Source organism: Curtobacterium sp. VKM Ac-2861 (genome assembly GCF_013204965.1).
GTDB lineage: Bacteria > Actinomycetota > Actinomycetes > Actinomycetales > Microbacteriaceae > Curtobacterium.
Genome location: NZ_JABMLA010000004.1, coordinates 55,744 through 171,086 on the forward strand (window position 1 = coordinate 55,744; position 115,343 = coordinate 171,086).

A 115,343-nucleotide genomic window follows, 5' to 3' on the forward strand; every position below is an offset into this window, starting at 1 on the left:
ACGCTGACCAACCCCACCGGCCGACGCACCAACGCCGACGGCGCCCCGCTGCTCGAGATCCGCAACCTGCAGGTCGGCTTCAAGACGCAGTCCGGTCTCGTGCAGGCCGTGCGCAGTGTCGACCTCACCCTCGAGCAGGGCGAGCGTCTGGCCATCGTCGGCGAGTCCGGTTCCGGCAAGTCGACGAGCGCCCAGGCGATCATCAAGCTGCTGCCCGGCACCGGTCAGGTCACCGGCGGGTCGATCAAGTTCAACGGGCGCGAGCTCGTCGGGCTGAGCGACAAGGAGATGTCCGAGATCCGCGGGAAGGAGATCGGCTACGTCCCACAGGACCCGATGTCGAACCTCAACCCGCTGTGGTCGATCGGTTTCCAGGTCGAGGAGGCGATCCGTGCGAACGGCATGGCCACCGGCAAGAAGGCCGTCCGCGACCGTGCGATCGAGGTCCTGAAGGAGGCCGGCCTCGGCGACGCCTCGACCCGCCTCAAGCAGTACCCGCACGAGTTCTCCGGCGGTATGCGACAGCGTGTGCTCATCGGCATCGGTCTGTCGAGCCGCCCGCAGCTGCTCATCGCCGACGAGCCGACGAGCGCGCTCGACGTCACGGTCCAGCGCGTCATCCTCGACCACCTCGAGAGCCTGACCCGCGACTTCGGCACCTCGGTGCTGTTCATCACGCACGACCTCGGCCTCGCCGCCGAGCGCGCCGAGAAGCTCGTCGTGATGTACAAGGGCCAGGTCGTCGAGGCCGGTCCCTCGAAGGAGATCCTGGCCAACCCGCAGCACCCGTACACGCAGCGCCTGGTCGCCGCGGCGCCCTCGCTCGCGAGCCGCCGCATCCAGTCGAAGGTGCAGCACGAGCGCATCGAGATCGCCGACGCCGGCAACGACGACGCCGAGCTCATCGCCCGGGCGCAGGAGCGGGAGCACCGTCCCGCCGAGGACCTCATCGTGGTGAAGAACCTCGAGAAGATCTACAAGCTGCGCGGCAAGAGCCTCGCCACCCGCGAGCTCAAGGCCGTCGACGACGTGTCGTTCGCGATCCCGAAGGGCACCACCACGGCGCTCGTCGGCGAGTCCGGTTCGGGCAAGTCGACCGTCGCCAAGCTGGTGCTGCAGCTCGAGAGCATCTCGAGCGGCACCGTGCAGTTCGACGGCATCGACATCGGCGCGCTGAAGGGCAAGGACCTCTTCGACTTCCGCCGCCGCGTGCAGCCGGTGTTCCAGGACCCGTACGGCTCGCTGGACCCGATGTACAACGTCGGGAACACGATCGCCGAGCCGCTCGCCACTCACAAGGTGGGCGACAAGGCGTCGCGTCGAGCCCGCGTGCTCGAGCTGCTCGACCAGGTCGCGCTGCCGAAGTCGATGGTCAACCGCTACCCGAACGAGCTCTCGGGCGGGCAGCGGCAGCGCATCGCCGTCGCGCGCGCGCTCGCACTCAAGCCGGAGGTCATCGTCCTCGACGAGGCCGTCTCCGCGCTCGACGTGCTCGTGCAGGGGCAGATCCTCGACCTGCTGACGGAGTTGCAGACCGAACTCGGCCTGACCTACCTGTTCATCACGCACGACCTGGCGGTCGTCCGCCTGGTCGCGGACAACGTGTGCGTCATGCGCCAGGGCAAGATCGTCGAGAAGGCGACGACCGACGAGGTCTTCGCCGCCCCGAAGGAGCAGTACACGAAGGACCTCCTGGCTGCCATCCCCGGCGCCGGGTTCGAGTTCGGACGCTGATCCTGCTGGACACGAACGAGGCCGGACGTCCCGTCGTCCTCCGCGCTGGTCGCGGAGGCGCCGTGGCGGCCGGCCTCGTCGCCGTCCTGGGCCTCTTCCTGCTGGTCGACGCGGCGGTGCGCGGCAGCTGGATCGTGGTGCTCGACGCCGTCGGACCGATCGCCGTGCTGGTCTGGGTCCTGTGGGTGCTCACGTACCGCCCGTGCATCCGCATCGACGACACGGCCGTCACCGTCGTCAACCCGCTCCGCCGCACCGTGGTGCCGTGGCACGCGGTCGCCGACGTCAAGCTCCGCTGGCAGATCGTCATCGAGACGGTCGCAGGCCGTCGCGTGCAGTGCTGGGGCGGCCCATCGCTGCCCCGGCCGAAGCCGGCCCGGCGCGGCGAGCGTGCCGTGCTGCGCCAGCCGGACGAGATGACCGTGCTGCTCGACCGGTGGGCTGAGCAGCGTGCCGTCGCCGGTGACGGCGACGCCGAGCGCGGCTGGGACGTGCCGGCCCTGGCGGTCGGCGCAGCGGCGCTGGCGCTGCTCGCCGCCTCGCTGCTCAGCCTGTGGCTGGGAGCCTGACGCGGCTCGCGATCGCGACCACGAGACGGACGGGAGGCCCGGCGCACGACGTGCGCCGGGCCTCCCGTCCGTCCTCTGGTCACGTCCACTGCCGCGCTTGGTGAGCAGAAATGGTCGGGTCCGCCAACGGGACCCGACCATTCCTGCTCACGATGTGGAACGGTGAACGTGACCCGCGTCGTCAGACGACCGCGCCGACGCGCTCGGTGAGCAGGTGCTCCTGGTCGGTCTGGATGCACGCGACACCACGGCCGTGCACGTCCTGCAGGCGCGGGTCGACGGTGCGGCACTGTTCCTGCCGGCCCTCGTCGAGGAGCTGGTAGAGCGGGCAGCGGGTGCGGAACCGGCAGCCGTCGATGCGCTCCGTGGGGGAGGGCAGGTCGCCGTCGAGCAAGATCCGCCCGCGGGCGGCCTCGGCGGACGGGTCCGGCACCGGAACGGCCGACAGCAGCGCCCGCGTGTACGGGTGCTGCGGGTCGGAGAACACCTTGTCGCCGTCGCCGTACTCGACAATCCGCCCGAGGTACATGACCGCGACGTCGTCGGCGATGTGCCGGACGACGGACAGGTCGTGGGCGACGAACAGGTACGACAGGCCGAGGCGGTGCTTCAGGTCCTCGAGCAGGTTGATCACGCCGGCCTGCACCGAGACGTCGAGCGCCGAGACTGGCTCGTCGAGCACGAGGATCTTCGGTTCGACGATGAGCGCCCGGGCGATGCCGATGCGCTGCCGCTGGCCGCCGGAGAACTCGTGCGGGTACCGGTCGATGTAGCTCGGCTCGAGCCCGACGAGCTCGAGGACCTCGCGGACCCGGCGGCGGATCTCGTCCTTCGCGACCCCGTGCACCGTCAGCGGTTCACCGATCACCGAACCGATGTCGAGCCGGGGGTCGATCGACGCCATCGGGTCCTGGAACACGACCTGGATGTCGCGGCGGATCGCCAGGCGGTCCTTCTTCGACAGCGACGCGGTGTCGACGCCGTTCACCCGGATGGTGCCCTGCTGGGCGCCGGCGAGCTCGAGGATCTCCATGATCGTGGTGGTCTTGCCGCAGCCGGACTCACCGACCAGGCCGAGCACCTGCCCGCGCTTGAGCGTCAGGGAGATGCCGTCGACTGCGTGCACCTCGCCGATCTGCCGGCGGAAGAGCGCGCCCTTGGTGAGCGGGAACGTCTTGACGACGTCGGTGAGCTCGAGGACGACGTCGTCGCCGTGGTCGACCGCCGCTTCGGGGATGTCCTCGGGGCGGGGGAAGATCTCCGACCGCTCGAGGGTGCCCGCCGCGATCTCGTCGCGACGGATGCACGCGGCGGTGTGGTCGTCGAGCAGCGTGCCGTTGCCGATCGTCGGGACGGTCCCGGTCAGGACCGGGTTGTCGCCGCTCTGCGGGACGGTCGGCTCGACCAGCGCGGGCTCACCGTCGCGGCAGGCGTCGATGACCGCGGGGCAGCGATCGGCGAACGGGCAGCCGGTCGGCTTCTGCGTGAGCAGGGGCGGGCGGCCCTCGAGCGGCACGAGCCGTTCGGTGCGGGCCGCGGTCATGTTCGGCATCGAGCGGAGGAGCCCGATCGTGTACGGCATGACGGGCTCGCGGAAGAGCGGCTCGACCGGAGCCGTCTCGACGATGCGGCCCGCGTACATGACGGCGACGCGGTCCGCGTTGCCGGCCACGACTCCGAGGTCGTGCGTGATCAGGACCACGGCGGCGCCGGTCATGTCCTTCGCCGTCTGCAGCACGTCGAGGATCTGCGCCTGGATCGTGACGTCGAGCGCGGTGGTCGGCTCGTCGGCGATGATCAGCTTCGGGTCGTTCGCGATGGCGATGGCGATCATCGCGCGCTGCCGCATGCCGCCGGAGAACTCGTGCGGGAACGCGTCGAGGCGCCGAGCGGGGTTCGGGATGCCGACGACGCGCAGGAGCTCCTCGGCGCGGGTGCGGGCAGCGTGCTGGGTGAGGGAGCGGTCGTGCAGTCGCAGCCCCTCGATGATCTGCTGGCCGATCGTGTACACGGGTGTCAGGGCGGACAGCGGGTCCTGGAACACCATCGCGATGTCGCCGCCGCGCAGGCGGGACATCTCGCGGTCGTTCTTGCCGAGGAGCTCTTGGCCGTCGAAGCGGATGCTGCCCTCGACGTGGGCGGACGACGGGAGCAGACCCATCACGGCCATCGAGGACACCGACTTGCCGGAGCCGGACTCGCCGACGATCCCGAGGAACTCGCCGGGGGCCACCGTGTAGTCGACCCCGCGGACGGCGTAGACGGGCTTGGTCTTCGGGTTGAACGTGACCGACAGGTCGGACACGGTCAGCAGCGGCTCAGTCACGGTTGGCTCCGGAGGTGGGGTCGATGGCGTCGCGCAGGGCGTCGCCGAGCAGGCTGGTCGAGAGCACGGTCGCGACGAGGGTCGCGGCGGGCAGGACGAACAGCCACGGGCGGGTGACGGCGGACTGGCTGCCGGCGGCGAGCAGGGTGCCGAGCGAGACGTCGGGGATCTGGATGCCGAAACCGAAGAAGCTCAGCGAGCTCTCCGCCAGGATCGCGGCCCCGACGCCGAGCGTCGCGTCGATGATGAGCAGGGACGCCACGTTCGGCAGGATGTGCCGTCGGATGATCGTGAACGAGGGGACGCCCATGAAGCGGGCGGCCTTGACGTAGTCGCGTTCGCGCAGGGACATCGTCTGGCCGCGGATGACGCGGGCCATCACCATCCAGCTGAACACCGCGAGGCCGACGATGAGCGCCACCCACGTCAGGTTCTTGAACACCGGGCTGAGGAGCACGAGCGCGTAGAACGAGGGGATCACGAGCAGCAGGTCGATGACCCACACGAGCACGCGGTCCACGGTGCCGCCGAAGTAGCCGGCGATCGCACCGACGATGCCGGCGATCAGCGTGGCGGCCGGACCAGCGATGAGGCCGATGAGCAGCGACTTCTGCAGGCCGACGAGCGTCTGCGCGTAGATGTCCTGGCCGATGTCGTTCGTGCCGAACCAGTGCGCGGCGCTCGGCGGCATGCCGAACGCCAGACCGTCGGAGTCAACGGCGTTCCAGTGGTACAGGTGCGGGCCGACGAAGGCCCACAGCAGGATGAGCAGCAGGGCGCCGCCACCGATGCGGGCACGCCAGGTGCCGAACACCTTGCGCCAGAGCGGCGTGCGGCCGCCCTTGACCTCGATGACGTGCGCCGGGGTGCCGGCGTTGCCGTCACCGGGGTCACCGGCAGTGGTCGTGGTCGTGGGGTCGAGAACAGACACGGGTCACACCCTCACTCGCGGGTCGAGCGCGGCGTAGAGCAGGTCCGCGAGGGTTCCTGCGATGAGCACGAGGATCGCCGTGAAGAGGATCGTGCCCGAGGCCGCGTTGATGTCGTTGTTGGTGATGCCCTGGACGAAGTACTCGCCCATGCCGTGCCAGCTGAAGACCAGCTCGGTGATGCTCGCACCGGTCAGGATCAGCCCGAACGAGTACGCGAAGAACGTCGACATCGGGATGAGGGCGACGCGGACGCCGTGGCGCATGATGGCCGATCCGCGCGTCCGGCCCTTCGACCGCGCGGTGCGGATGAAGTCGTTCGACAACACGTCGAGCATCGCGGAGCGCTGGTACCGCGAGTACGTGGCGACGGCGCCGACCGTCAGCGAGATCGTGGGTAACAACAGGTGGATCAGTCGGTCGCCGAGCACGGGGAAGAACCCGTTCACCCCCGGCGTGTACTCACCCGTGAACCGGATCACCTGGGTGCCGAGCCCCTGGTTCATCGCCGTCGCCAGGATCATCAGGACGACCGCGATGACGAAGGTCGGGGTGGCGAGCACCGCGAACGACAGGTACGTCGAGACCTGGTCCGACGTGCGGTACTGGCGGACGGCGTTCCACACGCCGAGCAGCACCCCGAGGATCGCGCCGAGCAGGGTGCCGATGACCAGCAAGCGCAGACTCGTGCCGGAGCGGGCGACGATGTCGGCCGTCACCTCGGTGCCGCGCGTGCTCATGCCGAGCGATCCGTGCGTGATCAGGTTCGACCACCAGGTCCAGGTCCGGACGATGAGCGGGGTGCCCGGATCGGCACCGAGCTTCCGCAGGGACTCGTCGATCGTGCCCTGCGGCACGGCCGGGTTGCGGCCCAGGAACCGGGCAGCCGGGTTCAGGGTGCTGCTGGCGAGGATGTAACCGAGGGTCGTCGCGACGATCGTCAGGACGATGTAGTTGACGATCCGCTTTGCGATGAAGGCAAGCATGTACTGGGACCTCGTGGGGTGCGGCCGTCCGTCCGGACGGCGTTGTCGGTGGCGACAGGTTAGCCGTTCGCGACGGAGGGGTGGGACTTCTGTTGTGACGCTATGCAACATTCGTTACGAGCATGTTTCGATTCCGCGCATCACCCCTTGTGGAGCCTTCGGATGTGACTAGGGTTCTCAACCAACAGGCGTGGCGGCGGGGGTCGTCGCGTTCCAGCGCGAACTGCGCGAACCACAACGAAAGGGAATCCTCGCCATGCGAAAGAGGATCAAGGGCATCGCCGTGCTGGCCACCGCTGCGGCTGCGGCCGTCGTGCTGGCCGGCTGCTCCGGCGGTGGACAGGCGGGCAACAGCAGCTCCGCAGTCGCCGAGTCGACGCTGAAGTCGACCGGCTGGACCGTCGCGGACCGCGCGGACGTCAAGGACGGCGGGTCGATCACCCTGCCGATCGACACCGCACCGGCGAACTGGCAGCTGCTCAACCTGGACTCGGGGACCGTCGACGACACGACGATCTCGCAGACCTACCTGCCGAGCTTCATCCAGTTCAAGGAGAACGGCGACTGGGAGGCGAACAAGGACTACGCGACGTCCGTCGAGCTGACCAAGGACTCGCCCCAGACCGTCGAGATCAAGATCAACCCGAAGGCCGTGTGGTCCGACGGCACCCCGATCAGCGCGAAGGACGTCATCGCGAACTGGAAGGCGCTGAACGGCTCCGACAAGGCCTTCGCACCGCTGTCCACCAACGTCTGGGAGGACGTGGACTCGGTCAAGCAGGGCTCGGACGAGCGGGACGTCATCATGACGTTCTCGAAGACGAACGCCGACTGGGCGAGCGTCCTGACCGCGATCTACCCGTACTGGGCCGTCGACACCCCGGACCATTTCAACAAGGCCTGGGCCAAGGGCCCGTACGCCGCCGACGGCAAGACCTACGTCTCAGGTGGTCCGTACATCCTGAAGTCCTTCGACGCCAACGGCGGCGTCGTGACCTTCGAGAAGAACCCGAAGTGGTGGGGCGACGAGGGCAAGCTCGACACGATCGTCTTCAAGACGGTCTCGCGTGACGGTGTCGCGCAGGCGTACGGCAACAAGGAACTCGACGCGTTCAACCTGAACGGCAGCGCCGACAACCTCAAGACGGCGAACTCGCGCTCCGACTCGAAGATCGAGCGCTCGCTCGGCACCACGCAGCGGCAGATCACGCTCAACGGCACCTCGGACGTCTTCAAGGACCAGGACGTGCGCCAGGCGTTCGCCCAGGCCATCAACCGCAAGGTCCTCGCCCAGGCGATCCTGTCGCCGGTGAAGAGCCCGGGTGACGTGCTCAACAACCTCGTCTACCTGCCGGGTCAGCAGGGGTACGAGGACGACGTCTCGAGCGTCTACGGCTACAGCACGGACAAGGCGAAGTCGAAGCTCGAGGACGCCGGCTGGAAGGTCGGCTCGGACGGCTACGCGACCAAGGGCGGCAAGGAACTCGACGTCCGCTTCGTGATCCCGTCGGACAACCCGAACTCGGCGAACGTCGCACAGCTCGTGCAGCAGCAGACGAAGCTCGCCGGCTTCAAGGTCACGATCGACACCGTCCCCTCGGACGACTTCTTCACGAAGTACATCACCACGACGACGCGTGACTTCGACGCCACGTACTTCGCGTGGCAGGGCACGCCGTTCCCGATCTCGTCGCTCAAGTCGATCTACTACCCCGCCGACGCCGGTCAGAACTACACCGGTGTGACGGACGACTCGCTCGGCGCGGCATGGGACAAGGCGAACGGCGAGCTCGACCCGGATGCCCGCATCAAGGACGCGCAGGCGATCGACAAGAAGATCGTCGCCGTCGCCGGCACGATCCCGCTGTTCGCCGAGCCGTACGCCTGGGGCGTCCGCAAGGACCTCGTGAACTACGGGCCCGCGCAGTTCCAGCAGTCCTCGGTCAAGTGGCAGGACGTGGGCTACACCAAGTAGTCCCGCGGTCGCACGACCCGCAACGACACCCTCGACGTCGCACGACGTCGGGGGTGTCGTTCTGCGTCGACGGGAGAGGACTCCGGGCGCTACAGCCGGGCCGCCGCGAGCGACGCCGCGATCCCGAGCACGACGAACGCCAGGACCGTCCAGCCGTGCACCCGGTGGGTGATCGGCGCCGCCGTCACGGTCGCGGGTGGTGGGCCGTCCTGCGGAGCCGGGGCGGGTACGAGGGCCAGCATCCGCGCGGCCGCAGCGTCGACGTCGAGGTGATCCGGGCCTCCCGGTCGGCCCTGGACCTGCGCGGTGAGCCGCGCCGTCGGGCGCGTCGCGGTCCAGACGCGGCGGACGCCCTCGCTCGTGACGACCTCGATGCCGTACTTGGTGCGCACCTCGGTGACGCGCGACCACGTGTAGGTACTGGTGCGGCGGACATCCACGATCCGCAGGTGCTCGGGCGTCAGCTCGACCCGCGGACGCCAGAGCGCGGCCCACGCCACGAACGCGATGCAGATGCTCGGGACCGGGACGAGCCACGGGTTGCTGCCACCGAGCAGTGCCAGGAGGACGAGCGCCACCGCGACGACCCAGAGGACGATGGCGAGACGACGGAGACCCGGGGCGACGATGGTGGTGTGCACCGGACGAGGTTACGAGATGCCTCCCCGGAGACGCCCGGGGAGCGGGTGTGACACACCAGCGCGTATCTCCGGACGACCCGATTCCCCGGGGAGGCAGATCCTTCATGGACCTCTCGTGCCGACAATGGTCGTCGCCCCCAGTTCGGGTGTCAATACCCCATGGCGACGGATTCGGGAAACCCCCACGCCGGGAACGGCGTCAGTCGCAGGATCCGGTCACGAGACGAGCAGTTCGATCTGTTCTCGGATGGTCTCGGCCGTCGGGAACCGCAGACCGACCAGGCCGACGTGCCGCCACCGCACGACCCCGTCGGGGCCGATCACGAACACCGACCGACGGAGTCCGATCCCCGGCGCGCGCACGCCGTAGTCGCGGATCACCGAGCCGGCGGTGTCGCTCAGCAGGGGGAACGTCAGCGAGGAGCCGCGTGCGAACGTCTCGTGCGAGTCGAGGGCCTGCGGGCTGATGCCCCACACCACTGCACCCAGCTCGTCGAACTCGTCGAGTTCCGCCTGGTAGCTGCACAGCTGCGCGGTGCAGACGGCCGTCGCGTCGCCGGGGTAGAAGGCGAGCACCACGGTCCGGCCGATCTCCGACGACAGGTCGTACTCGTCGTCGGTGCGGACCCCGTCGCGGACGATCATGCCCGGCAGGGTGAACGTCGGCGCGGACTCGCCGACCTCGGGGATGCTCATGTGCTCACGCTACGAGAACAACCGGGGGAACGCGCTCGCGACCCAGGGGTACCCGACGAACACCGCGGCGTCGAGCAGGCAGTGCGTGATGATCAGGGGCATCAGGCGGCCCCACTTCGTGTAGATCCAGCCGAACACGATGCCCATCACGGCGTTGCCGACGAACGCGCCGAAGCCCTGGTACAGGTGGTAGCTCCCGCGCAGCAGTGCCGTCGACAGGATCACCTGCCACCGCCCCCAACCCAGGTCGCCGAGCCGGGCGTAGAGGTACCCGATCACGATGACCTCTTCCTGCAAGCCCGAGCGGATCGCGGACAGCAGCAGGACCGGCACCGTCCACCAGTACGAGTTCAGGGCAGCGGGGTCCACGTTCACCGTGATGCCGAGCGCACGCCCGGCGAAGTACAGGGCGAGCCCCGGGATCCCGATGCACAGCGCGATGAGCGCCGGACCGCCCAGGTCGGGCTTCACCCGGAACCGGTCGATGCCGAGCCGGGACAGGTGCGGGCGCGACGTGCTCCACAACAGGAAGCACACGAGCGCGACCGGTGCCAGGTCCACTGCGATGCCGAGCAGCTGCCGGGCCAGGTCGACGTACTGCACCGTCGTCGACGAGGTGTTGAGCGCCGTGGACTGCTCGCCGAGCGGGGTCGTCTGCGACAGGTCGTCGATGATCTGGAGGATCGAGTACAGCGCGCTGGCACCCAGTGAGAGCAGCAGCACGATGGTGATCTCGACCCACGTTCGCCGTCGGCTCATCTGCTGTACTCCTGACGGTTGCGAACTACCGGTAGACTGGCGTGTCGGGCGTTCTGCCCGCGGGTGCGGTGCCGACAAATCACTGGCCCGACACTCTCCCAGAAATTGAAGGATGTCCTGTATGGCGCTCGCCACCCGGTCCGACCTGCGCAACGTCGCCATCGTGGCACACGTCGACCACGGCAAGACCACCCTCGTCGACGCGATGCTCACGCAGACCAACTCGTTCGACGCCCACTTCGAGGGCGAAGACCGCATGATGGACTCGAACGACCTCGAGCGCGAGAAGGGCATCACGATCCTCGCGAAGAACACGTCGGTGCTCTACAACGGCAAGCACGCGACCGAGTTCGGCGCGGACGGCCCCATCACCATCAACGTGATCGACACCCCGGGTCACGCCGACTTCGGTGGTGAGGTCGAGCGAGGCCTCTCCATGGTCGACGGTGTCGTCCTGCTCGTCGACGCGTCCGAGGGCCCGCTGCCCCAGACCCGCTTCGTGCTCCGCAAGGCGCTCGCCGCCAAGCTCCCGGTGATCCTGCTCGTCAACAAGACGGACCGCCCCGACTCCCGCATCGACGAGGTCGTCTCCGAGTCGCAGGACCTGCTCCTCGGCCTGGCGTCCGACCTGTCGGACGAGGTCGACGACCTCGACCTCGACGCGATCCTCGACGTCCCCGTGGTCTACGCCTCGGGTCGTGCCGGTGCCGCGTCGCGCAACAAGCCGGCCGACGGCTCGCTGCCCGACAACGACGACCTCGAGCCGCTGTTCGAAGCGATCCTGCAGCACGTCCCCGCGCCGAAGTACGACGACCAGCACCCGCTGCAGGCCCACGTCACCAACCTCGACGCGTCGCCGTTCCTCGGTCGCCTCGCGCTGCTGCGCATCTTCCACGGCACGATGAAGAAGGGCCAGACGGTCGCGTGGGTCAAGCACGACGGCACCGTCGTGAACGCTCGCATCACCGAGCTCCTCATCACCAAGGCCCTCGAGCGCTACCCGGCCGAGTCGGCGGGCCCCGGTGACATCGTCGCCGTCGCCGGCTTCGACACGATCACCATCGGTGAGACGCTGACCGACCCCGAGGACGTCCGCCCGCTGCCGACCATCACGGTCGACGACCCGGCGATCTCGATGACGATCGGCACGAACACCAGCCCGCTCGTCGGCAAGGTCAAGGGGCACAAGCTGACCGCCCGCATGGTCAAGGAGCGCCTCGACCGCGAGCTCATCGGCAACGTCTCGCTCAAGGTCCTCGACATCGGTCGCCCCGATGCGTGGGAGGTCCAGGGCCGTGGTGAGCTCGCGCTCGCCATCCTGGTCGAGCAGATGCGTCGCGAGGGCTTCGAGCTCACCGTCGGCAAGCCGCAGGTCGTCACGAAGCGTGACGAGAACGGCAAGCTGCAGGAGCCGTACGAGCACATGACGATCGACACGCCGGAGGAATACCTCGGCGCGATCACCCAGCTCATGGCCGCTCGCAAGGGCCGCATGGAGAACATGACGAACCACGGCACCGGCTGGGTGCGCATGGAGTTCATCGTCCCGTCGCGCGGCCTGATCGGCTTCCGCACGTCGTTCCTGACCGAGACCCGCGGCACCGGCATCGCCAACGCGATCTCGCACGGCTACGACGAGTGGGCCGGCCCGATCCAGACCCGCATCAACGGCTCGATCGTGTCCGACCGCTCGGGTGTCGTCACGCCGTTCGCCATCACGAACCTGCAGGAGCGGATGACGTTCTTCGTCAACCCCACCGAAGAGGTCTACGAGGGCATGGTCATCGGCGAGAACTCGCGCGCCGACGACATGGACGTCAACATCACGAAGGAGAAGAAGCTCACGAACATGCGTTCGGCGAACGCCGACTCCTTCGAGTCGATGACGCCGTCGCGCCAGCTCTCCCTCGAGGAGTGCCTGGAGTTCGCGCGCGAGGACGAGTGCGTCGAGGTCACCCCGGCCGTCGTCCGCATCCGCAAGGTCGAGCTCGACGCGCAGGCCCGCCAGCGCTCGTACGCCCGCCTGAAGCGTCAGGACGCGTAAGCAGCAAGCGACGCGTCGCGTCAGCAAGAGCACGACCTGAGGAGGTCGGGGGTTACGGTGGATGCCGTGACCCTCGACCTCCTCTCGCTGTACCAGGACCTGCACGCCCACCCCGAGCTCGGTTTCCAGGAGCACCGCACTGCGGGCATCGTGGCCGACCGCCTCGCCGAGCTCGGTGGCATCGAGGTGACCACCGGCGTCGGTGGTACCGGTGTCGTCGGCGTCCTGTCGAACGGCGAGGGCCCGGTCGTGTGGCTCCGCGCCGACATGGACGGCCTGCCGGTCCAGGAGCGCACGGGACTGTCCTACGCCAGCCAGCACCGCGGCACCGACGAGGACGGCAACGACGTCCCGACGATGCACGCGTGCGGCCACGACATCCACGTCACCTGGCTGCTCGGCACGCTCGAGCGCCTCGTCGCCACCCGGGACCAGTGGAGCGGCACGGTCGTCGGCGTCTTCCAGCCGGCGGAGGAGGTCATCTCCGGCGCCCGCGCCATGGTCGAGGACGGCCTGGTCGACCGGTTCCCGAAACCCGACGTCGTGCTCGGCCAGCACTCGGCTCCGGCCCCGGTCGGCATCGTCGCGATCGGCTCCGGCCCGGTGATGGCCTCGAGCGACCGGCTCACGGTGACCTTCAACGGTCGCGGGGCGCACGGGTCCGCGCCGCAGGCGTCCCTCGACCCGGTCGTCACCGCCGCGTCCGCCGTCGTCCGGCTGCAGACCGTCGTCTCGCGCGAGGTCTCGCCGAGCGACGCCGGTGTCGTCACCGTCGGCAGCTTCCACGCCGGCACCCGCGCGAACATCATCCCCGACCAGGCCGTCATCGAGATCTCGACGCGTGCGCGCAACGAGGAGACCCGTGCGCGCATCATCGCGTCGATCGAGCGGATCGTCCGTGCCGAGAGCGACGCCGGCGGGCTGCCGGAGCCGACGATCGTGCGGTCGCCCGGTGCCGAGGTGACCGTGAACGACGCGGAGTCCGCTGCCCGGGTGCTCGCGGCCGTCAGCGCCGCCGTGCCGGGTGCGCGTGAGCTGGAGATCGGGCTGGCGATGGCGTCGGAGGACGTCGGGCAGCTCGCGACGGCGGCGGGCGTCCCGCTCGTGTACTGGTTCACGGGGATCACCGACCCGGAGCTGTTCCGCCGTGGCGAGGACATCCCGAGCAACCACTCGCCGTTCTACGCGCCGCAGGCCGAGACCGCGATCCCGGTCGGCGTCGACGCCCTGGTGGCCGCGACGCGCGCCTACGTCGCCTGACGGGCGGACGGGAGGCGCGGGGCGGCCCCGCCGCGCGGGTGACCGTCCCGGGGACAGGACGTTCACAGCCAACTCGCGCCGTGCCTCCCGGCTCACCCGTTACCGTCGGCGCATGCGTTCCCTCCGTACCCCGCTGATCGCCGCCGTCGCCGCCGGCATCGCCCTGGCCGGACTCACCGGCTGCTCGTCCGACTCCGTGAAGCAGGCGACGGACCTCGGGTCCTCGGTGGCCTCGACGGTCGCGGACGGCGTCGCGGGCATCGACGGCAAGGCGATCCAGGACGGCATGTCCTCGGTCGCGGGCGGCATCGACGGGGCGCTCGACACGGCGCTCAAGGGCGCGAACGTCACCTCTGACGGCAAGGTGCCCGACGGGTTCCCGTCGTCCGACGTGCCGCTCGTCGACGGCACGGTGCTCGGCGGGGGAGCGGGACCGAACGGCTCCGGGTGGGTCGTGCAGGTGCGCGCCGGGTCGGTCGACGACTTCGCCTCCGCCGCGCAGCAGCTCGCCGACGCTGGCTACACCGAGTCGGCGAAGCGCGCCGACTCGTCGAGTGCGTTCGGGATGTTCCGCAGCGACGGGTACCGCGTCGTGCTCACGTTCTCGGACGGCGACGACGGCGTCACCGCGACCTACATCGTCACGGCCCGCTAGTCCCGTACCCTTGGGGGCGATGTCGAAGGCCTCCGTCACGCGCCCCGAGCGCGTCCTGTTCGTGCACGCCCACCCCGACGACGAGACCCTGTCGTCCGGTGGGACGATCGCGACCCTGCTCGAACTCGGCGCCGAGGTCACCGTGTTGACGGCGACCCGCGGTGAGCGCGGCGAGATGCTCACCGAGCGGCTCGCGCCCCTGGCCGGCGACGCCCAGCGAGTCGCCGCGCACCGCGAGACCGAGATCGACGCGGCACTCGCAGCCCTCGGCGGGCCGGCGCACCTGTGGCTCGGCGGGCGCGGTGCCCGGCCCACCGACCTGCCGGAACGCCGGTACGTCGACTCCGGCATGCAGTGGGGGCCCGACGGCCGGGCGACCGCCGCGGACGACGCCCCCGCCGACTCGCTGACCGCCGCCGACCTGGGCGAGGTCGTCGACGACGTCCGTGCCGCGATCCGCTCCACCGGGGCGGACGCGGTCGTGAGCTACGCCGACGACGGCGGGTACGGCCACCCCGACCACGTGCGTGTGCACCACGCTGCTCGGTACGCGGCCCGGGCGGAGGAGGTGGCGTTCTCGATGATCGTCGCCCCGGACACCGGGGACGCCGACGTCACCGTCGACGTCCTGCCGGTGCGGGCGAAGGTGCGTGCCGCCGTCGAGCAGTACCGCTCGCAGGTCACCGTCGACCCGGTCGACCCGGTCGACCCCGCCGACCCGACCGCGCTGTCGTGGGTGATGCCGCACGGCGTCCGCGAGCACGCCCCCGCGGTCGAGGCCTTCCGGCACGACGCCGACCCGCAGCCCCCGGCACCGCAGACCTACGCCGAGATGTCCGGCCAGGGCAAGGTCGCCGCGGTCGCCGTCGCGCTCGTGCTCGGGCTCGTCACCGGCGGACTGGGCACCGTGACGCACCAGCAGACCGTCGGCGCCGCCGCGTTCCCGATCGGCATGGTGATCACCACGCTGCTCGTGATCGGGCTGACCGTGGGCATCCGGCTGCTGTACCGGTCGCGGGCGATGGTCGCCGCGATCGGCATCGGCATCCTCGTCGCCACGCAGGTGCTCGTCTCCGTCGGCGGCCAGGGCTCGCCGCTCGTGCTGGCGAACGCGGCCGGGTACGTGTGGACGTTCGCCCCCGCCGTCATCGCCGCCCTGGTGCTCGCGTGGCCGGACCTGTCGGGGCTGCGGTCCCGGACGGCCCCGGGCCGCGAGTAGACTCGAACCCGCTCGTCGAAGGGAGCACCCGAACCGTGACCTACGTGATCGCCCAGCCCTGTGTCGACGTCAAGGACCGTGCCTGCATCGACGAATGCCCCGTCGACTGCATCTACGAGGGCGACCGCTCGCTGTACATCCACCCCGACGAGTGCGTCGACTGCGGTGCGTGCGAGCCGGTGTGCCCGGTCGAGGCCATCTACTACGAGGACGACCTGCCCGACGAGTGGGCCGACTACTACAAGGCCAACGTCGAGTTCTTCCAGGAAGTCGGCTCGCCCGGTGGCGCCGCGAAGGTCGGTGTGATCCACAAGGACCACCCCGTCGTCATGGCCGAACCGCCCCGCGGCTGAGCCGGACACGCACGTGGCGCTCGACCTGCCCGACTTCCCCTGGGACCAGCTCGTCCCGTTCAAGCAGCGCGCGGCCGGGTACGAGGGCGGCATCGTCGACCTCAGCGTCGGTTCGCCCGTCGACCCGACCCCCGAGGTCGTCCGACGTGCTCTCGCCGACGCCACCGACGCGCACGCCTACCCGCAGGTCGCGGGCACCCCGGCGCTGCGGCAGGCCATCGCCGACTGGTACGGCCGCCGGCACGGGGTGCAGCTGACCGAGGCGCACACGCTGCCGACTATCGGGTCGAAGGAGTTCATCGCCGGCCTGGCGCTCTGGCTCGGCATCGGCGCCGGCGACACCGTGGTGTTCCCCGCCGCTGCGTACCCCACCTACGAGCTCGGCGCGGCCCTGGTCGGTGCGGACGCCCTCGCCTCGGACGACCCGGCGGCGTGGCCGGCGACGACGAAGCTGGTGTGGCTGAACTCGCCCGGCAACCCCGACGGCCGCGTGCTCTCGATCGACGACCTGCGCGTCGCGGTCGACCGCGCCCGCGAACTCGGTGCCGTCATCGTCGGTGACGAGTGCTACGCCGAGCTCGGCTGGGACCCGCAGTACGCGACCACCCCGACCCCCACGATCCTCGACCCCCGCGTCGTCGGCGACTCGGTCGACGGCGTGCTCAGCGTGTACTCGCTGTCGAAGCAGTCGAACCTCGCTGGGTACCGCGCGGCGTTCGTCGCCGGTGACGCCCGGATCCTCGCCGACGTGCTCGCGGTCCGGAAGCACGCGGGGCTCATGCCGCCGCTGCCGGTGCAGGAAGCGATGATCGTCGCACTCGCGGACCAGACCCACGTGCAGCAGCAGAAGGCCCGCTACCGGGCGCGCCGGAACATGCTCCGACGGGCACTCGAGGACGCCGGCTTCCGCATCGACCACAGCGAGGCCGGCCTGTACCTCTGGGCGACCCGCGGTGAGCCGGCGCTCGACACGGTGTCGTGGTTGGCCGACCGCGGGATCCTCGTCGCACCGGGCACGTTCTACGGCACAGCGGGCGGGGAGCACGTCCGGGTGGCCCTCACCGCGACCGACGAGCGCATCGCCGCGGCGGCCCAGCGGCTGGCCAGCAGCCGTCGGCTCGGCGCCGCGTAGCGCGGGGACGGACCCCGCCGCCGGGCAGATCGTGCATTCCGCCCGGAGCGCAACCGGGGGTTCCCACCAAGTCGTGACCATCGATGTGTGCACGAGCGACAGACGCCGCGATTAGGCTGTCAACGTGACTGACACTGCCAACGACGCTCAGAAGACGGCCACACCGCCCACGACGCCCGTGCCCGTGAGTCCCGCCGCCGAACAGACGGGCGAGACCGCGACGCTGACGTACCCGGGCGGTAGCGCGGAGTTCCCGATCCTGCCGAGCGTCGACGGCGCGTCCACGATGGACATCTCGACGTTCAAGAAGCAGACCGGGATGAACACGCTCGACTACGGGTTCGTGAACACCGGGTCGACCAAGAGCGCGATCACCTACATCGACGGCGACGAGGGCATCCTGCGGTACCGCGGGTACCCGATCGACCAGGTCGCCTCGAACTGCACCTTCCTCGAGGTCGCGTGGCTCCTGATCTACGGCGAGCTGCCCGACGAGTCCGAACTCGCCGACTTCGACGCCCGCATCCGTCGGCACACCCTGCTGCACGAGGACCTCCGGCGCCTGTTCGACGCGCTCCCGCACTCCGCGCACCCGATGTCCGTGCTGTCCAGCGCCGTCAGCGCCCTGTCGACGTACTACGAGGACGACATGGACGTCGACGACCCGGAGAAGGTCGAGCTGCAGACCGTGCGGTTGCTCGCCAAGCTGCCGGTCATCGCCGCGTACGCGCACAAGAAGTCCATCGGGCAGGCGTTCCTGTACCCGGACAACGGGCTGTCGTTCGTCGACAACTTCCTGCGCTTGAACTTCGGCACCATGGCCGAGACCTACCAGCCGAACCCGGTGCTGTCGAAGGCCCTCGACCGGCTCCTCATCCTGCACGAGGACCACGAGCAGAACGCCTCCACCGCGACGGTCCGCCTGGTCGGCTCGACGAAGGCGAACATGTTCGCGTCGATCTCGGCCGGCATCAACGCCCTGTACGGGCCACTGCACGGCGGCGCGAACGAGGCCGTGCTCGAGATGCTGCAGCAGATCAAGGACTCCGGAGAGCCCGTGCAGCGCTTCGTCGAGCGGGTGAAGAACAAGGAGCGCGGCGTGAAGCTCATGGGCTTCGGACACCGCGTTTACAAGAACTACGACCCCCGCGCGAAGCTCGTCAAGGAGTCGGCCGACGAGGTCCTCGAGTCCCTCGGCGTGCAGGACGACCTGCTCGACATCGCGAAGGAGCTCGAGCAGATCGCGCTGAGCGACCAGTACTTCATCGACCGCAAGCTCTACCCGAACGTCGACTTCTACACCGGCATCATCTACAAGGCGATGGGCTTCCCGCCGCGCATGTTCACGGTGCTGTTCGCGATCGGCCGCCTGCCCGGCTGGATCGCGCAGTGGCGCGAGCTGAACAACGACCCGCTCAACAAGATCGGTCGCCCGCAGCAGCTCTACGTGGGTGCGCCGAAGCGGGACCTCCCCGCGCGGTAGCCGCTTGGTGAGCAGAAATGGTCGGGTCCCGAGATGGGACCCGACCATTTCTGCTCACGAAGTGACGGACGGGAGGCCCGTGGCGGCGTGGCCACGGGCCTCCCGTCCGACGCGTCCTACGCGTGGAGCGCGGTGTTGAGCTGGATGCCCTCGCCCGTGCGCTGCAGGGCCTCGACCGCGCCGCTGACGCTGTTGCGGCGGAACAGGACGTTCGGGGTGCCGGACAGCTCGGCGGCCTTGACGGTCTTCGGCGTGCCGTCCGGGTTCGGTGCGGCGCCGACCAGGACGACCTTCGTGCCGGCCGTGACGTACAGGCCGGCCTCGATGACGGAGTCGTCGCCGAGGGAGATGCCGAGCCCCGCGTTCGCACCGAGCAGCGCGCGCTCGCCCAGGGAGACCCGGTGCGTGCCGCCGCCGGAGAGCGTGCCCATGATGGACGCCCCGCCGCCGATGTCGGTGCCGTTGCCGACGACGACGCCCTGCGAGACGCGGCCCTCGATCATGGCGTCGCCGAGGGTGCCGGCGTTGAAGTTCACGAAGCCCTCGTGCATGACGGTCGTGCCCGGCGCCAGGTGCGCCCCGAGACGGACGCGGTTGGCGTCACCGATGCGGACGCGGTCCGGCACGACGTAGTCGACCAGACGGGGGAACTTGTCGATGGCGTGCACGGCGATGCCGGCGCGCTGCAGCGACGGGCGCAGGCGGGTCAGGGACTCCGGGTGGACCGGCCCGGCGTTCGTCCACGCGACGATCGGGAGGTACCCGAAGACACCGTCGAGGTTGATGGTGTTCGGACGCACGTGCAGGTGGCTCAGCAGGTGCAGGCGCAGGTACGCGTCCTCGGTGCTGGTCGGGGCGGCGTCGATGGTGACCTCGGTGGTGACGGCCTCGATCCGGACCTCGCGGCGGGGGTCGTCGCCGACGTGCGCCTGCAGTGCTGCCGGGAACACCGCGTCAGCGGGCAGCGGGCCGAGGTGGGTCTCCGGGTACCAGGTGTCGAGCGTCGTGCCGTCGGCGGCGATCGTCGCGAGGCCGTGGCCCCAGGCGTGCGTCGGGCGGTCGGCGGTGGCGGTCGGGTCGGTGGCAGCGGTCGTGTCGGTCACCGCACCAGGGTACCGACGCACTGGACGGGAGCACCGGACCGACCGGACGGACGCTGCGGAACCGCATCGTGCCTCCCGGCCGCCGTGCCGTGGGCCAGCGCGACGGGAGCGACGGCAGATAAGGTGACCGCATGCCGGAGCAGCTCGACCTCACCGCCTCGTCCATCGACATCACCCGTGCCATCTGCGACATCGAATCGGTGTCGGGGAACGAGCAGGCCCTCGCTGACGCGATCGAGGCGGTGCTCGCACCGCTGCCGCACCTCGAGGTGATCCGGGACGGCGACGCGATCGTCGCCCGCACGAACCTCGGCCGCGACCGCCGCGTCGTGATCGCCGGGCACATCGACACCGTGCCGCTCAACGACAACCTGCCGACCGAGTTCCGCACCGCCGAGGACGGCACCGAGATCCTGTGGGGTCGCGGCACCGTCGACATGAAGGCCGGCTGTGCAGTGCAGCTCAAGCTCGCGTACGACCTGGCCGAGCCCTCGGTCGACGTCACGTGGGTCTGGTACGACCACGAAGAGGTCAGCGACCTGCTGAACGGCCTCGGTCGTCTCGCCCGGACCCGTCCGGAACTGCTGGCCGCCGACTTCGCCATCCTGGGGGAGCCGTCCGGCGCGCAGATCGAGGGTGGCTGCAACGGCAACCTCCGCGCCGAGATCCGCACGTTCGGCAAGCGTTCGCACAGCGCCCGCAGCTGGATCGGCGACAACGCGATCCACAAGACGGCACCGATCCTCGCCACGCTGGCCGCCTACGAGCCCCGCACCGTCACGGTCGACGGGCTCGAGTACCGCGAGGGCCTCAACGCCGTCGGGATCAGCGGCGGCATCGCGGGCAACATCATCCCGGACGAGGCGATGGTGCACGTGAACTACCGCTTCGCGCCGTCGCGTTCGGCCGACGAGGCCGTGGCGCACATCCGCGAACTCTTCGACGGCTACGACGTGACCATCGTCGACCTCGCCGCCGGTGCCCGCCCCGGCCTCGACGCCCCGCTCGCGCAGGACTTCGTGTCGGCGGTCGGTGGCCCGGAGCCCCGCCCGAAGTACGGCTGGACCGACGTCGCCCGCTTCTCGGCGCTCGGGGTGCCCGCGGTCAACTACGGACCCGGCGAACCCGTCTTCGCCCACCACGACGACGAGCAGGTCCCGGTCGCGCAGATCACCGCGGTCGAGGCCGGCCTCCGTCGGTGGCTGACGGCCTGACGACGGCCGGGGCCACCCGGCCGACCCCTGCACGCACCCGTTGGCGCGCCCGCTACCGGGTGGTGCCGTGGTGGGTCCGCATCACGGTCGTCTACGTGCTCGCCCGGTTCGTCACCGGACTGATGATGCAGGCCTTCGCGAGCGTGCAGGCAGCGAACTCGTTCACCGTCCAGCACCCGGCGTACCTGTCGTTCGCGTCCATCTGGGACGGCGCCTGGTACCGCGTGATCGCGACCGGCGGCTACCCGTCGACCCTGCCCGTGGATGCGGCGGGGCACGTGACCGAGAACGCGTGGGCGTTCATGCCCGCGTACCCGTTCCTGGTGCGCGGCCTGATGCTGCTCACCGGCGCGTCGTTCGAGTTCGTCGCGGTGGCGGTCTCGCTGCTCGCCGGACTCGGCGCCGCGCTCGTGTTCCGTCGCCTGATGGGGCGCTTCGTCGACCCGGCGCGGGCGACCTTCGCCACGGTGCTGTTCTGCGTCGCGCCCGTGTCGGCGATGTTCCAGGTGGCGTACGCCGAGTCGATGGGGCTGTTCCTGCTGCTCGTCGCGCTGCTGCTCATGGTCGACCGGCGGTGGTGGACGATGCTGCCCGTCGTGCTGCTGCTCGGTATGACCCGGCCGACCGGGCTCGCGTTCGCGCTGCTCGTCGTGCTGTTCGTCGGCGCCTGGGCGATCCGGCCAGCGTGGGTGCGGTCGTCGGAGCCGCTCACCCTGCGCCGCCTCGCGCCGCCCGCCGTGGTCGCGGTCGTGTCCGGACTGGTCGGCCTGGCGTGGCCGGCGATCGCCTGGGCCGTCACCGGGGTGCCCAAGGCGTACACCGACACCGAGCTCGCCTGGCGGTCGTCCTACGTCGGGTGGCAGGAGCTCGTGCCGTTCGCGCCGTGGATCCAGGGCTTCGGGTGGTGGTTCCACCAGCCCGCCGGCGGGATCCTGCTGGCCGTCGTGGTCGTCGGCTTCGTGGCGTTCGTCTGCATGCCCGCAGCCCGGGTGATCGGGATCGAGCTGCGCCTCTGGGGCATCGCCTACGTCGTGTACCTGCTCGCCGTGTTCTTCCCGCAGTCGAGCACCTGGCGGATCCTGGTGCCGATCGCGCCGCTGCTCGGCATCGTGGCGCTGCCGCGGTCCCGCGTGTACCGGGTGGCCGCCGTGGTGGCGTTCGTCGGGCTGCAGTGGGTCTGGCTGTACTACTGCTGGTGGATCAACGGCTACGACTGGACCCCGCCGTGATCGGCACGGCGCTCACGGGCCTGGGCACGGGCCAGGAGCCGTGCGGCGGGACCGCTCCGCTCGCGCTTCGGCACCGTCGCTGACATCGGCTCCGGGTCACCGGGCCGCCAGTTCGCCGCCGCCACGACCATCGCGTTGACGGTGGCGATGAACGGCACCGCGAAGAACGCGCCGACGACACCCGCGATCGTCGTGCCCGCGGTCACCCCGAGGACGACTCCGAGCGGGTGGACCTTGACGGCCGTGCCGGTCAGGAACGGGTGCAGGACGTGGCTCTCGAGCTGCTGCACGACCACCACGATGCCGAGCATCACGAGCGCCGGCACCCAGCCGTTGAAGACCAGGGCGATGAGCACCGCGACCGCACCGGCGACGATCGCCCCGACGACGGGGACGAACGCGCCGAAGAAGACGATGACGCCGATCGGGATCGCCAGCGGGATCTGCAGGGCGAGCGCGCCGATGGTCACGCCGAGGGCATCGGTGACGGCGACGACCAGCTGGACGCGGATGAAGCTCGTCAGGGTCTTCCAGCCGGCGTGCCCGGCGACGTCGATGCGAGCACGTGCCCGGCGCGGGAAGAGCCGGACGACCCACCCCCAGATGCGCGGGCCGTCGATGAGCACGAAGAGCGTCGTGAACACGATGATGAACAGCCCCTCGAGCACGTGCACGGCGCCGGTGCCGGCGGCCTGGAACCCGGACAGGATCGTCGAGGCGTGCGCCTGCAGGTAGTCGAAGCCGTTCGACACCCACGAGTCGACGTCCTTCGCCGTGATCCCGAACGGCTCGCTGTCGAGCAGGGTCCGCAGGGACTGCACGCTGTGGTGGAGCCGGCGTTCGAGCGACGGCAGGTCGGACCGCACCTGCTCGGTGACGAGCAGCGCCAGCCCGCCGAGCGCCAGCACCAGCGCGACGAGGCTCGACAGCACCGCCGTCCACTTCGGCCACCGGTGCCGCTGCAGGAACGACGACATCGGCATGAGGAGCGCGCAGACCAGCAGCGCGATGAGGAACGGCACCACGATGTCCTGCAGCAGCACGACCAGCGCCACCAGGACGGCGAGGCCGGCACCCACGACGAGGATGCGCCAGGTGAACGCCGCGCCGATCCGCAGGCCAGCGGGCACTGCGTCGTCGGACCGCGCGGATCGTCCGGCCGGACCGGTCCGCTCGGCCGGTCCGGTCCGCCCGGCCCGCTCGGGACGTCCGTTGGGGGACTGACGGCGCATGGAGCGGATGTTCGGCATCCGCCAAGGTTACGAACGGAACCCGCGAAGAACCGCCGATCCGACACCCCCAACCTGGGCGGTTTCGCAGTTGCCCCATCAATACGAGATAATGAACGGGCATGTACTGCACGAAAGGGGACATCTGATGGCAGCCATGAAGCCGAGGACCGGTGACGGGCCGATGGAGGCTGTTAAGGAGGGTCGACTCATCATCGTGCGGGTTCCGCTCGAAGGAGGAGGCCGCCTGGTCGTCTCGGTCAACGATGCCGAGGCCAAGGAACTCCATGACGCACTCGCTGAGGTCGTCTCGGCCTAGCAGTCGAAAGCACCAGAACGACGGGTCCGGAGCGTGTACGCGCCGGGCCCGTCGTCTGCGTCCGGGGCGCCGCGCCGTCGGCGTGCGCGCCCGTCGCGCTGTCGGTCGCGTCCGGCAGGATGGCCTCGTGCCGAGGACCCACATGCCGATCCGCCGCGTCGAGGAGTACCGCGACCCGGACCCGATGCCGCGCGACGTGTGGCCGGCGACGCTGCCCCCGGTGCGACAGCTGCTCGACGAGGGGCTCGACCTCGACCCGGTGACGGTGTTCGTCGGTGACAACGGTGTGGGCAAGTCCACCCTGATCGAGGCGATCGCGCTCCGGTTCGGCATGTCGCCCGAGGGCGGCTCCACCCTGGCGAACCACTCGACGCGTCCGTCCGAGTCGTCGCTGTGGCAGCACATCGTCCTCCGCCGTGACTTCGGTGCGCCCCGCGGTGGGTTCTTCCTGCGTGCCGAGACCATGCACGGCTTCTTCACCTACCTCGAGGACCACCCCAACCACTCCCGCCCCGAGCCGGTGTTCCACGAGCGCAGCCACGGTGAGTCGTTCCTCGACTTCGTCATCGACCGCGCGCAGTGGCCGGGGCTCTGGATCCTCGACGAACCGGAGTCGGCGCTGTCCTTCTCCGGCTGTCTGACGCTCATCGCGCTGCTGCGGTCGATCGTCGACAGCGGGGTCGGGCAGGTCGTGCTCTCGACGCACTCACCGGTCCTGGCGGCGTTCCCCGGCGCGACGATCCACGAGGTCGGCGAGTGGGGGTTCCGGCGCACCGAGTGGGAGGACCTCGATCTGGTGCGCAACCAGCGGTCGTTCCTCGAGTCACCGGAGCGGTACCTGCGGCACCTCGAGTGACCGGTGGGGACGGCTGCTACGCGGTGACCTTCGTCAATTGCAGCAGCCCGTCACCAGCCGGAGAGAGCGCACTGCGCACCGCCCCCGACGTCGACACCTCGGTGAGCAACAGCCGGAAGTCGGTCGTCGCCCGGTCCCGCTTGACCGGGTCCGCGACGCGTCCGCGCCACAGGGCGTGCGGCACCAGGACGGTCCCGCCGAGGCGTGCGAGCCGCAGCCCGTGCTCGACGTACTCGATGACGTGCTCGGGGTCGGCGTCGACCAGGACGACGTCGTACGACGCCTCGTTCATCCGGGGGAGCACCTGGTTCGCGCGGCCCGGGATGAGCCGGATCCGAGCGGGGGCGGTGCCGGCGCTGATGTAGGCGTCGCGGGCGAACTGCTGGTGGTCGACCTCGACGTCGATCGTGGTCAGGGTCGCGTCCGGCGCGCCGCCGAGCAGGTACAGCCCGGAGACTCCCAGGCCCGTCCCGATCTCGATGATGCTCGTGGCTCGGGAGGCTGCGGCGATGACGCCGATCTGCGCGCCGATCGCGGGCGAGATCGCCTCGACACCGAGCTCCAGGGAGTGCTCACGAGCGCGGGCGATCGCCTCGGACTCCGAGACGATGTCCTCGGCGAACTTCCAGTTCGACTCTTTCTCTGACACGCACACTCCGTTCGGTTGACAACTCTAGGGGTGCATCGGAGCCGTACGGGTTAGGCTCGCTCACGTGAACATCCCGCTCGACAAGATCCTGATCATCGGGATCATTGCCGTGCTCTTGCTCGGGCCGCAGCGCCTGCCGATGTACGCCCAGAAGTTGGCCGAGTTCGTGAAGGCCGTCCGCCGGTTCGCCGACACCGCGAAGGAGCGGATGCGCGACGAGATGGGCCCGGAGTTCGACGACATCGAGTGGCAGAAGCTCGACCCGCGACAGTACGACCCCCGCCGGATCATCCGCGATGCGCTCCTCGACTCCGGCAGCGCCAGCAGCGCCGCCGCGGTCCAGACCGCGCAGGTGACCGCCTCCAAGGTGCGCGCGACGGCTCCCGTCGTGCCGCTGGCCGCGGGAGAAGCGCCACCGTTCGACGCGGAAGCGACCTGACGCCCGTCACGTGACCACGAGACGGACGGGAGGCCCGGTGCCAGCTGGCACCGGGCCTCCCGTCTTCGGTGTGGTGACGACTACTTCAGGTCGGCGAGGAAGCGATCCGTCCAGGCGAGTGCCGGTGCGCTCGGGACGGAGCTGCAGGTGGACGACGCCGTCGTCGAGGCGCAGGGCGTGTCCCGGTCGAGCGACCAGTAGTGGATCCCGGCGAGGCCGTTCGCCTTCGCGTAGGCGGACAGGGTGTCGACGTCGGCGAGGGTGAAGACCTCGTCGGTGGTGTCGTTGACGCCGATCATCGGGGTGACCTCGATCTTCGACGACGCGATGCCGTACGTGTGCTGCAGGTTCGTGACGGCCTGGATCGAGGACTTGCCCATCTGGCAGGTGGAGCCGGAGAGCACGCAGTTCGCCGTGGTCGCGCGGCCGAAGTCCATCGTCATGAGGTTGATCGTGTAGTTCGTCAGGGTCGACGCCTTGATCGCCTTCACGGTGGCGTCGCCGGTGCTGTTCAGCCCGCCGTACGAGCCGTCGCTGGCGGCCAGGGTCGCGAGCGTGAACGAGAAGCGCATGCCCGGGTACTTCGCCTGGGCGAGGGCTGCGGCGCTCACGAGGTTCTGCACGTCGGCGGCCGACTGACCGCTCTCGATGTCGAAGTCGACGCCGATCATGTGCGGGGTCGCGTACCGGGCGATGAACGACTGCAGTGCGGTGCCCGAGCACTTGAACGAACCGGCGGCTCCACCGGTGCTGACGATGTAGTCCACCCCGGCGGCGTCGAGCTTCGGGATGTTGGCGTTCGCGAAGGCATCCGCCGCGACGCCACCCCAGTTCTCGCTGCCACACGTGCCGGTCGCGAAGGCGAGGGTGATCGCCTTGAGGCCGGGCTCCCGGGTCGACACCAGGCTGTTGCTCGAGCCGACCACCGGGATCCGCGTCCCGGTGACCGCGGTGTTCATGACGTTCGTGTTCCAGTCGAGGTTCACGGTGATGTCCTTGTACGGGCTGAACACCAGTCCGCTGGCCGTGCCGCCGCTCCCGCCCGTGCCGGGGGTCGTCGTCCCCCCGCCGGGAGGAGTGGTCCCGCCGCCCGTGCCCGTGCCCGTGCCCGTGCCGGAGCAGGCGCCGGTCGACGTCCACGGCTGGCCGCTGCCCGTCGCCCCGGCGTGCGTCGCGGGGTCGTCGCCCTGCGTCCACCAGTTCGCGGTGTAGTTCGATCCGTTCTCGCTGACGGTGGCACCGCCGGAGTACGCGGTGCCGGCGGTCCACGCGGTCGCGCACGACGGTGTCGCGGCGATGGCCGGTGCTGCGGCGAGGGATCCGCCGGCGATCACTGCGGCGACGGTGGCCACGAGGCCGATCCGTACTCGGGTGTTCTGGTTCACACGGTTCTCCTGTCCTCGGCCGGACGTCGTCGTCCGGCGGGTGGAGCCCAGGCGGTCACATTCCGCAAGGGCATTGTGCAATGCCCTTGCATAATGCTCCGGGGTGGAACGACCTGTCCATGAACGAACGTACAGGCGTGCGCCGAGCGGACGGCAGGAGGCCCGTCGTCAGTCGCGGGTGGCGACGATCGTGTACGTCAGGGGGACCCGGTCGCGATCGGCGTCGGGCCACGCCCACGAGCCGTCACCGGTGTCCTCCATGCGGGGACTGAAGCGCCAGGGCAGGGTGCGCCCCTCGTCCAGGCGGCGGAGTCGGAGTCCGGCGCCGAGCAGGGCGTTCACGATCTCGGACAGCGGGTGCGGCCACTCGAACGTACGGGTGTTCGCCACGGTGCCGTCGCCGGCGTAGGTGCCGGCGTCGTCCCACTGCTGCGCGGTGCCGTCCGGGAAGTACCGGTACCGGGTGACGAGCTCGTCGGCGGTCTCGTCGAGGCCGTAGAGCGCGGGGTGGCCGTCGCGGATGAAGAACACCCCGCCCGGGCGCAGCAGGCCGGCGACCTGCGCTGCCCAGCGGTCGAGGTCGGGGAGCCAGCAGATCGTGCCGATGCTCGTGTAGACGACGTCGAAGTCGCCGGAGACGGCAGCGCGGGCGTCGAGCACGTCGGTCTCCACCCAGGTGACGTCGAGGCCGAGCCGCGTCGCGAGGCCGGCGGCGGAGGCGAGCGCCGCGGGGGAGAAGTCGACGCCGGTGAGCCGGGCTCCCTCGCGGGCGAGCGACACGGTGTCGGTGCCGATGTGGCACTGCAGGTGGCAGACGTCGAGGCCGGCGAGCGAGCCGTTCGGCAGCCACGGCGTCAGCGCCGGCAGGTCGTCGCGCACGACGTCGGAGCGGTGTGCCGGGTCGGACAGCTCGTCGACGGCGTAGGCGCCCTCGTGGATCGGCACCCGGTCGTCCCAGTTCGCCCGGTTCGTGTCGCGGGCGCGGTCCCAGTCGACGCTGACGTGATCCATGCTCATGCTGACGAGCCTAGGACAGCGACAGCCCCAGCTTCCGTCCGGCCAGTCCGCGCCCCATCGTCGTGATGCCGTCGGCGATCGCGGCGAGGGCGACGGCTGCGGGGTCCTCCGGCGCGCCGAGCACGACCGGCAGGCCGGTGTCCCCGCCCTCGCGGAGCGGCACGGACAGCGGCACGCTGCCGAGCACCGGCACGGGGGCGTCCTGGCCGCGGGAGAGCCGTGCGGCGGTCTCGGCGCCACCGCCCTCGCCGAACAGGTGCAGGACCGAGCCGTCGGGCTGCACGAGCCCGGCCATGTTCTCGATGACCCCGATCACCCGTTGGCCCGTCTGGCGTGCGACGATCCCGCTGCGCTCGGCGACGTCGGCCGCAGCCGCCTGGGGTGTGGTGACGACCAGGACCTCGGCGTGGGGGAGGAGCTGGCCGACCGAGATCGCGACGTCGCCGGTACCGGGCGGCAGGTCGAGCAGGAGCACGTCCAGGTCGCCGAAGAACACGTCGGTCAGGAACTGGTTCACGGTGCGGTGCAGCATCGGGCCACGCCAGGAGACCGCGGTGGAGGCGTCGTCGACGAACATCCCGATCGACACGACCTTCACGTCGTGGGCGACGGGCGGCAGGATCATGCTGTCCACCCGGGTCGGACGCGGCGCGACGCCGTGCTCGTCGGTCAGTCCCATCAGCCCGGGGATGCTGAAGCCGTGCACGTCGACGTCGACGATCCCGACCCGCAGGCCCCGGCGGGCGAGCGCGACGGCGAGGTTGGCGGTGACCGTCGACTTGCCGACGCCGCCCTTGCCGCTCGTGACGGCGATCACCCGGGTGAGCGAGTCCGCCGTGAACTGGATGCCGTTCGGCCGGCCGGCCCGCAGGCGTTCGGTCAGCGCGGCGCGCGTCGCGGGGGCCATCACCGACACGTCGACGTCGACCGACGACACCCCGTCGACGGAACCGGCGGCGACGCGCACGTCGCGCTCGATGGTGTCGGCGGCGGGGCACCCCACGATCGTGAGCTGCAGGTCGACGCGCACCGCGCCTCCTGGCTGCACGTCGACCCCACGGATCATGTCGAGCTCCGTGACGGGTCGACGGATCTCGGGGTCGATCACACGGCCGAGCGCAGCGAGGACTGCCGTGCCCAGCTGCTCGTCGGCGGGAGCCGCGTCAGCCACGGGTGGAGCTGCCGGGCTCGTTCGCGTAGCCGGCGTCGTCGGCGTCGCGCCGGTCGAGTTCCTCGAGCAGGGAGCGGAGCTCGGCGCGGATGAAGTCCTTCGACGCCATGTCGCGCATCGCCAGCCGGAGCGCGACGACCTCGCGCGCCAGGTACTCGGTGTCCGCCAGGTTGCGCTCCGCACGCTGCCGGTCCTGCTCGAACTGCACGCGGTCGCGGTCGTCCTGCCGGTTCTGCGCGAGCAGGATGAGCGGGGCGGCGTACGAGGCCTGCAGCGACAGCACCAGGGTCAGTGCGGTGAAGCCGATCGCGGCGGAGTCGAACTGCCACGGCTTCGGCGCGAGGGTGTTGTAGCCCATCCAGACCACACAGAACAGGGTGAGGCCGATGAGGAACCACGGCGTGCCCATGCCCCGTGCGATGCCCTCGGTCGCGCGACCGAACGTGTCACCGCGTCCGCCGCGACGGCGGGTCGGGAGCACGCGTGTGCGCATGCCCTTGGGGGAGTCGAGTCGGACGTCGGAGCGCTCGCGATCACGACGGTTCTCATCCGTTCGGGCCACGGGTGGTCCTCCTTCCCGTCGTCACGGGTGTCTTGCGCGGGCGTTGGCGTGGAAGCGGTGAGGGTTCCCCCTCGCCCTGACTTCGCCAGTCGTCCGGCAGGACGTGGTCGAGGACATCGTCGATCGTCACCACCCCGACGAGGCGGTGGGCGTCGTCGACCACGGGGACGGACAGCAGGTTGTAGGTCGCCATCACGCGGGTGACCTCGGCGGCGCTCGCGTCGACCCGGACCGGCTCGGTCTGCTGGTCGATGAGCGTGCCGAGCCGTTCGTTCGGCGGGTAGCGGAGCATGCGCTGGAAGTGCACCAGCCCGAGGAACCGACCGGTCGGCGGCTCGTACGGCGGCAGCGTGACGCACACCGCGGCGCCGAGCACCGGGGCGAGGTCGTGTCGGCGGACGAGTGCGAGCCCCTCGGCGACGGTCGCGTCGGCGGAGACGATGACGGGCTCGGTGGTCATCAGACCACCGGCGGTGTCCGGCTCGTACTCCAGGAGCATGCGGACGTCCTGCGCCTCCTCCGGCTCCATGAGCTGCAGGAGCGCCTCGCTCCGTTCGTCGGAGAACTGCGCGAGTACGTCGGCGGCGTCGTCCGGCTGCATCTGGTCGAGGACGTCGGCCGCGCGGGAGTCCTCGAGCCGCGACAGGATCTCGACGCGCTCCTGGTCGGGCATCTCCTCGAGCACGTCGGCCAGCCGGTCGTCGGGGAGCTCCTCGGCGACCTCGAACCGGCGTTCCTCCGGCAGGTCGAGCAGCGTGCTCGCCAGGTCGGCGGGCACCAGGTCGGAGTACGCGGCGATGACGTGCTCGGCGGACTGGGCCTCGCCGGGGAGCTCGTCCTCAGTGACCTCGTTCCACGTCGCGAACGTCGTCGGGCCCTTGCCGAACGGCGACGGGGTGGTCTTCGGCTTACGGAGGAAGAGCTGTGCGACCTCCCAGTCGCCCTGCCCGCGGTCCTCAATCGCGACGTCCTCGATGGTGGCGCGGATGCGCTGGTTCTTGATGAGCACCTTGCGACCGAGCATCTCGGCGATCACCCGGACCTCGCCGCCGCGCTGCTCGAAGCGGCGCATGTTGACGAGCCCGGTGGTGATGACCTGGCCGGCACCGATCGAGGTGATGCGGCCGACGCTGACGAAGATGCGGCGCTTGCCCGGCACCTCGACGATCAACCCCACGACGTGCGGGGGATCGGCCCGGCGGTAGACCACCAGGACGTCCCGGACCTTGCCCACGCGGTCGCCCGCGGGGTCGAAGACGGAGCACCCGGCGAGGCGGGCGACGAAGACCTTCGTGGCGCTCACCCGACCCAGCGTAGTCGGTTGCGTGCTGGCGCTTCCCCGGCGGTGCACGTGCGATTGCAAGGTGCGCGGTGAATGATGGCTGTGTGAGCAATCAGAGTCCCTTCGCCGGCAGGACCGCCCAGGCCTTCCCGACGCTGCCCAAGGGCGACGTCCTCGGCACGTACGACAGCTACCCCGATGCGCAGCGCGTCGTGGCGAAGCTCGCCGACGCCGACTTCCCGGTCAACCAGCTCTCGATCGTGGGCAACGACCTGAAGACCGTCGAGCGCGTCACCGGCAAGATGACCTACGGCCGTGCGGCGATCGCCGGAGCCCTGTCCGGTCTCTGGCTCGGCATCTTCTTCGGCATCGTGCTCACCCTGTTCTCGCCGAGCTCCGGCGGCCTGATCCTCGCCGCCGCGATCATCGGCGCCGCGTTCGGCATGCTCTACGGCATCGTCTCGTTCGCGATCACCAAGCGACAGCGCGACTTCACGAGCGTCCACCAGGTGCTCGCCACGAACTACCAGATCGTCGTCAACCCGCAGCTGACCGGTCAGGCGCAGCGCATCCTCGGTGAGCACGGCGCGACGCCGTCCACGCACTGGAACGAGCAGTCCCAGCAGGGCGCTCCCGGCGCACCGGTGCAGGGACAGCAGCCGTGGCGTCCCGCCCCGCCGCAGCAGCCGTCGCCGTACGGCGGACACGCCACACCCCACCAGCAGCCAGGAGGCCCGCAGCAGCCCGGCACGTCGGCTCCCGACGGTCAGACGGATGCGCCCACGGCGTCGGGTGCGTCGAGCGCGCCGCGGTACGGCACGAACGACGGGCCCCGGTACGGCGAGAACGCCGACCCGTCGGCCGCCGCCCCCGCCGACCGACCCACCTCGGGAGGGCCGGCGATCCCCGAGCGTCGTCCGCAGGACCCGCCGCAGTACGGCGAGCGGGTGCCCGGTGCGACGCCGCCGGCACCGTCGTCTTCGTCGACCCCGTCGTCCCCGAAGGGCGACGAGCGCGCCTGACGCCTGCGTGCTCGGGGCCGGTGTGTTCGGGTTACAGCACCTTCGAGTAGCAGATCGACAGCGGGGCGCCGATGTAGGGGCCGAAGTTGGCGATGCGCGTGAAGCCCTCGCGCTCGTAGAACCCGACGGCGCGCTTCTGCTCGTTCCCCGTCTCGAGCACGAGCGCCGGTGACCCGAGGTCCAGCGCGGCCTCTTCGAGCCGACGCAGCAGCGCGGCCGCCACACCCGAGCCGCGGGACTCCGGCCGGACGTACATGCGCTTGATCTCGGTGATGCCGTCGTCGACGACCCGCAGTCCGCCGCACGCCAGCGGAGTGCCGGCCTCGTCGCGCGCCAGGAAGAACACCGCGATGGAGTCCGCCGTCGGCTTCTCGCCGGGTTCGGTGTCGCCGCCGTAAGCACGGTCGATCTCCAGGCGCTGCGCGGCTCGGAGTCGCTGCGCGTCGGGGGAGTCGAAGTGCTCGACCTCGATCGAGAACTGCGGCGTGCGGGAGTCGGTGGAGGCGTCGGGCGTCGTCACCCGCTCAGGCTAGCGGCCGGAGCGGGCGATCCACCCCTCCACTTCCGAGGGGGTCCGGGGGATGCCGATCGACAGGTTCTCGGCCCCGTCCTCGGTGACCAGGATGTCGTCCTCGATCCGGACGCCGATGCCGCGGAACTCCTCGGGCACGGTCAGGTCGTCCTGCTGGAAGTACAGACCGGGCTCGATCGTGAACACCATGCCGGGCTGCACGACGCCGTCGATGTACATCTCGCGACGGGCCTTCGCGCAGTCGTGCACGTCGAGGCCGAGGTGGTGGCTCGTGCCGTGCACCATGTAGCGGCGGTGGAACTGGTTGTCCGGCTCGAGCGACTCTTCCGCCGAGACGGGCAGGAAGCCCCACTCGGCGGTCTTGCGGGCGATGACCTCCATCGCCGTGGCGTGCACCTGGCGGAACGTGATGCCCGGCTTGACGATGGCGAACGCGGCGTCTGCTGCCTCGAGCACGGCGTCGTAGACCATGCGCTGCACGGGGGAGAACGTGCCGCTGACCGGCAGCGTGCGGGTGATGTCGGCCGTGTAGAACGAGTCGACCTCGACCCCGGCGTCGATGAGGATCAGGTCACCCGGCTGCACGGCGCCGTCGTTCCGGGTCCAGTGCAGGATGCAGGCGTGGTGGCCCGAGGCGGCGATCGTGTCGTAGCCGACCGTGTTGCCGTCTGCACGAGCCCGGCGGTTGAAGGTGCCCTCGACGATGCGCTCGCCCCGCTGGTGTGCCAGGACGGCGTCGAAGTCGGCGATCACGTCGTCGAAGCCGTGCTTCGTCGCGTCGACGGCCTTGCGGAGCTCGCCCACCTCGTACGCGTCCTTCACCAGGCGCTGCTCGGACAGGTCGCGGGCGAGGACGTCGTCGGTCGCCGGTGCGTCGTCGGTCTCCGGCGCGCCGCCGACGGCGCTGCCGAGTCGTGCGTCGAGGGTGCGGGTCAGGTCGTCGTCGGCCTCGCGCACGAGCAGCGCCGAGGCGTCGAGCCCGTCGGCGACGTCCGAGAAGGAGCCGAGGTCGGCCGTGGCCAGCCCGAGGTCGGCGGCGACGGCGTCGAGCGAGGGACGCGGGCCGACCCAGAACTCGCCGATCTCGGGGTTCGCGTAGAACTCCTCCGAATCACGACCGGCCGTGGCGCGGAAGTAGAGCGTGGCGTCGTGCCCGGAGCCGTTCGGCGCCATCACGAGGACGGAGCCGACGACGGTGTCGGTGCCCCACCCGGTCAAGTGCGCGAACGTGGAGTGCGGGCGGAAGGGGTAGTCGCAGTCGTTCGAGCGGACCTTGGCCTGCCCGGCGGGGACGACGATCGTGCGGCCCGGGTGCAGCTCGGAGATGCGGTCCCGACGCTCGGCAGCGAAGGCGGCCTGCTCGCGGGGCTCGGGGATCGTCTGCTCGCGGTCGGCCCACTGCGACCCGATGAAGTCCTTGAAGGTCGAGGACCCGGGGGTCGTGGATCGGTTGCTCGTCGCGCGGGGAGTCGTGTCGGCCATGCCCCCATCATCGCACCGCGCTGCACCGGCGTCCTGTGCGGCCCCTCACCTGTGGATAGCATTGTCGACGTGCCCGACCCGTTCATCGACCTGCACGCGCACTCGAGTGTCTCCGACGGCACCGAGCGACCCGCGGAGCTCGTCCGAGCGGCCGCGGCCGCCGGCCTGGACGCCGTCGCGCTGACCGACCACGACACGACCGCCGGCTGGGCCGACGCGTCCCAGTCTGCACGCGAGCTGCCGCTGACGCTCCTGCCGGGCCTCGAGCTCAGCACGCGCATCGGCTTCCGCAGCGTGCACGTCCTCGGCTACCTGGTCGATCCACACGACCCGGGCCTGGTCGAGGAGACGGACCGCATCCGCTCCGGCCGCCTCTCCCGCGCGCACCGCATGGTCGACCGCATCGGTGAGGACCACCCGATCACCTGGGCGGACGTCCTGGCGCAGGCGAGCCCCGGGGCCACCATCGGCCGCCCGCACATCGCCGACGCGCTCGTCGCGCGGGGCCTCGAGTCCGACCGGAGCGCGGCGTTCCGCGGCATCCTGCACCCGGCGTCCGGCTACTACGAACCGCACGAGGCACCGTCGCCCCTGCGCGGCGTCGAACTCATCCGACAGGCGGGCGGTGTGCCGGTCATCGCGCACCCGGCAGCCTCGTCGCGGGGGATCGTCATCGACGAGCCGATGCTCCGCGACCTCGTCGACGCCGGGCTCGGCGGGCTCGAGGTCGACCACCGCGAGAACCTGGCGCACGGCAAGCGCACCCTGCTCGACTGGGCGTCGCGCTACGGCCTGTTCGTCACCGGTTCGAGCGACTACCACGGCACGGGCAAGCCGAACCGGCTCGGCGAGCACCGGACGGCGCGGGTCGCGTTCGACGCCATCCTGTCCGAGGCCACCGGCAGTGCCCCCGTGGTCGGCCCCGGTTCGCGCCTGTCCTGACGCAGTCCTGACCCGTCGCGCTGTCTCACCGAAGCGACAGTTCTCGCTCGGCGCGGCCTGACCCCTTCGCGAAAGCGACAGATTCCCGCCGACAGTTCGCGGCGATCTGTCGCTTTCGCGGGGGCAGTCGGCAGGTGGGGACGACGAAGGGCCCGTCGCGTCAGCGACGGACCCTTCGGTCTGGAGGCGCTACTCGCCGTCCGACGAACCCTGCGGTGCCGAGGCGGTCGCCGAGGCATCGCCGGTGCCGGCTCCGCGACGGCGGCGACGGCGGCGACGCTTCGCGGCGCCGTCGGTGGTCCCGCCCTCGGTGGCCGACGTGTCGTCGGTGGGCGCGGAGGTCGGAGCCGCGGACTCGGTGGCGGGAGCCTGCGAGGCGGGCTGCACCGAGCCTCCTGACCGGGTGCGGCTGCGCGACCGCGAACGCGACGCGTCACGCGGACCGGACGCCGGACGGTCACTGCTGCGCTTCTCGGCGGGGGCACCGTCCGACGCGGCGTGCGACGAGGCACCGGGCAGACGGCCCTTGGTGCCCTTCGGGATGTCGAGTTCCTCGAACAGGTGCGGCGACGACGAGTAGGTCTCGACGGGCTCGGGGATGCCGAACTCGAGGGCCTTGTCGATCAGCGTCCACTTGTGCAGGTCGTCCCAGTCGACGAACGTGACCGCGATGCCGGTCTTGCCGGCACGGCCGGTACGACCGGCGCGGTGCAGGTAGGTGTCCGGGTCGTCCGGGATCGTGTGGTTGATGACGTGCGTGACGTCGTCCACGTCGATGCCGCGGGCGGCGACGTCGGTGGCGATGAGCACGTCGCGCTTGCCGGCCTTGAAGGCGGCCATCGCGCGCTCGCGCTGCTCCTGGTTGAGGTCACCGTGCACCGCTGCGGCGTTGAACCCGCGGTCCTTGAGCTCCTCGACCAGCTTCGCCGCCGCACGCTTGGTGCGGGTGAAGATCACGGTCTTGCCGCGGCCCTCGGCCTGGAGGATGCGGGCGATGACCTCGTCCTTGTCCAGGGAGTGCGCGCGGTAGATGAGGTGCTTGATGTTGGCCTGCATGAGGCCTTCGTCCGGGTCGGTCGCCCGGATGTGCACCGGACGGCTCATGAACCGGCGGGCGAGGGCGACGATCGGCGCGGGCATCGTGGCCGAGAACAGCATCGTGTGCCGCACCTCGGGGATGGCCTGGAAGATGCGCTCGATGTCCGACAGGAAGCCCAGGTCGAGCATGCGGTCGGCCTCGTCGAGGACGACTTCCTGCACGTGGGACAGGTCGAGGAGTCGCTGGCGCTGCAGGTCGATGAGCCGCCCGGGCGTGCCGACGACGATCTGGGCGCCGGCCTTGAGCTGCTCGATCTGGCCCTCGTACGCCTTGCCGCCGTAGATCGCCGCGACGGTGGTCGGGCGGTTCGAGGTGGCGACCTCGAGGTCCTCGGTCACCTGGACCGCGAGTTCGCGGGTCGGGACGACGACGAGGGCCTTGACGCCGGGCGCCGGGTCGGCACCGAGGCGCTGGATGAGGGGGAGGCCGAACCCGAAGGTCTTGCCGGTACCGGTCTTGGCCTGGCCGATGATGTCCTGGCCGGTGAGGGCGAGCGGGATCGTCTGCTGCTGGATCGGGAAGGGCTCGAGGATGCCCTTGCCCGCGAGCGCGTCGACGATGTCCTGCTCGATGGAGAGGTCTGCGAAAGTCAAAGAATCACCTTAGTTCTGGTGGAAGTCCGGGCCAGTCTACCGATGGGCGGGTGGAGCGGGGCGCGAGGCGGTTCCCGCTATGCTCTCCGGGTGGTGTCGTGGTGGAACCGGAAGCGCGCGGCGCAGCTCGCAGCAGCGTGGCTCGCGTCGCGGAACCCGCGCAACGCAAGCCAGGTCAAGCGTCTGGCGCTCGACGACGTCACCCCTGAGCTCGACGTCTACCTGGGCCAGGCCGCCTACCTGCAGCTCTCCGTCTACGAGACGATGGGTCGTGCCGGTGCCTCGGCGCCGACGCTGTCCGGTCGCCTGGTGACCGGCGTGCTCGCGACGACGGCGCTCGACCGGCACCGCACGATCGTCGCCGAGATCGAACGGAACGGCTCGGACCCGGCGGAACTGATGGCGCCGCACCGCGAGGCGATCGACCGGTTCCTCGAGCGCACGAGCGGCGCCGACTGGTACGAGTCGATGCTGACCGGCTACGTCACGGCCGGCATCCTGAACGACCTGTTCGGCAACCTGCTGCGGTCGCTGCCGAACGACGTGCGGCAGCGGTTGCGCTCCGTGTTCGACGCGCGTGAGGAACCCGCGGTCGTCGAGGAACTGACCGCCCGCATCGAGGACGACCCCGAGGTCGGTTCGCGCTTGGCGATGTGGGGCCGGCGTCTGGTCGGCGACACCCTGCTCGTGGCGCGGTCGGCACTGGCGTCGCACGCGCGCGAGGACCAGGAGCGGCTCGAGCCGGTCTGGACCGAACTGATCGCGGCGCACACCCGTCGGATGGACGCGCTCGGCCTGACGGCCTAGGCCCCGCGGGCCTTGAGTCGTTCGTAGTACTCGACGTCGCTCTTGTCGCGGCGCCTCCCGAGCAGCCACTCGACGACGAGGGCGACGACGCCCGCACCGACCAGGGCCACGACCCAGATCCAGGTGGCGTCGTACCGCCATCCGGCCCAGGTCAGCGCCTCCCACAGCACGGCAGCGGCGATGCCGCCCACGGCGGGCCCGATCAGGACGCCACGACTGGCACGCCACGGCAGGACCACGTGCGCGATCCCGCCGATGATCAGGCCGCCGAGGACGGCGAAGAGCAGTTCCACGTCGTCAGGCGACGAAGCCGATGCGGCGTGCCTCTTCCGCGCCGACCTCGACGTACGCCAGGGCGGCGACCGGAACGATGAAGCGACGGCCCTTCTCGTCCTGGAGCGACAGGTGCGTCGCCTTCGACGCGAGGGCCTCAGACACGGCCTTCTCGATCTCGTCGGCGGTCTGGGCGGTCTCGAACGCGATCTCGCGCGGGCTGTTGATGATGCCGATCTTGATGTCCACGAGCACAGCGTATCCGAGCGGTCCCGGAGGACATCGGACGTTCGCCGCGGGCGCACTCTGCGGCCCGGGTGCGCGCCGCGCCCGCGTCGGGCCGGGTGGTGTCGGCGGTCGTGGGTACCGTACGAGCGTGCCGCAGACCACGCTGACGCCAGCCCCCGCAGACGTCGGCGTCGCACGCGCCCTGGTCGACGACCCGTCCCAGACCGCCGTGCTCGCGCTGCCCGACGGCCGGCACGCGGCGGTCATCGGCGCTCCCGGCACGGGCAAGACGACCACGCTCGCCCGGCTCGTCGCCGACCGGTTGCGCCGACCGGACGCGATCAGCCCCGACGGGCACGCCACCGTGCTCGCGCTGACCTCGTCGCGGACCGCTGCCACGGCCCTCCGTGACCGCCTCGCCGCCGCCGTCGACCGCGTGGTGCCCGGAGCGCTCGCCCGGACCGTGAACTCGTTGGCCTTCCAGATCGTCGCGCACGCCGCCGCGGTCCAGGGGCAGGAAGCGCCCACGCTGCTGACCGGTGGCGAGCAGGACCGCATCATCGCCGACCTGCTCGCCGGTCACGAGCTCGACGGCACCGGTCCGGACTGGCCCGAACCCATCACCGCGGTGGTGCGCGAGCGCGCCGGGTTCCGGACCGCGCTGCGCGACGTCATGATGCGTGCGGTCGCGGCGGGCGTCGAGCCCGAGGACATGCGCGAGCTCGGCGACGAGGGCGGTCGACCCGAGTGGCGGGCCGTCGGTGACTTCGTCGACGAGTACCGGGCCTCGGTCACCGCGTTCCGCGCGACCAGCCTCGACTCCGGTGAGCTCGTCGCGTTCGCCACCGCCGCCGTGCTGCGTGGGGAACTCCCGGCGAGCATCGCCGCCCTCGGACTCATCGTGGTCGACGACACCCAGGAACTCGTCGAGGGCGAGGTGGCACTGCTCGGTGCGCTCGCCCGGTCCGGCGTGCAGGTCGTCGCGTTCGGCGACCCGGACATCGCCGCCTCGGCGTTCCGCGGGGCCGAACCGGACGTGCTCGGGCGCCTGGCCGTGCGGCTCGGCGTGGACCGCGTCGACGAACTCTTCCTCGGCACCGTGCACCGGTACCCCGCGCCGATCCGGTCGTTGGTCTCCGGGATCACGGGACGCATCGGCACGGCAGCGGCCGGTCGGCAGCGCGCGGCGACGGCGAGTGACGAGGACGCCCGAGCCGACGCCGTCGTGCACCTCGAGGCGGCGAGCCGGTCGGCGCTGCTCGTGGCCGTCGCGCGGCGGCTCCGGGAGCACCGCCTGCTCGACGGTGTGCCGTGGCACCGGATGGCCGTCGTGACCCGCAGCGGCGCCGCGATCCCCGAGCTCGTGCGTGCGCTCTCGGTGGCCGAGGTCCCCGCGACCGCCGGTGCCGCGCCCGTCCGCCCCCGTGACGACTCGGCGGCGCGGGCGCTGCTCGACGCCGCGGCGGTCGCCCTCGGGGTCCTGCCCCTCGACGCCGCCCTGGCCACAGCGTTCGCCACCGGGCCGCTCGGCGGACTCGACACCCTGGCGATGCGCCGGCTCCGGCTCGCCCTGCGGCGCGAAGAGCTCGCCGGCGACGGCACCCGCACGGCCGACGAACTCCTGATCGACGCGCTCGGTGCTCCGGAGCGTCTGGCCACGGTCGACGCCGGCTTCGCCAGACGGGCGACCCGACTCGCACGCAGCCTGGTGCAGGCACACGCCGACGCCGAGTCCGGATCGAGCATCGAGGAGATCCTCTGGGGCTTGTGGGAGCGCAGCGGCCTCGCGAAGTCGTGGGGCGGGCAGTCCGCAGCCGGCGGGGTCGGAGCGGGCGAGGCGGACCGGCACCTCGACGCCGTCGTCGGCCTGTTCACCGCCGCCAAGCGGTTCGTCGAACGCACCCCGGACGCCCCGGCCCGGGTGTTCGTCGACGACCTGCTCGGCGCCGACCTGCCCGAGGACTCCATCGGACCCGACCGCACCGCCGGCCGGGTCCGGGTGCTCACCCCCTCGGCGACGATCGGACTCGAGTGCGACGTCGTCGTGGTGCTCGGACTGCAGGACGGCGTGTGGCCGAACACCCGGGTGCGCGGCAGTCTGCTCGACCCGGACGGCCTGGTCCGTGCGGCGTCGGGGGTCGAGCGTTCGCCGATCGACGACCGCGCCGCGGTGGTGGCCGATGAACTCCGCTTGTTCGCCCGCGCCGTCTCCCGCGCGACCACGCAGGTCGTGATCGGCACCGTCGCCAACGACGACGAGTCCCCGTCGCCGTTCGTCCGCCTGGTGCCGGTGCCGCCGGACCGGCAGCCGACCGTGCACCCGCTGTCCCTGCGCGGACTGGCTGGGTCCCTGCGACGTCGGGTCGTCCTGTCGGGCGACCACGAGGCAGCCTCGGCGTTGGCCCGGTTGGCCGAGGCCGAGGTCCCCGGGGCCGCACCGGACGACTGGTACGGCCTCGCCGAGCCCACCACCGACGAGCCGCTGGTCGACCTCGACGCCGAGCCGGTGCCCGAGGTCGAGGGCGGCGAACCCGTCGCCCCGACCGTGTCCGTCTCGCCGTCGCGCATCGGCACGTTCGAGGAGTGCCCGGTGCACTGGTTCGTGCAGACCTTCGGCGGCGGTGCGCCGAGTCCGGCGATGGGGATCGGCACGATCGTGCACGAGGCGATCGAGCACGCGACCGAGATCGACGTCGAGTCGCTGTGGGAGCGGGTCGAGGCCCGGTGGGACGAACTGACCTTCGAGTCGCCGTGGGTGGCCGATCGGGAACGCGCGCGCACCCGCCGCATGATCGAGGGGCTCAGCGACTACCTGCGGACCTTCGCGGGCGCCGGCCGCCGGTTGCTCGGCGCCGAGACCTCGTTCGCCCTGGTCACCGGCCCCGCCCGGATGCGCGGCAGCATCGACCGCATCGAGGTCGACCCCGAGGGCCGTGTCAGCGTCGTGGACCTCAAGACCGGACGCTCGATGCCGAGCGAGAAGAACGACATGCCGGAGCACCCGCAGCTCGGCGCGTACCAGCTGGCGATCGAGGACGGCGCGGTCGAGGGCGTTCCGGCCGGCTCGCCCATGACGGACGCCCGACTCGTGTTCGTGCAGAACCCCCGCGGCGGGCAGGCCTACTCGGAGCGCACCCAGCACGCGTTCGACGCCGAGGCGCGCGACGCCTACCGGGAGCGCCTGCACGGGGTCGCGCGCGGCATGGCCGGACGGACCTTCCTGGCGAACGTGGACGACCACTGCGAGAAGGCGCGGACCGGCGTCGAGTGCCGCATCCACGTGGTCTCGGAGGTGACCTGGTGACCGACACGACCGACACGACGGACGACCTCGTTGCGCCTGTGGTCCAGCACGGCGCCGACGCCATCGCCGACGCCCTCGGCCGCCCGCGCCCGACCGCACAGCAGCGCGCCGTCATCGAGTCCCCGCTCACCCCCGCCCTGGTCGTCGCCGGAGCCGGCAGCGGCAAGACCGAGACGATGGCGTCGCGGGTGGTCTGGCTGCTCGCGAACGGCATGGTCCACCCCGACGAGGTCCTCGGTCTGACCTTCACCCGCAAGGCCGCCGGTGAGCTCTCGGTGCGCATCAACGACCGCATCCGTGCACTCGAGGACGTCGGCCTGATCACCCCGGGGGACGCCTTCGAAGCGCCCACCGTGTCGACCTACAACGCGTTCGCGAACGCCGTCTTCCGCGAGAACGCCCTGCTCGTCGGCCGCGACGGCGAGTCCCAGGTCCTGACCGAACCGTCCGCCTGGCAGCTGGCCCGCCGCGTCGTGGTGGCCGCGCGTGACGACCGACTGGCCGGACTCGACCGCGACGTCGACACCCTCACCGCGGCCGTCGTGGCGCTCGCCGGGGCCACGTCCGAGCACCTCGTCGAACCCGAGGACCTCCGCCGGTTCGCCGTCGAGTTCTCCGACCTGCTCGAACTGCCCGGCAACCGTGGCAAGCCGTACAAGGCGATCACCGACGCCGTCGCGGCGATCGGTGCGCTGGAGCCCCTCGCCGACCTGGTCGCGGAGTTCCGGCGGCAGAAGGTCGACCGCGGCTTCGTCGAGTTCTCCGACCAGATCGCCCTGGCGCTCGCCGCGGCCGAGTCCGCGCCGCGGGTCGTCACGGACCTGCGGCAGCGGTTCGGCGTCGTGCTGCTCGACGAGTACCAGGACACCTCGGTGGTGCAGACCCGGTTCCTCGCCCGGCTGTTCCGCGGGCACTCGGTGATGGCCGTGGGCGACCCGCATCAGTCGATCTACGGGTTCCGCGGTGCGAGCGCCGCGAACCTCGCACGCTTCCCGCGCGACTTCGGCGGCACCGAGCCGGATGCGGTCCGGCCCGTGACGTTCGCGCTGTCGACGAGCTGGCGGAACCCGGTCGACGTCCTCGCGGGGGCGAACGCGATCGTGGCGCCGCTGTCCGAGGCATCCGAGGTCGACGTCGAGCGCCTGTCACCGCGACCCGGTGCGGACGCCGGGACGGTCCGGGCGGTGTTCCCGGAGACCCTGCCGGAAGAGGCCGACGAGGTCGCCGCCTGGTTCCAGGGCCACCGGAAGCGGAACCCGACCGGGTCGATGGCCCTGCTGCTCCGTGCCCGCAAGGACCTGGCGTCGTTCACCGCGGCGCTCGGAGCGCGTGCTGTGCCCTTCCACGTGCTCGGCACCGGCGGCCTGCTGCAGCGCCCCGAGATCGTGGACCTGGTCGCGTGCCTGCGGGTGCTGCACGACCCGGCTGCCGGCAACGACCTCATCCGGTTGCTCGCGGGTGCCCGGTGGCGGGTGGGCGCGGCGGACGTCGTCGCCCTGCACCACCTCGCGCGGTGGCTGTTCCAGCGCGACCACACGCAGCAGCGGCTCGACGACGAGCTGACGGCGGCGTTCCGCGCCTCGGTGGCCGCGGGGGAGCACGGTTCGATCGTCGACGCCCTGGACTTCGTGGCGACCGCACCGGACGAGCACGGCGCGCTCGAGGGCATCACGCCCGCCGGCCGCAGCCGGATGCGGGCGCTGGGCACGCAGCTCGCGATGCTGCGGTCGCGGGCCGGCAGCGACCTGGTCGACTTCGTGACGCTCGTGGTGCAGGAGATGCGCCTCGACATCGAGGTCGCGGCGCACGAGCAGGGCAGCGGGGCGTACCTCGACGCCTTCATCGACGAGCTCGCCGGGTTCGTGTCCACCGACGACCGTGCCGACCTCGGCTCCTTCCTGGGGTGGATCGACGCCGCCGCCCGCCGTGACGACATGGGCCCGCGCTCCGAGGAACCCGAAGCCGGCACGGTCCAGATCCTGACGATCCACGGGTCGAAGGGCCTCGAGTGGGACGCCGTCGCGGTGCCGCGCATGGTCGAGGGCGGCCTGCCCGCGCGGCCGCAGGAGGGCTCGTCCGGGTGGCTCGGCTTCGGCCGGTTGCCGTACGAGTTCCGGGGGGACGGCGCCGAGCTGCCGAGCCTGGCGTGGCGCGGGCAGGAGACCCAGAAGGACGTCACGACCGCGATCGACGCCTTCAAGGAGCAGGTGAAGGCCCGCAACGAGGACGAGGAACGCCGACTCACGTACGTCGCGCTGACCCGTGCCCGTCACGACCTGCTCGTGTCCGGTTCGTTCTGGGCCGGCGGCGTGCGCCCCACCGAGCCGAGCCGGTACCTGCACGACCTGGTCGAGGCCGGGGTCGTCGACGGCACCGCGATCCCGGAGACCACCGTGCACGACGAGAACCCCCTCGGCGAGGACGGCGCCCAGCAGCTCTGGCCGCACGTGCCGTTCGGGCAGCGGGCGCCCCGGGTGCTGGCGGCGGCCGAGCGGGTCCGGAACGCCAACCCCGGTGCCTCCGGCCGGTACGCGGCCGACATCGACCTGCTGCTCGCCGAACGACGCGCGACCCGGAACGCGAAGCACGCGGTCGTGGTCCCGCACCGCGTGCCGGCCTCCGGCTTCAAGGACTACCTGACCGAGCCGGACAAGGTGGCCGAACGCCTGCGGCGGCCGATGCCGGAGCGCCCGTACCGAGCGACCCGGCTCGGTACGCTCTTCCACCAGTGGGTGGAGCAGCGTGCCCGCACGGGCGGTTCGCTCGAGACCCTCGACGTGTGGGGCGACGAGCTCGACCTCGACGCCGACGACCTGGTCGACGCCTCGCCGGACGCCGTGGTCACGGACGACGACGCCCGACGGCTGGCCGACTTCCAGGCCACCTTCGCCCGCTCACGGTGGGCCGGCCGCACGCCGGTCGAGGTCGAGCGGGAGATCCACATCCCGTTCCTCGGGCACAGCGTCGTCTGCAAGCTCGACGCCGTCTACGAGATCGACGGGCGTGCCGAGGTCGTCGACTGGAAGACGGGCAAGGCGCCGTCCGGTGCCGACGACCTGGCCCGACGGACGCTGCAGCTCGCCCTCTACCGGGTGGCCTACGCCGAGTTCACCGGTCGACCGCTCGACCAGGTCGACGCCGTGTTCTACTTCGTCGCGGACGACCTCGAGGTGCGCCCGACCGAGCTGCTGGACCGTGCCGGACTCGAGCGCGCCTGGACGGCCGCGATCGGCTGACGGACGAGGGGTCGCGACACCCCGCGGCGTGCACGGCGACCGGTCACAGGCCGTCAGCGCGAGGCCGACGGCCGACGGTTCGTGGCCTGTCGGTGCTCGGAGGGCGGGGAGTCGTGACCGCTCGGCGCCGACGCGGGCGGGGAGCGCGCCGCGCCCAGCCTGCCACCCTGGAGGCCCGGTGCCCGTCTCGCGGACCGGCACCGGGCCTCCAGGCAGTCGCGCCCACCGCCCAGCGCGACCGCCGCTGGTCACGACAGCCCGTCGGCGGCTGCGGACTGGTCGTGGACGGTCGCTCGAACGCGGGGCGGACGACGTTGCGTGACCGCTCGGCAGAGGTGAGCGCGGCGCACGAGTCGGAACGTCGGAGCGGACGTCAGCCGTGTCGGCGCTCGGTCGACGACAGCAACTGCTCGACCTCGCCGATCTCCATCGTCTCGGGGGACACCGACTGCAGCGGCTCCGCGCTCGGCGCGTGCACCGCGTCGACCAGCCGGTGCATCATGGCGACCGCGTCGTCGACGACCTCGGTGCTCTTCGCCTGCACGCCGTGCAACAGCCAGTGCGCCGTCTCGAGTTCGTGGTGCACCCGGGCGCGCTGCGCGAGCTGGCGGTCGCGTCCGCCGCCGTTCGCCTCGTAGGCGCTCAGGACGGTGTCGAAGGCGTCGCGTCGGCCGGCGAGCACCCAGGCGAGGTCCTTCGCCGGGTCGCCGAGTCGGAGCTCGCCCCAGTCGAGGATCCCGCTGACGGCGTCGCCGTCGACGAGCAGCACGCCGGTGCCGATCGAACCGTGCACGACGGTCGGGGTGAACTGCCACAGCTGCTGGTCGCGCGCGGCACCCTCCCACCGTTCGACCAGGGCGGCGGGCACGAGCTTGGTGGCGACGGCGCGGTCCATCACGGACACGGCGGAGCGCAGCACCTCGAACGGGGTGAGCGACGGCAGGCCGGCGTCCGAGACGAAGCTCGTCGGCAGCTGGTGGATCGCGGCGAGGGCGCGGCCGACGCTCGTGGCGAGCTCGGGGCGCTCGGCGAACGACGCGAGCGTCGGGTGCGCGCCCGGCAGCCGGGTGGTGACGATGGCGCGGGTCGATCCGATCGGCGCCTGACCGCGGTACTCGGCCACACCGAACGGGAGGCGCGTGCGGATCCCGGCGCTCAGCGCACGGATCGCGACGAGGTCGGCCGACTGCCGGGCTTCCGCCCGCTGGTTCCGGGGACGTCGGATGACCGTCAGGGCGCCGTCGGCGTCGCGGAGGAGAGCCGACTCGTAGTCGCCGGCCGCGGCCGAGCCGAGCGTGCGCGTGCCCGTGACGACGAGACCGGGCACGGCCGTCGTCGCCAACGCGGCTAGAGTGAACTGGGATCCCGCCATGCCCCTCAGGGTAGGTGCGTGACGCCTGCACCGGTGCACGCCACGCTGTTCCCGAAGCCTTCGCAGTACGCCTTGCCGCACGCCCCGCCCGCAGGCCTCGCCTGCACCTGAACCGAGGAGCCCTCTGCCGTGACCGTCGAGTTCGCCTCCCGGCTCCCGCTGTCCCGCAACGAACTCGACCGCGACGCCGAGTTCCGCACGACGCCGGACCTCGACCGGGTCCTGCGCGAGGACTCCGCGACCCGGTACCTGCCGGTGCACGGCTCGGAGATGCTCCGGAACGCCGACGGCACCCTGCGGTTCGTGACCGCGGCCGACGTCCCCGACGGCACCGTGACGCTGTACCTCGGCCGCGCCGTGTCCGACGCTTCCGACGCCCCCGCCGGCACCCGCTTCGTCGCGGCCCTCGTCGACGACGCCACCGCGTCGGCCATCGAACCGTCCGACGACGCGTGGGAGAGCCTGCGCATGTTCGGCACCGAGCTGTCCCCGCGCGACCAGGGCCTGGCGGTCGAGGCCGTGGCGATGGCGAACTGGCACGCCGTCCACGGCTTCTCGCCCCGCACCGGGTCCGCGACCGACGTCGTCACCGGCGGGTGGGTGCGCCGCGACCCCGAAGGACACGAGCACTTCCCGCGTACCGACGCCGCGATCATCGTCGGTGTCGTCGACGCCGACGACCGCATCCTGCTCGGCTCGAACGCCGCGTGGGACGCCGACCGCTACTCGCTGCTCGCCGGGTTCGTCGAACCGGGGGAGTCGCTCGAGGACGCCGTCCGCCGCGAGGTCTTCGAGGAGTCCGGCGTGCACGTCGAGGAGCCCGAGTACCTCGGCTCGCAGCCGTGGCCGTTCCCCGCGTCGCTGATGGTCGGCTTCCGTGCCCGCGCAGTGGACGGCGACCCGTCCACTGCCCGGCCAGACGGCGTCGAGATCCTCGACGTGCGCTGGTTCTCGCGCGAGGACATCCGGGAGCGCGCGGGGGACACCCTGCTGCTGCCCGGTCGGACCTCGATCGCCCGCGCCATCATCGAGGAGTGGTACGGCGGGCCGCTGGACCTGCCGTGAGCGGGGTGCCCGAGGTCCGTCCGCCGTCGCCCGATGAACTCCTCGCCGCTCTCGACACCGAGCAGCGCACCGTCGCCCGGACCCTGCTCGGCCCCGTCGCGGTCCTGGCGGGCGCCGGCACCGGCAAGACCCGTGCGATCACCCACCGCATCGCCTACGGCGTCGCGACCGGCACCTACGCACCGAACCACGTCCTCGCGCTGACGTTCACCACCCGCGCCGCCGGGGAGCTGCGGTCGCGGCTGCGCTCGCTCGGCGCCGGCACGGTGCAGGCGCGGACCTTCCACGCCGCGGCGATGGCGCAGCTCAGCTACTTCTGGCCGGACACCGTCGGCGGGCACGCGCCGAAGATCGTCGAGTCCAAGGGCCGGATGATCGCGCACGCCGCGGACACCGTCGGGATGTCGGTCGACACCCCGGTGCTGCGGGACCTGGCCGCCGAGGTCGAGTGGCGCAAGGTGCAGATGCTCTCGCTCGAGGAGTACGAGGCCGCCGCCGCCGAACGGGTGATGCCGCGCGACACCTCGCCGCGCCGGGTGATCGACCTGATGAAGGCCTACGAGCGCCTGAAGGACGACCGCCGACAGCTCGACTTCGAGGACGTCCTGCTCGCCACGCTCGGCATGGTCGAGTCGGAGCCGCGCGTGGCGTCCTACGTGCGGCAGCAGTACCGGTTCTTCGTCGTCGACGAGTACCAGGACGTCTCGCCCGTGCAGCACGACCTGCTGCGAGCCTGGCTCGGCGGCCGCGACGACCTGTGCGTCGTCGGCGACGCCAGCCAGACGATCTACTCGTTCGCCGGTGCGTCGAGCGACTACCTGCTCGGCTTCGGCTCGGAGTTCCCCCGCGGCTCGGTCGTGCGACTCGAGCGGAACTACCGCTCCACCCGCGAGGTCGTGCACGCCGCCAACGCCCTGATGCGCGGGCAACCGGGCGCGCTCGACCTGGTCGCCCAGACGGACGAGCCCGGGCCCGACCCCGTCGTGGTGCCGTGCGTGCACGACGGCGACGAGGCGCAGACCATCGCCCGACGGATCGCGGAACTCGTCGCCGGCGGAGCGTCGTACGGCGACTGCGCAGTGCTGTTCCGCGTCGGTGCCCAGTCCGCGGCCCTCGAGTCCGCGCTCGGCCGCAACGGCATCCCCTACCGGGTGCAGGGCGGCACGCGCTTCTTCAACCGGCCCGAGGTCAAGCTCGCGGTGCACCACATGCGCGGCGAGGCGATCCGGCAGACCGACGACGAACTGACCCGCCGTGTCCGCCTCGTGCTGCAGGTCAGTGGGTGGACGCCGACCGCCCCCGAGGGCACCGGCGCCGTCCGCGAGCAGTGGGAAGCGCTGCAGGCGATCATGGGCCTGGCCGAGGACGCCCCCGCCGGCACGACCATGCAGCAGTTCACCCAGGACCTGGTGGACCGTGCCGCGACCCACCACGAGCCCGAGGTCGACGCCGTGACCCTGGCGACCCTGCACTCGTCCAAGGGACTCGAGTGGCCGAACGTGGTCATCGCCGGTGCCGCCGAGGGCCTCCTGCCGATCTCGCACGCCACCACCGACACCGAGGTGGACGAGGAACGTCGCCTGTTCTACGTCGGCCTGACCCGCGCCCGGCGGACCGTGACGATCACGTGGTCGAGACAGGGTTCCACACGTGGGGGAGCCCGCGCTCCGAGTCGGTTCCTGGCAGTGCTCGGCACGCGCACCGCGGATGGGGCGGCACCGACCACCGGCTGACGGCCAGGTCGTCGCGGTCGAACACCACCTGGTCCGGGTCGGCACGTTGCAACCGGAGCGGCAGGCGCTGCACGAGCAGCCGGGTGGCGGCCGCGGCCACCGCGGCGGACCGCCACGGTGACAGCGGCGCCGGTGGTCGTCCCCACAGCTGCGACGCGATCGCGGGCCACGCCGGGTCGTCGTCCACGCGTGCGAACTCCGCGCACTGGAGGCACGGGCCGGCCCCCGGGACCACGAACGGCCCGACGCGGATGCGGCCGTCGCCCACCACGACCGCCAGGTGCGGCACGCCCCTGCGGGTCCAGGCGGCGCGGAGCGCGGGGTCGACGACGTGGTCGGCGACCACCACGGCGAGCCGGGGTTCGTGCTCCGGCAGCCCGACCGGGCCGCCCCGCGGGGACGAGGTCCGGGCGACGGTCACGCCCTCGCCGGACAGGTGGGCCGCGATCGTGTCCGCCAACCCGCCGGCCCCGTGCACCTCGACCCGTTCGAGCGGTTCGGGCAGGACGTCGATCACGGCGGGGGACGCCGCACCGAGCACGCGCGCGGCGACGTCCGGTGGGCAGCCCGAGGTGACGGCGAGGCCGCTCAGCGCTTCGCGCCCCGTCTCACGCCGCAGGGCACTGAGGAACCGTTCCTCGCCCGTGGTCGGGACGTCGACGACGGCACGGGGCGGATCGACCCCGAGCTGCACCGTCGTCGGGTCGCGCCAGACGAACTCGAGTGTCGGATCGATGCGGATGCCCATGACCCCACGGTGCCCGAGTCGGGGGCACGCGTGGGGCCGGGTGGTGGATCTGTGGAGAACTCGGCGGTGCCGGACTCAGCGGGGCTGGTCGCCGGGGTGGTCCTCGTCGGTGCCTGTCTCGTCGGTGCCCGTTCCGTCGGTGGCCGTCTTGCCGGTGCCCGTGCCGTCGGTGCCCGGGGCGCCGTCGTCGATCCGGCCGGACTCGTCCTCGTGCGGACGGGCGCCGGTGGCGTCGTTGAGCAGGTCCTCGAGCGCCTTGTCGAACGCGTCGTCCTCCTCGGTCTGCGCGGGGTTCCGCAGACGGGCGACCAGGGCGTCCGGTGCGTCGACGTCGTCGGAGGTGGGGACCAGATCGAAGTGCGACCAGAGCGCGTCACGCTGCTCGGCACCGAGCTCGTCCGTCACCCGCTGCCACATCGCGGCGGCCTCGCGCAGACGGCGGGGTCGCAGTTCGAGGCCGACGAGCGTCGCGAACGCGGACTCGGCGGGGCCTCCGGCTGCACGGCGACGACGGACCATCTCGGCGATGGCACCGCTCTTCGGCAGACGGACGGTGGCGGCGGCGGTCACCGTGTCGACCCAGCCCTCGACGAGCGCGAGCATGGTCTCGAGTCGTGCCAGCGCAGCGTCCTGCTCGGGCGTGCGCGGCGGGATGAGCGCGCCCGAGGCGAGCGCGTCCCGCAGCTGCTCCTGGTTGGTCGGGTCGATGTCCGCGGCGAGCTCCTCGACGCGGTCGAAGGGGATGTGGATGCCCCGTGCGTAGTCCGTGATCGACGAGATGATGTGCAGTCGCAGCCACCGCGCCGAGCGGAAGAGCCGTGCGTGCGCGAGTTCGCGGACCGCCAGGTAGATGCGGACCTCGTCCTCGGAGACGTCGAGTCCCTCGGCGAACTCGGCCACGTTCTGCGGCAGGAGTGCTGCGACCTGCTCGTCCAGCAGCGGGACACCCACGTCGCCGCCGGACACGACCTCCTTCGACAGCTGGCCGACGACCTGGCCGAGCTGGATGGCGAAGAGGGCACCGCCGACGCCGCGCATCGCCTTCGAGACGTCACCGAGCATCGCCTTGAGTTCTTCGGGAGCACGCTGGTCGATGGCCTCGGTCAGTGCATCGGCGATGCTGAACGCGACGGGCTCGGCGATCTGGGTCCACACCGGAACCGTCGCCTTCGCCCACTGCTCCCGCGTGTACAGGCTCGGGGTGGCGGTGAGCTCGGCCACGGTCGTGACCTCGTCCAACCAGAGGGCGGCGACCTGGAACGCCTGGTCGGCCGCCTGCGAGGCCACCGGGTCGACGGCGTGGCCGCCCTCGCGGGCGATCGCGGTGGCGCGCTCGGCGGTCGCGGAGAAGTCGATGCCGTCACCGCCGGACTGCGCGGCACGCTGCAGCTGGCTCATCAGGTTCGCGACGAAGGCCGGGTCGTTCGGCAGGCCGGCCGCACCGGCGAGCTGCGACGGGTCGATCTGGCCCTCGCCCGAGAGCAGCTTGCGCAGCATCTCCTGGAAGTCGTCGTCCGGCCCCGGCTGTGGTTCATCAGGCATGCCGACTACGCTAATCGCTGCTCACGGGGCCGCACCTGGGATGCCCCCGTGGGAACGCCCGAACCGCTGCGCCGAGGGCGAACAGTCCCGCCGCACGGCGCGGACGACCGCCCCGCCGTCAGGCCCGGCGACCGCCCCTGGAAGGACCCCGCGTGACCCTCTTCACCCCCGCGCCCCGTCGTCGTTCGCGTGCCAGGACCGTCGGGTGGGCGTTCGTGATCGGTGCCGTCGTGCTGGGGATCCTGGCGAGCGTGCTGCCGAGCCCGTACCTCATCGAGGTCCCCGGACCGGTCTACAACACCATCGGGACCCAGAAGCAGGGGACGGGCAAGGACGCGAAGGACGTCAAGCTGATCCAGGTCTCCGGGCACGAGACCTACCCCACCGCCGGTGCGCTCGACATGCTGACGGTCGGCATCCAGGGCGACGCGACGAACCGTCCGTCGTGGACCAGCGTCGTCCGGGCGATCTTCACGAAGTCCGAGGCCGTGATCCCGGTCGAGGCGATCTACCCGACCGGCACCACGACCGAGCAGGTGAACCAGCAGGACTCCGCCGACATGCAGGCGTCGCAGCAGTCCGCAGTGGCCGCAGCACTGATCCAGCAGGGGAACGACCTGCCGACCGAACTCGAGGTCGGTACCGTGCAGCCCGGCTCGGCTGCCGACGGCCCGATCGAGAAGGGCGACGTCATCACGGCCTTCGACGGCACCTCGCTCACGACGAACGCCGACGCCACCTCGCTGCGGGAGCTCGTCGCGAAGCACGGCACGTCGACCCCGGCCACCGTCACCATCGAGCGCGACGGTGCGACGAAGGACGTCCGGGTGACCCCGCGCGACGAGCAGGGCACCGCGCTCCTGGGCGTCGGCGTCACGGAGAAGTACGACTTCCCGTTCGACGTCTCGATCAAGCTGCAGGACGTCGGTGGCCCCTCGGCCGGCATGATGTTCGCGCTCGGGATCATCGACGAGATCACACCCGGCAAGCTCAACGGCGGCAAGCACGTCGCGGGGACGGGCACGATCACCGCCGACGGCGAGGTCGGAGCCATCGGCGGCATCCGGCAGAAGCTCTACGGAGCGCGGGAAGCGGGGGCGACGGTGTTCCTCGCCCCGGCCGACAACTGCGGCGAGGTCGTCGGGCACGTGCCGGACGGGCTCGACGTCTACAAGGTGTCGACGCTCGACCAGGCCGTCACCGACCTGCAGACCATCGCCGACGGGAAGAGCACCGCGAAGCTCGTCCGCTGCGGTTCCTGACCTGGTTCCTGAGTCCTCGCACAGTTTCACAGTCCGCCCGGTCCAATAGGATCAGTGCACTGACGGCCCGCCGCGAGCCGGGCCCGCCGGTCCGACACGTCTGGAGCACATCAAGTGACGACAACCTCGTCCACCTCGGGGCGGCGTTCGCCGCGGGTCCCGATCGTGGTCACGATCATCGTGCTGGCCGCACTGGTGATCGGCTTCTTCATCTTCGCCAGCCTGTACACCGACTACGCGTGGTTCGCGCAGCTCGGGTTCCAGCAGGTCCTCACGACGCGGTGGATCGCAGGGACCCTGATGTTCCTCGCGGGCTTCCTGGGAATGGCGATCCCGGTCTTCCTGAGCATCGGACTGGCCTTCCGGTACCGCCCGGTCTACGCGAAGCTCAACTCGCAGCTGGACCGGTACCAGCAGGTCATCGAACCGCTGCGCCGCGCCGTCATGATCGGCATCCCGGTGGTGCTCGGCATCTTCGCCGGGCTGTCGACCTCGGGGCGCTGGAGCATGGTGCTCGAGTACTTCAACCGGACCCCGTTCGGCAAGACGGACCCGCAGTTCGGCCTGGACATCGGCTTCTACGTCTTCGAGCTGCCGTTCTGGCGCTCGATCGTGGCGTACTCGTCGGCCGTGGTGCTGATCGCGGGGCTCGCCGCCCTCGCCGCCTGCTACCTGTACGGCGCGCTGCGCTTCGGGGGACGTGAAGTCCGGATCTCCCGAGCAGCGCGCATCCAGCTCGCCGTCACCGCTGCGCTCTACATCGCGCTGCAGGCCGTCAGCCTGTGGCTCGACCAGTACGCGGCGCTCACCAAGTCGAACTCGCTCATCACCGGTGCGCAGTACACCGAGGTCAACGCGGTCATCCCGGGTCGCGAGATCATGGCGGGCATCGCGGCGATCGTCGCGATCCTGTTCATCGTCACCGCGGTGATCGGCCGCTGGCGCATCTCGATCGTCGGCACCGGCCTGCTGCTCGTCGCCGCGATCGTCATCGGGGGCATCTACCCCTGGATCGTCCAGCGCCTGCAGGTCAAGCCCTCGGAGCGTACCTACGAGTCCGCGTACATCGAGCGGAACATCAAGGCCACGCGGGACGCCTACGGTGTCTCCGACGTCAAGGAACAGAACTACGACGCCACGACCGAGGCCAGCTCCGGCGCCCTCGCGCAGGACGCCCAGACGACGGCGAACATCCGCCTCATCGACCCGAAGATCGTCTCCGACACCTTCAGTCAGCTGCAGCAGTACCGGCAGTACTACCAGTTCCCGGACGAGCTCGACGTCGACCGGTACGACGTCAAGGGCGAGACCGAGGACACCGTCATCGCGGTGCGCGACATCGACCTCGACGGTCTGAGCTCGGCCGCGAACACCCAGTACAACCGGGCGTTCGTGTACACCCACGGCTACGGCGTGACCGCGGCCTTCGGCAACCAGCGCGCGAGCGACGGCAAGCCGGTCTTCCTCGAGTCGGGCATCCCCTCGAACGGTGCGCTGGGTGACTTCCAGCAGCGCGTGTACTTCGGCGAGACCTCGCCGGCGTACTCGATCGTCGGCGCGCCGAAGGGTTCGAAGGACGTCGAGCTCGACTACCCGTCCGGATCCGACGACGACAACGGCGGCAACGCCACCACGACGTACTCCGGCGACGGCGGACCGAGTGTGGGCAACTTCTTCAACCGACTCGTCTACGCGGCGAAGTTCCAGTCGGAGCAGGTCCTGCTGTCGGACGCGGTCAACAAGGACTCGCAGATCCTCTACGACCGCGACCCGATCACGCGTGTCCAGAAGGTCGCGCCGTACCTGACGGTCGACAGCGACGCCTACCCGGCGATCGTCGACCACCGCATCCAGTGGGTCGTCGACGGCTACACGACGAGCGACGCCTACCCGTACTCGCAGAGCCAGAGCCTGTCGGACAGCATCGCCGGTTCGGAGTCCTCGGCGTACCGCACCGACCAGGTCAACTACATCCGCAACTCGGTGAAGGCCACGGTCGACGCCTACACGGGCAAGGTGACCCTCTACGCGTGGGACACCAAGGACCCGGTGCTGAAGACGTGGGAGAAGATCTTCCCGACGTCGGTCAAGTCGGTGTCGAGCATGAGCGCCGAGCTGCTGGACCACGTCCGCTACCCGACGGACCTGTTCAAGGTGCAGCGGTCGATCCTCGGCACCTACCACGTGACGAACGCGAACTCGTTCTACTCGGGTGACGACGCGTGGAACACACCACAGGAGCCCACCACCACGGGGTCGACCGACACGGATGCGAGCGCCGCCGACACGTCGACGACCACCAACGCCCTGGGCGCGCAGACGACGACGACCGCGAGCAAGGCGAACCTGCAGGATCCGTACTACCTGACGATGAAGGTGCCGGGGCAGGAGACCGCGTACAACCTGTACACGACCTACATCCCCCAGCAGTCCGCCGGCGCGAACAACCGCAACGTGCTGACCGGCTACCTGGCCGCCGACTCCGACGCGGGAGGTGCAGGCAAGGGCAAGAAGGCGTCGGGCTACGGCAAGCTCACGTTGTTGACGATGCCGAAGACCGACAACATCCCGGGCCCGGCACAGGTGCAGAACCTGTTCAACTCGGACACCACGGTGTCGCAGGAGCTGAACATCCTGAAGCGCGGCAACTCGACGGTGAAGCAGGGCAACCTGCTCACCCTGCCGGTCGGCGGCGGCTTCCTGTACGTGCAGCCCGTGTACGTGCAGTCCACGTCGAGCGGTTCGTACCCGCTGCTGCAGAAGGTGCTCGTCGCGTTCGGCGACAAGATCGCGTTCGAGGACACCCTCGACGAGGCACTCAACTCGCTGTTCGGCGGTGACTCGGGTGCTGCTGCCGGAGACTCCGATGCCAGTGGTTCGGGGAGCGACTCCGGTTCGTCCGGGTCGGGCTCGTCCGACTCCGGTTCCGACTCGGGCTCCGGGTCGACCGGCGGCTCGACCGGCTCGGGCACCACGGACAACGACGCACTGCAGCAGGCGCTGTCCGACGCGAACGACGCCCTGCAGGACCGTCAGCAGGCCTACGCCGACAACGACCTGGTCGCTGCAGCCGAGGCCGACAAGCGCCTGCAAGAGGCGATCGAGGCCGCGACCGCAGCCGAAGACGGCAGCTGACACGCCGTGGCGGGGCACACGATTTGTGCCCCGCCACGACCGTGTGTAGGCTATTCAATGTGCCGCGGGGTGGAGCAGTTCGGTAGCTCGCTGGGCTCATAACCCAGAGGTCGTAGGTTCAAATCCTGCCCCCGCAACCAAGCGTCACACGAAAGCCCCGGTCCGAAAGGACCGGGGCTTTCCTCGTTCCCGGGCTCCTCCAAGCCGGAACGCTCCGCAGTGCGCCGGTACGCTCGGCGGATGGGCACCCTCACGATCGCCGCCGCGCAGTTCGCTCCCGTGGACGACCCGGTGGCCAACCTCGAGACCGTCCGGACCGCGGCAGCCGACGCAGGGGCGCGGGGAGCGGCCCTGCTCGTCACGCCGGAGTACTCGTCGTACTTCACCGCTGACATCGACGACCGGTTCGTCGCCGCAGCGCAGCCGCTCGACGGCCCCTTCGTGTCAGGGCTGCGCGACATCGCCCGCGACACCGGTGTCGCACTGATCGTCGGGATCGCCGAGACGACCGACGCCGAGAGGACCGACGCCGAGACGACGGAAGCCGCGACGACCGACGCAGCGACCGCGGACGAACCCACGCGCTTCCGCAACACCCTGGTGGCGGTGCTCCCCACCGGCGAGCTCGCCGCGACGTACCGGAAGGTGCACCTCTACGACGCCTTCGGGTCGCGGGAGTCCGACCGCATCGAGTCCGGCGACCCGGAGCAGCTGCCGGTCTTCGAGCTCGAGGGGCTCCGGATCGGGCTCGAGACCTGTTACGACCTGCGCTTCCCCGAGGTCACCCGGCGGCTGGCAGCGCCCGAGCACGGTGCGGCCGACGTCGTCGTGCTGCCGGCCGAGTGGGTGCGCGGCCCCGGCAAGGAGCACCACTGGCGGACCCTGCTCACCGCGCGGGCGATCGAGAACACCGTCTGGGTCGTCGGTGTCGGCCAGACGCCGCCGATCGGCATCGGCGCCTCGGTGGTGCTCGACCCCTCCGGTGTCGCCGTGGCGTCGGCCGGCTTCACGCCCGGCACGCTCGTCGCGACCGTCGACACCGCTGTGACCGAGGCGGTCCGGCAGGTCAACCCGTCGCTGGCACTCCGCCGGTACGACGTCGCGCTGCGCGCCCAGCCTGGAGGCACGGCTCGCCCCTGACCGGCAGGTCCCGTCCGATCCGTGGTCGCGACTGCGCCGGTGGCGGGATCGGGCTCAGGACGGCGCGTGGAGGCTTGCCAGGCGGCTGGCGGCGTCCTCGAGGACGGAACGCCGCTTGCAGAATGCGAAGCGCACGAGGGACCGGTAGCCCGCGGCGTGCTCCGGCCGGACGAAGGCCGACACCGGTACGCCGACGACCCCGGCCAGGGCGGGCAGTTCGAGGCAGAAGGCCCGCGCGTCGTCGTACCCGAGCGGCGCGGTGTCGGCGATCACGAAGTACCCGCCGTCCGGCCGCATGACGTCGAAGCCCGCTGACCGGAGCCCCGAGGCGAGCAGTTCGTGCTTGGCGGCGAGTTCGGCGGCGATCCCGGCGAAGACGGCGTCGGGCAACCGCAGTCCGACGGCGACGGCCGGCTGGAACGGTGCGCCGTTGACGAAGGTCAGGTACTGCTTCACCGTCGTGATCGCGTCGACGAGCGTCGGGGGAGCGGTGAGCCAACCGACCTTCCAACCGGTGGTGCTGAAGGTCTTGCCGGCGCTCGAGATCGAGACCGTCCGCTCGGCGGCTCCGGGCAGTGTCGCGATCGGCGTGTGCGGGACGGTGAACGTCAGGTGCTCGTAGACCTCGTCGGTGACGATGAGGGCGTCGTACCGCGTCGCGAGTTCCACGATCGTGCGCAGGACTTCGTCGGGCAGGACCCGGCCGGTCGGGTTGTGCGGCGTGTTGACGAGCACGACGCGGGTGCGGTCGGTGAACGCGGCGCGCAGGGTGTCCTCGTCCGGCAGGAAGTCCGGAGCGGTGAGGGGCACGGTGACGTGGGTGCCGCCGGCGAGCCGGACGAGCGCACCGTAGGCGTCGTAGAACGGTTCGAACGTGATGACCTCGTCGCCCGGTTCGACCAGGGCGAGGAGCGTCGCGGCGAGGGCTTCGGTGGCGCCGGCGGTGACCAGGACCTGCCGGTCAGGATCGACCTCGAGGCCGTACCACCGCTGCTGGTGTTCGGCCACGGCGGTGCGGAGGTCGACCGTCCCGCGTCCGGGCGGGTACTGGTTGACGCCGTCCCGGATGGCGCGGACCGCGGCTTCGAGCACCTCGGCAGGGCCGTCCTGGTCGGGGAAGCCCTGCCCGAGGTTGATCGCGCCGGTGCTCGCGGCGAGGGCGCTCATCTCGGCGAAGACGGTGGGCGCGGGGGCGCCGTCGGGTCCCAGGAGCATCGCTCCCTCGGCTGCTCGCAACCAGGGTCCTGCCTGCCGCATGTGGTTCCCTCCGGTGACGGCGACGACGTGTCGCGCTGAACGGACCCCAACCTAGCTGGCCGTCCGACGGCGATCCGGGGACGGACCCACAGCCCACGCATAAGATCGGCAGAGGATGCTTCCAGCGTCGCCAGAAGCACCGCTCAGGTGGTTGCGACAGACTGCACGAGCTTGAAAGGAGCACGTCCAGCATGACCGACACCACGCCCAACGGGCAGGGCGACGACCGCCGTCCGGACGATGCGGCATCGCCTGCCGCCAGTGAGGACGCCGCCGCAGCGGCCACGAAGGGGAACACGTCGATGCCGAACGACTCCGAGCAGTTCAACGACGCCGAGCAGTTCAACGACGCCGAGCAGTTCAACGACGCCGAGCAGTTCAACGACGCCGAGCAGTCCAACGACGCCGAGCAGTCCAACGACGCCGAGCGGTCCGACGACGCCACGAGCGCCGACCACACCGACGTGATCCCGTCGGCGATCGACCACCCCACGGACCGCTACACGGCCCCGTACCCGACGCTCTCGGGCGACCAGCAGCGCGATGGCGGCCAGCAGCCGGCCGGGTACGGCCAGCAGACGTCGCCGTACGGGCAGGCGTCCCAGTACGGCCAGCAGCCCGCCGCAGACCAGACGAGCCAGTACGGGCAGGCCCAGCAGAGCCAGTACGGGCAGGCCCAGCAGCCGCAGTACGGCCAGACCCAGCAGAGCCCGTACGGCCAGCAGTCCCAGTACGGCCAGAGCCAGCAGTCCCAGTACGGCCAGAGCCAGCAGTCCCAGTACGGCCAGAACCAGCCGAACCAGCAGTCCCAGTACGGTCAGCAGTCGCAGTACGGCCAGCAGGGCCAGTACGGCCAGGCCCAGCAGCCGCCGTACGGCCAGCAGCCGACCGCGGGCCAGCCGCGGTACGGCGAGTACGCCCAGCCGGCCTCCGCCGCGGCCCCCGCGTCCTCGTCGGAGTACGCGACAGCGTCGGCGCAGGCACCGCAGTCCGCCACGAGCGCCTTCGGCGACGTGGACGGCGCGAACCAGCGCAACGGCCACTACTTCGCTGACGGAACCGCGGGTGCAGCGGCCACCACGACCACCACCCGCTCCGGGCGCGGCAAGCTCGTCCTGCCGATCATCGCCGGACTGGTCGTCGCGGGTCTGGTCGGCGGCGGCGCCGGGTGGCTCGCCGGGTCGTCGCAGGGCGGCACCGTCACGTCGTCGTCCGGTTCGTCGCAGGGCGGCAACCTCACGGTCAACGACTACGACTCCGCGACCGTCGTCACCGCGGTCGCTGCGCAGGCGACGCCGTCGGTCGTGACGATCAACGTGTCGTCCAGCAACGAGGCCGGCACCGGTTCGGGCGTCGTGATGAGCAAGGACGGCTACATCGTCACGAACACCCACGTGGTGACGCTCGACGGCGACAGCTCGAACGGTTCGATCACCGTGACGACCTCGAACGGCAAGATCTACGAGGGCAAGCTCATCGGCACCGACCCGACGGTCGACCTCGCGGTCATCAAGATCGACGCGACCGACCTCAAGCCGATGGAGTTCGCCGATTCCACGAAGCTCAACGTCGGTGACACCGCGGTCGCGATCGGTGCGCCCCTGGGCCTGTCGAACACGGTCACGGACGGCATCGTCTCGACCCTGAACCGCAGCATCCAGGTCACGTCGAGCGCTCCCAGCGAGGGCGGCGACTCGAACGAGGGCGGCAACGGCGGCAGCGGCCCGTTCGACTTCTGGGGCAACGGCGACAACGGGAGCAGCTCGTCCGCGAACACCACGGTCTCGCTGCCCGTCATCCAGACCGACGCGTCGATCAACCCGGGAAACTCCGGTGGTGCCCTGCTCGACGCGAAGGGCAAGCTGATCGGCATCAACGTGGCCATCGCCTCGGCCGGCAGCTCGTCGTCGTCCGACTCGGCGGCCGGCAGCATCGGCGTGGGCTTCTCGATCCCGTCGAACCTGGTGAAGCGCGTCGCGAACGAGATCAAGGACAAGGGCTCGGCCACGCACGGCCTGCTCGGTGCCACGGTCGGCGACGCCTCGGAGAACGCGAGCGCGACCCAGATGGGTGCGCTCATCAAGTCGGTCTCGTCCGGCGGTGCGGCGGCGAAGGCCGGTCTGCAGAAGGGTGACGTCGTCACGAAGATCGGTTCGGCGACCGTCTCGGACGCCACCGACCTGACGGCGCAGGTCCGCTACTTCGCGGGCGGCGCGTCGACGACGATCAGCTACCTCCGGAACGGGCAGTCCCGCGAGGCGGACGTGACCCTGGGCACGTACGACAGCAAGGGCTGACGCCACCACGGACAGGACGGGAGGCCCGGTGCACGACGTGCGCCGGGCCTCCCGTCCGTCTGCGGGTCGCGTCGCGGGCGCCCCGCAGGTTCCGGGTTCGGGTCTTGATAGGCTCATGGTCGCTCTGCGGGGCGGCACCGCCCCGGTGCGTCCCGTGCACCCAGCCAGCACCCCGAGGTACGCATGCAGACAGACGGACAGCCCCTGCCGGGCGTCTCGTACGTGATGCCCGTGCTCAACGAGGTCACCGAGGTCCGCGCTGCGGTCGCCAGCCTGCTCGACCAGGACTACACCGGCGTGTTCGAGGTCATCCTCGCGCTCGGCCCCTCGATCGACGGCACGAACGAACTCGTGGCCGAGATGAGCGCGGCCGACCCGCGCATCCGGGCGATCGACAACCCGGTCGGGTCCACGCCGGCCGGCCTCAACGTCGCGATCACGGCGTCGGTGCACCCCGTGGTGGTCCGCGTCGACGCGCACTCGGTGCTGCCCCCGGACTACACACGCATCGCCGTCCGCACCCTGCTCGAGTCCGGAGCGGACAACGTCGGCGGCATCATGCGCGCCGAGGGCCGCAGCCCGTTCGAGCGGGCCGTCGCGTTGGCGTACGGCAGCCGCGTCGGCCTCGGCGGCACCCCGCACCACGTCGGTGGGACCGCCGGCCCCGCCGAGACCGCGTACCTCGGCGTCTTCCGCCGCGACCGCCTGTTCGAGGTCGGCCTGTTCGACGAGGGCATCAAGCGCGGCCAGGACTGGGAACTCAACCGACGCCTGCGCCAGACCGGCGGCACGGTGTGGTTCACGCCCGAGCTGGTCGTCACGTACCGCCCGCGGCCGAGCCTGAAGCGCCTGGTGCGGCAGTTCGTCGCCACCGGGTTGTGGCGGGGCGAGCTCGCCCGTCGGTTCCCCGCGAACAACGGCCTGCGGTACTTCGTGCCGCCCGCGATGGTCGCCGCCATGGCCGTCGGGATCCTCGCCGGCGTCGTCGGTGTCGTCGGCGCAGCCCTCGGCAGCCCGGTCGCCTGGGCGCTCCTCGGGTTCGCCGTACCCGCCGTGTACCTGCTCTTCGTCGTCCTCGGGTCGGTCGCCGTCGCGCGCCGATCCGGGGTGGCGACCTTCCTCTGGCTGCTCGTGGTGCTGCCCTGCATCCACGTGGGATGGGGGCTCGGTTTCATCATCGGGTTCCTCACCCGTACCTCCGAGCTGACCACCCACACCGGACGGTGACCCCATGACCGACCCCGCCACCCACGGCCGCGGATCAGCACGCCCGACGTCGATCGCCGAGCTGCGGGCCGTCGCCCAGCCGGACGAGGTCCGCGCCCGCGCCAACGCCGAGCACTGGACGGCGTCGCTGTACCTGCGCGACGTCTCGCCGTACCTGACCTGGGTGCTGCTGAAGACCCGCGTCAGCGCCAACCAGGTGACCGGCCTGATGATCCTGGTCGGGTGGAGCATCGCCGCGGTCCTGCTCATCCCCGGCATCTGGGGCGCGGCGCTCGCCCTGGTGCTCGGACAGCTGCAGATGCTCGTGGACTGCTGCGACGGCGAGGTCGCACGGTGGCGTGGCACCCGCTCGCCCGCCGGGGTGTTCCTGGACAAGGTCGGGCACTACACGACCGAGGGACTGATCCCGGTCGCGCTGGGCATCCGAGCCGCCACCTGGCCGATCCACGGCGCCGACTGGATGTGGACCACGATCGGCTGCGCGCTCGGTCTGGTCATCGTGCTGAACAAGGCCCTCAACGACATGGTGCACGTCGCCCGGGCGAACGCGGGGCTCGACAAGCTCGTCGACCGCCGCGACGCCTCGACCGCGCCGTCCGGCCGGAAGCTCGCCTCGCTCCGCCGCCTGGCCCGCTTCCTGCCGTTCCACCGCCTGTACCACTCGGTCGAGCTGAGCATGCTCGCGTTCCTGTTCGCGCTCATCGGACTGGCGATCGGCGACCCGCTCGCCAGCCGGATCCTGGTCGGGGCGCTGCTGCCGCTGGCCGTGCTGGCGACCGTCGGACACTTCCTGGCGATCATCGCGTCCAAGCGGGTCAAGGCGTGACCGACGACGCGGTGCCCGACGACGCGGTCACCGACGACGCGGCGGCCGATGACGCGGTGACCCCGAGCACCGTTCGTCGCCACGCGGTCGCGCACCCGCAGCGACCCCGCGTCGCTGTCGTGAGCCTGTCGCAGGGCACCCGGCCCGACGACCTGCGCCGCGGGCTCGACAGCGTGCTCGCGCAGCAGGGCGTCGAACTCGACGTGGTCTGCGTCGGCAACGGCTGGGAGCCGACCGGCCTGCCCGACGGAGTGCGGACGCTGGCGCTGCCGGAGAACCTCGGGATCCCGGCCGGCCGCAACGCCGGTGCCGAGGTCGTCGACGGGGACTACGTGTTCTTCCTGGACGACGACGCCTCGATCCCCTCGGTGACGTTCCTGCAGGACGCCGTCGGCCGCTTCGAACGCGACCCCTCCCTCGGACTGCTCCAGCCGCGCGTGGTCGACCCGACCGGCGCCGCCAACCCGCGGCGCTGGGTCCCGCGCATCCGCAAGGGCGAGCCGGACCACTCGTCGCCGGTGTTCTCGGTGTGGGAGGGCGCCGTCGTGCTGCCGATGGACGTGTACCGGGTCGTCGGGGGCTGGGGAGCGGAGTACTTCTACGCGCACGAGGGCATCGAACTCGCGTGGCGCGTGTGGGACGCCGGTCGACGTGCCTGGTACGCCGGCGACCTGGTCGCCCACCACCCGGCCATCGACCCGGCCCGGCACACGGAGTACTACCGCCTGAACGCCCGCAACCGGGTGTGGCTGGCGCGACGGAACCTGCCGGCATCGCTCCGACCGCTCTACGTCGGCTCGTGGGCCGCGATCCAGGTCGCGCGCTGGTGGCGACACCCGCGACGCCTGACGACGTGGTTCGCCGGCATCCGCGAAGGACGGACCACCGACTGCGGACCGACCCGACTGATGAGCTGGCTGACCGTCGCCCGGATGACGCTCGCCGGGCGCCCGCCCGTCGTCTGACCACCCCGAACCCCACCGCCACCGCAGAACGGGAGACAGTCCATGCCGATCACCAGTGACGTGCGGACCGCCGTGCGCCTGGCCCAGCGCCTGCTCGCCTCGCGCCGGAGCCGCCGGGAGCTCGCCCGTCGCCTGCCGGCGGTCGCGGCGCCGGCGCCCGGCACGATCGAGATCGCGGTGTACTTCGCCGACGGCCCCGTGAACATGTACCAGGTGCGCCAGTGGTACGCGCCGCTGGCCGAACTGGCGAAGACGCACCCGGTCGCGATCATCGCGCGCAGCCCGGGCACGATGACCACGCTGATCGACGAGTCGCCCGTCCCCGCCGTGTACGCCCGTCAGGTCGTCGACCTGGAGCAGTTCGTCGAGACCCAGGCGCCGAAGGTGGTGCTCTACGTCAACCAGAACGCCCGCAACTTCCAGATGATGCGGTACGGGCGCATGTGGCACGTCTTCGTCAACCACGGCGAGAGCGACAAGATGTACATGACGACGAACCAGTTCAAGGCGTACGACTACGCGTTGATCGCTGGGGACGCCGCGCGTGGCCGGCTCGCCGAGGCGCTGTGGGACTACGACCTCGACGCCAGGACCATCGCGATCGGCCGCCCCCAGGCCGACCACTTCGCCGGCGCGGCACCGTACCCCGCCGACGACCGGACCGTCGTGCTGTACGCACCGACGTGGGAGGGCGACCGCGGCGCCGCGGCGTACGGCTCGATCGCGTCCCACGGCACCACCATCGCCGAGCAGGTGCTCGCGTCGCCCCGCCACCGCCTGGTGTACCGGCCGCACCCGCGGAGCGGCGTGCTCGACCCGGCGTACCGAACGGCACACGAGCGGATCGTCGCGGCGATCACGGCGGCGAACGCGGCCGACCCCACCGCGCACCACGTCCACGACGAGGGCGGCGAGCTCGGCTGGCAGCTGGCCGACGCCGACGTGGCGATCACCGACATCAGCGCGATGATCTACGACCGCCTGGCGGTCGGGAAGCCCCTGATCGTGACCCGCCCGGTGTCGCCGGAGGCCGATGTGGACGAACGCGGCTACCTGAGCGACGCCAACTGGCTGACCGCGGCCGACGCGCCGTCGGTGCTCGCGCGGATCGACGCCGCCGTGGGGGACGCCGCCGAGCTCGCCAAGCTGCAGCAGTGGGTGGCGCGTTACTTCGGCGACACCACGCCCGGTGCCGCAACGGCCCGGTTCCACGCCGCCGTCGAGTGGCTGCTGGAGCGCTGGCGCACCGTCGCTGCCGAGCGCGGCGAACGCTGAGCCCCGTCCGGACACGGTCACGGGTGCAGCCCCTGACCGACCAGTGACATCCGCCACACGTACTCGGAGCGGTCCGGACGGCGCCAGCGGACGATCACGACGCCGGTGTCCTGCGGATCCGCGCCGAACACGGCGACGGACAGACGTCGACCCGGTTCGAGCCGGTGCACCGCCAGCGGCGGGCTGTAGCCGTTGCCGAGGTGGGTGAGGGTCAGGCCGTCGACCGGTTCGTCTCCGGTGTTGACGAGGTCGTACCGGCGCGGGGCCTGCGAGCGGTCGATGGTGAACGGGACGGCGTACGCGGGTGCTGGGTGGTGCATGGGGGGAACGCTAGGGGGAGGGTCCGACGGTGGGGCCCCGGCGCAGCACCCGGGAGCCCGTCGCTGTGGAGGGGGCACCGTGGTGCCCTGGTTGTGGAGGGCGAGTACCCGACCGGTCAGACGCCGTAGTCGGCGGAGTACTGCGCCAGCGCTTCCTCGATGGTGCCGTCGAGCTGCAGTCGGCCCTTGTCGAGGTACAGACCGCGGTCGCAGAAGCGGCGCAGGTCCTTGTCGCTGTGGGACACGAAGAAGAGCGTCCGACCGCCGGCCAGGAGCTCCTCGATCCGCTTGTAGCACTTCTCGCGGAAGGCCTTGTCGCCGACGGCGAGGACCTCGTCCACCAGGATGACGGGCTCGTCGAGCCGGGAGATCACCGCGAACGCGATGCGCACCTTCATGCCGCTCGACAGGTGCTTGTACGGGGTGTCGACGAAGTCCGCGATCTCGGCGAAGTCGATGATCTCGTCGAAGGCGGCACGGATCTCGGCGCGCGACATGCCGTGCAGGCCGGCGGTCAGGTAGACGTTGTCGCGGACGGACAGGTCGCCGACGAACCCACCGGTGATCTCGATGAGCGGCGCGACGCCGGCCCCGACGTCGATCCGGCCCTCGTCCGGCAGCATCACCTGCGCCACGAGCTTCAGGAGCGTGGACTTGCCCTGACCGTTCCGACCGACGACGCCGATCGCCTCGCCCGGACGGACGTCGAACGACACGTTGCGGAGCGCCCAGAACTCGTCGGCACGCTTGCGGCGGCCGCGTCCGGCGAAGAGGTCCTTGAAGTTGCGGCTCGCCCGTCGGTTGCGCTTGAAGCAGATGCCGGCGTCGCGCACGGAGATCACCGGCGCGACGGTCTCGGTGCGTCGGGTCTGGTCGGTGGCGGTCATCACAGCTCCTTCAGCACGCGGTGCTCGCTGCGTCGGAACACCGCGAAGCCGATGACCAGGACGATGCCCGTGATGACCACCGACGCCCCGACCTCGAGCCAGTCGAGCTGGCTCGGGAAGAACGCGGCGCGGTACATCCCGAAGATGCCGGTGAGCGGGTTGACCGCGGCGACGGGTCGCAGGGCGTCGGGCAGCGCCTGCGTGCCGTAGATGATCGGCGATGCGTAGAACAGGAAGCGCAGAACGAGCTTGGTCGCGCGCTCGAGGTCGCGGAAGAAGACGACGAGCGGCGCGACGATCAGGCCGAGGCCGTACACCAGCGCGCATTGCAGCACGATCGCCAGCGGGAAGAAGACGACCTGCCAGTGCAGGTGCGCACCCGTCGCGATCGCGAACGCCGCCAGCACCGGCAGGCTCAGCAGGAACTCGATGCCCTTCGACGCGTCGATCCGCGCGACCCAGATGGTGCGGGGGATCGTCGTCGAGCGGATGAGCTTCGACTCCTTGATGAACGCCCGCGTGGAGTCCGAGACGCCCCCGGTGAACCACATCCACGGCAGCAGCGCGGAGAGCAGGAAGACGATGTACGGGTCTTCACCGACCGAACCGCGGTGGAACACCTGGGTGAAGACGAACCAGTAGATCGCCGACATCACGAGCGGGTCGAGGATCGACCAGACGTACCCGAGCGCCGACGTCGAGTACCGGACCCGGAGGTCGCGGACGGTCAGCAGCCAGAGGGCATGACGATAGCGCCGACCGGCGCTCCGGGTCGCCGCTGGTGCGGCAGCCGCGGGCACGGTCGGCGCGCTCGCTGTGGTCACGGTTTCCCTTCGGGCGGAACCGCCGAAGGGGTCCTGACGGAGGTTCAGGCGAACAGGTTGTTCGCGCGCTCGAGGTCCTCGGCGAAGTCGATCTCGACCGCGTACAGGTCGGAGATGTCGATCGGGGACCAGCGTAGCCCGTCCTCGGCGATGGCAGCCTCGATGCCGCCCTCGAAGTACTCCTGGTCGTCGACGCGACCGAGCTGGCGGATGAGGGCCTGCTTGTCGTTCGCCGACACGTAGTTGATGCCGACGGCTTCGCCGAGCCCGCCGACGACCTGCTTGGAGAGCTTGTGGATGAAGCCCTCGGCGTCGACGGTGTACTTGACCTCTTCGTCGGAGACCTTGTCGGTGTTGACACTGACGAACGAGTGGTCCTCGTCGATCATGTCGGCCGCACGGACGAGCGCCATCGGGTCGAAGACCACGTCGCCGTTCATCCAGAGGACACCGCTCTTGCCGGTCGCCTTGAGGGCGCGCAGCAGGCTCTTCGAGGTGTTGGTGGAGTCGTAGGACTCGTTGTAGACGAAGGACGCGTCGGGGAAGGCCTCGACGATGTGCTCCGACTTGTAGCCGACGACGATCGTCACGCGGGCGCTCGAACCGAACGCGGCGCGGATGTTGTCGAACTGCTGCTGCATGATGGTGCGGCCGTCACTGAGCTCCGTGAGCGGCTTCGGCAGGCTGCGGCCGAGCCGGCTGCCCATCCCCGCTGCGAGGATCACGATCTGCGTGGTCATGCTGGTCCCTTCTGGTGTCCGCCCGCGCGCCCTGGGGCACGGGCGGGCCTCGTCGAGTCTGCTCGCGGAACGTCCGAGTTCGCCGAGAACCGGACGCCGCGGGCCACGAGGGCGGCCGCTGCACGGTGTCGGAGAGCCCGCCGGAGCAGGTTTCCAAGTGGTGAACACTCCTTCGTGCCCTGGTGAATGATACGGAAACACCCGCACAAGGGGTAGGTCCGCCGCGCTTCGTACTCATTTCGTGACACTGGAGCGGGCGGTTCCCCGCTGTCCGGAGAGCGTTGGTACGGTTGGGCGATGGCCGCCAGAGCAGACAACGAGGACGTGTACGCCACGACCGACGCTGCCTGGATGACCGAAGCGAGTGACACCGACGAGCAGGACGCCGACGAGCGTGCCGCCGACCGGGTGGACGCCGCGGCGGGGGACGACGCCGACGACGACGACATGGGGGAACCGGATGCGCGCGACGCCTCCGTTGATGACGAGATGACCGACGACACCACGGCTGCCGACACCACGGCCGCCGACACCGATCCGGTCACCGAGCCGCAGTCGGACGCAGTGCCCGGTCCCGCGGCCCGTGCCGCGGCAGCGGCCCCGACGACGACCACCGGCGCCCGACCCGCCAAGGCGCGCACCACGAAGCAACGCACCAAGCGACCGGCGAAGGGCGCCGGCACGACCGGCACCGTGCCTCCCGGCCCCGCGTCGAGCGACGCGACGTCCGCGACGGACGCGACCGTGCACGCAGCGCAGGGCGCACCGGAGACGGACGCACCGGAGGCGGACGCCGCGACGAGCCCCGCCGCGAAGAAGCGTGCTCCCCGGGCCACCGCGCCCAAGGCCCCGCAGAAGCTGCAGCCCGTCGTGCTCGCCGCCGACGGCCTCGTCAAGCGGTACGGGCAGACCCTCGCCGTCGACGAGGTCGACCTCGAGATCCGCCAGGGCTCGATCTTCGGCGTGGTCGGCCCGAACGGCGCCGGCAAGACGACCACCCTGTCGATGATCACCGGTCTGCTGCGTCCCGACGCCGGGTCCGTGACGGTCCTGGACCACGACGTCTGGGCCGACCCCACGGCCGCCAAGCGCAGCCTCGGCGTGCTGCCGGACCGCCTGCGGCTGTTCGACCGCCTCACCGGTGCGCAGCTGCTCTACTACTCGGCCACCCTGCGCGGTCTCGACGGTGCCACGGCTCGTGAGCGCAGCACCGACCTGGCCGAGGCGTTCGGGCTCGGCGAGGCGCTCGGTCGCCAGGTCGCCGACTACTCGGTGGGCATGGCGAAGAAGATCGCCCTGGCCGCCACGCTCATCCACTCGCCGCGGGTCCTCGTGCTCGACGAACCGTTCGAGTCGGTCGACCCCGTGAGCGCCGCGACCATCACCGACATCCTGCGCCGCTACACGCGCGGTGGCGGCACCGTCGTGCTCTCCAGCCACTCCATGGAGCTCGTGCAGCGCACCTGCGACTCCGTCGCCATCATCGTCGGCGGCAAGGTCCTCGCCTCGGGGACCATGGCCCAGGTGCGCGGTCGCAAGAGCCTCGAGGACAAGTTCGTCGAACTCGCGGGCGGCCGCGTCGTGGCAGAGAGCATGGAATGGTTGCACAGCTTCTCCGGCTGAGGGCCGACCTGCTCGCGGGCGAGGTCCGCGGCAGCGCCCGCCGATCCGTGCTCGTCGTGCTCGGCAGCCTCGTCGGGCTCCTCGCCGCCGTGTTCGTCGCGACGCAGACGGTCGCGCTGCGGTCCGCCGACCCCGACACGGCCCGCGCGGTCACCGTGCCGGTCGGCACGCTCATCGCGTTCGCGTTCACCGTCGTCCCGCTCGTCGTCGGACGGAGCGACCAGCTCGACCCGCGGCGCTTCGCGGTGTTCGGCATCGGCCGTCGCGGGCTCGCGATCGGCCTCGTCGTCGCCGGGCTGATCGGTATCCCGGTGATCGGGGTCGTCGTCGTGGCCGTCGCCCAGTCGATCGCCTGGGCGCGTGACGCCGGCACCGGTGTGCTCGCGGTCTTCGGCGGCTTGCTCGCGATCGCCACCTGCGCGCTCCTGGTCCGCGTGTGCTGCACCGTCGGCTCGCGGCTGATCGGCCCGCACCGGTCCCGCGACGCCGGGTGGCTCGTCGCGCTCGTGATCATCGTGCTCGCGATCCCGGCGGTCTCGCTGCTGCTCCGCGTCGACTGGCTCGACCCCGATGGCACCGAGATGCAACGCGTCGCGGACGTCGCGGGGTGGACGCCGTGGGGCGCTGCCTGGGCCGTGCCCGCAGAGGTCGCCAGCGGCCACGTCGGCACCGGGTTCCTCAAGCTGCTCGTCGCGATCGCCGTCGTGGCCCTGCTGGCCTGGGCGTGGTGGGCGCTCGTCGGTCGGGCGCTCGACACCGTCGACGGTCGCACCCGGACCCGGCGCTACCAGGGGCTCGGCTGGTTCGACCGGCTCGGCTCGACACCGGTCGCCGCCGTCGCCGCCCGCGCCCTGACCTACTGGGTGCGCGACCCGCGGTACCGCACCTCGTACCTGATCATCCTGTTCGTCCCGCTCGTCGTCATCCCGCTCGGGGTCGCCGGGGTGCCGTGGCACTGGACCGCGCTCGTGCCGTTGCCGCTCATGGCGCTGATCGCCGGGTTCCTGCCGCACAACGACGTCTCGTACGACAACACCGCGGTGTGGTTGCACGTCGCCTCCGGGGCTCCCGGGTGGAGCGACCGTCTCGGCCGTGTCGTCCCTGTGCTCGTCGTCGGTGCGCCGGCGATCGTGGCCGGCTCGGCGGTGTCCGCCTGGTTGTTCGACGACTGGACGGTGTTCCCGCTGCTGATCGGCGTGAGCGCCAGCGCCCTGCTGTCCGGACTCGGGCTGTCGAGCGTCGTGTCCGTCCTGCTGCCCTACCCGACCGTGCGGCCGGGGGACCACCCGTTCCAGCAGCCGCAGGCCGCGGGTGTGACGGCGACGGTCGCGCAGTCGATGATGGTGATCGGCATCGTGGTCTGCACCGTCCCGGCGGCGTGGCTCGCGGTGCTGGCCTTCGTCCGCGGCGCTGAGCCGTGGTCGATGCTGACGCTCGCGGTGGGCATCGGGATCGGCGTGGTCGTGCTCGTCATCGGGATCTTCGCGGGCGGGCGGCTGTTCGACCGGCGCGGCCCGGACCTGCTGGCAGCGGCGCAGCGCAACTAGCGTTCCGGAACGAGCGCAAGGTGCGCAGACCAACGTGCGCAGACCGTCGTACCCTGGACCCATGAGCATGACGGAACCAGGCGGCGGCCTCGACGTGATGGACCGGGAGCTCGAGAAGCTCCTCGAAGACGAAGCGATCGAACCCGGCGACCACGAGCGGTTCTCGCACTACGTCAAGAAGGACAAGATCCTGCAGTCCGCCCTGTCCGGCAAGCCGGTCAAGGCGCTGTGCGGCAAGAAGTGGATCCCGGGCCGCGACCCGGAGAAGTTCCCGGTGTGCCCGGACTGCAAGGCCATCTACGAGAAGATGAAGTCCGAGTAGACGCAGACTGCGCATCGTGAGCAGAAATGGTCGGGTCACCTTCGGGGACCCGACCATTTCTGCTCACCAAGCGATGCGCAGCGATGCGCAGCGGCGCGCTCAGATCACCAGGGTGGGGATCGCGGGGTCGCCGCGACCGATGCGGGCGGCGTCCGCCGGCAGCTCGGCCTTCGCCCGCTTGTGGTGCGCCCGCGCGGCCTCGACGCCCTGTGCTCCGAGGAACGCCGGATCGACCACGCCGCCGGTGACCACGGGCACGAGCAGCGGGCGCTCGTCGGGGCCGACCTGTCCGGCGGTGAGCACGACCTCGGCCGTGGCGACACCGTTGCGCAGGCGTCGGCCGGCTTCCTTGCGCCCGCCGATCGAGGCCTTGTCCGCCGACTTCTTCGCCACGGCGACCCAGTCGTCGCCGTCGGCGGACTGGTGCGCCACGAGCTTGAAGACCATGCCGGCGGCCGGGTGCCCCGAGCCGGAGACGACCGAGGTGCCGACGCCGTACGAGTCGACCGGGGCCGCACGGAGGGCCGCGATCGTGTACTCGTCCAGGTCGTTCGTGACCGTGATCTTGGTGTCGGTCGCGCCGAGCCGGTCGAGCTGCGCCCGGACGGCCGCGACGACCGAGGGCAGGTCGCCGCTGTCGATGCGGACACCGCCGAGCTTGCCGTCGGTCAGCCGGACGGCGGTCTCGACGGCCTGCTCGATGTCGTAGGTGTCGACGAGCAGCGTCGTGCCGTTGCCGAGGGCGTCGAGCTGCGACCGGAACGCCGCTTCCTCGGAGTCGTGCAGCAGGGTGAACGCGTGCGCCGCGGTGCCCATCGTCGGGATGCCCCAGGTGCGGCCGGCCTCGAGGTTGCTCGTCGCGCCGAACCCGGCGATGTACGCGGCCCGTGCTGCGGCGACGGCGTTCCACTCGCCGGTGCGGCGGGAGCCCATCTCGGCGAGCGGACGCCCGTCGGCGGCGGAGACCATGCGCGCGGCGGCCGAGGCGATGGCGGAGTCGGCGTTGAAGACCGACAGGGCGAGCGTCTCGAGCACGACGGCCTCGGCGAACGTGCCCTCGACCTGCAGGATCGGGGAGTTGGGGAAGTACACCTCGCCCTCGCGGTACGCCCGGACGTCCCCGGTGAACCGGTAGTCGGCGAGGAAGGCTGCGGTGCCCTCGTCGATGACCCCGCGGTCGCGCAGGAACCCGATCTCGTCGTCGCCGAAGCGGAAGTCGCCGAGGGCGGTCAGGAACCGGCCGAGGCCGGCCGCGACGCCGTAGCGACGACCGTCGGGCAGCCGCCGGGCGAACACCTCGAAGACGCAGCGCCGGTGGGCGGTCCCGTCCTTCAGGGCCGCGTCGACCATGGTGAGTTCGTACTGGTCCGTCAAGAGCGCGCTGGTCACGCTGTCGACACTAGTGACGTGACCTCCTGGAGGCCCGGATCGCCTCGGGCGTGCGGCGCGCGGCGCGCAGGCGGTCGGTCCCGACGTCCGCAGCGCGCGTCGGTACGCTGGTCACCGTGACGGATGCACCGATCGGAGTCTTCGACAGCGGGGTCGGCGGGCTCACGGTGGCCCGTGCGATCATCGACCAACTGCCGCGCGAGAGCATCCGGTACGTCGGCGACACCGTGCACTCGCCGTACGGCCCGAAGCCCATCGCCGACGTCCGCCGCTACGCGCTCGAGGTCATGGACGACCTGGTCGAACTCGGCGTCAAGGCCCTCGTCATCGCCTGCAACACGGCGTCGTCGGCCGTGCTCCGCGACGCCCGCGAACGGTACGAGCAGGCGTACGGCATCCCGGTGGTCGAGGTCATCCAGCCCGCCGCCCGCGCCGCCGTGAAGCAGACCCGGACCGGGCGCATCGGCGTCATCGGCACGGTCGGCACCATCACCTCGCGCGCCTACGAGGACGCCTTCGCGGTGGCCTCCGACGTCAGCCTGACCCTGGCGGCGTGCCCGCGGTTCGTCGAGTTCGTCGAGGCGGGGGACACCTCGTCACCGGAGCTGCGCGAGGTCGCCGCCGGCTACCTCGACCCGATCCGCGCCGCCGACGTCGACACCCTCGTGCTCGGCTGCACCCACTACCCGCTGATGTCCGCCGCCATCCAGTACGTGATGGGCCCGGACGTCACCCTGGTGTCGAGTGCCGAGGAGACCGCCAACGACGTGTACCGCCGGCTCGTCGAGCACGGCCTCGAACGCACCTCCACCACCGCCCCGACGTACTCGTTCGAGTCGACCGGCGACGACGAGGACGGGTTCCTGCGGCTCGCCCGCCGGTTCCTCGGCCCCGAGATCGTCCGCGTCGGCCACCTCGAGACCGGCGCCATCACGCTGCCCCGTGGGCGGGCCTGAGCGGCGACCAGCCGCCAGCCGCCGCCCGCCCCGATGACCCGCACCGCGCCTCCAGGCCGGACCGAAAGGACACCATGACCACCCGCATCGACGGCCGCCAGGCCGAGGAACACCGTCCCGTCACCATCGAGCGGGGGTGGAGCACGCAGGCCGAGGGCAGCGCGCTCATCTCGTTCGGCAACACCAAGGTGCTCTGCACCGCCTCGTTCACGAACGGCGTGCCCCGTTGGCTCGCCGGCAAGGGCACCGGCTGGGTCACCGCCGAGTACTCGATGCTGCCGCGGTCGACGAACGAGCGCATGCAGCGCGAGTCGATCAAGGGCAAGGTCGGTGGCCGCACCCACGAGATCTCCCGGCTGATCGGGCGTTCGCTCCGCGCCGTGGTCGACACGAAGGCCCTCGGGGAGAACACCCTGGTCATCGACTGCGACGTGCTGCAGGCCGACGGCGGCACCCGCACGGCGTCGATCACCGGCGCCTACGTGGCGATGGTCGACGCGATCGAGTGGGGCCGCGGCAAGGGCTTCATCGGCAAGAAGGCCACCCCGCTCACCGACAGCGTGCAGGCGATCTCGGTCGGCATCGTCACGGGCGAGCCGATGCTCGACCTGGCGTACACCGAGGACTCCGCCGCCGACACCGACATGAACATCGTCACGACCGGGTCGGGCAAGTTCATCGAGGTGCAGGGGACCGCCGAGCACGCGCCGTTCGACCGCGACGAGCTGAACGTCCTGCTCGACCTGGGGCTGGCCGGCAACCAGTCGCTCGCGGCGATCCAGAAGACCGTGCTGGGGCTGGCGTGACCGGCACCGTCGTCCTGGCCACCCACAACCAGGGCAAGGTCGTCGAGCTCCGCGAGATCCTCGGGTCGGCGCTGGGCGAGGGTGTCGAGCTGGTCGGGTACGACGGCCCCGAGCCGGTCGAGGACGGCGACACCTACGCCGCGAACGCCCTGATCAAGGCCCGTGCCGCGGTCGCCCACACCGGACTGCCGGCGCTCGCCGACGACTCCGGCATCGCGGTCGACGCGCTCGACGGTGCCCCGGGCATCCACTCGGCGCGGTACGCGGGCACCCGGTCGGACGCCGACAACATCGCGCTGCTGCTGCAGAACCTCGACGGCGTCGTGGAGCGGACCGCCGCCTTCGTGTGCGCGGCCGCGTTCGTCACGCCCGACGGGTTCGAGCACGTGGTCGAGGCGGTGTGGAACGGCGAGGTGCTGACCGCGCCGGTCGGCGACGGCGGCCACGGCTACGACCCGGTGTTCCGGCCGGACGACGCCGACCGCTCGTCGGCCGAGCTCACCCGCGACGAGAAGAACGTGCTGTCGCACCGCAGCAAGGCGTTCCGGGGCATCGCGCCGGTCGTGCGAGAGCACTTCGGGCTCTGAACTGCCCACCTGCGACGACGACAGGCCCACACCGAACGGTGTGGGCCTGTCGTGTTCGGTCCGGCGTGCCGCTACAGCTGCGGGTCGACGGCCGTCGACTCGGCCTGGTGCTCGCGCTTCTTCGCCTTGCGGGCGTTCCGGATGTACGTCAGCGCCATCGGCACGACGGTGACCAGGACGGCGGCGAGCAGGATGATGTCGATGTACTCGCGCACGATGTGGGCGACGAACGGGATGTGCCCGATGAAGTACCCGAGGAACGTCACGCCGACACCCCAGACGACGGCGCCGATCGCGTTGTAGAGCGAGTACTTCTTGTAGTCCATGCGGCCGACGCCGGCGGCGATCGGCGCGAAGGTGCGGACGACCGGCACGAAGCGCGCCAGGATCACCGCGAGCGGGCCGAACCGGTGGAAGAACGCGTTGGTCCGCTCGACGTTCGCCTTGGAGAACAGACCGCTCTCCTTGCGCTCGAAGATCGGCGGGCCGGCCTTCTTGCCGATGTAGTAGCCGAGCTCCCCACCGAGGAACGCGGCAGCGCCGATCATCAGGGCCGCGACCCAGATCGGGATGCCGCCGATCTCGCCGCCGCGGTCGAACGCGAACAGGCCGGTGATGACGAGCAGGCTGTCACCCGGGAAGATGAAGCCGATCAGCAGACCGGTCTCGGCGAAGACGATCGCACAGACGACGAGCACTGCGACCGCCCCGAAGTGGTCGAGGATGTACTGCGGATCCAGCCATGGGATCAGGGCGAGTGCGACGGAGTGCATGTCTCTTCCGGTCGTGCAGATGCGGTGACGGGAGGGTCACCCGCACGACGAGGGTACCGTCCGCGCGTGACCGGAACGTCCCTCGGTGGTATGAGATGCGCGAGCACGCAACGGTCGGTGCGGAAGGAGGGACTCGAACCCTCACGCCTGGGGCACAGGAACCTAAATCCTGCGTGTCTACCGATTCCACCACTCCCGCGAGCAGCGGCAGTCTACCGAGCGGTCTCTGGTCGGCGGACGTCGGTGCGTGCGCACGGTGCGCCGGACGTCACCTGGTGCGGGTTTGGCCGCTTCGTGCGCGCAGCAGGTGCGCGCGGAGCGGCCAGCGGCGTTGAGGGTGACCGTGTCGACACGGTGCGGTGTTCGTGGCGGGGTGCGCCGGGCCTCCCGGGCGGTGGTGGTGCGCACGTGCGCACGGTGCGCCGGACGTCACGTGGTGCGGGTTTGGCCGCTTCGTGCGCCGCAGCAGGTGCGCGTGGAGCGGCCAGCGGCGTTGTGGGTGACCGTGTCGACACGGTGCGGTGTTCGTGGCGGGGGTGCGCCGGGCCTCCCGGGCAGTGGTGGTGCGCCCGTGCGCACGGTGCGCCGGACGTCACCTGGTGCGGGTTTGGCAGCTCCGTGCGCCGCAGCAGGTGCGCACGGAGCGGGGAACCTCGCACGGAGCGGCGGGACGCGCACCGTGCGCCGGCCGCGCAGCACGCAGCACCCCGTGCGCCGGCCACGCAGCACGCAGCGCGCAGCGCGCAGCGCGCGGCGCGCGCGTCAGCGCAGCTGGCGCGGCAGGTACCGCGGCACGTACCGCAGCAGCACACCGGCACCGATCAGGCCGAGCACGCCCATCACGCCGCTGGCCACCGCGATCGTCGCGACGGCCGTCACCCCGGAGATCACGAGCGGTGCCGCTGCTGACCCGAAGTCGCCGGTGAAGCGCCAGGCCCCGAGGAACGGCGCCGGGTCGTCGCGCGGGGCGAGGTCGGCGCCGAGCGTCATGAGGATGCCGGAGCCGACGCCGTTGGCGAGCGACATCCCCATCGCGATCCCCACGAACCAGCCGACCCGCGCGTCGAGGTGCCCGCTCCAGGCGAGCAGGAAGTAGCTGACGCTCAGCCCGAGCATGCAGGGGAGTGCGCTCGCCAACCGTCCCCAACGGTCCATGATCTGGCCGCTCGTGTAGAACAGCGCGAAGTCGACGGCACCGGCGATGCCGATGATCAACGCGGCCGTCGAGTCGTTCAGCCCGACACTGACCGCCCACAGCGGCAGGATCACCTGGCGTCCGGCGCGCATCGCGCCGATGAGCGCGGCGCCGCTACCGAGCCGCAGCAGCACGGCCCGGTTCGTGCGCAGGGTGCGGAAGAGGCCGTGCGCCTCCTTGCCGACGAAGACCGCTCCGGTGTCGGTGGACGGCTCGGTCACGCCGGTCGCGTCCGACCCCGACCGGGAGGCCCGTGGCGGCAACCGCAGACCGCGTGCGCCCGTCGCCGGGTCGCGCAGCACCAGGAGCACTGTCGCCGCCGCCAGGCAGCACACGACGTGGATCCAGAAGGCGCTCGCGGTGGTGCCGGTCAGGTGGATCACGCCGGCGGCGAGGAACGGTCCGACGAAGTACCCGAAGCGGAACACCCCGCCCAGGCTCGACAGCGCCCGGGCTCGGATGCGGACCGGGATCGCCGTGGTCATGTAGGCGTGCCGTGCCAGCGCGAACACCGCGGTCGAGACGCCGACCAGGAACACCCCGAGGGCGAGCACCCACGCGTTCGCCGCGGTCGTGCAGACGACCAGGCCACCGACCGACACCAGGGCGGCGCCGATCATCGCGTTCCGCTCGCCGATCCGCGCGACGACGATGCCGGACGGCACGTCGCCGATGAGTTCGCCGACCAGGATGAGCGACGCGACGAAGCCCGCGAACGCCAGGGTCGCGCCGAGGGAGTCCGCGGCGATCGGGATGATCGGGATGATCGCGCCCTCGCCGATGGCGAACAGTGCCGCGGGCAGGAACCCGGACAACAGGACGGACCGGAAGTCGAATGAGTCGTTCCCCGTCGTGGCCATCGCTCGACCAACGGTACGCCAGCGGTACGGGTTCGTCGGCGGGTTACCCTGGAGGCATGCGTGTTCTGGCGGCGATGAGCGGTGGGGTCGACTCGGCGGTGGCTGCTGCCCGGGCGGTCGACGCCGGGCACGACGTGGTCGGCGTGCACCTGGCGTTGAGCCGGATGCCGGGCACGCTCCGCACCGGCAGTCGCGGGTGCTGCACGATCGAGGACTCGATGGACGCCCAGCGCGCCGCGTCCGCCCTCGGCATCCCCTACTACGTGTGGGACTTCTCGGCCCGGTTCAAGGAGGACGTCGTCGACGACTTCGTCGCCGAGTACCAGGCCGGCCGCACCCCGAACCCCTGCATGCGGTGCAACGAGCGGATCAAGTTCGCGGCGCTGCTCGAGAAGGCGCTGGCCCTGGGCTTCGACGCCGTCGCGACCGGGCACTACGCCTCGATCGTCACCGGCCCGGACGGCTCCCGCGAACTCCACCGATCGGCCGCGTGGGCGAAGGACCAGTCCTACGTGCTCGGGGTCCTGACCGCCGAGCAGCTGCAGCACGCGATGTTCCCGCTCGGGGCGACCCCGTCGAAGGACGAGGTCCGGGCCGAGGCCGCCGAGCGTGGGCTGACGGTCGCCCAGAAGCCCGACTCCTACGACATCTGCTTCATCCCGGACGGCGACACCCGCGGCTGGCTCGCCGACCGTGTCGGCAGCGAGACCGGTGACGTCGTCGAGCGCGACGGCACCGTCGTCGGTTCGCACGACGGCGCGCACGGCTACACGGTCGGGCAGCGCCGCGGACTGTCGCTCGGGCGCCCCGCCGCCGACGGCAAGCCCCGGTTCGTGCTCGAGATCCGCCCGAAGGACAACACCGTCGTGGTCGGTCCGAAGGAGGCCCTGGCCGTGTCGTCGATGTCGGGCTCCCGCTTCACGTGGGCCGGCACCGCACCCGCCGACCCGCAGACGCCGTTCGCGTGCGACGTGCAGATCCGGGCGCACGCCGACCCGGTGCCGGCGACGGCGCGGGTGCAGGACGACGTGCTCGTGATCGACGTCGACGAGCCGCTGCACGGGGTCGCCCCGGGGCAGACGGCCGTGGTCTACGTCGGCACCCGGGTGCTCGGACAGTGCACGATCGACAGCACCGTCAGCGCCGTCCCCGTCGACGCCTGAGACCGCCGCTCCCGGGCGGTGGGTCCGCTGCACGCGCCGTCGGTGGCACACGGTAGAACTGATGGCATGAGCGAGACCGACGCCACGTTCGAGACCATCGACCCCGACGGGCTCGACGCCGCCCAGGCCGGGCGCGAGGTCGACCGGCTGCGGGCCCGTATCAACGAGCTGCGACAGGCGTACTACCAGGGCGACAACGGATCACCGGAAGCCGATGCCGACTACGACGTGCTGGTCCGACGGCTCGCCGCGATCGAGCAGCGGTTCCCGGAGCTCCTGACCGAGGACAGCCCGACCCAGACCGTCGGCGGGCAGGCGCAGACCACGCAGTTCGCACCGGTCGAGCACGCCGAGCGGATGCTCTCGCTCGACAACGTGTTCAGCCCGGACGAGCTCACCGAGTGGGCCGTCAAGGTGCAGCGCGACGCCGGTGCCGAGCGTGTCCGGTTCCTGACCGAGCTGAAGATCGACGGCCTCGCGATCAACCTGCGTTACGAGCACGGCCGGTTGGTGTCGGCGGCGACCCGTGGTGACGGCGTCGTGGGCGAGGACGTCACCGGCAACGTCCGGACGATGGGCACGATCCCGGACCGGCTGTCGGGGACGGGCCACCCGCCGCTGGTCGAGGTCCGCGGCGAGATCTTCTTCCCGGTCGCCGAGTTCGACGAGCTCAACGCGAACCAGCGCGAGGCGGGGGAGCGCGTCTTCGCCAACCCGCGCAACGCCGCCGCCGGGTCCCTCCGCCAGAAGGAAGAGGGCAAGTCCGAGGCGAAGCGCGCACTCATGGTCGACCGGCTCCGGCGCTTGCGGATGCTCGTGCACGGCATCGGCGCGTGGCCCGTGCGCGAGCTCGAGCAGGAGACCGACGTCCGCTCGCAGTCCGAGGTCTACGAGTTGCTCGAGACCTGGGGCCTGCCGACGAGCAGCCACTACCGGGTCTTCGACACCATCGACGAGGTGAACGCCTTCGTCCGCTCCACGGGTGACCGCCGCGCCTCGGTCGAGCACCAGATCGACGGCGTCGTCATCAAGGTCGACGACCTCGCCCTCCACGAAGAACTCGGCTCGACGTCTCGTGCACCCCGGTGGGCGATCGCGTACAAGTACCCGCCGGAAGAAGTCCACACCAAGCTCGTCGACATCGTCGTCAGCGTCGGGCGGACCGGGCGTGCGACCCCGTTCGCGGTGATGGCCCCGGCCGAGGTCGCCGGGTCGGTCGTCCGCCAGGCCACCCTGCACAACCAGCAGGTGGTCAAGGCGAAGGGCGTCCTGATCGGCGACACCGTCGTGCTGCGGAAGGCCGGCGACGTCATCCCCGAGGTCCTGGGGCCGGTCGTCGACCTGCGCGACGGCACGGAGCGCGAGTTCGTGATGCCGACGCACTGCCCGGAGTGCGGCACCGAGCTCGCCCCCGCGAAGGAAGGCGACATCGACCTCCGCTGCCCGAACGCGAAGAGCTGCCCCGCGCAGGTCCGCGGTCGTGTCGAGCACATCGCATCGCGCGGTTCCCTCGACATCGAGGGCCTCGGCGAGGTCGCAGCCGCAGCGCTCACGCAGCCGCTGCACCCGGAGACCCCGCCGCTCGTGACCGAGGCCGGGTTGTTCGACCTGACGATGCAGGACATCGTCCCGATCGAGGTGATCGTCCGCGACGCCGAGACCGGCATGGAGAAGGTCGACGACGCCGGTGCCCCGAAGCGCGTGACCCCGTTCAGCCGCGCGCGCAAGAAGACCGACCCGCCGTTCGACCCCGAAGCACGCGGTGCGGACTACACCGGCGAGCCGAGCCGCTTCCCGTCGAAGAACGCGTTCGAGATGCTCGCGAACATCGACGCGGCGAAGACGAAACCGCTCTGGCGCATCATGGTGGGGCTGAGCATCCGCCACGTCGGACCGGTCGCGGCGCGGGCGCTCGCGAACCACTTCGGGTCGCTCGACCGGATCCGCAGCGCCTCGCGCGAGGAACTCGCGGCGGTCGACGGGGTCGGCGGGATCATCGCCGACGCGCTGCTCGCGTGGTTCGAGGTCGACTGGCACCGCGAGATCATCGACCGCTGGACGACGGCGGGCGTGCAGTTCACCACGCCGGACCACCCCGGCCCCGGGGGCGCGGCGATCGAGGGCGGTGTCCTGAGCGGCGTCACGGTCGTGGCGACCGGGTCCCTCGAGGGGTACACGCGAGAGGGCGCGCTCGAGGCGATCATCACCGCTGGCGGCAAGGCAGCGTCGAGCGTCAGCAAGAAGACCGACTTCGTGGCCGCGGGTCCCGGGGCCGGGTCGAAGCTCACGAAGGCCGAGCAGCTGGGGCTCCGGATCATCGACGCCGAGCAGTTCCACCTGCTCGTGACCGAGGGGCCGAGCGCGCTCCCCGAGCCGGAGGTCGCCGCGCCCGAGGGCTGAGCCGGGGCGACGAGCACGACCGCGATGTGGCCGCACACTGCGGCGCGCCGTGCGACGCACCCAGTTCGGGGGACAAGTTGCATCGCGCATGACCGATCCTCGGGCATTCTCCTTACACTCGACAGAGCATCACCCGTCGTCTGCAGGGAGACGGCGGGACGGCCTTCCAGGGGGAGACCCGATTGCTGCTCATCGCCGCGGCTCTGCTCACCGCCTCGATGCACTCGCTCGGAGTGGTCGAGGCCCCCGTCGCGCCTCCGGCCCATGCCGCCACGGCCACCGTGACGGTCGCGCTCGTCTCCGAGCGCGGTACGGTGCCCCAGCCGGTCATGACCGGGGGACAGATCGACGTCGACACGGTCGCCGACGCGCACGGTCGGGCGTTCCTCGACGACCTCGGGGTCCTCGGCGTCGGTGACCTGCGCCGCGCCGCCGCCGACCGCCGTGTCGTGGCGACCGCGCAGGACGACCCGCCCGCGGCGGCCGTCGTCGCGCAGTGGTGGGCGGGACTCGGCGCCGACGAACAGGGCACGCTCCTGGTCCACGCGCCGTCGATCATCGGCAACCTCGAGGGCGTGCCGTACGCCGTCCGCGACCGCGCGAACCGGTCGACCCTGACCACGGGACTCGCCGACCCCGACACCGGAGCCGCGCACGCCGCGATGCTCGGACAGGTGCGGGACTCGTTGCGGCGCGAACCCGGTGACCCGCAGCGGTTCCTCATCACGCTCGACACCCGGGCGGCGGGCCGAGCGGCGATCAGCATCGGAGACCTCGACACGGCGGCGGACGTCACCGTCATCGTCCCCGGGATGTTCTTCACCGTGACCGGGCAGATGGCCGACTTCACGAACACCGCCAACGACCTGGCGAGCGAACAAGCGACCCTCGCGCCGCTGGCGGCCGGTGGCTCCGGCGACGGGACGGGCGTCGCCGTCGTGGCGTGGATGGGCTACCGCACGCCCGACCTGTCGAACATCATGTCGCTCAGCCTCGCCGACTCCGGGGCGCAGCGACTCGAGCGCACCGTCGACGGCCTGCGGCAGATCCGCGACGGCGACCAGCCCCGGCTGAACATCGTGGCGCACTCGTACGGGTCGACGACGGCGCTCATGGCGCTCGCCTCCGGACGGATGAGCGCCGACACCCTCACCGTGCTCGGGTCACCGGGCAGCGACGTCCGGTCGGCGGCGGACCTGGACGTCGCCTCGGACGAGGTGTTCGTCGGTGTCGCGCACAGCGACCCGATCGCCGGGTCCGGGTACTACGGTACGGACCCGGGCGGTTCGTCGTTCGGCGCCACCGTGATGAACCTGGCCGGCGGTGCCGACGCGCTGGCCGCCGGCGACCTGTTCCGCCGTCCGGTCGGGCACAACGACTACCTCAAGCCGGGGACCGCATCGCTGCACGACGTCGCCCTGATCGGGATCGGCCGCGGTGACCTCGTCCGCGAGCAGGTCCGACGCGGCAGCACCGGTGACGACGGTGTCGTCGGTGCGTCGGTCGACATGTACCTGGTCCGTCCGCAGGACCTGCAGCCCCGCGACTGACGGGGCGAGGCCCTGGGCGTGACCGGATCGTGACCGGCGGCCGACGTGCCGGGGCCGCACCGGGCCTCCCGGCCGGATCCGCGACCCCGCGCGGATCGCGACCCGCGACAGGTGTTGCCTGAGCGGCAACCTGAGCGACGGCGCAGCCTCAGTCGGTTCCACGGCAGAACCAGTACAGCCCGCCTCCCTACGGTTCGGGGCATGCGTGTGGTGCGATGGCCTGGTGCTCTCCTGATGTTCGTGGTGATGTCCGTGCTCGCCGGCATGCTCGTCGCCGTCGCGGTGACGCCCGCGGTCGCCGTCGCGGGTGAGGGCACCTCGGGTGCGGTCGCGTTCTTCGAGGACCTGCCGAGTTACCTCGACGTGCAGACGCCGCAGCAGGTGTCGTCGGTGTACGCGACGAAGGGCGGCAAGCAGGTCAAGATCGCGTCGTTCTACGCCGAGAACCGGACGAACGTCGCGGCCGACCAGATGGCGGACACGCTCAAGCAGGCCGCCATCGACACCGAGGACCCCCGCTACTACGACGAGGGCGGCATCGACGTCCTCGGCACGCTGCGCGGAGTCGCCGCGACCGTCGTCGGCGGCGACGTCCAGGGCGGATCGAGCATCACGCAGCAGTACGTCAAGAACGTCCTCGTGCAGCAGTGCGAGGAGCTCACCGGCAAGGACCAGGCCGCCACGGCGAAGAAGGTGGAGGCCTGCTACGAGGACGCAGCCGGCGTCACCCCGCAGCGGAAGCTGCAGGAGATGCGGTACGCGATCGCGGTGAACAAGAAGTACTCGAAGGACGACATCCTGACCGGGTACCTGAACATCGTCGGGCTCGGCGGTCGGGTGTACGGCGCCGAGGCCGGTGCCGAGTACTACTTCGGCGTGCACGCGAAGGACCTGTCGCTCGTGCAGTCGGCCACGCTCGTGGCGATCCTCAACAACCCCTCGAACCTGCGCATCGACGTGCCCGGTGACAAGGCGAACGGGCAGGCGAACGGCTACGCGCTCACCAAGGAACGACGCGACTACGTCCTCCGCCGCATGCAGGCGCACGGGTCGATCACGAAGGCCGAGATGACGAAGGCCATCGCGACCCCGGTCACGCCGAAGATCACCGAGACCGCGAACGGCTGCTCGACCGCGGCGACGAACTACGACGCCGGCTACTTCTGCGACTACGTCCGCGACCAGGTGCTGCAGGACCCGGCGTTCGGCAAGACCGCCGCGGCGCGCATCGCGACGCTCGACACCAAGGGCCTGCAGATCCACACCTCGCTCGACCTCGACCTGCAGGGCCAGGCGCAGACCGCACTGTCGACCTACGTGCCGGCCACGATGGCCGGCGTCGACGTCGGCGGCTCCAACGTCACCGTCGAGCCCGGCACCGGACGCATCATGTCGATGGTGCAGAACACGTCGTACACGCAGGGCGACAACGCCGCAGCGGGGTCGACCGCGGTGGACTACAGCGCGGACTCCGGCTACGGCAACTCCGGCGGGTTCCAGACCGGCTCCACCTACAAGGTGTTCACCCTGGCCGAGTGGCTCGCGACCGGCCACACCCTGTCCGAATCGGTGTCGACCACCGAGCACACGTTCCAGAACTCGGAGTTCACGAACTCCTGCCAGAACGTCAGCGGCGGGACGTGGCCGGTCGCGAACGCCGAGTCCGTGCCGGCGTCGATGACCGTGCAGGCCGCCACCGTCGAGTCGATCAACACCGCCTTCGGCGCGATGGGCAAGCAGCTCGACCTCTGCAAGATCGCGCAGCTCGCGCAGTCGATGGGGATCCACCGCGCCGACGGCGGTGCCCTCGGGCAGACCCCCTCGTCGATCCTCGGCGTCAACGAGCTGTCGCCGATCGACCTGGCCGAGGCCTACGCGGGCTTCGCGAACGGCGGCGTCGTCTGCACGCCGACCGCGATCGACTCGGTCACCGAGTCGGACGGCACGAAGATCACCCCGACGCCGTCGTCCTGCACGCAGGGGGTCTCGGCGGACGTCGCCGGCACCGTCGACTACGCGCTGCAGGGCGTGCTGTCCGGCTCCGGCACCGCCGCCAGTGCGAACCCCGGCGACAGCGTGCCGAAGTTCGCGAAGACCGGCACCACCGACGGCGACGTGCAGAACTGGCTCGTCGCGTCGTCGACGAAGTACACGAACGCCACCTGGATCGGGAACGTGCAGGGGAGCGTGAGCCTGGCGAACTGGCCGTTCCTGCAGGGCACCACCGGGTACAGCGCGAAGTTCGGGGTCGGGAAGTCGATGATGGCGTACCTGGACCAGACGGTCGGCGGGGACGCCCTGCCCACGCCGAGCCAGGCGATGATCGGGCAGGCGAGCCACTCGTCGCAGTCGTCGCAGTCGCAGTCCTCGGCGTCGTCGGGATCCGGTGCGTCGCAGGCCGACCAGTCGACGCCGACCACGCCGACGCAGACCGCTGCACCCGCTGCACCGGCTGCACCGGCTGCTCCGGCGGAACCGGCGGCGCCCGCCGCCACGGCGGCTCCGGCAGCGGGTGACCAGAACGGGAAGTGACGGCTCGGGTCCACGCCGACTGGAGGCCCGTCACCGGTCCGCCGGACCGGTGACGGGCCTCCAGACAGCCGTCCACAGCCGCGCCTGCGTGATCGACCGCAGCCAATAGACTGTCGGACGTCCACGAACCGATCGACGGAGCACCATGCCTGACATCACGAGCGAGCAGGTCGCGCACCTGGCGAACCTCGCACGTATCGCACTCACGCCCGACGAGATCGAGAAGCTGACCGGGGAGCTGTCGCACATCGTCGAGAGCGTCGCCAAGGTCGCCGAGGTCGCGACCGACGACGTCCCGCTGACGAGCCACCCCGTGCCGCTCGGCAACGTCACCCGACCCGACGTCGTCGGCCAGACGCTGACGCAGGAGCAGGCGCTCTCCGGAGCGCCGGACTCCGACGGCGAACGGTTCCGAGTGACCGCCATCCTGGGAGAAGAACAGTGACCGACATCACGCGGATGAGCGCCGCGGCGCTCGCCGACGCCCTCGTGGCGCGCGACGTCTCGAGCGTCGAGGCCACGCAGGCCCACCTCGACCGCATCGCCGCCGTCGACGGCGACGTGCACGCCTTCCTGCACGTCAACCAGAACGCCATCGCCGTCGCGAAGTCGATCGACTCGCGTCGCTCGGCCGGCGACGACCTCGGGCCCCTCGCCGGTGTCCCGATCGCGATCAAGGACGTCCTGTGCACGCAGGACATGCCGACCACCTCGGGCTCGAAGATCCTCGAAGGCTGGATGCCGCCGTACGACGCCACCCCGGTCGCGAAGCTCCGCGCCGCCGGCCTCGTGCCGCTCGGCAAGACCAACATGGACGAGTTCGCGATGGGCTCGACCACCGAGTTCTCGGCGTACGGACCGACCCACAACCCGTGGGACCTCGACCGCATCCCCGGCGGGTCCGGCGGTGGCTCGGCCGCTGCCGTCGCCGCGCACGAGGCACCCATCGCCCTCGGCTCCGACACCGGCGGCTCGATCCGTCAGCCCGGCGCGGTCACCGGCACCGTCGGTGTGAAGCCGACCTACGGCGGGGTCAGCCGCTACGGCGCGATCGCCCTGGCGTCCAGCCTCGACCAGATCGGCCCGGTCGCCCGCACCGTCCTCGACGCCGCGCTCCTGCACGACGTCATCGGCGGGCACGACCCGCGCGACTCCACCTCGATCCCCGACGCCTGGCCCTCGATGGCCGCCGCCGCCCGCGAAGGACTGCAGGCGGACACGCTGCGCGGCCTGCGCGTCGGCGTGGTGAAGGAGCTCGCCGGTGGCGACGGCTTCCAGGCCGGGGTCACCCAGCGCTTCCAGGAGACCGTCGCGCTGCTCGAGTCGGCCGGTGCGGTCGTCGTCGAGATCGACGCCCCGTCCTTCGCCTACGCGATCAGCGCCTACTACCTGATCCTGCCGGCCGAGGCCTCGTCGAACCTGGCGAAGTTCGACTCGGTGCGCTTCGGCCTGCGCGTCACGCCTGAGAACGGTGCGACGGTCGAGGACGTCATGGCCGCCACGCGCGAAGCCGGGTTCGGTCCCGAGGTGAAGCGTCGCATCATCCTCGGCACCTACGCCCTGAGCGCCGGCTACTACGACGCCTACTACGGCTCGGCACAGAAGGTCCGCACGCTCGTGCAGCGCGACTTCCAGGCCGCGTTCGACCAGGTCGACCTGCTCATCAGCCCGTCGGCCCCGACGACCGCGTTCCCGATCGGTGAGCGCATCGACGACCCGCTCGCGATGTACCTCAACGACCTCACCACGATCCCGGCGAACCTGGCGGGCGTGCCCGGCATGAGCATCCCGAACGGCCTCGCACCCGAGGACGGCCTGCCCGTCGGCGTCCAGCTGATGGCCCCGCAGCGCGAGGACGCCCGCCTGTACCGCTACGGTGCGGCGCTCGAGCGTCTGCTCGAACAGCAGTGGGGAGCCCCGCTCATCGACCGGATCCCGGACCTCGACCAGAGTCAGCAGTCGGCTGCGCAGGAAGGTGTGATCTGATGGCGCAGAAGGACGCGCTCATGGACTTCGACGAGGCACTGGAGCGCTACGAGCCGGTGCTCGGCTTCGAGGTGCACGTCGAACTCGCGACGAAGACCAAGATGTTCTCGGACGCGCCGAACTTCTTCGGCGGCGAGCCGAACACGAACGTGACGCCGGTCGACCTCGGGCTGCCCGGGTCGCTGCCCGTCGTCAACGCGCAGGCCGTCCGGTACTCGATCCAGCTCGGGCTCGCGCTCGGCTGCTCGATCGCCGAGTCGTCGCGGTTCGCCCGGAAGAACTACTTCTACCCGGACAACCCGAAGAACTACCAGGTCTCGCAGTTCGACGAGCCGATCGCGTTCGAGGGCGAGGTCGAGGTCGAACTGGCCGACGGCACGATCTTCAACGTCCCGATCGAACGCGCCCACATGGAAGAGGACGCCGGCAAGCTGACGCACGTCGGTGGTGCCACCGGCCGCATCCAGGGTGCCGAGTACTCGCTCGTCGACTACAACCGCGCCGGTGTGCCGCTCGTCGAGATCGTCACGAAGCCGATCTTCGGTGCCGAGCACCGTGCCCCCGAGCTCGGTGCTGCGTACGTGCAGGTCATCCGCGACCTCGTGCGTGCACTCGGTGTCTCCGAGGCCCGCATGGAGCGCGGCAACCTGCGCTGCGACGCCAACATCTCGCTGCGCCCCCGCGGCCAGGAGAAGCTCGGCACCCGCACCGAGACGAAGAACGTCAACTCGTTCCGTGCCGTCGAGCGTGCGATCCGCTACGAGATCCAGCGCCAGGCCGCGATCCTGGCCGACGGCGGCTCGATCACGCAGGAGACCCGTCACTGGCACGAGGACACCGGCCGGACATCGGCCGGCCGTCCGAAGTCGGATGCCGACGACTACCGCTACTTCCCCGAGCCCGACCTGCTGCCGGTCGTGCCGGACCCCGCGGTCGTCGAGGAGCTCCGCGCGTCCCTGCCCGAGGCACCGGTGGCTCGCCGCCGTCGCCTCAAGGGCGACTGGGGCTTCGCCGACCTGGAGTTCCAGGACGTCGTGAACGGTGGGCTGCTCGACCAGGTCGAGGGCACCGTCGCCGCCGGCGCTGCGCCGCAGGCCGCCCGCAAGTGGTGGACCGGCGAGATCAGCCGGGTCGCGAACGCCCAGGACGCCGAGCCCGGCGACCTCGTGTCGCCGCAGCACGTCGCCGAGGTCATCGCGCTCGTCGAGTCCGGCGACCTGACCGACCGCCTGGCACGCCAGGTGCTCGAGGGCGTCATCGCCGGCGAGGGCTCGCCGGCCCAGGTCGTCGAGGCCCGTGGGCTCAAGGTCGTGTCCGACGACTCGGCGCTCACCGCCGCGGTCGACGAGGCACTCGCCGGCCAGCCGGACGTGCTCGCGAAGATCAAGGACGGCAAGGTCCAGGCCGCCGGCGCCATCATCGGTGCCGTGATGAAGGCCATGAAGGGCCAGGCGGACGCTGCCCGCGTCCGCGAGCTCGTGCTGGAGCGCGCGCAGCAGGCGTAGTCGCCGTTCCGTGCAGTTCCGTTCCGCGGAACCAGGTTCCGGACACAGCACCGTGGGAAACCACGGTGCTGTGTCCGTTCCGCGGTGTGGGAGAACCTGGGGACGCGTCAGCGACCCGGTGACAGGATGAGTCGTGTCCGCAACGATCCGCGCCATCGGAACCGCCGTCCCGGAGACGACGCTCGAGCAGGCTGCCGTGCGAGACCTCTTTGCTGCGCAGCCCGAGCTCGGTCGTCTCGGCCGGCGGCTCGTCCCCGCAGCCTTCGACGCCTCGGCGGTCGAGCACCGGCACACCGTGCTGGCCGAACTTGACCGGAGCCGTCCAGCGGGTGCGTTCCGCGACACGGACGGCGCGCTGCACTCGCCCTCCACGGGCACCCGCAACGACCGCTACCGCGAGCTCGCGCCGCCGCTCTTCGTCGAAGCTGCTCGTGACGCGTTGGCCCGCGCAGACGTCGACGCGGCCTCGGTCACGCACGTCATCACGGTGTCGTGCACCGGATTCACGCAGCCCGGCCCGGACCTGGACATCGTGACCGAGCTCCGCCTGCGCCGTGACGTCTTCCGCCATCACATCGGGTTCATGGGGTGCTGCGCGGCGTTCCCGGCGCTCCGGATCGCGGCCGCGTTCGCCGAGGCCGACCCGGCCGCGGTCGTGCTGGTCGTCTGCGCCGAGCTCTGCACCCTGCACGTCCGCGCGAGCGACGACCCGGACCAGATCGTCGCGAACAGCGTCTTCGGGGACGGTGCCGCCGCCGTCGTGGTCACCGCCGACGGCCCCGGCCTGCGCCTCGACGCGTTCGCCACCGCCGTCGTGCCCGAGAGCGCCGGCGAGATGGCGTGGAACATCGGCGACGAGGGCTTCGAGATGGTCCTGAGCACCGCGGTCCCCAAGCTCGTCGGCAGCAGCGTCGCCGAGGCCGTCGCGTCGCTGCTCGACGGACCGGCCGCCGACGTGCCGGTGTGGGCCGTGCACCCCGGTGGACGTGCGATTCTCGACCGCACGCAGCAGGCGCTCGACCTGCCGGACGCGGCGATCGCGGCGAGCCGGGCGGTGCTGCGCGACCACGGGAACATGTCGAGCGCGACCGTGCTGTTCGTGCTCCGCGAGGCCCTCGACGCCGGGATCCCGGACGGTGCTGCCGTCGTGGCGCTCGCCTTCGGCCCCGGTCTCACGGTCGAGAGTGCGCGACTGACCATGGTGCGCACGTGAGCCGTCCCGACGGCGGCTCCACGGGCCTCCCGGTCCTCGACCTGCGCACGCGCGCGGTCGACCTGACCGAACTCATGGACGACCCGGACTGCGACCCGCACGCGCTCGCGCGGACCTTCCGGCGCTTCGCGCTCGTCAACGCCCTGGTGAGCGGCTGGCGTTCGGCGTGGCGGACCCACGTCGTGCCGGCCCTGCCGGTGCACGGCCGCGCCCGGGTCCTGGACCTCGGGTGCGGCGGCGGCGACCTGGCCCGGGCCGTCGTGCGGTGGGCGGCGAGCGACGGGTTCGACGTCGAGGTCGTCGGGGTCGACCCGGACCCGCGGGCGATCCACGCGGCGAACCGACGGGCACCGCGGGGTGTCACCTTCCGGCAGCAGTCAAGCGGTGACCTGGTGACGGCGGGCGAGCGGTTCGACGTCGTGGTGTCGAACCACGTCCTGCACCACCTGGGCGACGACGAGCGGAACGGGTTCCTGGCGGACTCGGAGGCGCTCGCGTCGGGTCGCAGCGTGCACTCGGACATCCGTCGGTCGCGCGAGGCCTACCGGGCGTACGCGCTGGCGTCGCCGCTGGTGTCCGCGGGGACCTTCGTCCGGGTCGACGGCCTGCGGTCGATCCGTCGGTCCTTCACCCTGGCGGAACTGCGGGACACGCTGCCGACCGGGTGGCGAGCGGAACGGGCATCGCCGCACCGGGTGCTGGCCGTCCGCGACGCCTGACGATCAGGACGGCTCGGCCGCCCGGCGCAGGAGCTCGGCGTGGAGTCCGGCAGCGCCGGCGGGTCCGAGGTCGAGGATCTCCGACTCGGGCACACCGAGGTCGTGGAGTGCCCGCACCAGGTACAGCGGGAGGGCGTTCGCGGGCGCCGGGTGCACGGGGCTGCCCCGGTCCGGCAGCGTGCCGTCGTCGACGCAGCGCCAGAAGGCCGGTGCATCGACCTGCAGCTGGTGGCGCAGGACGTGCGCCCACATGCGCGCACCGTAGGTCGACCGGTCGACGGGCTTCGAGATCCGGGTGCGCAGGACGCGTGCGTCCCAGAGCACGAGCTCGTAGGTGCGATGGTGCCGGACGGGCTGACCGGTGGCGCCGCGCACCAGTGTCCAGCGCTCGGTCGTGCAGAACGTGTCGTGGTGCTCGCGGTTCGGAGCAGGGTGCCTCGGGCTACTCACCGCCGCGCTCCAACCAGTCGCGCAGTTCGGCGTCCGTGGACAGCTTGACCAGTTGGACGAGCGCCCACGCGTCGTGGTGGTTCGGGGCGTGCTGGAGACGGTCTTCCCAGTCGACCGCGTACTCCCGCAGCGACAGGGCGAGGTCGTCGAGTGCGTCGTCGACGTCCGTCCCCTGGGCGACGAACGGGCGCCCCTCCATGAGGGCGACGACCGCGCCGGCCTCGCGGAAGACACTGACCCGCGGGGAGACGGTTCGGAAGAAGTAGTCGCGAAGCCGGTCGACGGGCAGCATCGCGGAGACGGCGCCGTCGCGGGCGACCGTCACGGTGCGGCCGGTCGCCGTGGCGTCGAGCATGTCCTTGAAGTGCTCGCGGGCGCGCGAGTACGTGGGGTAGTCGGCTGCGATGGGCACGAGGGCCTCCGGTGAGTACGGCACGTACGGAGCGTACGTGGTGTGCTGATCCTACGGGAGGGGGCTGACAGATCTGTGGAGAACGCGAGGGTGACGTGTTCGGCTAGCGTCGCCGGTATGGCCCGGACCCCACTGCACCGCGTCGCGGTCCTGGTCCTCGACGGCGCGAAACCGCTCGACGTCGGGATCCCCGCGCAGGTGTTCTCGAACCGGCCGAGCATGCCCTACGAGGTGCGGGTCTGCGGCCCCCGGTTCGGTCGGATCACCGGCGGCGACGGCTTGGCCTACGCGGTCGACCACGGGCTGGAGGCACTGGACTGGGCCGAGACCGTCTTCGTGCCCGGCTACCGCCGCCCGTCGGACTCGGCGCCGCCAGCAGACGTCGTCGCGGCACTCGCGCGGGCCCACGAGCGCGGCGTCCGCATCGCGGCGATCTCCACCGGGGCGTTCGCGCTCGCGGCAGCCGGGCTGCTCGACGGCCGCCGGGCGACGACGCACTGGCACTACACGCGGGTGCTCCGTGAGCGGTACCCCGAGGTGGACGTCGACGAGGACGTGCTGTTCGTCGACGCGGGCTCGGTGCTGACCAGTGCCGGCGCCGCGAGCGGGATCGACCTGTGCCTGCACATCGTCCGACAGGACCACGGCGTGGCGCTGTCGAACCACGTCGCGCGACGGCTCGTCAGTGCCCCGTACCGCAGCGGCGGCCAGGCACAGTACGTCCCGCGGAGCGTGCCCGAGCCGCTCGGCGACGTGTTCGCCGACACCCGGGAGTGGGCGCTCCGGCACCTCGCCGAGCCGCTCACGCTCGAAGCGCTCGCGCGCAATGCCACGGTGTCGACCCGGACGTTCTCACGCCGGTTCGTGGAGGACACCGGGTACACGCCGATGCAGTGGGTGCTGCGGGCGCGCGTCGACCTCGCCCGGGAGCTCCTGGAGCAGTCGGACCTCGGCGTCGACCAGGTGGCCGAGCGAGCGGGCCTCGGTTCCGACGCGAACCTGCGGACGCACTTTCGGCGGATCCTCGGGACCTCGCCCTCCGAGTACCGCCGGACGTTCCAGGACTGACCGCGCCGACGCGGCGGTGGTGGCGACATCCTTTCGGACACTGGCTTCCCTGCCACTGGAGCCGCGCCTCCCGGCCCGTGAGCATGGACCACGGAACGAAAGGAACTCCACATGACCCGCATCGCCATCAACGGCTTCGGCCGCATCGGCCGCAACACGCTCCGCGCACTGCTCGCACGGGGCGGTGACGACCTCGAGGTCGTCGCCGTGAACGACCTGACCGCCCCCGACACGCTGGCGCACCTGTTCCGCTACGACTCCGCCCTCGGTCCGTTCGACGGCACCGTCGAGGTCGACGGCGACACGCTCGTCATCGACGGCCGCCGCGTCCGCGTGCTCGCGTCGACCTCGCCGGCGGACCTGCCCTGGGCCGAACTCGGCGTCGAGGTCGTCCTCGAGTCCACCGGACGCTTCACCGCACGCGACGCGGCAGCCGGCCACCTGACCGCAGGCGCCCGACGGGTCCTGATCAGTGCGCCGGCCACCGGAGCGGACGCCACCATCGCGTACGGCGTGAACTCGGACACGTTCGACCCGGCCGTGCACACGGTGATCTCGAACGCGTCGTGCACGACCAACGCGCTCGCACCCCTGGCATCGGTGCTCGACGACCTTGCGGGCATCGAGCACGGGTTCATGACCACCGTGCACGCGTACACGCAGGAGCAGAACCTGCAGGACGGGCCGCACCGCGACCTGCGTCGGGCCCGCGCTGCCGGCGTGAACATCGTGCCGACGACGACCGGGGCGGCCAAGGCCATCGGGCTGGTGCTGCCCCGCCTGGAGGGCAAGCTGTCCGGTGACGCCATCCGCGTGCCGGTGCCCGTCGGGTCGATCGTCGAGCTGAACACCGTCGTGTCGCGGGACGTGACCGTGGACGAGGTGAACGAGGCCTACCGCGCCGCGGCTGCCGGTCCGCTCGCCGGGGTCCTGGCGTTCACGGTCGACCCGCTCGTGTCGACGGACATCACCGGGCGGCCGGAGTCGAGCATCTTCGACTCGCTGCTCACCCGCGTCGACGAGGGCCGGCACGTGAAGGTCGTCGCCTGGTACGACAACGAGTGGGGCTTCTCGAACCGCGTGGTCGACACGCTCGGGATGCTGGCGCGGGCGTAGGCGCGCGGGGCCGCCGCCGGAGTCGGCGGTCGGTCCGCGCAGGGTTTGTGCCGCGAGAGCGACAGTCTGTCGCGAATGTTCGGCGGCAGACTGTCGCTTTCGCGAGGGGATCGTGCGGGCGGGCGGGCGCCGCCGCGCCCGCGCGCGCCCGTGCGCGCGTCAGCGGATCAGCGCGGTCGTGCTCGCGAAGGCCCGGGACCGCACGGCGTCGCGGTAGCGCTCGAGCGCCGCGTCGTCGGCGTCGACCGACTCCAGCGCCGCGAGCCCTGCGCCGAGCACCGGGGGATCGGTCACCCAGGTCGGCACCGCTCCGGGGACCCGGGCAGCGAGCCCGTCGACGACACCGTCCACGAGCAACGGGTGCCGAGCAGCGAGCACCCCGCCGCCGAGCACGACGGGCACCGGCTCGGCCGCCGAACCGCCGAGACCCAACCGCTCGAGTGCGACCGCGGCGAGCAGGACGATCTCCTCCGCCTGCCGCTCCACGACGCTCCGGGCCACCGCGTCGCCGGCTCCGGCCACGTCGAACAGCACCGGGCAGAGCCGGTTGAACACCCGCTGGTCCAAGCGGCCGAAGTGGATGGCCTCGGTGACCTCGCGGACGCTGCGCAGGCCCACCGCCGCCGGCACCGCGCCGACCAACGCCGTCGACGGGCCGCGACCGTCGTCGGCCCGAGCCGCGTGCCAGAGCGCCCGGTTGCCGAGCCACGCGCCGCCACCCCAGTCGCCGGAGACGTCCCCGATGGCCGGGAACCGTGCGGTCGTGCCGTCAGCCCGCACCGCGAGGGCGTTGATCCCGGTGCCGCACACCACGGCCGCGGCGTCGGGGGACAGGGTGCCGGCCCGCAGCAGCGCGAACAGGTCGTTGTCCAGGACGTGCGGTTCGCCGCCGTCATCGGCCCAGTGCGCGAGGGCCGCGGTCGCCGCGACGAGCTCGTCGTGCAGGTCGAGCCCGGCCAGGTACACGTGCGTCGTGCGGATGCGGCGGTCACCCAGCTCGCTGACCACCCGCGCACGGACGTCGTCGAGGATCGGGCCGGCGAGGTCCCAGCCCCGCGTCTGCGGGTTCGACCCCGGACCGCGCGCGTGCCCGACGATGGTCCCGTCGAGCGCGATCGCGACGACGTCGGTCTTGCTGCCGCCGCCGTCGACGGCGAGCACGACGTCGGTCGCGTCCGGTGGGACCGGCGCGGGCGGACGGGAGGCTCGGGCCGGGCCCGCCTCGCCGGTCCGGCTCAGCCCGCCCACGTCACCTGCTCCGATCGCGCCCACGGGATGTGTTCCGCGTTCGCGGCCAGGAGCAGGTCGGTGAGCTGCTCCGCCTTGTCCACCTGCCCCACGAGCGGGTGCGCCCACATCGCACGGAGCACCCGGTCGCGGCCACCGTGCACCGCGGCGTCGAGCGCGAGCCGCTCGTACCCGGCGACGTGCGACACGAGACCGACCATGTCCGGGTCGAGCGGGGAGACCGGCAACGGCGTGATCGCCTGGCGGGTGACGCGCGACGGCACCTCGATGACGTGGTCGTCCGGCAGGAACGGGAACGTGCCGTCGTTCCGCACGTTGAGGACCTGCACGTCGCCGCGGTCGCCCAGGATCGAGGACAGCACGTCGATCGCCGCCTCGGAGTAGTAGGCGCCGCCGCGCTGCTCGAGTTCGGCGGGCTTCGTCACGACGGACTCGTCGGCGTACTTCGCGAGCAGGGCCCGCTCGGTCTCCATGACGGCCTCGGCACGGGTGGGCTCGTGCAGCTGCTCCTGCAGCACGATGTCGTGCGAGTAGAAGTACCGCAGGTAGTACGAGGGGATCGCGTGCTGCAGGCGGAGGAGGTCCGGGTGCATGTGCACGCTCTCCGCCGTCCGGCCGAGGGCACCGTCCGACTCGGCGAGCAGGTCCGCCATGACGTCGCGCTCGACGCCGTCCGCGCCCGTGACGTGCACGCCGCGCTCCCACGTCAGGTGGTTCAGGCCGACGTGGTCGAGCCGGACGTGGTCGGGGGCGACGCCGAACTCCTTCGCGAAGCGTCGCTGGAACCCGATCGCGACGTTGCACAGGCCGACGGCGCGGTGTCCGGCTTCGAGCAGGGCGCGGGTGACGATGCCGACGGGGTTGGTGAAGTCGACGATCCAGGCGTCCGGCTTGGCGTGCTTCCGGACGAGTTCGGCGTACTCCAGGACCACGGGCACGGTGCGGAGCGCCTTCGCGAACCCGCCCGGACCGGTGGTCTCCTGGCCGATGCAGCACGCTTCGTGCGGCCACGTCTCGTCCTGCTGGCGTGCGGCCTGCCCGCCGATGCGGAGCTGGAACATGACGGCATCGGCGTCGGTGACCCCGGCGACGACGTCGTCGGTGACGTGGATCGTGCCGGGGTGGCCGGCGTGCGCGAACATCCGCTTGGCGACACCGCCGACGAGTTCGCGGCGCACCGGGTCGGGGTCGACGAGCCAGAGCTCGTCGATGGGGAGCTGGTCGCGGAGCCGGGCGAAGCCGTCCACGAGTTCGGGGGTGTAGGTGGATCCGCCACCGACGACTGTGAGTTTCACTGGAGCTGCTATCCCTTCACGCCGGTGAGCGCGATGCCCTCGACGAATGCCTTCTGTGCGAAGAAGAAGATGATGACGACGGGGACCATGACGACGACGGTCATCGCCATCGTCATCGACCAGTCGGTGCCGTGCTGCCCGCGGAACGTGGCGAGCCCGTACGCCACCGGCCAGGCGGCCTGGTTCTCGGACGCGTACAGGAGCGGGCCGTAGTAGTCGTTCCACGAGTGGAAGAACATGAAGATCGCCGCCGACGCGATGCCCGGGCGGGCCATCGGGACGACCACGCGCCAGAGCACGCCCCACTCGCTGCAGCCGTCCATGCGGGCGGCGTCGCCGTACTCCTTGGGGATGGTCATGAAGAACTGGCGGAGCAGGAAGATGCTGAACGCGTCGCCGAGCAGGTTCGGCAGGATGAGCGGCCACAGGGTGCCGGTCAGGTGCAGGTGCGACCACATCACGTAGACCGGCACCGCGGTGACCTGCGGCGGCAGGAGCATCGCGACGATGATCACCGTGAAGATCAGGTTCGCGCCCCTGAACTTGATCTGGGCGAGCGCGTAGGCCGCCGGCACCGAGCTGAGGAGCATGAACGCGGTGGCGAGGACGGCGTACATCGACGAGTTGCCGAACCACTGCGTGAGCGGCAGCTCGGTGAACACCCGCGCGTAGTTCGAGAAGTCGAACGGCCGGGGCACGATCGACGCCGTGAGGGCCTGGTTGCTCGACATCAGCGAGGTCAGGACCACGAACACGATCGGGGCGATGGTCAGGACGCCGAGGGCCACCAAGGCGGCGTGCTCGGCGATCCACACGAGCGTGCGACCGCGCGGCCTGCCGGCGCGGGGAGCGGAACCCCGGGGCGCCCGGGCGAGCGGGGACTGGGACACAGCGGTCATCAGGACTCCTCCGGCCGGAACACACTGATCCGACGCATCGTGAAGACGAGCACCACGGCGGTGATCACGAACAGGACCACGGCCATGGCGGACGCGTAGCCGAACTGGAAGTTCGCGAACCCGTGCTGGTAGAGCAGCTCGGTGTACGTGAGCAGCGAGGTGCCCGGGTAGCCGAGCTGGGCGGCGGTCCCGCCACCGATCGTGGCCTTGCCGCTCGCGACGCCCGAGGCGACGGCCGCCTCGGTGAAGTACTGCAGCGCGGCGATCACCCCCGTCACGGCGGCGAACCCGATCACCGGGGCGATCGTCGGCAGGGTGATGTGCCGGACCTGCTGGACGCCGTTCGCACCGTCGAGCGACGCGGCTTCGTACAGGTCGCGCGGCACGTCGAGCAGTGAGGCCAGGAAGATGATCATGATGTCGCCCATCACCCAGACGCCCAGGATCACCAGCGAGGGCTTCGACCACGCCGGGTCGTTGAACCACAGCGGGCCGTCGATGCCGAAGACCCGGAGGATCTGGTTCACCGGCCCGGTGCCCGGGTTGAAGAGGAAAACGAACGCGACGACGCTCGCGACCGGCGGGACCAGGGCGGGCAGGTAGAACAGCGTCCGCCAGAACCCGGTGGCCGTCTTGGCCCGGCTGAGCAGCCCGGCCACCAGGAGTCCGCACACGATCCGGACCGGCACCAGGATGACGACGAACCACAACGTGTTCACGACCGCGGGCCCGATCTGCGGGTCCTGGGTGAACAGGAACTTGTAGTTCAGGAACCCGACGAACTCGGGCTCCTGCAGCTGGTTGTAGCGCGTGAACGAGTAGAAGATCGACGCGACGAGCGGGTAGGCGAAGAAGATCACCAGGCCCGCCAGGGCCGGCGCGAGCATCGTCAGGGCGACGAGGCGGCGCCGGGACTCTGCGGAGCGGGGCCGACGTCGCGGAGCCGTCGGGGGCACCGGACCGGACCCCGTCGGGCCCGTGGGCCGGGCGGCGCGGGCGAGCCGCGCCTCCCGGCCGGTCGTCTTGGTGGTGAGGCTCATCACGGACCAGCCAGCTGGTTCGCGTTGTCGATGTCGGAGTCCAGCTTCTTCAGCTTCGCGTCGAGGTCGCCGCCGTTCTGCTGGTAGGCCTGCCAGAACTTCGTGAAGGTGCCGATGTAGGCGGCACCGTCCGCGGTGCCCGGCGAGGTCATGGTGTCGTTGTTGCCCGCGACGTCGACGAAGGTCTTGTAGTTCTCGTCGACCTCGAGGTCGGGGGACTCCAGCGCCGAGGTGAGCGTCGGGATGTTCTTCAGACCGTTGCCCATCGTGACCTGCGCGTCGGTGTTGGTGGACAGGTACTTCAGGAGCGCCCACGACAGCTCGGGGTTCTTGGACCCCTTCGCGATGCCCGCGACGTTGCCCGCGATGTAGGTCGAGCCGTAGTTGCCGAGGCCGTCCATCACCGGGGTCGGGGACGTGCCGTAGTCGAGGTCCGGCTTCTGGTCCTTGAGGAACGCCGTGCGGTACTCGCCGTCGATCTGCATCGCGACCTGACCGGTCTGGAACGCGTTGTCGGCCGCGAACTCCTGCCCGAGGCCGGACGTGAAGGCCTTGAGCTTGTCGTAGCCGATCTCGTCGACGAAGCCCTTCTGCCAGGTGATGAGCTTCTTCCACGCGTCGGACGTGCCGATCACGCTGTTGCCGTCCTTGTCGAGCCACGAGCCGTCGACCATCGGCGCCCAGTGCTCGGGGGAGTTCTCGTAGAAGTCGATGAGGGGGTTGAAGCCGAGCTGCTTGATGGAGCCGTCGGCGTTGTACGTCGTCAGCTTCAGTGCGTCGGTCTTGAGTTCGTCCAGTGTCTTCGGCGGAGTCGTGATGCCCGCCTTCTCGAGCAGCGGCTTGTTGTACATCAGGGCGCTGACGTCGGCGAGGGCCGGCAGGGTGCAGCGCGTGCCCTTGTACTGCGTGTAGGACTGCACCGCCTTCGGGATGTCGGACAGGTCGACCTTGTCGCGCTTGATGTACGGCGACAGGTCGCGGAAGGCACCCGAGGAGCAGAAGCTGCCGACGATCGCGGTCGAGTACGACAGGCCCACGTCGATGTTCTGGCCGGACGAGATCGCTTTCTGCAGCTTCTCGTCGTCCTGACCGGCGTGGATGTCGACGGTGACGTCGGGGTTGGCCTTCTCGAAGCCCTCGACGGCGGTCTTCACGACGCCGGCTTCACGGCCGGTGAAGAAGTGCCACAGGGACACGGTGCCCTTGAGCTCCTTCGGGGCGCTCTTCTCGATCGAGTCGGCGCTGCTGCCGGAGCTGCAGCCGGCGACGACGAGGGCGCCGACGGCGGCGACGGCCGTGGCGGTGGCGATGCGGCGGAACACCCGGCGGCGCGGGACGTTCGGTTCGGGGAGGGACAAGGCGGTACTCGCTCTCTGGTCTCGCTCCGTCGCCGTCCGTTTCCGGGCGCTGCCCGTTTCCGGGCGCGACGAAGAGCCCTGTGACAGGGCTGGGTGATGGTGCCTCGAGTGGTGCGGGTGGAACGTTCAGGGGCGCTCGACGGGGTCCGGCGTCGGGGCATCGTCACTGATGCGCTCGAGCCGGTCCGCGAGCGCGGTGCGGACGACGTCGATGAGGACATGCCGCGCACCGTGCAGGACGGGGGTGTCGGGGACGCCGGGCGCGACCACGGCGGTGGACCAGCGCGAGCGGGTCCGGAGCCAGGCGGTCACGGCGGCGGCCAGGGCGGGGCCACCGGCGATCCCGGTCGGGCCGTGCAGGACGACCGTCTCGGGATCGGCCACGGCGAGGGCGGGGAGCACGTTGTGCCCGACGCGCTCGCCGAGGGCGACGGTGAAGGGGTGCTGCTCGGGCAGGCCGGGCAGCTGCGGGAGCACCTGGCGCCAGTCGGCTGCGGTGCCGTCCGGTGCCGTGATCCCGTGCTCGGCGGCCAGGGCGATGATCGCGGACTCGGAGATGAGGTCCGCGACGATCGTGGCCGTCGGGTCGATGGAGCGTGCGTCGGCAGGCACGCTGAGGTAGCCGATCTCACCCGCGGCACCGGAGGCGCCGGTGTGCAGGTGACCGTGCAGATCGAGGGCCATGCCGAGGCCCTCGGCCATCCAGAAGAGCGCGAACGACCCGGGAGCCCGACCGGCGCCCATGTTGCGTTCGGCGATGGCAGCGAGGTTGGCGTCGTTCTCGACGACGACGTGGACGCCGAGCTCGGCGGAGAGGGTCGCGCTGACCTGCTCACGAGGCCAGCCGGGTAGTCCGTCGGTGAAGATGAGGGTGTCGGTGGCGTGGTCGACACTCGCCTGCACGCCCACGGCGACGGCGGTGACGAGCTCGGGGTCCACGCTGGCCGCGGCGGCTGCGCGGGAGATCGCTGCGGCGACGATGTCGGCGCCGGGGGAGCGCACCTCGGCCTCGGACATCCGGTGCGTGGCGACCGGGAACGTGCGGCCGGCGGCGTCCACCACGGTCGACCGGACGTCGACGAGCTGGACGTCCACCGCGACACCGAGGTCGCGGTCGGTGATCGCTTCGTACACGACGGCGCTCGGCCCGCGACGCCCGGCCTGGGTGTCCGTGCCGGCCTGGCGGATGAGCGCAGCCGACTCGAGCCGGCGGATGATCTCGGCCGCGGTGGGCTTGCTGAGCCCGGTGCGCTGCGCGATCTCGTTGCGCGTGAGCGGGCCGTCGTCGAGCAGCAGCTCGAGGGCCGCCCGGTCGTTCAGGACGCGCAGCAGACCGGGCTGGCCGGGGGTGCGTCCTCGTGTGGTCATGTCGAGGACTGTAACGGACAACCTTCTTTACTGAAAGGTTTGTTTACCGATTCGAAACACGCGTTCTGCTGCGCGAAACGTACCGCCTCGACCCAGGCGCGCCGGACGCCGACCGGGCGCCGACGAGCGACCGGCGCCTACGGCCGCAGCAGCACCTTGATCGCCCGGCGCTCGTCCATCGCCCGGTACGCCTCGGCGGCCTCGTCGAGCGGCAGCTCGAGGTCGAAGACGCGCCCGGGGTCGATCGCTCCGGACAGCACGTCGGGCAGCAGCTCCGGGATGTACTTCCGTGCCGGCGCCATCCCGCCCGCGACGGCGATGTTCGTGTCGAAGAGGTAGCGCGTCCCGATGGTCGGCACGCCGTGCGGGACCCCGACGAAGCCGAGGTTGCCGCCCGCACGCACCGAGTGCAGCGCCTGGTCCATGCTCTCCTCGGTGCCCACGGCCTCGACCGCGCAGTCGGCCAGGTCGCCGCCGAGCAGCTCGCGGATCGCCGCGACGCCCTCCTCGCCGCGTTCGGACACGATGTCCGTTGCGCCGAACTCGCGTGCCAGCGCCTGGCGGTCGGCGTGCCGGCTCATGGCGATGATGCGCTCGGCGCCGAGTCGCTTCGACGCGAGCACGGCGGACAGGCCGACCGCGCCGTCGCCGACCACCACGACCGTCTTGCCCGGACCGACCGCCGCCGACACCGCGGCGTGGTGCCCGGTGGAGAAGACGTCGGACAGGGTCAGCAGTGACGGCACGAGCGCCGGGTCGACGGGGCCGGGCACCGCGACCAGCGTGGCGGACGCGTCCGGGATGCGGACGTACTCGGCCTGCGCGCCGCCGACCGGGTCGCCGTACGCGTCCTTCCCGCCGAAGCCGGACAGGTGGTCGCAGCCGCTGGTCATCCCGTGGCGGCAGGCCTGGCAGGTGCCGTCGTTCATGGTGAAGGGGGAGATCACGAAGTCGCCCTCGTGCAGGTCGGTGACCGCGTCGCCGACGGCGACGACCTCGCCGACGAGTTCGTGCCCGATCGGCCGGGGCTCCTTCGTCTTCGTGACGCCGCGGTAGGGCCACAGGTCCGAGCCGCACACGCACGCGGCGACGACCTTGACGACGACGTCCGTCGGGGTGAGGACCGAGGGGCGGTCGCGCTCCTCGACGCGGATGTCGTTGGGGGCGTGGATGATCGCTGCGCGCACGGGAGGCCTTCCGTCGAGATGGTGGGTGTCGGCGCGGTCGACGTCGTCCGGGCCGACGTCGACAGTACCCTCGTGCGGGTGGACGACGACCGGTACGGCGGGGACGTGCTCTCGGGAGACTGGCGCTCCCGCGGGGTGAAGAAGGTGCGGCAGGTGCCGCTCGAACGCGACATGGTGCTCGAAGACCCGGACTCCGGGTGGGCTGGTGCCGTCGTCGGACTCGAGGCGGGCAACATCGCGCTCGAGGACTGGAAGGGCCGCACCCGTTCCTTCCCCTTCACCGGGCAGTTCCTGCTCGAGGGCGAGCTCGTCACGCTGGGCCGCCCGCAGGCGCCGGTCGGCCGGTCTGCCGCGGCCGCTGCCGGCTCGCCGGGTTCGCTGGGTTCCGTTCATTCGGACTGGAGGCCCGGGGCAGCGCCCGCCGTGCGGCAGACGTCCGACGGTGGTCGCCTCCGCACCGCGTCCGGATCGTTCGCGGTGGAGTCGCAGCGTGCTCGGGTGGCCCTGCCCTCGCGCATCATGGTCGAGGGCAAGCACGACGCCGAGCTCGTCGAGAAGGTCTGGGGAACCGACCTGCGCGTCGAGGGCGTCGTCGTCGAGGAGCTCTCCGGCGTCGACAACCTCGCTGACGTCCTCGACGAGTTCCAGCCGACCCGTGACCGTCGCGTCGGCGTGCTCGTCGACCACCTGGTGCCCGGGTCGAAGGAGTCCCGCTTCGCCGACGCCGTCATGCGCGGCAAGTGGGGCGCGCACGTCCTCGTCGTCGGGCACCCGTTCGTCGACGTCTGGCAGTCCGTGAAGCCCGCCCGCGTCGGACTGCAGTCCTGGCCGACGATCCCGCGGTCGATCGAGTGGAAGAAGGGGATCTGCCAGGCGCTCGGGTGGCCGAACGCCGAGCAGGCCGACATCGCGCGGGCGTGGCAGCGGATCCTCGGGCAGGTGCGCACCTTCGCCGACCTCGAGCCGCAGCTGCTCGGCCGTGTCGAGGAGCTCATCGACTTCGTGACGGAACCCAAGGCCTGAGAAACCGGCCGTTCTGGGCAGGCGCGCGGAATGAGCGGGTGATCCGCGCCTCCGCTCCGTATCGTTGGGGCATGGACGGCATCGACGGACGCGTGCGCAGCGCTGTCGACGTCTGGCTGCGCTGGCTGCCGCGCTGGCAGATCGGCACCGCACGCCCGCGCACCCGCATCTGCCGGAAGTGCACCGGATCCCCGATCGCGAGTGCCGCCGGCTTCGGGCAGGACGTCCCGCACGCCGTCCAGCACGCGCTGATCGGCCGGATCTCGACCATCGTCGAGGACGCCGTCGACGACTACACCGCCAAGAACCTGCCGCTGCTGCAGCGGGAGCTCGAGCGGGCCGCGGCGCGGAAGCGGCACGCCGGGTACCAGCCGGCCGAGGGGCTGTCGCCCGAGTTCCAGGGCCTCGACGTCGATCCCGAGCCCTCGCCGGGTTCGCCGTTCCTCTTCACGCTCGGGGAGCTGGCGGGGACGGGCGCGGGGGAGCAGGCACCGCGGGAGCCGCTGTCGGACGAGGCGAAGGCGGCGCTCCGGCACGAGATCGAGCTGTCCGACGAGTGCGCTCGCTCGACCGGGACGGCGGTGTGCCTGGCGCTCATCGAGCACCGGCCGCGCATCGCCGAGGCGGTGGAGCGCCTGGTCGAACCGCAGATCGAGGCGCTCGTGTCCGACATGTTCCGCGGGTTCGACGGTCCGGACGAGGGGCCGCGCAGCGGGCTGTTCTGAGGGCTGTGCGTCGTGCGTCTGGTGCGAGGTTCCGGCGTCCGTGCGAGGCGCAGCATGGTGCACCGAGTACGGAACCTCGCACCGTTCGCGCATGCTCCTCGCACGGTGCGAGGTCGGCGAGGTCGGCGAGGTCGGCGAGGTCAGCGGGGGAGCAGCGTGCGACCGGGCACGACCGTGCCCCGGAGCGAGCGGTGCTCGACGGCACGCGTCGGGTCGTCGATCCGGCCGATGACGAGGTCGATCGCCTCGCGGCCGATGCGTTCGATCGGCTGCTCGAGTGTCGTGAACCCGATCCAGTCGCTCGCGAGGGGGTACACGCCGTCGAACCCGGTGACCGACAGATCGTGCGGGACCCGGACACCGCGGCGGGCGAGCGCCTCGCACACGTCGAGCATGAGCCGGTCCGTCGGGCACATCACCGCGGTCACGTCCGACTCGTGCATCGCGTCGACCAGGTCAGCGGCGAGGTCGTCGAGCGGCCGCACGAAGCTGGCGTCGATGTCGATGACCCGGACACCACGCGCTCGGAGCCGTTCGACCATCGCCGTCGAGCGGGCGTGCTGCGTGATCGCGTTGTCGAGTGGGACGGTGAGTACGGCGACCGTGCTGTGGCCGGCGTCGGCGACGGTGTCGGCGATGGTCGCGCCACCGTCCACCTCGTCGCAGTACACGCTGGACAGTGCCGGGTGGAGTTCGGGCCGACCGGCGACCACGGTGGCGATCCGCGGGGCGAACTCGGCGATGTCGGCCGACGGCATCAAGCCGCTGCAGACCACGAGGCCGTCCACCCGCATCGACACGAGTGCGGCGAGTGCGGACTTCTCGTCCTCGACACGGCCGACACCCGTGGTGGTGACGACGCGGTAGCCCAGCTCGGACGCGCGGCGCTCCATCACGGCGTGCAGTGCGGTGTAGACCATCGACGACGCATCGCGGACGAGCATCCCGATGGTGTGCGTCCGACCGCTGACGAGCCCGCGTGCCATGGCGTTGGCGACGTACCCGAGCTCGGCTGCGGCGCGCTCGACCCGCTCACGGGTCTCGTCGGAGAACCGTCCGGTGCCGGACAGGACACGGCTCACCGCCGACTTCGAGACGCCTGCTCGTGCGGCGACGTCGAGGATGGTCGGCTGGGACCCGCGGCCACCGTTCACGCGGCTGCCGTTCACGCCTCGGTCGCGGCGGCGTCCTGCCGGGACCGCGACGCGGTGAAGCGCAGCACCCCGCGGGCGATCGCGCGCCAACCGAGCAGGAACACCCCGAGCACGACGGTGGCGACGATGACGAAGGAGATCGGCAGCGGGTTGCCGTCGACGTCGCCCTGACCCGTGGCGACGCGGATCGCCATGCCGACGAACACCGTGAGGATCCAGACGACGACGCCGGTCGGCCAGAAGCGCAGCGGGCGGGCCCAGGCTCCACTCGTCACGTACCCGATCGCCCAGCCCGCCAGGAACGGGTAGACGGTGGTCCAGATCCCCAGTGCGGTGTTGCCCTCGCCGTGGGAGGAACGGCCGATGAGCGCGAAGACGACGATGAGGACGACGTCGATGACGGCTGCGAGCCAACCCCAGGTGCGTGTGTTCACCGGGACAGTCTCGCAGCTGTTGATCTGCCCGCTCGCGACTGTGGACGGGCGCGGCTGTCCACAGTTTGATCCCGCGGTCCTCGCACCGTGCGAGACAAGCGTCACCATCCGTGCATGGCTGCTCCGCAACGTTTCCCCGCCGTCCCCGACTGCAAGGTCCTCGTCGCGCACGAGTCACGGCCGGACGAGGCTGCGGCGATCCGCGTCCGAGCGCGAGCCGGGGAACTGGTCCGCATCGCGCACGGCCGGTACGCCGACGCCGAGCGGTGGAAGGGCCTCCGCCCCGAGCAGCGGCACCACGTGCTCGTGCGATCGCTCGTCGACAGGATCCGACCACGCTTCGTCGTGTCGCACCTCTCGGCGGCAGCGGTCATCGGCGTGCCGCACGTGGGCCGTTGGCCGGAGCGAGTCCACCTGATCAGACCTGGTCGTGATGCGCGGACGACCAACGCGACGTTCATCGTGCACGCCGACTTCGACCCGTCGATGGCGGGTACGTGGCGGTTCCGCGCGGACGACTTGACCCTGACGGACTTCGACCGGACCGCCGTGGATCTCGCCATGACGTTGCCGATGACCGAAGCAGTGGTCGCCCTCGACCGACTCCTCGCCCTCGGCGCTGACCGCGACGCCGTCCTGGACGGGGTCGCGCGGCGGGGCCGGAAGGGCCGGCGCCGTGCCGCGCAGTCCGTCGGTTTCGCGGACGCTGCCGCCGACTCGGTCGGGGAATCTCTGGTCCGGGTCCGTCTGGACGAGTACGGCGCACCCACTCCGGTGCTGCAACAACGCTTCACCACGTTCGGCGAGCCGGACATCGTCGTGGACTTCTGGCTTCCGGACCACGGCGTGGTGATCGAGTTCGACGGTGAGGTGAAGTACCGCGATCCCCGGCTTCGCGGAGGGCGGTCGGCGGAGGACGTCGTCATCGCGGAGAAGTACCGCGAGGACCGGTTGCGGTCCTTCCCCGAGGTGCGCGGTGTGATCCGGTACGGCTGGAAGGACGTGTGGGACGAGTCCACGTTCCGCGCGAAGCTCCGGAACGCGCGGGTGCCGATGTCGCGGTGACCTCGCACGGTGCGAGGGCCGGCGCGAACGGTGCGAGGTTCCGTCTTCGGTGCGGGGTCGTGCGACGGGCACGGAGTACGGAACCTCGCACCAGAGCAGGCGCTGCGCCGACCGCGGCCCCCGGAGTTCACCCGGCGGCGACGCCCGCGGCACCCGGCGTTCACCCGGCAGCGCCACACTCAACCTCGGCGCGGGAACGTTCCCACACGGCCCGCGCCACACCACCCCGCACGACCCGCACGACCCGCACGACCCGCACAAGCCACCCCCACCCCGCACGACCCCACCCCACGGAACAGGGAGAACCCACGTGAAGACCCGAGTCCTCGCCGGCCTCGCCATCGCGGCGGCCGCGACCGTCGCACTGTCCGGCTGCGTCCAGAGCGCCAACGCCTCGAACGCCGCGGACACGAGCGGCGGCACCACGAACCTCACCGTGTTCATCAGCGGCGACACGAACGTCCAGGACCTCTGGGACAAGTCGCTCATCCCCGCCTTCGAGAAGGCGAACCCGAAGATCCACGTCAGCACGAGCATCGACCTGCACGGCGAGCACGACGCGCAGACCCAGGCGAACCTGGCCACCGCGGTCAAGGCCGGCAAGTCCGTCGCGTACGACCTGGTCGACGCCGGCTTCGTCAGCACCGCGGGCAAGGCCGGACTGCTCAGCACGGTCAGCGACAGCACGATCCCGAACCTGAAGGACGTGCCCGAGGCCACGAAGCAGCAGGGCGGCGACAGCGCGATCCCGTACCGCGCCTCGAGCGTCCTGCTCGCCTACGACTCGAGCAAGGTGACGGACCCGCCGGAGAGCCTCGACGACCTCCTCGCCTGGATCACGGCCAACCCCGGTCAATTCGCGTACAACTCCCCGTCGTCCGGCGGCTCCGGCGGCTCGTTCGTGGCCACGGTGCTCGCGAAGTACCTGACCGCGGATGAGCAGGCGACGATGCAGACGACGTACGACAAGTCGCTCGAGTCGAAGTGGGACAAGGGTTTCGCAGCGCTCAAGGACCTCGGCCCCTCGACGTACCAGAAGGGGGTCTACCCGAACGGCAACGACCAGGTCGTGCAGCTGCTCGGCAGCGGCCAGATCGCGATGGCGCCGGTGTGGAGCGACCAGTTCATCACCTCGCAGAAGACCGGCGTGATCCCGAAGACCGTCAAGGCGATCCAGATCACCGACCCGTCGTTCACCGGCAGCGCGAGCTTCCTCGGCATCCCGAAGACCGAGCCGAAGGCCAAGAAGGCCGCCGCCGAGCAGCTCGCCGACTTCGTGCTGAGCTCCAAGGGGCAGCAGCTCGTCGCGAGCGCCGTCTCCGGCTACCCGGTCATCCCGCTCGACAGCCTGCCGGCGTCGGTCGCGGAGCAGTTCGCCGACGCGAACCCCTCGCAGCTCCGCCTCGGGTTCCAGAGCGACTTCGCCGCCGACATGAACGCGGCGTGGGACGCGAAGGTCCCGCAGTGACCCAGACCGTCCAGGACGGCCCGGCGACCGACCGGGAGGCCCGTGGCGACTCCGCCACGGGCCTCCCGCCCGTCCCGTCGCCCGCCCACGGCACGGCGGACACCGCAGGTCGGCTGTCCGTCCAGGAGCGGCTCGACCGCCGTCGGCGGTGGCAGGGCCTCGCCCTCGTCGCGGCGCCCGTCCTCGTCGTGGTCCTGTTCGTCGGCGTGCCCGTCGTGAACGCCGCCCTGTTCAGCCTCGGGTTCACCGGCGGCCTGAACCAGGCACTCGCAGACATCGGCGGCGACACCGTGCGCGGCTTCTCGTTCGCGGTGTACGGCACCCTGCTCGGCAACGCCACGTTCCTGCGCGACCTCGTCGCGACGCTCGGGGTCACCGCGTTGTCGACCGGCCTGACCGTGGCGCTCGCCGTGGCGGTGGCGGTGATCCTCCGGCTCCGCGGTGGTTTCCTCGGCAAGAGCCTCAGCGTCCTGGCCGTGGTCCCGCTCTTCGTGCCGGTGGTCATCGCGAGTTGGTCGGTCCTGACGTTCACCGATGCGCAGGGCTTCCTCCGCAGCCTCGGTGCCCAGTTCGGCCTCGACGTCCCGGTGTGGGGGTACACCCTCGTTGCCGTGGTGTTCGGCAGCGTCTGGACGAGCCTGCCGTTCGCGGTGCTGATGATCGCCGGCGCGCTGCAGGGCACCCCGGACGCCCTGGTCGAAGCTGCGAAGGACGCCGGCGCGAGCACCTGGCGGGTGGTCTGGCAGGTGCTCCTGCCGATGGCGGCGACCCCGCTCGTCATCGCGACGACGTTCACCGTCATCGGGGTCCTCGGGTCGTTCACGGTGCCGTACTTCACCGGTCCGAACGCCCCGACGATGCTCGGTGTCGACATCTCGAAGTACTTCCAGGCCTACAACCGCCCGCAGCAGTCGACGGCGATGGCGTTCATCGTGTTCGCCTTCGCCGCGGCCGCGAGCGTGTTCTACCTGCGCTCGACGGTCCGGGCGAACGCCGGCGAGCTGCGGAAGCAGCAGCAGAAGCAGGAGCAGCCGTGATCAAGCGACTCACCGGGAACACCCTGGTCTGGGCGACCGCCGTCGTGCTGGCCGTCTTCGTGCTCGGTCCGCTCCTCTGGCTGGCGGCTCGTGCCTTCGCCACGACGTGGACGTACCCGAACCTGTTGCCCGACGGCTGGACGCTGCAGTGGTGGGGCACCGTGTTCGAGGACCGGAGCCTTGCGGTCGCCGTCCAGAACTCGCTCGTCCTCGCCCCGCTGACGGTCCTCATCGCCGCGGTGGTCTGCCTGCCGGCCGCGTGGGCGATCAGCCGCATCGAGTTCCCCGGGCGACGGCTCGTCCTGGTCGGGCTGTTCGCCACGAACGCGTTCCCGAAGATGGGCCTCTTCGTCACGATGTCGGCCATGTTCACCGCGCTGAACCTCATGAACACGGTCACGGGCATCCTCATCGTGCACGTCCTCGGGTGCGTGGTGTTCATGACGTGGCTGCCCGCCGCCGCGTTCTCGGCCGTGCCGCGGTCCCTCGAGGAGGCAGCACGCGACGCCGGAGCGAGCCGCTGGCGGACCTTCTGGCGGGTGACGTTCCCGATCGCGTGGCCGGGGATCCTCGTCGCGATGGTGATGTCGTTCCTCGCGTCGTTCGACGAGGCGCAGGGCACGTACTTGGTCGGCGCGCCGACCTACATGACGATGCCGACGGCGATGTACTCGCTCGTCCTGAACTCCCCACGCCAGGTCTCCGCGGTGTTCGCGATCGCGTTGAGCATCCCGTCCGTGGTCCTGCTGCTCCTCGCCCGGAAGCACATCATGGGCGGCCGCCTGGCGGACGGCTTCCAGATCCGATGACGCGGCCGCAACCGACCGAGCTGACACCCGGACCGACACCGATGACCACCACCAGCACGAAAGGCGACCAGATGACGGACGCAACGCTCGTCGCGGAACGCGCACCGGGCCTCCAGGCCGACGGCAGCACGACCGACCGGTCCCGCACCGGCGGACTCACCATCCGCGGACTGCGCAAGACGCTCGGCGGACGCGACGTGGTCGCGGGCATCGACCTCGACGTCGCGAAGGGCGAGCTCGTCTCGCTGCTCGGCCCGTCCGGGTGCGGCAAGACGACGACGCTCCGGATGGTGGCGGGGTTCCTGCCCGCCGACGGCGGCGTCGTGACGATGGGGGACCGCGACGTCACGTCGATCGGTCCGGAGCGTCGTCCGAGCGCGATGGTGTTCCAGAACTACGCACTGTGGCCGCACATGACGGTGACGCAGAACGTGGCGTTCCCACTGCGGACCCGACGCGTGCCGAAGCAGCGGGTGGCGGAGCGGGTGCGGGACGCGCTCGAACTCGTCGGTCTGAGCCACCACGCCGGGTCGAAGCCGACGGCGATCTCGGGCGGTGAGCAGCAGCGGGTCGCCCTTGCGCGGGCGATCGTGCAGGAGCCCGACGTGCTGCTCCTCGACGAGCCGCTGTCGAACCTCGACGCGAAGCTCCGGGTGAGCGTCCGCGACGAGATCCGGCGCATCCAGCAGCGCCTCGGCATCACGACCGTCATCGTCACGCACGACCAGGACGAGGCGCTCAGCATCTCGGACCGGATCGCCGTCATGCACGACGGCCGCATCGAGCAGATCGCGACGCCCACCGAGCTGTACGCCCGCCCCGCGACCGGGTTCGTCGCGTCGTTCATCGGGTCGACGAGCCCCGTCACCGGCCGGTTCCTGGCCGGCACGTCGGTCAGCCCCACCGTGGCGGACACGGTCCTGATCCGACCCGAGCAGGTCGTGCTCACCGACGACTCGCCGATCCGTGCGACCGTCGCCCGCGTGCTGATGCGCGGGCACTTCGCCGAGGTCGTGCTGGCCGCCGACGGCGCCGAGCTCCGCGCGTTCGTCACCGGAGCACCCCCGACGGTCGGCACCGAGACCGGGGTCCGCCTCGGCGAGGTGCTCGTGTACCGCGACGGCGCGCTGCTCGAGGGCACCCGATGAGCGCCCCGGTGTCGGCGCCCGCTGACCAGGTGGTCGCCACCAGCCCGACCGGGAGGCCCGGCGTGCGTCCGCCACGGCTCGTCGCCCACCGCGGTGCGCCGCGCGTCCGGCGCGAGAACACCCTGCCCGCCATCGCGGTCGCCGAGGCGCTCGGCGCCGAGGTCATCGAGGTCGACGTCCGTCGCACGGCCGACGACGTCGCCGTGCTGCTGCACGACGAGACCCTCGGCCGGATGTGGGGCGATGCCCGCCGGGTGTCCGACGTCGCCTGGTGCGACGTCGCCCGGCTCGGCAACGGCCTCGACCGGATCCCGCGTCTCGACGCCGCCCTCGAACGGCTCGACGGCTGCCACTCGGTGCTGCTCGTCGACCTGACGGACGCGGCCGACGGACTCGTCGCTGCCCGGACCGTCGCGGGGTCCACCGCGTCCACCACCGTGGCGTGGTGCGGAGCGCCGGCGGCGATGGCGGCGGTCCGCTCGGTGCTGCACGACGCCGACGTCTGGCTCGCGTGGGAGTCGCTCGACCCGCCCGCTCCGGCAGACCTCGAGGCGTTGACCCCGTCCACCCTGAACCTCGACATCGCGTTCCTCACCCCGCGCACGATCGAGGCTGCGCACGCCCTGGGGCTGCGGGTCGCCGTCTGGACCGTCGACGAAGCCGAACCGGCGCTCTGGGCGGCACGGCTCGGCGTCGACTCGATCACCACGAACGACGTCGGTGCGATCGGCGCCGCGCTCTCGTCGGCGGAGCGGGACGGCTGGCCGGAACGGGACCGCGAACCGACCGAGACCGAGGTCGCCTCGCGCGCCCAGGCCCTGGCGCACCGCATCGCGCACGAGGTCATCGCGTTCACCCGCGAGCACCCCGTCAGCGAGGTGCGGACCAAGGCGAACCCCGCAGACCTCGTCACCGACGTGGACCGACTGGTCGAACAGCACGTCCGGTCCCGCGTCCGGATGGCGTTCCCGACGCACGGGTTCACCGGCGAGGAGTACGGCGACGCCCCCGGCGACCGGCACCGCTGGTACCTGGACCCCGTCGACGGCACCACGAACCTGGCGAACGGCGTGCCCTGGACGTCGATGTCGCTCTGCCTGACCCGCGGTGGCCGGCCGCTCGTCGGGGTCGTCGCCGACCCGTGGCGGGGCGAGGTCCTCGAGGCGCGGCGCGGACGCGGTGCCACCCTGCGCGACCGTCCGCTCCAGCTGGACGACACCCCGCGGCCGCTCGCCGGGGCGGTCGTCGGCACCGAGCTCGACGGGCACCGGCCGTGGCCCGGGTTCGGTGCGTTCCTCGACGCCCTGGCCGACCGGTCGTGCACACTGCGGGTGCAGGGCTCCGGCACGCTGACCATCGCGCAGGTGGCGGCCGGCCGGGGGATCGGCGGGTGCGTGTCCGCGTTCAACCCGGTCGACCACGGGGCCGCCGTGCTGCTCGTGCAGGAGGCCGGCGGGATCGTGCTGACCCGCTCCGGCCCGGTCGAGGGCTTCCCGCCCGTAGGGGAGCCGTTCCTGGTGGCGCACCCCGGGGCCGCGGACGAGCTGCACGGTGTGTGGACGGCCGCGCTCGCCGTGGGCGCGGCGGCGGGCTGAGCCGGCGCGTGCGCGCGGCAGGGGTGGCCGGCGCACGGTGCGGGGTCCGCGTTCTGGTGCGGGGTTGGCCGCTGGGTGCGGTGCTGTAGGCGCGCACGGTGCTGCCAACCCGGCACGGGTCGTGCAGGTGCGCACGGTGCGGACTGGAGGCGCGGGTCGGGTCGGGTACGGGCCTCCCGTCGGGTGGGTGGTGCGCACGGTGCGGGGTCCGCGTTCTGGTGCGGGGTCGGCCGCTGGGTGCGGTGCTGTAGGCGCGCACGGTGCTGCCAACCCGGCACGGGTCGTGCAGGTGCGCACGGTGCGCCCGCGGGCGCGGCGGCGCACGGCTGACTCTGAGCGGGCGCTCAGTCAGCGGCCGACCGCGCTCCATAGGGTGGCAGGCCACGGGCGGTCCGACCGGATCACCCGTGCACCCGAAGGAGCATCGACCATGGGATTCCTCGACCGCCTGCTCGGACGTCCGGACCGCGACCGCACCGGTGACGCGCGGCAGTACGACGCGCAGCAGAACCAGTGGGGGCAGCCGCAGCAACCGCAGCAGCAGGGCTACCGGTACGGCCAGCAGTCGTACCACCAGCCCGCGCCGACGGGGGTGCCGGCGGCCCAGCAGCAGGGCGGCCAGTACGGCGTGCCGCAGTGGGGCGGTGCACCCGCGCAGCAGCAGGGCGCGACGACCGACGACGAGCGCGCGGTGGAGCGGTACCGCTACCTGCTCCGCACGGCGCCGCCCGAGCGCATCGAAGAGGTCCACGCCGAGGCGTTCGCGAAGCTGACCGACGAACAGCGCCGCATGGTCTACGACGAGTTCACCCGCACGGCGCCTCCCGGCGAGGCCCCTCGCGGCGACGACCCCCGCTCGCTCGCGCAGTCGGCGACGCGGTCCGAGATCCGCCAGCCGGGCTTCATGGAGCGCTCGCTCGGAGGCGTCGGTGGTGGCGGCCGCTTCGGTGGGCAGCGCGGCGGACCGTCGTTCGGCAGCATGATCGGTGCCTCGATCCTCGGCACCGTGGCCGGCTACGTCATCGGGTCGGCGATCATGAGCGCCTTCCTGCCGGACCCCGGATCGTTCGATGGCGGTACTGACGCTGCGGGTGACGGTGGTTCGGAGGACACTGGAGCCGACTCCGGTGACGGCGGCGCGTCCGATGGTGGCGCGTCCGACGGCGGCGGGTTCGAGAGTGCGGGCTGGGGCGACAGCGGATCCGACTTCGGCGGTGGCTCCAGTGACTTCGGTGGTGACTTCGGCATCTGAGAGACGGCCGTCGCTCCACCGGACCCCGGTACCCACCGTGTCCGACGAAGGAGCGACATGGCCATCATCGAAGCCTCCGGGCTGACCAAGACCTACCGGTCGAAGTCCGGACCGGTGCACGCACTGGCCGGACTCGACCTGTCCGTGCCCCAGGGCACCGTGAAGGCGCTGCTCGGGCCGAACGGCGCGGGCAAGACCACGACCGTGAAGGTGCTCACCACCCTCATCACCCCGGACTCCGGGACGGCCACGATCGACGGCATCGACGTGATCGCCGATCCGCAGGCCACCCGGCGGTCCATCGGGGTGTCCGGGCAGTACGCCGCGGTCGACGAGAACCTGACCGGCTTCGAGAACCTCGAGATGATCGGGCGGCTCTACCACCTGGGCCGGAAGACGTCGCGGGAGCGTGCCCGTGAGCTCATCGACGTGTTCGACCTGGCCGAGGCCGGGGACCGCCCGGTGAAGGGCTTCTCCGGTGGCATGCGGCGACGGATCGACCTCGCCGGTGCACTCGTGATGAACCCGCGCGTGCTGTTCCTCGACGAGCCGACCACGGGCCTTGACCCGCGCAGCCGGTTGGCGCTCTGGGGCATCATCGAGGACCTGGTGGCCCAGGGCGCCACGGTCCTGCTCACCACGCAGTACCTCGAAGAAGCCGACCGGCTCGCCGACGACATCGCGGTCATCGACGACGGCCGGGTCATCGCCGAGGGCACCGCCGACCACCTCAAGGCGCAGGTCGGCGGCCACCGGGTCGTCGTGACCCTGGTGGACGAGACCGACGGTGACGCGGTGACGACCGTCCTGCGGCGCTACGGCGTCGGCGACGTCGAGGCCTCTGGCGACGGCCGCACCCACGCCATCGCGGTCGAAGCCGGCCCCGCCGCGCTGCAACGGGTGCTCGCCGACCTCGGTGACGCCGGCATCGAGCTGCACGACGCGGGCATGCGCCGACCGACCCTCGACGACGTGTTCCTGCGGCTCACCGGCCACGCCGCGACGGAGGACGAGGCCGACGAAGCCGCCGGCACCAAGCAGAAGGAGACGGCCCGATGACCGCCACCACCATCGCGCCGGGTCGGCAGCTGCCCGTCGTCGTCACCTCGCCGGTCGCCATCTGGTTCGAGGACGGCTGGACCGTCACCAAGCGGAACCTCATCAAGATCAAGCGGTCGCCGGACATGCTCGTCTTCGCGGTGCTGCAGCCCATCATGTTCGTCCTGCTCTTCAGCCAGGTCTACGGCGGCGCGATCGCGGTCGAGGGCACCGACTACACGCAGTTCCTGATGGCGGGGATCTTCGCGCAGACCGTCGTGTTCGGGGCCACGTTCTCGGGGTCGGCGATGGCGCAGGACCTGAAGGAAGGCCTGATCGACCGGTTCCGCACGCTACCGATGTCGGCGTCCGCGGTGCTCGTCGGCCGGACCAACTCCGACCTCGTGCTCAACTCGATCTCGATGGCGATCATGATGCTCACCGGGCTGGCCGTCGGGTGGCGGGTGAACTCGTCGCCGCTCGAGTTCCTGGCCGGCATCGCCCTGCTGCTGCTGTTCAGCTACGCGTTCAGCTGGGTGATGGCGCTGCTCGGGATGAGCGTCAAGACGCCGGAGGTCATCAACAACGCCTCGTTCATGATCCTGTTCCCGCTGACGTTCATCTCGAACGCCTTCGTGCCGAGCGACACGCTGCCCCTGGTGCTGCGGGTGTTCGCGGA

99 protein-coding genes and 2 tRNA genes (2 of these 101 only partly in view) are annotated in these 115,343 nt (G+C 71.2%); 59 read left to right on the forward strand and 42 right to left on the reverse strand.

Going from position 1 to position 115,343, the window contains the following annotated elements; translation table 11 throughout:
• Together HQQ88_RS11255 and HQQ88_RS11260 are read left to right on the forward strand one after the other, a co-directional pair.
• Window positions 1-1,734, forward strand: the 3' portion of a protein-coding gene (locus HQQ88_RS11255) for an ABC transporter ATP-binding protein (RefSeq protein WP_123294116.1). 9 nt of this gene lie to the left of the window's left edge; the window shows 1,734 of its 1,743 coding nt (coding positions 10-1,743); its start codon lies off the left edge, out of view; the stop codon is at window positions 1,732-1,734.
• A 62-nt stretch (window positions 1,735-1,796) separates the two neighbouring features.
• Window positions 1,797-2,303 carry a PH domain-containing protein gene (locus HQQ88_RS11260; protein WP_173169491.1) on the forward strand — a complete coding sequence of 169 codons (507 nt, stop codon included), beginning with the start codon at window positions 1,797-1,799 and terminating at the stop codon, window positions 2,301-2,303.
• A 181-nt stretch (window positions 2,304-2,484) separates the two neighbouring features.
• On the opposite strand, the gene HQQ88_RS11265 is transcribed toward HQQ88_RS11260, so the two are convergent.
• From HQQ88_RS11265 to HQQ88_RS11275, 3 genes are read right to left on the reverse strand one after another with little or no spacing between them, the layout of a single operon-like run.
• Window positions 2,485-4,629 (reverse strand): dipeptide ABC transporter ATP-binding protein, encoded by a 2,145-nt coding sequence (locus tag HQQ88_RS11265; protein WP_123294114.1) that lies wholly within the window; start codon window positions 4,627-4,629, stop codon window positions 2,485-2,487.
• Window positions 4,622-5,560, reverse strand: a complete 939-nt coding sequence (locus tag HQQ88_RS11270; protein WP_123294113.1) for an ABC transporter permease — start codon at window positions 5,558-5,560, stop codon at window positions 4,622-4,624. The genes HQQ88_RS11265 and HQQ88_RS11270 overlap by 8 nt, the downstream gene beginning before the upstream one ends.
• A gap of 3 nt (window positions 5,561-5,563) precedes the next feature.
• Window positions 5,564-6,544 carry an ABC transporter permease gene (locus HQQ88_RS11275; RefSeq protein ID WP_123294112.1) on the reverse strand — a complete coding sequence of 327 codons (981 nt, stop codon included), beginning with the start codon at window positions 6,542-6,544 and terminating at the stop codon, window positions 5,564-5,566.
• Window positions 6,545-6,800: 256 nt separating this feature from the next.
• Here HQQ88_RS11275 and HQQ88_RS11280 point away from each other — a divergent pair, with 256 nt between their 5' ends.
• Window positions 6,801-8,519 carry an ABC transporter family substrate-binding protein gene (locus HQQ88_RS11280; RefSeq protein ID WP_173169492.1) on the forward strand — a complete coding sequence of 573 codons (1,719 nt, stop codon included), beginning with the start codon at window positions 6,801-6,803 and terminating at the stop codon, window positions 8,517-8,519.
• Window positions 8,520-8,608: 89 nt separating this feature from the next.
• Here HQQ88_RS11280 and HQQ88_RS11285 read toward each other — a convergent pair whose 3' ends face one another.
• The 3 genes from HQQ88_RS11285 to HQQ88_RS11295 all read right to left on the reverse strand — a co-directional run bounded on the left by HQQ88_RS11285 (window position 8,609) and on the right by HQQ88_RS11295 (window position 10,615).
• Window positions 8,609-9,160: a PH domain-containing protein gene (locus HQQ88_RS11285; RefSeq protein WP_173169493.1), complete on the reverse strand. Its 552-nt coding sequence runs from the start codon at window positions 9,158-9,160 to the stop codon at window positions 8,609-8,611.
• Window positions 9,161-9,376: 216 nt separating this feature from the next.
• Complete coding sequence (locus HQQ88_RS11290; protein ID WP_173169494.1) at window positions 9,377-9,856, reverse strand: peroxiredoxin; 480 nt, start codon at window positions 9,854-9,856, stop codon at window positions 9,377-9,379.
• A gap of 9 nt (window positions 9,857-9,865) precedes the next feature.
• The gene (locus tag HQQ88_RS11295; protein ID WP_123294108.1) at window positions 9,866-10,615 is read right to left on the reverse strand and encodes a CPBP family intramembrane glutamic endopeptidase; all 750 of its coding nucleotides are present in this window, start codon (window positions 10,613-10,615) and stop codon (window positions 9,866-9,868) included.
• 121 nt (window positions 10,616-10,736) lie between these two features.
• Between HQQ88_RS11295 and typA the strand changes: the two genes are divergently transcribed.
• From typA to HQQ88_RS11330, 7 genes are all read left to right on the forward strand, one after another.
• The gene (typA, locus tag HQQ88_RS11300; protein ID WP_111084979.1) at window positions 10,737-12,659 is read left to right on the forward strand and encodes a translational GTPase TypA; all 1,923 of its coding nucleotides are present in this window, start codon (window positions 10,737-10,739) and stop codon (window positions 12,657-12,659) included.
• 66 nt (window positions 12,660-12,725) lie between these two features.
• Window positions 12,726-13,919: an amidohydrolase gene (locus HQQ88_RS11305; protein WP_173169495.1), complete on the forward strand. Its 1,194-nt coding sequence runs from the start codon at window positions 12,726-12,728 to the stop codon at window positions 13,917-13,919.
• Between the two features lie 112 nt (window positions 13,920-14,031).
• Window positions 14,032-14,574: a hypothetical protein gene (locus tag HQQ88_RS11310; protein WP_123673112.1), complete on the forward strand. Its 543-nt coding sequence runs from the start codon at window positions 14,032-14,034 to the stop codon at window positions 14,572-14,574.
• A gap of 19 nt (window positions 14,575-14,593) precedes the next feature.
• Window positions 14,594-15,793: a PIG-L family deacetylase gene (locus HQQ88_RS11315; protein WP_173169496.1), complete on the forward strand. Its 1,200-nt coding sequence runs from the start codon at window positions 14,594-14,596 to the stop codon at window positions 15,791-15,793.
• Window positions 15,794-15,828: 35 nt separating this feature from the next.
• Entirely contained in the window at window positions 15,829-16,146 is a 318-nt protein-coding gene (gene fdxA / locus HQQ88_RS11320) for a ferredoxin (RefSeq protein WP_069711637.1), read from the forward strand.
• A gap of 13 nt (window positions 16,147-16,159) precedes the next feature.
• Complete coding sequence (dapC, locus tag HQQ88_RS11325; RefSeq protein ID WP_173169497.1) at window positions 16,160-17,278, forward strand: succinyldiaminopimelate transaminase; 1,119 nt, start codon at window positions 16,160-16,162, stop codon at window positions 17,276-17,278.
• A 184-nt stretch (window positions 17,279-17,462) separates the two neighbouring features.
• Window positions 17,463-18,761, forward strand: a complete 1,299-nt coding sequence (locus HQQ88_RS11330; protein WP_123340789.1) for a citrate synthase — start codon at window positions 17,463-17,465, stop codon at window positions 18,759-18,761.
• A 116-nt stretch (window positions 18,762-18,877) separates the two neighbouring features.
• Here the strand turns inward: HQQ88_RS11330 and dapD are convergent, their stop codons facing one another.
• Window positions 18,878-19,864: a 2,3,4,5-tetrahydropyridine-2,6-dicarboxylate N-succinyltransferase gene (dapD, locus tag HQQ88_RS11335; protein ID WP_173169498.1), complete on the reverse strand. Its 987-nt coding sequence runs from the start codon at window positions 19,862-19,864 to the stop codon at window positions 18,878-18,880.
• A gap of 131 nt (window positions 19,865-19,995) precedes the next feature.
• Here dapD and dapE point away from each other — a divergent pair, with 131 nt between their 5' ends.
• Together dapE and HQQ88_RS11345 are read left to right on the forward strand one after the other, a co-directional pair.
• Window positions 19,996-21,078, forward strand: coding sequence for a succinyl-diaminopimelate desuccinylase (dapE, locus tag HQQ88_RS11340; protein WP_173169499.1), 1,083 nt, complete (start codon window positions 19,996-19,998; stop codon window positions 21,076-21,078).
• Window positions 21,063-22,307 (forward strand): hypothetical protein, encoded by a 1,245-nt coding sequence (locus HQQ88_RS11345; RefSeq protein WP_173169500.1) that lies wholly within the window; start codon window positions 21,063-21,065, stop codon window positions 22,305-22,307. Before dapE ends, HQQ88_RS11345 begins: the two co-directional genes overlap by 16 nt.
• On the opposite strand, the gene HQQ88_RS11350 is transcribed toward HQQ88_RS11345, so the two are convergent.
• Window positions 22,286-23,557 carry an AI-2E family transporter gene (locus HQQ88_RS11350; protein ID WP_243648880.1) on the reverse strand — a complete coding sequence of 424 codons (1,272 nt, stop codon included), beginning with the start codon at window positions 23,555-23,557 and terminating at the stop codon, window positions 22,286-22,288. The genes HQQ88_RS11345 and HQQ88_RS11350 overlap by 22 nt on opposite strands.
• Window positions 23,558-23,684: 127 nt before the next feature.
• On the opposite strand from HQQ88_RS11350, the gene HQQ88_RS11355 reads away from it, so the two are divergent.
• On the forward strand, window positions 23,685-23,855 hold the full coding sequence (locus HQQ88_RS11355) for a DUF3117 domain-containing protein (RefSeq protein ID WP_017887054.1): 171 nt from the start codon (window positions 23,685-23,687) through the stop codon (window positions 23,853-23,855).
• Window positions 23,856-23,982: 127 nt separating this feature from the next.
• The gene (locus HQQ88_RS11360) at window positions 23,983-24,711 is read left to right on the forward strand and encodes an AAA family ATPase (protein ID WP_123294101.1); all 729 of its coding nucleotides are present in this window, start codon (window positions 23,983-23,985) and stop codon (window positions 24,709-24,711) included.
• A 16-nt stretch (window positions 24,712-24,727) separates the two neighbouring features.
• Here HQQ88_RS11360 and HQQ88_RS11365 read toward each other — a convergent pair whose 3' ends face one another.
• Window positions 24,728-25,360: an O-methyltransferase gene (locus HQQ88_RS11365; protein ID WP_123294100.1), complete on the reverse strand. Its 633-nt coding sequence runs from the start codon at window positions 25,358-25,360 to the stop codon at window positions 24,728-24,730.
• A 64-nt stretch (window positions 25,361-25,424) separates the two neighbouring features.
• Here HQQ88_RS11365 and HQQ88_RS11370 point away from each other — a divergent pair, with 64 nt between their 5' ends.
• Window positions 25,425-25,799, forward strand: a complete 375-nt coding sequence (locus tag HQQ88_RS11370; RefSeq protein WP_111084987.1) for a twin-arginine translocase TatA/TatE family subunit — start codon at window positions 25,425-25,427, stop codon at window positions 25,797-25,799.
• A gap of 80 nt (window positions 25,800-25,879) precedes the next feature.
• Here the strand turns inward: HQQ88_RS11370 and HQQ88_RS11375 are convergent, their stop codons facing one another.
• The 5 genes from HQQ88_RS11375 to HQQ88_RS11395 form a co-directional block, all read right to left on the reverse strand.
• A complete protein-coding gene (locus HQQ88_RS11375) occupies window positions 25,880-27,184 on the reverse strand; it encodes a carbohydrate-binding protein (protein WP_173169501.1) in 1,305 nt (434 codons plus the stop codon).
• A gap of 168 nt (window positions 27,185-27,352) precedes the next feature.
• Complete coding sequence (locus HQQ88_RS11380; RefSeq protein ID WP_173169502.1) at window positions 27,353-28,201, reverse strand: methyltransferase; 849 nt, start codon at window positions 28,199-28,201, stop codon at window positions 27,353-27,355.
• A 10-nt stretch (window positions 28,202-28,211) separates the two neighbouring features.
• On the reverse strand, window positions 28,212-29,372 hold the full coding sequence (locus HQQ88_RS11385) for an Mrp/NBP35 family ATP-binding protein (RefSeq protein ID WP_123294097.1): 1,161 nt from the start codon (window positions 29,370-29,372) through the stop codon (window positions 28,212-28,214).
• Window positions 29,365-29,865: a DUF1003 domain-containing protein gene (locus tag HQQ88_RS11390; protein ID WP_111085044.1), complete on the reverse strand. Its 501-nt coding sequence runs from the start codon at window positions 29,863-29,865 to the stop codon at window positions 29,365-29,367. Before HQQ88_RS11390 ends, HQQ88_RS11385 begins: the two co-directional genes overlap by 8 nt.
• 52 nt (window positions 29,866-29,917) lie before the next feature.
• Window positions 29,918-31,237 (reverse strand): CBS domain-containing protein, encoded by a 1,320-nt coding sequence (locus HQQ88_RS11395; RefSeq protein ID WP_111084991.1) that lies wholly within the window; start codon window positions 31,235-31,237, stop codon window positions 29,918-29,920.
• A gap of 83 nt (window positions 31,238-31,320) precedes the next feature.
• Here HQQ88_RS11395 and HQQ88_RS11400 point away from each other — a divergent pair, with 83 nt between their 5' ends.
• Window positions 31,321-32,238 (forward strand): general stress protein, encoded by a 918-nt coding sequence (locus tag HQQ88_RS11400; protein ID WP_173169503.1) that lies wholly within the window; start codon window positions 31,321-31,323, stop codon window positions 32,236-32,238.
• Window positions 32,239-32,269: 31 nt separating this feature from the next.
• Here HQQ88_RS11400 and HQQ88_RS11405 read toward each other — a convergent pair whose 3' ends face one another.
• Both HQQ88_RS11405 and HQQ88_RS11410 read right to left on the reverse strand, forming a co-directional pair.
• A complete protein-coding gene (locus HQQ88_RS11405) occupies window positions 32,270-32,758 on the reverse strand; it encodes a GNAT family N-acetyltransferase (RefSeq protein WP_159571561.1) in 489 nt (162 codons plus the stop codon).
• A gap of 9 nt (window positions 32,759-32,767) precedes the next feature.
• Window positions 32,768-34,252: an aminopeptidase P family protein gene (locus HQQ88_RS11410; RefSeq protein ID WP_173169504.1), complete on the reverse strand. Its 1,485-nt coding sequence runs from the start codon at window positions 34,250-34,252 to the stop codon at window positions 32,768-32,770.
• 69 nt (window positions 34,253-34,321) lie between these two features.
• On the opposite strand from HQQ88_RS11410, the gene HQQ88_RS11415 reads away from it, so the two are divergent.
• The gene (locus HQQ88_RS11415) at window positions 34,322-35,194 is read left to right on the forward strand and encodes a PHP domain-containing protein (RefSeq protein ID WP_173169505.1); all 873 of its coding nucleotides are present in this window, start codon (window positions 34,322-34,324) and stop codon (window positions 35,192-35,194) included.
• A gap of 189 nt (window positions 35,195-35,383) precedes the next feature.
• On the opposite strand, the gene HQQ88_RS11420 is transcribed toward HQQ88_RS11415, so the two are convergent.
• The gene (locus HQQ88_RS11420) at window positions 35,384-36,886 is read right to left on the reverse strand and encodes a DEAD/DEAH box helicase (protein ID WP_173169506.1); all 1,503 of its coding nucleotides are present in this window, start codon (window positions 36,884-36,886) and stop codon (window positions 35,384-35,386) included.
• A gap of 93 nt (window positions 36,887-36,979) precedes the next feature.
• Between HQQ88_RS11420 and HQQ88_RS11425 the strand changes: the two genes are divergently transcribed.
• The gene (locus HQQ88_RS11425) at window positions 36,980-37,693 is read left to right on the forward strand and encodes a ferritin-like domain-containing protein (RefSeq protein ID WP_260155054.1); all 714 of its coding nucleotides are present in this window, start codon (window positions 36,980-36,982) and stop codon (window positions 37,691-37,693) included.
• Here HQQ88_RS11425 and HQQ88_RS11430 read toward each other — a convergent pair.
• Both HQQ88_RS11430 and HQQ88_RS19540 read right to left on the reverse strand, forming a co-directional pair.
• Window positions 37,690-37,986 (reverse strand): hypothetical protein, encoded by a 297-nt coding sequence (locus HQQ88_RS11430; protein WP_173169507.1) that lies wholly within the window; start codon window positions 37,984-37,986, stop codon window positions 37,690-37,692. The two genes, HQQ88_RS11425 and HQQ88_RS11430, sit on opposite strands and share 4 nt — an antisense overlap.
• A 4-nt stretch (window positions 37,987-37,990) precedes the next feature.
• Window positions 37,991-38,215, reverse strand: coding sequence for a DUF3107 domain-containing protein (locus tag HQQ88_RS19540; protein ID WP_111084998.1), 225 nt, complete (start codon window positions 38,213-38,215; stop codon window positions 37,991-37,993).
• Window positions 38,216-38,342: 127 nt separating this feature from the next.
• On the opposite strand from HQQ88_RS19540, the gene HQQ88_RS11440 reads away from it, so the two are divergent.
• A complete protein-coding gene (locus HQQ88_RS11440; RefSeq protein WP_173169508.1) occupies window positions 38,343-41,498 on the forward strand; it encodes a UrvD/REP family ATP-dependent DNA helicase in 3,156 nt (1,051 codons plus the stop codon).
• Window positions 41,495-44,734 (forward strand): ATP-dependent DNA helicase, encoded by a 3,240-nt coding sequence (locus HQQ88_RS11445; RefSeq protein ID WP_173169509.1) that lies wholly within the window; start codon window positions 41,495-41,497, stop codon window positions 44,732-44,734. Before HQQ88_RS11440 ends, HQQ88_RS11445 begins: the two co-directional genes overlap by 4 nt.
• Window positions 44,735-45,107: 373 nt before the next feature.
• On the opposite strand, the gene HQQ88_RS11450 is transcribed toward HQQ88_RS11445, so the two are convergent.
• The gene (locus HQQ88_RS11450; RefSeq protein WP_123294087.1) at window positions 45,108-46,106 is read right to left on the reverse strand and encodes a phosphotransferase; all 999 of its coding nucleotides are present in this window, start codon (window positions 46,104-46,106) and stop codon (window positions 45,108-45,110) included.
• A gap of 129 nt (window positions 46,107-46,235) precedes the next feature.
• Here HQQ88_RS11450 and nudC point away from each other — a divergent pair, with 129 nt between their 5' ends.
• The gene (gene nudC, locus HQQ88_RS11455) at window positions 46,236-47,171 is read left to right on the forward strand and encodes an NAD(+) diphosphatase (protein WP_173169510.1); all 936 of its coding nucleotides are present in this window, start codon (window positions 46,236-46,238) and stop codon (window positions 47,169-47,171) included.
• Window positions 47,168-48,904: an ATP-dependent helicase gene (locus tag HQQ88_RS11460; RefSeq protein WP_367917010.1), complete on the forward strand. Its 1,737-nt coding sequence runs from the start codon at window positions 47,168-47,170 to the stop codon at window positions 48,902-48,904. Before nudC ends, HQQ88_RS11460 begins: the two co-directional genes overlap by 4 nt.
• On the opposite strand, the gene HQQ88_RS11465 is transcribed toward HQQ88_RS11460, so the two are convergent.
• Entirely contained in the window at window positions 48,795-49,652 is an 858-nt protein-coding gene (locus tag HQQ88_RS11465) for a TOMM precursor leader peptide-binding protein (protein WP_173169511.1), read from the reverse strand. The genes HQQ88_RS11460 and HQQ88_RS11465 overlap by 110 nt on opposite strands.
• A 75-nt stretch (window positions 49,653-49,727) precedes the next feature.
• Window positions 49,728-51,194 carry a zinc-dependent metalloprotease gene (locus tag HQQ88_RS11470; protein WP_243649851.1) on the reverse strand — a complete coding sequence of 489 codons (1,467 nt, stop codon included), beginning with the start codon at window positions 51,192-51,194 and terminating at the stop codon, window positions 49,728-49,730.
• A gap of 152 nt (window positions 51,195-51,346) precedes the next feature.
• On the opposite strand from HQQ88_RS11470, the gene HQQ88_RS20180 reads away from it, so the two are divergent.
• From HQQ88_RS20180 to HQQ88_RS11490, 4 genes are all read left to right on the forward strand, one after another.
• Window positions 51,347-52,456 (forward strand): PDZ domain-containing protein, encoded by a 1,110-nt coding sequence (locus HQQ88_RS20180; RefSeq protein ID WP_260215719.1) that lies wholly within the window; start codon window positions 51,347-51,349, stop codon window positions 52,454-52,456.
• A gap of 165 nt (window positions 52,457-52,621) precedes the next feature.
• Window positions 52,622-55,591 carry a UPF0182 family protein gene (locus HQQ88_RS11480; RefSeq protein ID WP_173169512.1) on the forward strand — a complete coding sequence of 990 codons (2,970 nt, stop codon included), beginning with the start codon at window positions 52,622-52,624 and terminating at the stop codon, window positions 55,589-55,591.
• A 63-nt stretch (window positions 55,592-55,654) separates the two neighbouring features.
• Window positions 55,655-55,731: transfer RNA gene (locus tag HQQ88_RS11485), tRNA-Met, on the forward strand.
• Between the two features lie 100 nt (window positions 55,732-55,831).
• Window positions 55,832-56,731 carry a carbon-nitrogen hydrolase family protein gene (locus HQQ88_RS11490; RefSeq protein ID WP_173169513.1) on the forward strand — a complete coding sequence of 300 codons (900 nt, stop codon included), beginning with the start codon at window positions 55,832-55,834 and terminating at the stop codon, window positions 56,729-56,731.
• A 54-nt stretch (window positions 56,732-56,785) separates the two neighbouring features.
• On the opposite strand, the gene HQQ88_RS11495 is transcribed toward HQQ88_RS11490, so the two are convergent.
• The gene (locus HQQ88_RS11495; RefSeq protein ID WP_173169514.1) at window positions 56,786-57,988 is read right to left on the reverse strand and encodes an aminotransferase class I/II-fold pyridoxal phosphate-dependent enzyme; all 1,203 of its coding nucleotides are present in this window, start codon (window positions 57,986-57,988) and stop codon (window positions 56,786-56,788) included.
• Window positions 57,989-58,179: 191 nt separating this feature from the next.
• Between HQQ88_RS11495 and HQQ88_RS19230 the strand changes: the two genes are divergently transcribed.
• The 5 genes from HQQ88_RS19230 (at window position 58,180) to HQQ88_RS11520 (ending at window position 64,578) form a co-directional block, all read left to right on the forward strand.
• Window positions 58,180-60,285 carry a trypsin-like peptidase domain-containing protein gene (locus HQQ88_RS19230; protein WP_254067070.1) on the forward strand — a complete coding sequence of 702 codons (2,106 nt, stop codon included), beginning with the start codon at window positions 58,180-58,182 and terminating at the stop codon, window positions 60,283-60,285.
• A gap of 183 nt (window positions 60,286-60,468) precedes the next feature.
• Window positions 60,469-61,512: a glycosyltransferase family 2 protein gene (locus tag HQQ88_RS11505; RefSeq protein ID WP_123294079.1), complete on the forward strand. Its 1,044-nt coding sequence runs from the start codon at window positions 60,469-60,471 to the stop codon at window positions 61,510-61,512.
• A gap of 4 nt (window positions 61,513-61,516) precedes the next feature.
• The gene (locus HQQ88_RS11510; RefSeq protein WP_173169515.1) at window positions 61,517-62,338 is read left to right on the forward strand and encodes a CDP-alcohol phosphatidyltransferase family protein; all 822 of its coding nucleotides are present in this window, start codon (window positions 61,517-61,519) and stop codon (window positions 62,336-62,338) included.
• A 56-nt stretch (window positions 62,339-62,394) separates the two neighbouring features.
• The gene (locus HQQ88_RS11515; RefSeq protein WP_173169666.1) at window positions 62,395-63,303 is read left to right on the forward strand and encodes a glycosyltransferase; all 909 of its coding nucleotides are present in this window, start codon (window positions 62,395-62,397) and stop codon (window positions 63,301-63,303) included.
• 42 nt (window positions 63,304-63,345) lie between these two features.
• Window positions 63,346-64,578 (forward strand): CDP-glycerol glycerophosphotransferase family protein, encoded by a 1,233-nt coding sequence (locus tag HQQ88_RS11520; protein ID WP_173169516.1) that lies wholly within the window; start codon window positions 63,346-63,348, stop codon window positions 64,576-64,578.
• Window positions 64,579-64,595: 17 nt separating this feature from the next.
• On the opposite strand, the gene HQQ88_RS11525 is transcribed toward HQQ88_RS11520, so the two are convergent.
• The 4 genes from HQQ88_RS11525 to HQQ88_RS11540 form a co-directional block, all read right to left on the reverse strand.
• A complete protein-coding gene (locus tag HQQ88_RS11525; RefSeq protein WP_111085009.1) occupies window positions 64,596-64,898 on the reverse strand; it encodes a hypothetical protein in 303 nt (100 codons plus the stop codon).
• A 116-nt stretch (window positions 64,899-65,014) separates the two neighbouring features.
• Window positions 65,015-65,785, reverse strand: coding sequence for an ABC transporter ATP-binding protein (locus HQQ88_RS11530; RefSeq protein ID WP_111085010.1), 771 nt, complete (start codon window positions 65,783-65,785; stop codon window positions 65,015-65,017).
• On the reverse strand, window positions 65,785-66,585 hold the full coding sequence (locus tag HQQ88_RS11535; protein ID WP_123294202.1) for an ABC transporter permease: 801 nt from the start codon (window positions 66,583-66,585) through the stop codon (window positions 65,785-65,787). The genes HQQ88_RS11530 and HQQ88_RS11535 overlap by 1 nt, the downstream gene beginning before the upstream one ends.
• Before the next feature lie 68 nt (window positions 66,586-66,653).
• Window positions 66,654-67,349 (reverse strand): NTP transferase domain-containing protein, encoded by a 696-nt coding sequence (locus HQQ88_RS11540; protein WP_111085011.1) that lies wholly within the window; start codon window positions 67,347-67,349, stop codon window positions 66,654-66,656.
• A 297-nt stretch (window positions 67,350-67,646) separates the two neighbouring features.
• On the opposite strand from HQQ88_RS11540, the gene HQQ88_RS11545 reads away from it, so the two are divergent.
• From HQQ88_RS11545 to HQQ88_RS11555, 3 genes are all read left to right on the forward strand, one after another.
• Window positions 67,647-68,972, forward strand: coding sequence for an ABC transporter ATP-binding protein (locus tag HQQ88_RS11545; RefSeq protein WP_254067071.1), 1,326 nt, complete (start codon window positions 67,647-67,649; stop codon window positions 68,970-68,972).
• Window positions 68,948-70,519, forward strand: coding sequence for an ABC transporter permease (locus HQQ88_RS11550; RefSeq protein ID WP_173169517.1), 1,572 nt, complete (start codon window positions 68,948-68,950; stop codon window positions 70,517-70,519). Before HQQ88_RS11545 ends, HQQ88_RS11550 begins: the two co-directional genes overlap by 25 nt.
• 61 nt (window positions 70,520-70,580) lie before the next feature.
• Window positions 70,581-70,841, forward strand: coding sequence for a DUF3039 domain-containing protein (locus HQQ88_RS11555; RefSeq protein WP_111033217.1), 261 nt, complete (start codon window positions 70,581-70,583; stop codon window positions 70,839-70,841).
• A gap of 99 nt (window positions 70,842-70,940) precedes the next feature.
• Here HQQ88_RS11555 and HQQ88_RS11560 read toward each other — a convergent pair whose 3' ends face one another.
• The gene (locus HQQ88_RS11560) at window positions 70,941-72,230 is read right to left on the reverse strand and encodes a nicotinate phosphoribosyltransferase (protein ID WP_131845365.1); all 1,290 of its coding nucleotides are present in this window, start codon (window positions 72,228-72,230) and stop codon (window positions 70,941-70,943) included.
• 116 nt (window positions 72,231-72,346) lie between these two features.
• Here HQQ88_RS11560 and murI point away from each other — a divergent pair, with 116 nt between their 5' ends.
• From murI to rdgB, 3 genes are all read left to right on the forward strand, one after another.
• Window positions 72,347-73,186 (forward strand): glutamate racemase, encoded by an 840-nt coding sequence (murI, locus tag HQQ88_RS11565; protein WP_123938935.1) that lies wholly within the window; start codon window positions 72,347-72,349, stop codon window positions 73,184-73,186.
• 74 nt (window positions 73,187-73,260) lie between these two features.
• Window positions 73,261-73,992, forward strand: coding sequence for a ribonuclease PH (gene rph, locus HQQ88_RS11570; RefSeq protein WP_111085013.1), 732 nt, complete (start codon window positions 73,261-73,263; stop codon window positions 73,990-73,992).
• Window positions 73,989-74,579 (forward strand): RdgB/HAM1 family non-canonical purine NTP pyrophosphatase, encoded by a 591-nt coding sequence (rdgB, locus tag HQQ88_RS11575; protein ID WP_173169518.1) that lies wholly within the window; start codon window positions 73,989-73,991, stop codon window positions 74,577-74,579. The genes rph and rdgB overlap by 4 nt, the downstream gene beginning before the upstream one ends.
• Window positions 74,580-74,650: 71 nt before the next feature.
• Here the strand turns inward: rdgB and HQQ88_RS11580 are convergent, their stop codons facing one another.
• The 3 genes from HQQ88_RS11580 to HQQ88_RS11590 form a co-directional block, all read right to left on the reverse strand.
• Window positions 74,651-75,352, reverse strand: coding sequence for a DedA family protein (locus tag HQQ88_RS11580; protein ID WP_123294071.1), 702 nt, complete (start codon window positions 75,350-75,352; stop codon window positions 74,651-74,653).
• Between the two features lie 118 nt (window positions 75,353-75,470).
• A tRNA-Leu gene (locus HQQ88_RS11585) sits at window positions 75,471-75,551 on the reverse strand.
• 563 nt (window positions 75,552-76,114) lie between these two features.
• Window positions 76,115-77,407, reverse strand: a complete 1,293-nt coding sequence (locus HQQ88_RS11590; RefSeq protein ID WP_132099603.1) for an MFS transporter — start codon at window positions 77,405-77,407, stop codon at window positions 76,115-76,117.
• A gap of 56 nt (window positions 77,408-77,463) precedes the next feature.
• Between HQQ88_RS11590 and mnmA the strand changes: the two genes are divergently transcribed.
• From mnmA to HQQ88_RS11635, 9 genes are all read left to right on the forward strand, one after another.
• Complete coding sequence (gene mnmA, locus HQQ88_RS11595; protein WP_123340734.1) at window positions 77,464-78,570, forward strand: tRNA 2-thiouridine(34) synthase MnmA; 1,107 nt, start codon at window positions 77,464-77,466, stop codon at window positions 78,568-78,570.
• 66 nt (window positions 78,571-78,636) lie between these two features.
• Complete coding sequence (gene ligA / locus HQQ88_RS11600) at window positions 78,637-80,970, forward strand: NAD-dependent DNA ligase LigA (protein ID WP_173169519.1); 2,334 nt, start codon at window positions 78,637-78,639, stop codon at window positions 80,968-80,970.
• A 182-nt stretch (window positions 80,971-81,152) separates the two neighbouring features.
• Window positions 81,153-82,520, forward strand: a complete 1,368-nt coding sequence (locus HQQ88_RS11605) for an alpha/beta hydrolase (RefSeq protein WP_173169520.1) — start codon at window positions 81,153-81,155, stop codon at window positions 82,518-82,520.
• A gap of 201 nt (window positions 82,521-82,721) precedes the next feature.
• Complete coding sequence (locus tag HQQ88_RS11610; protein ID WP_173169521.1) at window positions 82,722-85,052, forward strand: transglycosylase domain-containing protein; 2,331 nt, start codon at window positions 82,722-82,724, stop codon at window positions 85,050-85,052.
• Window positions 85,053-85,197: 145 nt separating this feature from the next.
• The gene (gene gatC / locus HQQ88_RS11615; RefSeq protein WP_111085021.1) at window positions 85,198-85,497 is read left to right on the forward strand and encodes an Asp-tRNA(Asn)/Glu-tRNA(Gln) amidotransferase subunit GatC; all 300 of its coding nucleotides are present in this window, start codon (window positions 85,198-85,200) and stop codon (window positions 85,495-85,497) included.
• Window positions 85,494-87,038, forward strand: a complete 1,545-nt coding sequence (gene gatA, locus HQQ88_RS11620; RefSeq protein ID WP_111085022.1) for an Asp-tRNA(Asn)/Glu-tRNA(Gln) amidotransferase subunit GatA — start codon at window positions 85,494-85,496, stop codon at window positions 87,036-87,038. The genes gatC and gatA overlap by 4 nt, the downstream gene beginning before the upstream one ends.
• Window positions 87,038-88,543, forward strand: a complete 1,506-nt coding sequence (gene gatB / locus HQQ88_RS11625; RefSeq protein WP_159573443.1) for an Asp-tRNA(Asn)/Glu-tRNA(Gln) amidotransferase subunit GatB — start codon at window positions 87,038-87,040, stop codon at window positions 88,541-88,543. The genes gatA and gatB overlap by 1 nt, the downstream gene beginning before the upstream one ends.
• A gap of 133 nt (window positions 88,544-88,676) precedes the next feature.
• Entirely contained in the window at window positions 88,677-89,756 is a 1,080-nt protein-coding gene (locus HQQ88_RS20185; protein ID WP_173169522.1) for a type III polyketide synthase, read from the forward strand.
• Window positions 89,753-90,475 (forward strand): methyltransferase domain-containing protein, encoded by a 723-nt coding sequence (locus HQQ88_RS11635; RefSeq protein WP_173169523.1) that lies wholly within the window; start codon window positions 89,753-89,755, stop codon window positions 90,473-90,475. Before HQQ88_RS20185 ends, HQQ88_RS11635 begins: the two co-directional genes overlap by 4 nt.
• A 3-nt stretch (window positions 90,476-90,478) precedes the next feature.
• Here the strand turns inward: HQQ88_RS11635 and HQQ88_RS11640 are convergent, their stop codons facing one another.
• Together HQQ88_RS11640 and HQQ88_RS11645 are read right to left on the reverse strand one after the other, a co-directional pair.
• Window positions 90,479-90,925: a cytotoxic translational repressor of toxin-antitoxin stability system gene (locus HQQ88_RS11640; protein WP_185021045.1), complete on the reverse strand. Its 447-nt coding sequence runs from the start codon at window positions 90,923-90,925 to the stop codon at window positions 90,479-90,481.
• The gene (locus HQQ88_RS11645; protein WP_123294062.1) at window positions 90,918-91,361 is read right to left on the reverse strand and encodes a prevent-host-death protein; all 444 of its coding nucleotides are present in this window, start codon (window positions 91,359-91,361) and stop codon (window positions 90,918-90,920) included. The genes HQQ88_RS11640 and HQQ88_RS11645 overlap by 8 nt, the downstream gene beginning before the upstream one ends.
• 93 nt (window positions 91,362-91,454) lie before the next feature.
• Here HQQ88_RS11645 and HQQ88_RS11650 point away from each other — a divergent pair, with 93 nt between their 5' ends.
• Together HQQ88_RS11650 and gap are read left to right on the forward strand one after the other, a co-directional pair.
• On the forward strand, window positions 91,455-92,405 hold the full coding sequence (locus HQQ88_RS11650; protein ID WP_173169524.1) for a helix-turn-helix domain-containing protein: 951 nt from the start codon (window positions 91,455-91,457) through the stop codon (window positions 92,403-92,405).
• Window positions 92,406-92,516: 111 nt separating this feature from the next.
• Window positions 92,517-93,521, forward strand: a complete 1,005-nt coding sequence (gene gap / locus HQQ88_RS11655) for a type I glyceraldehyde-3-phosphate dehydrogenase (protein WP_123294060.1) — start codon at window positions 92,517-92,519, stop codon at window positions 93,519-93,521.
• 159 nt (window positions 93,522-93,680) lie between these two features.
• Here the strand turns inward: gap and HQQ88_RS11660 are convergent, their stop codons facing one another.
• The 7 genes from HQQ88_RS11660 to HQQ88_RS11690 form a co-directional block, all read right to left on the reverse strand.
• Window positions 93,681-94,769: an N-acetylglucosamine kinase gene (locus HQQ88_RS11660; protein WP_367917011.1), complete on the reverse strand. Its 1,089-nt coding sequence runs from the start codon at window positions 94,767-94,769 to the stop codon at window positions 93,681-93,683.
• A complete protein-coding gene (locus HQQ88_RS11665; RefSeq protein ID WP_123340745.1) occupies window positions 94,757-96,064 on the reverse strand; it encodes a 6-phospho-beta-glucosidase in 1,308 nt (435 codons plus the stop codon). Before HQQ88_RS11665 ends, HQQ88_RS11660 begins: the two co-directional genes overlap by 13 nt.
• Window positions 96,065-96,072: 8 nt before the next feature.
• Entirely contained in the window at window positions 96,073-96,963 is an 891-nt protein-coding gene (locus HQQ88_RS11670; protein WP_173169525.1) for a carbohydrate ABC transporter permease, read from the reverse strand.
• Window positions 96,963-98,003: a carbohydrate ABC transporter permease gene (locus HQQ88_RS11675; protein ID WP_207913218.1), complete on the reverse strand. Its 1,041-nt coding sequence runs from the start codon at window positions 98,001-98,003 to the stop codon at window positions 96,963-96,965. The genes HQQ88_RS11670 and HQQ88_RS11675 overlap by 1 nt, the downstream gene beginning before the upstream one ends.
• Window positions 98,003-99,361 carry an extracellular solute-binding protein gene (locus HQQ88_RS11680; protein WP_216834632.1) on the reverse strand — a complete coding sequence of 453 codons (1,359 nt, stop codon included), beginning with the start codon at window positions 99,359-99,361 and terminating at the stop codon, window positions 98,003-98,005. The genes HQQ88_RS11675 and HQQ88_RS11680 overlap by 1 nt, the downstream gene beginning before the upstream one ends.
• Window positions 99,362-99,487: 126 nt before the next feature.
• The gene (locus HQQ88_RS11685) at window positions 99,488-100,729 is read right to left on the reverse strand and encodes an ROK family protein (protein WP_173169526.1); all 1,242 of its coding nucleotides are present in this window, start codon (window positions 100,727-100,729) and stop codon (window positions 99,488-99,490) included.
• A 137-nt stretch (window positions 100,730-100,866) separates the two neighbouring features.
• Window positions 100,867-101,916, reverse strand: coding sequence for an alcohol dehydrogenase catalytic domain-containing protein (locus HQQ88_RS11690; RefSeq protein WP_132099612.1), 1,050 nt, complete (start codon window positions 101,914-101,916; stop codon window positions 100,867-100,869).
• A 78-nt stretch (window positions 101,917-101,994) separates the two neighbouring features.
• Between HQQ88_RS11690 and HQQ88_RS11695 the strand changes: the two genes are divergently transcribed.
• Both HQQ88_RS11695 and HQQ88_RS11700 read left to right on the forward strand, forming a co-directional pair.
• Complete coding sequence (locus HQQ88_RS11695) at window positions 101,995-102,939, forward strand: DUF3097 domain-containing protein (RefSeq protein ID WP_173169527.1); 945 nt, start codon at window positions 101,995-101,997, stop codon at window positions 102,937-102,939.
• Window positions 102,940-103,010: 71 nt separating this feature from the next.
• Window positions 103,011-103,664, forward strand: a complete 654-nt coding sequence (locus HQQ88_RS11700) for a spermidine/putrescine ABC transporter substrate-binding protein (RefSeq protein WP_173169528.1) — start codon at window positions 103,011-103,013, stop codon at window positions 103,662-103,664.
• Window positions 103,665-103,804: 140 nt separating this feature from the next.
• Here the strand turns inward: HQQ88_RS11700 and HQQ88_RS11705 are convergent, their stop codons facing one another.
• Window positions 103,805-104,833 (reverse strand): LacI family DNA-binding transcriptional regulator, encoded by a 1,029-nt coding sequence (locus HQQ88_RS11705; RefSeq protein ID WP_367917012.1) that lies wholly within the window; start codon window positions 104,831-104,833, stop codon window positions 103,805-103,807.
• Window positions 104,830-105,252, reverse strand: coding sequence for a DUF3054 domain-containing protein (locus tag HQQ88_RS11710; RefSeq protein WP_260215699.1), 423 nt, complete (start codon window positions 105,250-105,252; stop codon window positions 104,830-104,832). The genes HQQ88_RS11705 and HQQ88_RS11710 overlap by 4 nt, the downstream gene beginning before the upstream one ends.
• 114 nt (window positions 105,253-105,366) lie before the next feature.
• Between HQQ88_RS11710 and HQQ88_RS11715 the strand changes: the two genes are divergently transcribed.
• From HQQ88_RS11715 to HQQ88_RS11755, 9 genes are all read left to right on the forward strand, one after another.
• Window positions 105,367-106,317 carry a hypothetical protein gene (locus HQQ88_RS11715; protein ID WP_173169529.1) on the forward strand — a complete coding sequence of 317 codons (951 nt, stop codon included), beginning with the start codon at window positions 105,367-105,369 and terminating at the stop codon, window positions 106,315-106,317.
• Window positions 106,318-106,627: 310 nt separating this feature from the next.
• Window positions 106,628-107,785: an extracellular solute-binding protein gene (locus HQQ88_RS11720; RefSeq protein ID WP_131845379.1), complete on the forward strand. Its 1,158-nt coding sequence runs from the start codon at window positions 106,628-106,630 to the stop codon at window positions 107,783-107,785.
• On the forward strand, window positions 107,782-108,822 hold the full coding sequence (locus HQQ88_RS11725; RefSeq protein ID WP_131845380.1) for an ABC transporter permease: 1,041 nt from the start codon (window positions 107,782-107,784) through the stop codon (window positions 108,820-108,822). The genes HQQ88_RS11720 and HQQ88_RS11725 overlap by 4 nt, the downstream gene beginning before the upstream one ends.
• Window positions 108,819-109,631: an ABC transporter permease gene (locus HQQ88_RS11730; RefSeq protein WP_123340755.1), complete on the forward strand. Its 813-nt coding sequence runs from the start codon at window positions 108,819-108,821 to the stop codon at window positions 109,629-109,631. Before HQQ88_RS11725 ends, HQQ88_RS11730 begins: the two co-directional genes overlap by 4 nt.
• Window positions 109,632-109,702: 71 nt before the next feature.
• Complete coding sequence (locus tag HQQ88_RS11735; RefSeq protein WP_254067072.1) at window positions 109,703-110,779, forward strand: ABC transporter ATP-binding protein; 1,077 nt, start codon at window positions 109,703-109,705, stop codon at window positions 110,777-110,779.
• Complete coding sequence (locus HQQ88_RS11740) at window positions 110,776-112,374, forward strand: inositol monophosphatase family protein (protein WP_173169531.1); 1,599 nt, start codon at window positions 110,776-110,778, stop codon at window positions 112,372-112,374. The genes HQQ88_RS11735 and HQQ88_RS11740 overlap by 4 nt, the downstream gene beginning before the upstream one ends.
• Window positions 112,375-112,804: 430 nt before the next feature.
• Complete coding sequence (locus tag HQQ88_RS11745) at window positions 112,805-113,626, forward strand: hypothetical protein (RefSeq protein ID WP_248704648.1); 822 nt, start codon at window positions 112,805-112,807, stop codon at window positions 113,624-113,626.
• Window positions 113,627-113,683: 57 nt separating this feature from the next.
• Window positions 113,684-114,685 carry an ATP-binding cassette domain-containing protein gene (locus tag HQQ88_RS11750; RefSeq protein WP_173169532.1) on the forward strand — a complete coding sequence of 334 codons (1,002 nt, stop codon included), beginning with the start codon at window positions 113,684-113,686 and terminating at the stop codon, window positions 114,683-114,685.
• Window positions 114,682-115,343, forward strand: the 5' portion of a protein-coding gene (locus HQQ88_RS11755) for an ABC transporter permease (protein WP_123294045.1). It continues 187 nt past the right edge of the window; the window shows 662 of its 849 coding nt (coding positions 1-662); the start codon lies at window positions 114,682-114,684; its stop codon lies off the right edge, out of view. Before HQQ88_RS11750 ends, HQQ88_RS11755 begins: the two co-directional genes overlap by 4 nt.

Excerpts from the sequence above, each read along its gene's own strand:
- HQQ88_RS11275 (WP_123294112.1), bottom strand. The coding sequence starts at position 6,544 with ATGCTTGCCTTCATCGCAAAGCGGATCGTCAACTACATCGTCCTGACG.
- HQQ88_RS11280 (WP_173169492.1), top strand. The coding sequence starts at position 6,801 with ATGCGAAAGAGGATCAAGGGCATCGCCGTGCTGGCCACCGCTGCGGCT.
- HQQ88_RS11290 (WP_173169494.1), bottom strand. The coding sequence starts at position 9,856 with ATGAGCATCCCCGAGGTCGGCGAGTCCGCGCCGACGTTCACCCTGCCG.
- HQQ88_RS11295 (WP_123294108.1), bottom strand. The coding sequence starts at position 10,615 with ATGAGCCGACGGCGAACGTGGGTCGAGATCACCATCGTGCTGCTGCTC.
- typA (WP_111084979.1), top strand. The coding sequence starts at position 10,737 with ATGGCGCTCGCCACCCGGTCCGACCTGCGCAACGTCGCCATCGTGGCA.
- HQQ88_RS11310 (WP_123673112.1), top strand. The coding sequence starts at position 14,032 with ATGCGTTCCCTCCGTACCCCGCTGATCGCCGCCGTCGCCGCCGGCATC.
- HQQ88_RS11315 (WP_173169496.1), top strand. The coding sequence starts at position 14,594 with ATGTCGAAGGCCTCCGTCACGCGCCCCGAGCGCGTCCTGTTCGTGCAC.
- dapE (WP_173169499.1), top strand. The coding sequence starts at position 19,996 with ATGCCGGAGCAGCTCGACCTCACCGCCTCGTCCATCGACATCACCCGT.
- HQQ88_RS11350 (WP_243648880.1), bottom strand. The coding sequence starts at position 23,557 with ATGCCGAACATCCGCTCCATGCGCCGTCAGTCCCCCAACGGACGTCCC.
- HQQ88_RS11355 (WP_017887054.1), top strand. The coding sequence starts at position 23,685 with ATGGCAGCCATGAAGCCGAGGACCGGTGACGGGCCGATGGAGGCTGTT.
- HQQ88_RS11380 (WP_173169502.1), bottom strand. The coding sequence starts at position 28,201 with ATGAGCATGGATCACGTCAGCGTCGACTGGGACCGCGCCCGCGACACG.
- HQQ88_RS11390 (WP_111085044.1), bottom strand. The coding sequence starts at position 29,865 with ATGCGCACACGCGTGCTCCCGACCCGCCGTCGCGGCGGACGCGGTGAC.
- HQQ88_RS11410 (WP_173169504.1), bottom strand. The coding sequence starts at position 34,252 with ATGGCCGACACGACTCCCCGCGCGACGAGCAACCGATCCACGACCCCC.
- HQQ88_RS11450 (WP_123294087.1), bottom strand. The coding sequence starts at position 46,106 with ATGGCGGGATCCCAGTTCACTCTAGCCGCGTTGGCGACGACGGCCGTG.
- HQQ88_RS11465 (WP_173169511.1), bottom strand. The coding sequence starts at position 49,652 with ATGGGCATCCGCATCGATCCGACACTCGAGTTCGTCTGGCGCGACCCG.
- HQQ88_RS11470 (WP_243649851.1), bottom strand. The coding sequence starts at position 51,194 with ATGCCTGATGAACCACAGCCGGGGCCGGACGACGACTTCCAGGAGATG.
- HQQ88_RS11490 (WP_173169513.1), top strand. The coding sequence starts at position 55,832 with ATGGGCACCCTCACGATCGCCGCCGCGCAGTTCGCTCCCGTGGACGAC.
- HQQ88_RS11495 (WP_173169514.1), bottom strand. The coding sequence starts at position 57,988 with ATGCGGCAGGCAGGACCCTGGTTGCGAGCAGCCGAGGGAGCGATGCTC.
- HQQ88_RS19230 (WP_254067070.1), top strand. The coding sequence starts at position 58,180 with ATGACCGACACCACGCCCAACGGGCAGGGCGACGACCGCCGTCCGGAC.
- HQQ88_RS11505 (WP_123294079.1), top strand. The coding sequence starts at position 60,469 with ATGCAGACAGACGGACAGCCCCTGCCGGGCGTCTCGTACGTGATGCCC.
- HQQ88_RS11510 (WP_173169515.1), top strand. The coding sequence starts at position 61,517 with ATGACCGACCCCGCCACCCACGGCCGCGGATCAGCACGCCCGACGTCG.
- HQQ88_RS11520 (WP_173169516.1), top strand. The coding sequence starts at position 63,346 with ATGCCGATCACCAGTGACGTGCGGACCGCCGTGCGCCTGGCCCAGCGC.
- HQQ88_RS11525 (WP_111085009.1), bottom strand. The coding sequence starts at position 64,898 with ATGCACCACCCAGCACCCGCGTACGCCGTCCCGTTCACCATCGACCGC.
- HQQ88_RS11530 (WP_111085010.1), bottom strand. The coding sequence starts at position 65,785 with ATGACCGCCACCGACCAGACCCGACGCACCGAGACCGTCGCGCCGGTG.
- HQQ88_RS11540 (WP_111085011.1), bottom strand. The coding sequence starts at position 67,349 with ATGACCACGCAGATCGTGATCCTCGCAGCGGGGATGGGCAGCCGGCTC.
- HQQ88_RS11545 (WP_254067071.1), top strand. The coding sequence starts at position 67,647 with ATGGCCGCCAGAGCAGACAACGAGGACGTGTACGCCACGACCGACGCT.
- HQQ88_RS11550 (WP_173169517.1), top strand. The coding sequence starts at position 68,948 with ATGGTTGCACAGCTTCTCCGGCTGAGGGCCGACCTGCTCGCGGGCGAG.
- HQQ88_RS11555 (WP_111033217.1), top strand. The coding sequence starts at position 70,581 with ATGAGCATGACGGAACCAGGCGGCGGCCTCGACGTGATGGACCGGGAG.
- rph (WP_111085013.1), top strand. The coding sequence starts at position 73,261 with ATGACCACCCGCATCGACGGCCGCCAGGCCGAGGAACACCGTCCCGTC.
- HQQ88_RS11580 (WP_123294071.1), bottom strand. The coding sequence starts at position 75,352 with ATGCACTCCGTCGCACTCGCCCTGATCCCATGGCTGGATCCGCAGTAC.
- HQQ88_RS11590 (WP_132099603.1), bottom strand. The coding sequence starts at position 77,407 with ATGGCCACGACGGGGAACGACTCATTCGACTTCCGGTCCGTCCTGTTG.
- mnmA (WP_123340734.1), top strand. The coding sequence starts at position 77,464 with ATGCGTGTTCTGGCGGCGATGAGCGGTGGGGTCGACTCGGCGGTGGCT.
- ligA (WP_173169519.1), top strand. The coding sequence starts at position 78,637 with ATGAGCGAGACCGACGCCACGTTCGAGACCATCGACCCCGACGGGCTC.
- HQQ88_RS11610 (WP_173169521.1), top strand. The coding sequence starts at position 82,722 with ATGCGTGTGGTGCGATGGCCTGGTGCTCTCCTGATGTTCGTGGTGATG.
- gatC (WP_111085021.1), top strand. The coding sequence starts at position 85,198 with ATGCCTGACATCACGAGCGAGCAGGTCGCGCACCTGGCGAACCTCGCA.
- gatB (WP_159573443.1), top strand. The coding sequence starts at position 87,038 with ATGGCGCAGAAGGACGCGCTCATGGACTTCGACGAGGCACTGGAGCGC.
- HQQ88_RS11650 (WP_173169524.1), top strand. The coding sequence starts at position 91,455 with ATGGCCCGGACCCCACTGCACCGCGTCGCGGTCCTGGTCCTCGACGGC.
- gap (WP_123294060.1), top strand. The coding sequence starts at position 92,517 with ATGACCCGCATCGCCATCAACGGCTTCGGCCGCATCGGCCGCAACACG.
- HQQ88_RS11670 (WP_173169525.1), bottom strand. The coding sequence starts at position 96,963 with ATGACCGCTGTGTCCCAGTCCCCGCTCGCCCGGGCGCCCCGGGGTTCC.
- HQQ88_RS11675 (WP_207913218.1), bottom strand. The coding sequence starts at position 98,003 with ATGAGCCTCACCACCAAGACGACCGGCCGGGAGGCGCGGCTCGCCCGC.
- HQQ88_RS11685 (WP_173169526.1), bottom strand. The coding sequence starts at position 100,729 with ATGACCACACGAGGACGCACCCCCGGCCAGCCCGGTCTGCTGCGCGTC.
- HQQ88_RS11700 (WP_173169528.1), top strand. The coding sequence starts at position 103,011 with ATGGACGGCATCGACGGACGCGTGCGCAGCGCTGTCGACGTCTGGCTG.
- HQQ88_RS11715 (WP_173169529.1), top strand. The coding sequence starts at position 105,367 with ATGGCTGCTCCGCAACGTTTCCCCGCCGTCCCCGACTGCAAGGTCCTC.
- HQQ88_RS11735 (WP_254067072.1), top strand. The coding sequence starts at position 109,703 with ATGACGGACGCAACGCTCGTCGCGGAACGCGCACCGGGCCTCCAGGCC.
- HQQ88_RS11740 (WP_173169531.1), top strand. The coding sequence starts at position 110,776 with ATGAGCGCCCCGGTGTCGGCGCCCGCTGACCAGGTGGTCGCCACCAGC.
- HQQ88_RS11745 (WP_248704648.1), top strand. The coding sequence starts at position 112,805 with ATGGGATTCCTCGACCGCCTGCTCGGACGTCCGGACCGCGACCGCACC.
- HQQ88_RS11750 (WP_173169532.1), top strand. The coding sequence starts at position 113,684 with ATGGCCATCATCGAAGCCTCCGGGCTGACCAAGACCTACCGGTCGAAG.